This is a genomic window from Bradyrhizobium iriomotense, assembly GCF_030160715.1.
Classification (GTDB): domain Bacteria; phylum Pseudomonadota; class Alphaproteobacteria; order Rhizobiales; family Xanthobacteraceae; genus Bradyrhizobium; species Bradyrhizobium iriomotense.
On record NZ_BSOW01000027.1, the window covers coordinates 1 to 115,343 of the forward strand.

Annotated in this window: 72 protein-coding genes and 7 pseudogenes (1 of these 79 running past the window's edge); 43 read left to right on the forward strand and 36 right to left on the reverse strand. The window is 58.4% G+C overall.

The genetic code is table 11. The features are described from left to right. On the forward strand, window positions 1–1,607 hold a 1,607-nt coding region (locus QQL28_RS31775; RefSeq protein ID WP_284271861.1), incomplete at its 5' end, for a calcium-binding protein. Between the two features lie 641 nt (window positions 1,608–2,248). Here QQL28_RS31775 and QQL28_RS31780 read toward each other — a convergent pair. Beyond that, on the reverse strand, window positions 2,249–2,647 hold the full coding sequence (locus QQL28_RS31780; RefSeq protein WP_284271863.1) for a hypothetical protein: 399 nt from the start codon (window positions 2,645–2,647) through the stop codon (window positions 2,249–2,251). 701 nt (window positions 2,648–3,348) lie between these two features. On the opposite strand from QQL28_RS31780, the gene QQL28_RS46235 reads away from it, so the two are divergent. After that, window positions 3,349–3,885, forward strand: a complete 537-nt coding sequence (locus QQL28_RS46235) for a hypothetical protein (protein ID WP_431309673.1) — start codon at window positions 3,349–3,351, stop codon at window positions 3,883–3,885. Window positions 3,886–4,148: 263 nt separating this feature from the next. On the opposite strand, the gene QQL28_RS31790 is transcribed toward QQL28_RS46235, so the two are convergent. The 3 genes and pseudogenes from QQL28_RS31790 to QQL28_RS31800 form a co-directional block, all read right to left on the reverse strand. Next, window positions 4,149–4,991, reverse strand: coding sequence for a hypothetical protein (locus tag QQL28_RS31790; protein ID WP_284271865.1), 843 nt, complete (start codon window positions 4,989–4,991; stop codon window positions 4,149–4,151). Window positions 4,992–5,362: 371 nt separating this feature from the next. Next, window positions 5,363–6,153 (reverse strand): annotated as a pseudogene (locus QQL28_RS31795) (IS5 family transposase). 1,361 nt (window positions 6,154–7,514) lie between these two features. Next, a complete protein-coding gene (locus QQL28_RS31800) occupies window positions 7,515–7,964 on the reverse strand; it encodes a hypothetical protein (protein WP_284271867.1) in 450 nt (149 codons plus the stop codon). 1,465 nt (window positions 7,965–9,429) lie between these two features. On the opposite strand from QQL28_RS31800, the gene QQL28_RS31805 reads away from it, so the two are divergent. After that, complete coding sequence (locus QQL28_RS31805) at window positions 9,430–10,227, forward strand: hypothetical protein (protein WP_284271868.1); 798 nt, start codon at window positions 9,430–9,432, stop codon at window positions 10,225–10,227. A 1,930-nt stretch (window positions 10,228–12,157) separates the two neighbouring features. On the opposite strand, the gene QQL28_RS31810 is transcribed toward QQL28_RS31805, so the two are convergent. Both QQL28_RS31810 and QQL28_RS31815 read right to left on the reverse strand, forming a co-directional pair. Then, window positions 12,158–12,538 (reverse strand): response regulator transcription factor, encoded by a 381-nt coding sequence (locus QQL28_RS31810; RefSeq protein ID WP_431309674.1) that lies wholly within the window; start codon window positions 12,536–12,538, stop codon window positions 12,158–12,160. A gap of 91 nt (window positions 12,539–12,629) precedes the next feature. Further along, window positions 12,630–13,301 carry a response regulator transcription factor gene (locus QQL28_RS31815; protein WP_284271872.1) on the reverse strand — a complete coding sequence of 224 codons (672 nt, stop codon included), beginning with the start codon at window positions 13,299–13,301 and terminating at the stop codon, window positions 12,630–12,632. A 1,767-nt stretch (window positions 13,302–15,068) separates the two neighbouring features. On the opposite strand from QQL28_RS31815, the gene QQL28_RS31820 reads away from it, so the two are divergent. The 4 genes from QQL28_RS31820 to QQL28_RS31835 all read left to right on the forward strand — a co-directional run bounded on the left by QQL28_RS31820 (window position 15,069) and on the right by QQL28_RS31835 (window position 21,147). After that, a complete protein-coding gene (locus QQL28_RS31820) occupies window positions 15,069–16,502 on the forward strand; it encodes an MATE family efflux transporter (protein ID WP_284271874.1) in 1,434 nt (477 codons plus the stop codon). A gap of 601 nt (window positions 16,503–17,103) precedes the next feature. Further along, window positions 17,104–18,060 (forward strand): ArdC family protein, encoded by a 957-nt coding sequence (locus QQL28_RS31825; protein ID WP_284271876.1) that lies wholly within the window; start codon window positions 17,104–17,106, stop codon window positions 18,058–18,060. 612 nt (window positions 18,061–18,672) lie between these two features. After that, complete coding sequence (locus QQL28_RS31830) at window positions 18,673–20,547, forward strand: NEL-type E3 ubiquitin ligase domain-containing protein (protein ID WP_431309677.1); 1,875 nt, start codon at window positions 18,673–18,675, stop codon at window positions 20,545–20,547. Between the two features lie 390 nt (window positions 20,548–20,937). Beyond that, the gene (locus tag QQL28_RS31835; protein WP_284271877.1) at window positions 20,938–21,147 is read left to right on the forward strand and encodes a hypothetical protein; all 210 of its coding nucleotides are present in this window, start codon (window positions 20,938–20,940) and stop codon (window positions 21,145–21,147) included. A gap of 51 nt (window positions 21,148–21,198) precedes the next feature. On the opposite strand, the gene QQL28_RS31840 is transcribed toward QQL28_RS31835, so the two are convergent. Beyond that, on the reverse strand, window positions 21,199–22,530 hold the full coding sequence (locus QQL28_RS31840) for a methyl-accepting chemotaxis protein (protein ID WP_284271880.1): 1,332 nt from the start codon (window positions 22,528–22,530) through the stop codon (window positions 21,199–21,201). Between the two features lie 1,575 nt (window positions 22,531–24,105). Here QQL28_RS31840 and QQL28_RS31850 point away from each other — a divergent pair. After that, entirely contained in the window at window positions 24,106–24,408 is a 303-nt protein-coding gene (locus QQL28_RS31850; protein ID WP_284271882.1) for an HU family DNA-binding protein, read from the forward strand. Window positions 24,409–25,125: 717 nt separating this feature from the next. Here QQL28_RS31850 and QQL28_RS31855 read toward each other — a convergent pair. Next, entirely contained in the window at window positions 25,126–25,500 is a 375-nt protein-coding gene (locus QQL28_RS31855) for a hypothetical protein (protein WP_284271884.1), read from the reverse strand. 248 nt (window positions 25,501–25,748) lie between these two features. Between QQL28_RS31855 and QQL28_RS31860 the strand changes: the two genes are divergently transcribed. Then, complete coding sequence (locus QQL28_RS31860) at window positions 25,749–26,180, forward strand: NlpC/P60 family protein (RefSeq protein ID WP_284271887.1); 432 nt, start codon at window positions 25,749–25,751, stop codon at window positions 26,178–26,180. A gap of 325 nt (window positions 26,181–26,505) precedes the next feature. Here the strand turns inward: QQL28_RS31860 and QQL28_RS31865 are convergent. The 9 genes and pseudogenes from QQL28_RS31865 to QQL28_RS45960 form a co-directional block, all read right to left on the reverse strand. Then, window positions 26,506–26,713: pseudogene (locus QQL28_RS31865) on the reverse strand (cold-shock protein). A 318-nt stretch (window positions 26,714–27,031) separates the two neighbouring features. Continuing rightward, a complete protein-coding gene (locus QQL28_RS31870; RefSeq protein ID WP_431309675.1) occupies window positions 27,032–27,412 on the reverse strand; it encodes a response regulator transcription factor in 381 nt (126 codons plus the stop codon). 409 nt (window positions 27,413–27,821) lie between these two features. Beyond that, the gene (locus QQL28_RS31875) at window positions 27,822–28,505 is read right to left on the reverse strand and encodes a helix-turn-helix domain-containing protein (RefSeq protein WP_284271890.1); all 684 of its coding nucleotides are present in this window, start codon (window positions 28,503–28,505) and stop codon (window positions 27,822–27,824) included. Between the two features lie 1,039 nt (window positions 28,506–29,544). Then, window positions 29,545–29,751: a cold-shock protein gene (locus QQL28_RS31880; RefSeq protein WP_284271893.1), complete on the reverse strand. Its 207-nt coding sequence runs from the start codon at window positions 29,749–29,751 to the stop codon at window positions 29,545–29,547. 643 nt (window positions 29,752–30,394) lie between these two features. Continuing rightward, window positions 30,395–31,087, reverse strand: coding sequence for a 4'-phosphopantetheinyl transferase family protein (locus QQL28_RS31885; RefSeq protein WP_348522532.1), 693 nt, complete (start codon window positions 31,085–31,087; stop codon window positions 30,395–30,397). Between the two features lie 84 nt (window positions 31,088–31,171). Further along, a complete protein-coding gene (locus tag QQL28_RS31890) occupies window positions 31,172–32,545 on the reverse strand; it encodes an MATE family efflux transporter (protein WP_284271896.1) in 1,374 nt (457 codons plus the stop codon). Window positions 32,546–32,584: 39 nt separating this feature from the next. After that, window positions 32,585–39,052, reverse strand: a complete 6,468-nt coding sequence (locus QQL28_RS31895) for a non-ribosomal peptide synthetase (protein ID WP_284271897.1) — start codon at window positions 39,050–39,052, stop codon at window positions 32,585–32,587. 1,035 nt (window positions 39,053–40,087) lie between these two features. Continuing rightward, complete coding sequence (locus QQL28_RS31900; RefSeq protein WP_284272035.1) at window positions 40,088–40,675, reverse strand: GNAT family N-acetyltransferase; 588 nt, start codon at window positions 40,673–40,675, stop codon at window positions 40,088–40,090. A gap of 1,048 nt (window positions 40,676–41,723) precedes the next feature. Then, window positions 41,724–41,858 (reverse strand): hypothetical protein, encoded by a 135-nt coding sequence (locus tag QQL28_RS45960; RefSeq protein WP_348522533.1) that lies wholly within the window; start codon window positions 41,856–41,858, stop codon window positions 41,724–41,726. A gap of 1,090 nt (window positions 41,859–42,948) precedes the next feature. On the opposite strand from QQL28_RS45960, the pseudogene QQL28_RS46240 reads away from it, so the two are divergent. The 3 genes and pseudogenes from QQL28_RS46240 (at window position 42,949) to QQL28_RS45970 (ending at window position 44,587) form a co-directional block, all read left to right on the forward strand. Next, a pseudogene (locus QQL28_RS46240) lies at window positions 42,949–44,093 on the forward strand (cytochrome P450). A 20-nt stretch (window positions 44,094–44,113) separates the two neighbouring features. Further along, entirely contained in the window at window positions 44,114–44,314 is a 201-nt protein-coding gene (locus QQL28_RS45965; protein WP_348522534.1) for a hypothetical protein, read from the forward strand. Continuing rightward, window positions 44,315–44,587 (forward strand): PLP-dependent transferase, encoded by a 273-nt coding sequence (locus QQL28_RS45970; protein WP_348522537.1) that lies wholly within the window; start codon window positions 44,315–44,317, stop codon window positions 44,585–44,587. It begins immediately after the preceding gene. 130 nt (window positions 44,588–44,717) lie between these two features. Here QQL28_RS45970 and QQL28_RS31920 read toward each other — a convergent pair whose 3' ends face one another. After that, window positions 44,718–47,375, reverse strand: a complete 2,658-nt coding sequence (locus tag QQL28_RS31920; protein ID WP_284271899.1) for a PAS domain S-box protein — start codon at window positions 47,373–47,375, stop codon at window positions 44,718–44,720. Between the two features lie 442 nt (window positions 47,376–47,817). On the opposite strand from QQL28_RS31920, the gene QQL28_RS31925 reads away from it, so the two are divergent. Further along, window positions 47,818–48,090 carry a hypothetical protein gene (locus tag QQL28_RS31925; protein ID WP_284271900.1) on the forward strand — a complete coding sequence of 91 codons (273 nt, stop codon included), beginning with the start codon at window positions 47,818–47,820 and terminating at the stop codon, window positions 48,088–48,090. 363 nt (window positions 48,091–48,453) lie between these two features. On the opposite strand, the gene QQL28_RS31930 is transcribed toward QQL28_RS31925, so the two are convergent. Then, complete coding sequence (locus QQL28_RS31930; RefSeq protein WP_284271901.1) at window positions 48,454–48,666, reverse strand: hypothetical protein; 213 nt, start codon at window positions 48,664–48,666, stop codon at window positions 48,454–48,456. Between the two features lie 514 nt (window positions 48,667–49,180). Between QQL28_RS31930 and QQL28_RS31935 the strand changes: the two genes are divergently transcribed. Then, a complete protein-coding gene (locus tag QQL28_RS31935; RefSeq protein ID WP_284271902.1) occupies window positions 49,181–49,501 on the forward strand; it encodes a hypothetical protein in 321 nt (106 codons plus the stop codon). Between the two features lie 653 nt (window positions 49,502–50,154). Here QQL28_RS31935 and QQL28_RS31940 read toward each other — a convergent pair. Continuing rightward, complete coding sequence (locus tag QQL28_RS31940; protein ID WP_284271903.1) at window positions 50,155–50,448, reverse strand: type II toxin-antitoxin system RelE/ParE family toxin; 294 nt, start codon at window positions 50,446–50,448, stop codon at window positions 50,155–50,157. A gap of 286 nt (window positions 50,449–50,734) precedes the next feature. On the opposite strand from QQL28_RS31940, the gene QQL28_RS31945 reads away from it, so the two are divergent. From QQL28_RS31945 to QQL28_RS31965, 5 genes are all read left to right on the forward strand, one after another. After that, entirely contained in the window at window positions 50,735–51,772 is a 1,038-nt protein-coding gene (locus QQL28_RS31945) for a strawberry notch-like NTP hydrolase domain-containing protein (RefSeq protein ID WP_284271904.1), read from the forward strand. After that, window positions 51,772–52,830: a DUF7146 domain-containing protein gene (locus tag QQL28_RS31950; protein WP_284271905.1), complete on the forward strand. Its 1,059-nt coding sequence runs from the start codon at window positions 51,772–51,774 to the stop codon at window positions 52,828–52,830. Before QQL28_RS31945 ends, QQL28_RS31950 begins: the two co-directional genes overlap by 1 nt. An 826-nt stretch (window positions 52,831–53,656) precedes the next feature. Then, the gene (locus QQL28_RS31955) at window positions 53,657–53,902 is read left to right on the forward strand and encodes a hypothetical protein (protein WP_284271906.1); all 246 of its coding nucleotides are present in this window, start codon (window positions 53,657–53,659) and stop codon (window positions 53,900–53,902) included. A 403-nt stretch (window positions 53,903–54,305) separates the two neighbouring features. Then, complete coding sequence (locus QQL28_RS31960) at window positions 54,306–55,244, forward strand: DUF2493 domain-containing protein (protein WP_431309678.1); 939 nt, start codon at window positions 54,306–54,308, stop codon at window positions 55,242–55,244. A 391-nt stretch (window positions 55,245–55,635) separates the two neighbouring features. Continuing rightward, window positions 55,636–55,926, forward strand: a complete 291-nt coding sequence (locus tag QQL28_RS31965; RefSeq protein WP_284271907.1) for a hypothetical protein — start codon at window positions 55,636–55,638, stop codon at window positions 55,924–55,926. Window positions 55,927–57,562: 1,636 nt separating this feature from the next. Here the strand turns inward: QQL28_RS31965 and QQL28_RS31970 are convergent. Beyond that, a complete protein-coding gene (locus tag QQL28_RS31970) occupies window positions 57,563–58,003 on the reverse strand; it encodes a VirK family protein (RefSeq protein ID WP_284271908.1) in 441 nt (146 codons plus the stop codon). A 1,398-nt stretch (window positions 58,004–59,401) separates the two neighbouring features. Here QQL28_RS31970 and QQL28_RS31975 point away from each other — a divergent pair. After that, entirely contained in the window at window positions 59,402–60,088 is a 687-nt protein-coding gene (locus QQL28_RS31975; protein ID WP_284271909.1) for a hypothetical protein, read from the forward strand. A 112-nt stretch (window positions 60,089–60,200) separates the two neighbouring features. Here QQL28_RS31975 and QQL28_RS31980 read toward each other — a convergent pair whose 3' ends face one another. Beyond that, window positions 60,201–60,698 carry a GNAT family N-acetyltransferase gene (locus QQL28_RS31980; protein WP_284271918.1) on the reverse strand — a complete coding sequence of 166 codons (498 nt, stop codon included), beginning with the start codon at window positions 60,696–60,698 and terminating at the stop codon, window positions 60,201–60,203. Here QQL28_RS31980 and QQL28_RS31985 point away from each other — a divergent pair. The 3 genes and pseudogenes from QQL28_RS31985 to QQL28_RS31995 all read left to right on the forward strand — a co-directional run bounded on the left by QQL28_RS31985 (window position 60,698) and on the right by QQL28_RS31995 (window position 62,127). Then, on the forward strand, window positions 60,698–60,949 hold the full coding sequence (locus tag QQL28_RS31985; protein ID WP_284271920.1) for a hypothetical protein: 252 nt from the start codon (window positions 60,698–60,700) through the stop codon (window positions 60,947–60,949). The two genes, QQL28_RS31980 and QQL28_RS31985, sit on opposite strands and share 1 nt — an antisense overlap. Window positions 60,950–61,228: 279 nt before the next feature. Beyond that, complete coding sequence (locus tag QQL28_RS31990; RefSeq protein ID WP_284271923.1) at window positions 61,229–61,459, forward strand: hypothetical protein; 231 nt, start codon at window positions 61,229–61,231, stop codon at window positions 61,457–61,459. A gap of 349 nt (window positions 61,460–61,808) precedes the next feature. After that, a pseudogene (locus QQL28_RS31995) lies at window positions 61,809–62,127 on the forward strand (DUF736 domain-containing protein). A gap of 879 nt (window positions 62,128–63,006) precedes the next feature. Here QQL28_RS31995 and QQL28_RS32000 read toward each other — a convergent pair. Further along, window positions 63,007–64,152, reverse strand: coding sequence for a LysR family transcriptional regulator (locus tag QQL28_RS32000; protein WP_284271925.1), 1,146 nt, complete (start codon window positions 64,150–64,152; stop codon window positions 63,007–63,009). Here QQL28_RS32000 and QQL28_RS32005 point away from each other — a divergent pair. From QQL28_RS32005 to QQL28_RS32015, 3 genes are all read left to right on the forward strand, one after another. Then, window positions 64,143–65,216 (forward strand): aromatic ring-hydroxylating dioxygenase subunit alpha, encoded by a 1,074-nt coding sequence (locus QQL28_RS32005; protein WP_284271926.1) that lies wholly within the window; start codon window positions 64,143–64,145, stop codon window positions 65,214–65,216. The genes QQL28_RS32000 and QQL28_RS32005 overlap by 10 nt on opposite strands. 10 nt (window positions 65,217–65,226) lie before the next feature. After that, window positions 65,227–66,204: a PDR/VanB family oxidoreductase gene (locus tag QQL28_RS32010; RefSeq protein ID WP_284271927.1), complete on the forward strand. Its 978-nt coding sequence runs from the start codon at window positions 65,227–65,229 to the stop codon at window positions 66,202–66,204. Between the two features lie 1,004 nt (window positions 66,205–67,208). Continuing rightward, entirely contained in the window at window positions 67,209–67,529 is a 321-nt protein-coding gene (locus QQL28_RS32015; RefSeq protein ID WP_258768666.1) for a DUF736 domain-containing protein, read from the forward strand. 338 nt (window positions 67,530–67,867) lie between these two features. Here QQL28_RS32015 and QQL28_RS32020 read toward each other — a convergent pair. Next, window positions 67,868–68,097: pseudogene (locus QQL28_RS32020) on the reverse strand (ABC transporter ATP-binding protein); the annotation flags it as partial. A 111-nt stretch (window positions 68,098–68,208) separates the two neighbouring features. Between QQL28_RS32020 and QQL28_RS46245 the strand changes: the two are divergent. Next, a pseudogene (locus tag QQL28_RS46245) lies at window positions 68,209–68,286 on the forward strand (ABC transporter ATP-binding protein C-terminal domain-containing protein); the annotation flags it as partial. On the opposite strand, the gene QQL28_RS46250 reads toward QQL28_RS46245, so the two are convergent. The 3 genes from QQL28_RS46250 to QQL28_RS32035 all read right to left on the reverse strand — a co-directional run bounded on the left by QQL28_RS46250 (window position 68,280) and on the right by QQL28_RS32035 (window position 71,108). After that, window positions 68,280–68,402, reverse strand: a complete 123-nt coding sequence (locus QQL28_RS46250) for a twin-arginine translocation signal domain-containing protein (RefSeq protein ID WP_431309676.1) — start codon at window positions 68,400–68,402, stop codon at window positions 68,280–68,282. The pseudogene QQL28_RS46245 and the gene QQL28_RS46250 sit on opposite strands and share 7 nt — an antisense overlap. 49 nt (window positions 68,403–68,451) lie before the next feature. Beyond that, window positions 68,452–69,552 (reverse strand): NAD(P)-dependent alcohol dehydrogenase, encoded by a 1,101-nt coding sequence (locus QQL28_RS32030; protein ID WP_284271937.1) that lies wholly within the window; start codon window positions 69,550–69,552, stop codon window positions 68,452–68,454. Window positions 69,553–69,632: 80 nt separating this feature from the next. Beyond that, complete coding sequence (locus tag QQL28_RS32035; RefSeq protein WP_284271940.1) at window positions 69,633–71,108, reverse strand: benzaldehyde dehydrogenase; 1,476 nt, start codon at window positions 71,106–71,108, stop codon at window positions 69,633–69,635. A 408-nt stretch (window positions 71,109–71,516) separates the two neighbouring features. Here QQL28_RS32035 and QQL28_RS32040 point away from each other — a divergent pair, with 408 nt between their 5' ends. Continuing rightward, complete coding sequence (locus QQL28_RS32040; RefSeq protein ID WP_284271943.1) at window positions 71,517–73,289, forward strand: sigma-54-dependent Fis family transcriptional regulator; 1,773 nt, start codon at window positions 71,517–71,519, stop codon at window positions 73,287–73,289. A gap of 503 nt (window positions 73,290–73,792) precedes the next feature. Here QQL28_RS32040 and QQL28_RS32045 read toward each other — a convergent pair. Beyond that, window positions 73,793–74,074 (reverse strand): helix-turn-helix domain-containing protein, encoded by a 282-nt coding sequence (locus tag QQL28_RS32045; protein WP_284271946.1) that lies wholly within the window; start codon window positions 74,072–74,074, stop codon window positions 73,793–73,795. Between the two features lie 102 nt (window positions 74,075–74,176). On the opposite strand from QQL28_RS32045, the gene QQL28_RS32050 reads away from it, so the two are divergent. The 3 genes from QQL28_RS32050 (at window position 74,177) to QQL28_RS32060 (ending at window position 75,386) form a co-directional block, all read left to right on the forward strand. Continuing rightward, window positions 74,177–74,455 carry a DUF2285 domain-containing protein gene (locus QQL28_RS32050; RefSeq protein ID WP_284271949.1) on the forward strand — a complete coding sequence of 93 codons (279 nt, stop codon included), beginning with the start codon at window positions 74,177–74,179 and terminating at the stop codon, window positions 74,453–74,455. A 219-nt stretch (window positions 74,456–74,674) separates the two neighbouring features. Then, window positions 74,675–74,806 carry a transcriptional regulator domain-containing protein gene (locus tag QQL28_RS32055; RefSeq protein WP_284272039.1) on the forward strand — a complete coding sequence of 44 codons (132 nt, stop codon included), beginning with the start codon at window positions 74,675–74,677 and terminating at the stop codon, window positions 74,804–74,806. Window positions 74,807–74,855: 49 nt separating this feature from the next. Further along, complete coding sequence (locus QQL28_RS32060; protein ID WP_284271951.1) at window positions 74,856–75,386, forward strand: DUF2285 domain-containing protein; 531 nt, start codon at window positions 74,856–74,858, stop codon at window positions 75,384–75,386. A 505-nt stretch (window positions 75,387–75,891) separates the two neighbouring features. On the opposite strand, the gene noeE is transcribed toward QQL28_RS32060, so the two are convergent. Beyond that, window positions 75,892–77,088: a nodulation protein NoeE gene (gene noeE, locus QQL28_RS32065; RefSeq protein ID WP_284271955.1), complete on the reverse strand. Its 1,197-nt coding sequence runs from the start codon at window positions 77,086–77,088 to the stop codon at window positions 75,892–75,894. 1,219 nt (window positions 77,089–78,307) lie between these two features. On the opposite strand from noeE, the gene QQL28_RS32070 reads away from it, so the two are divergent. The 10 genes from QQL28_RS32070 to QQL28_RS32115 all read left to right on the forward strand — a co-directional run bounded on the left by QQL28_RS32070 (window position 78,308) and on the right by QQL28_RS32115 (window position 96,926). Beyond that, a complete protein-coding gene (locus QQL28_RS32070) occupies window positions 78,308–78,586 on the forward strand; it encodes a helix-turn-helix transcriptional regulator (protein WP_284271957.1) in 279 nt (92 codons plus the stop codon). 3 nt (window positions 78,587–78,589) lie between these two features. Next, window positions 78,590–79,492, forward strand: coding sequence for a replication initiator protein A (locus QQL28_RS32075; protein ID WP_284271960.1), 903 nt, complete (start codon window positions 78,590–78,592; stop codon window positions 79,490–79,492). Between the two features lie 331 nt (window positions 79,493–79,823). After that, the gene (locus tag QQL28_RS32080; protein WP_284271962.1) at window positions 79,824–80,288 is read left to right on the forward strand and encodes a DUF2840 domain-containing protein; all 465 of its coding nucleotides are present in this window, start codon (window positions 79,824–79,826) and stop codon (window positions 80,286–80,288) included. Next, the gene (locus QQL28_RS32085) at window positions 80,288–80,794 is read left to right on the forward strand and encodes a S26 family signal peptidase (RefSeq protein WP_284271964.1); all 507 of its coding nucleotides are present in this window, start codon (window positions 80,288–80,290) and stop codon (window positions 80,792–80,794) included. Before QQL28_RS32080 ends, QQL28_RS32085 begins: the two co-directional genes overlap by 1 nt. Before the next feature lie 191 nt (window positions 80,795–80,985). Continuing rightward, entirely contained in the window at window positions 80,986–81,708 is a 723-nt protein-coding gene (locus tag QQL28_RS32090; RefSeq protein ID WP_284271966.1) for a lytic transglycosylase domain-containing protein, read from the forward strand. 233 nt (window positions 81,709–81,941) lie between these two features. After that, window positions 81,942–83,693 (forward strand): relaxase/mobilization nuclease domain-containing protein, encoded by a 1,752-nt coding sequence (locus tag QQL28_RS32095; protein ID WP_284271968.1) that lies wholly within the window; start codon window positions 81,942–81,944, stop codon window positions 83,691–83,693. A 261-nt stretch (window positions 83,694–83,954) separates the two neighbouring features. After that, a complete protein-coding gene (locus tag QQL28_RS32100) occupies window positions 83,955–85,961 on the forward strand; it encodes a conjugal transfer protein TraG (protein ID WP_284271970.1) in 2,007 nt (668 codons plus the stop codon). A gap of 9 nt (window positions 85,962–85,970) precedes the next feature. Continuing rightward, on the forward strand, window positions 85,971–86,408 hold the full coding sequence (locus tag QQL28_RS32105; RefSeq protein WP_284271972.1) for a CopG family transcriptional regulator: 438 nt from the start codon (window positions 85,971–85,973) through the stop codon (window positions 86,406–86,408). A 444-nt stretch (window positions 86,409–86,852) separates the two neighbouring features. Beyond that, window positions 86,853–87,170, forward strand: a complete 318-nt coding sequence (locus QQL28_RS45975; RefSeq protein ID WP_348522535.1) for a hypothetical protein — start codon at window positions 86,853–86,855, stop codon at window positions 87,168–87,170. A gap of 1,869 nt (window positions 87,171–89,039) precedes the next feature. After that, a complete protein-coding gene (locus tag QQL28_RS32115; RefSeq protein WP_284271975.1) occupies window positions 89,040–96,926 on the forward strand; it encodes a shikimate kinase in 7,887 nt (2,628 codons plus the stop codon). A gap of 168 nt (window positions 96,927–97,094) precedes the next feature. On the opposite strand, the gene QQL28_RS32120 is transcribed toward QQL28_RS32115, so the two are convergent. Together QQL28_RS32120 and QQL28_RS32125 are read right to left on the reverse strand one after the other, a co-directional pair. Continuing rightward, window positions 97,095–97,250, reverse strand: a complete 156-nt coding sequence (locus tag QQL28_RS32120; RefSeq protein WP_284271977.1) for a hypothetical protein — start codon at window positions 97,248–97,250, stop codon at window positions 97,095–97,097. After that, window positions 97,217–98,455 carry a condensation domain-containing protein gene (locus QQL28_RS32125; protein WP_284271980.1) on the reverse strand — a complete coding sequence of 413 codons (1,239 nt, stop codon included), beginning with the start codon at window positions 98,453–98,455 and terminating at the stop codon, window positions 97,217–97,219. Before QQL28_RS32125 ends, QQL28_RS32120 begins: the two co-directional genes overlap by 34 nt. Before the next feature lie 1,382 nt (window positions 98,456–99,837). Here QQL28_RS32125 and QQL28_RS32130 point away from each other — a divergent pair. After that, a complete protein-coding gene (locus QQL28_RS32130) occupies window positions 99,838–101,565 on the forward strand; it encodes an alpha,alpha-trehalose-phosphate synthase (UDP-forming) (RefSeq protein WP_284271982.1) in 1,728 nt (575 codons plus the stop codon). A 438-nt stretch (window positions 101,566–102,003) separates the two neighbouring features. On the opposite strand, the gene QQL28_RS32135 is transcribed toward QQL28_RS32130, so the two are convergent. After that, on the reverse strand, window positions 102,004–102,750 hold the full coding sequence (locus QQL28_RS32135) for a carbonic anhydrase (RefSeq protein ID WP_284271985.1): 747 nt from the start codon (window positions 102,748–102,750) through the stop codon (window positions 102,004–102,006). A gap of 163 nt (window positions 102,751–102,913) precedes the next feature. After that, window positions 102,914–103,780, reverse strand: coding sequence for a radical SAM/SPASM domain-containing protein (locus QQL28_RS32140; protein WP_284271987.1), 867 nt, complete (start codon window positions 103,778–103,780; stop codon window positions 102,914–102,916). Window positions 103,781–105,164: 1,384 nt separating this feature from the next. Here QQL28_RS32140 and QQL28_RS32145 point away from each other — a divergent pair. Then, window positions 105,165–105,728: a YopT-type cysteine protease domain-containing protein gene (locus QQL28_RS32145; RefSeq protein ID WP_284271988.1), complete on the forward strand. Its 564-nt coding sequence runs from the start codon at window positions 105,165–105,167 to the stop codon at window positions 105,726–105,728. A gap of 568 nt (window positions 105,729–106,296) precedes the next feature. On the opposite strand, the pseudogene QQL28_RS46255 reads toward QQL28_RS32145, so the two are convergent. From QQL28_RS46255 to QQL28_RS32155, 3 genes and pseudogenes are all read right to left on the reverse strand, one after another. After that, window positions 106,297–106,702, reverse strand: a pseudogene (locus QQL28_RS46255) (transposase); the annotation flags it as partial. A gap of 190 nt (window positions 106,703–106,892) precedes the next feature. Continuing rightward, the gene (gene xopAD, locus QQL28_RS32150) at window positions 106,893–112,943 is read right to left on the reverse strand and encodes a XopAD/skwp family type III secretion system effector (protein ID WP_284271989.1); all 6,051 of its coding nucleotides are present in this window, start codon (window positions 112,941–112,943) and stop codon (window positions 106,893–106,895) included. A gap of 1,812 nt (window positions 112,944–114,755) precedes the next feature. After that, window positions 114,756–115,343 carry the end of an HrpF/NolX family T3SS translocon protein gene (locus QQL28_RS32155; protein ID WP_284271990.1) on the reverse strand. The gene runs 1,281 nt beyond the window's last position, so the window shows 588 of its 1,869 coding nt (coding positions 1,282–1,869); the start codon falls outside the window, past its right edge — the gene reads right to left on this strand; its stop codon occupies window positions 114,756–114,758.

Consider the following 115,343-nt stretch of genomic DNA (forward strand, 5'->3'; position numbering starts at 1 on the left):
CGGTCATGTCTTCCGTCTCGTACACACTGTCTGACTATGTCGAGAACCTGACGCTGACCGGATCAGCCGCGATCAACGGCACCGGCAATTCCGAGGCCAACATCATCATCGGCAACGATGCGGCCAATATCATCACCGGCGGACTTGGCAACGACATTCTGACCGGCGGCGCGGGCGCCGACACATTCGTTATCAACTCGGGCGATGGTTCGGACATCATCACCGACTTCACGCCGGGATCAGCCGCGGGACATGATATCGTTCAACTGAACGGCTTTGCGTTCACGTCCTTCAACGACATCAAGGCAGCGATGACGCAGGTCGGAAACGACGTGTATCTCGCGCTGACGAGCCAGGACACGCTGGTTTTTCGCAATACGACGATTTCGGCCTTCACCAGCGACGATTTTCAGCTGCCGTCGACGTTGCCGGTGGGGGGCACCATCACATCCTGGATCAGCGGCTCGACCAGCAGCCACATTGTCTACGGCACTGCAGCGAACGATCAGATCACGGCGGTGAACGCCGATGACACGCTGGTGGGGTGGACGGGCGACGACACTTACGTCATCGGCAATCCAAACCAGAAGATCATCGAAAATCCGGGCGGGGGCATCGACAGTGTTCAAGCCTGGTCGTCCTACACGCTGCCTGCCAATGTCGAAAACCTGACCCTCATGACGGGAGGACTGACCGGCGTCGGCAACGAACTGGCCAACCGGATGGTTGGCTCCAGCGGGGATGACATCCTGAACGGTGCCGGTGGCGATGATTGGCTGTCCGGCGGTACCGGCAACGACACGTTCATTTATAGCGTCGGAAGCGGCCACGACACGATAGCCGATTTCCACGTGCTCACGAGCGCGACCGCAGAGCACGACAAGCTGGTGCTGAAGGGTTACGACGCCAGTGCTTATCTGACAAATGTGGGGAACGAGTGGACCATTCACTATGCAGGGGGAACCGACAGCTTCCGTATCGTCGGCGTGACACATCTGTCATCGTCCGACTACGCGTTCGTCTCTGGCACTGGCGCATCCATGACCATGGCGGGACCGATAGCACCAACAAACTCCGTGCAATTTGCCTGCGCGCTCTATGGCCTTTCCGGCAATGGTGATCCGTCCAGTTCGGACATTCTCGATCTCAAGGACATCTCGTTAGGATCAGGCACGAAGGTCGCCTATTCTGGCGGTACATCGGGCAGGCTGCTTACCGTTTCGGACGTGCAGAACCATACGGCGCGGATCAAGCCAGTTGGAGACCACCCCCATTCGACGTTCAATCGGTCGAGCGACGGAAGCGAAAGGACTCTGGTCATCGACCCGTCCGTCGATCAGTTCAAATTTTCGCCTGCGAAGGCTTCAACGCCGACTTCAACGCTAATCCGCGCTGCAGCAGTCGCCGGTGATGCCTTCATCTTTGCCGGGACTGCCACTACTGGCTCGGCTCAGCCGCTGATCTCGACTGACCACGCTCAGGACCAAGCCCTATTTACCGCAAATCACATCGGAACGACCTTCGATCATGCCCTTGCGCAGGGGATGCCTTATATCGAGTCTCATATCCACCCCACAGATCTTCATGGTTACCTCCTGCATGCATAGACGCCCCTCGCAACGCTCGCCTTGGGTCGGCGAGCGTAGAAGGCTGTCCTTTTGATTTCATGCCCGGGGAAAACTCTTGATGTGCATTTGTATGTCGGTGAACGTCATTTTGGGCGAGGAGGAGCTGTTTGTGACTAGCTTATCTCGTCCTCCGTTAAGAAGAGGGACTGAGCTGAGTTGGACAGTTGAGCGTCCGCCAGAGCGGAATCGGGCGGCGATCGATTTCGCGCTGGATGACGCGCCGCGCAACGGCTGGAGCGCATATACGGGGCCGAGCGAGTTGGGATTTCGGAGCGGCGAGGAATCAAGCGAGGTGGCGGCTCGACGTCGACCACGCAAGTGAACATCACGGGCCCCATCAACGTTACCGCGCCGCAGGGCGTTGATCCCGAAACTTTCGCGGATCGCTTCGTTGGCGCCATCAGGCGGCAGAGCTTTAGCAATCAGGCTAACGCCGGACAGGAAAGATGAACTTGCGCGCGGGCGCATGCGCGTGATGTCTCCCGCGCTCGCCGTGGATCGCGGGAGAGGCCTAGCCGGCGGTGGCGGAAAACACAGGCAGTGCTAGGCTTGCCACTCCTGGCGGGCTGATCGCGCCAGTACCAGCTCCGCCGCGCCGGATGGACGCGCAGCGGGGCGGTCTATTTGAGCTCCGACTTTACGCGTTTCCATTCGTCCTTTAGCACGCGGCGCGCCGCTGCGACAAAAGCGGGATCCTGCGCAACACGCTCTTCGTTGGTCTCAGCGTGGTAGATGACATCCATCACCTTCTCGAGCTTCTGCGAAGCCTCGTCGTCGGGGTTCAGCATTAGTTCGATCTGCGTGCCGAGATTCGAGACCTTTCGATCGTCCTCGGACGACAGTGGTGGTTCTGTTGTCATTAAAATCGAATGATATTCAGAAAGCGTCTTCCTCAAGGTGTCGATCCATTGCTGCTGGAACGCAGCGATAGACCTCGTGCCAGTTTTTCGGAGAGTGTAGAGCGAGACAACGAGCGCCAGCACGGCGGTGAAAATTGCGACTGCCCCCTTGGCTCGCAAGAAATTTTTCGATCCCGAAATCGTTCTTAAACTCCTCCTGCTTCCTTGGGAGTCGGCGACCTCGCTGTTAGTAATGCGACTCCCTATGATGAGTCTTCAGCGTCTCATTTGCGCCGCGACAAGCTTTGACAGTTGCCGGCATTCGAAGCGTCCCTTGTCGACTCGACCCCGGTTTCTCCCTTTCTGCCGCTAATTCGGGGCAGCATCGGAAGAACGATTAACCCCATGTTCGTCGCGCAGCCGCCTGACGTCTTCGTCGCGGTGACGTTGGCCCCGTAGGGGCAGTGGGTGTCAGCCATCGCGTTCGCTTCCAGAAAAACAATTCGTCTGCCCAACGCGCTGCGCGCGGTGGAAGCGGCGATGAAGCCGCTCGCCGACGTGACGATCAATATCAGTTAGCGCACTTTTCGCTTGAGGCTTTGGACCTCGCTTTGCAACGATTTCACCTCTTTGCAGAGTTGCTGGATCGACTTGACAAGAAGCTGAATCGCCTCGTCAGGATCGGTCTCGCGTCTGGCGCGAAGCGCGTAACTTTCGGCGTAGCTGAGTGACATGCCCGTACTTCCCGGTTGTGCCCGGGGCATTCAACGCACGCGATACGATAGTCCGCAACCGCGGGCAACGTTTACACGCTCAGTCGAATGTCACGACCGGTGTCAAATACGCGGCAACGGTCATTACTAAGCCATACGGTCACCCGCATGAGGAAATCCTTCAAAAAAATTGCACAGATGCGCTTTTCGAGCGCCCCAAGCGAAGCCATCGCAGTAATCGATACCGGACATAGGCTATGTGTGGAGCAAGGCGCGAATGGGATGAGGTACGCCGCTCTCTCGGCGAAAAGCGACTTTGACCAAGGTCATTTCAAAAGCTGGGTGAACTCTATTCGATTTTTTTGGCGGCAAACTCCACCACAACAATCAGCTGACGCGATGTGCACTCTAAACGGCGCCAGAGTACCGCGCTGCGAAATCTCTGCTGCTGCTCAAAATCAAAGAGGACATGGCTCTTCAGGAGTCACGACGATGCTCGATGAAGACTTGGCTCGAATTCGTGCTCACCGCAACAACATACACCGGTGTCGACGGCTGCTAGGGACAAGATTGTCGGACGTAGAACGCCAGCTCATCGAAAGACGCCTTGCAGAGGAGCGGGCCGCGCTCAACGCTCTTTTTGCCAAGACCTTCCCGCTCACATTTTCACTTCCGAATGAGCCGGCCGACTGCCGCAAAGCGTAAGGTGGCCATGGTTGCATCGCGCGCAAATACTGAACAAACGTTCGACGGGCTTCGAGCAAAGCCAGACCGATTTGGTCAATGGTCAAGAAGACAGAGCAGGTCGGTAGGCACTTGGCGCGGCCGGACCCCACTATTCGCCTCATGCTGCTTGCTTGTTTGTGCAAGCAATCCACCGTGGAATTGGTGATAAGCGACGGAGCCATATTGCCTTGAATGGCGTCGGACCACGCCACTAAAGTTTTGCCGCATCATTAGTCGGGTACTCAGGGATGAAGCGACACCCAACGGCGTTCCTCGCGATAAGCATTTGTTCGAGTCATGAAATCGCGAATTGCAGGATATCTAGCTGCCAGCTGACTTGGCGAGGGTACGAGAGTCTCGGTCCCGTAATCAAGTTGCATTAGTTCGAGATAGAGCTGCCGATAGCGCTCAATCGTTATTGCCGTGCGGTTGGGATTAAAGAAGCTTGCCGGCTCTGGCTCGATAGGCACAAAGCCCAAGAGAAGGGATGTTCTCACCCTCTGCGCGTCATCTGACGCAGGCTTCGTATACGCAGCGGCCTGGTCCGGATCACATACAAAACTCGCGCCTAAGACGCGTTGGAGTAGATATATTCTCATTGCCGAACGTTGCATGCGCTCTTTTCGAAAAGAAGCATCAAGTAGCATACAACGCGGGTTTTCTGCCTCGATCAGAATTCTGCGGGCGCCCATCTTCCGCGTGAATTCGGCGAATAGTTGCTTCATCCTCCGGGTAGACAGTCTTCCGCGGTCGGTTTCGCGGATTGCAATGTATGGAACATATATTGACTGTGGCATCATCGGGTTTAGTCGAATCAAACCAGCCCCCATTGCGCGTTGCCCACGAAAGAGCAAGAAATAGCGCGCGATGCGAGGTCTGTGAAACAGCTCGTCCAGTTTGTCATCATCCTCCAGGTCGGCTTGGTTAGTGAATGCCTCTTCGAGAATCGATCTTGCGCAGCGATACTGAGTTGCTGCCTCGACTACCATTAGGATGTCAGATCCTTCGCCGTAGCCGTCGGCTGACGTATTTCGTCTGTCGCACGTGTGATTTGTCGGCCCTCCTGGTGCTTCTTCAGTAGACATGGGAGTCCCATTGAAAATTAGGATTGAGTGCAAATCTGCGGTCCTCTATCGTCCTCCTCTCGCGCACGGAGTGCTCCGTTGTAGACATTTACGTTGTCTCCACGAGACTCGTTGGCTCGGGACTTCACCGCGGCAGCTATGAACATGACATTTCGAGGCGCGACCCACAGCTCATGATCGAGCGGGCGGACCCTCCGCGATGAATCCAAAGCCTTGGGCCCGCCCTACATCACCGGGTGCTTGGGATCGGACGGTGATGCTGGCTATGACAAAGCAAGCATTGTGCCGAACCAAGATCGCTGCGACGACCTGCGACGGCTCAAGGTATGTCAAGAGACTGGACTAGAGGCTGTCATGAACCTGCGGCTAGTTTAGCGACGTTTTTTGAGCGTGATGCATGCCAAGGCAATGAGGTGGAGGTCCGCGAGGGTCTGTGCACATCGTTCGTAGTCTTTCACGAGGCGTCGGAAGCGGGTGGCCCACGCAAAGGATCGCTCGATTACCCATCGTCTGGGCAGCAGCACAAAGCCGCGCTTGGCTTCTGGCAGTTTGATGATATCGAGGACGATGCCATGTTCCGCTGCAGCAGCTGCTGACTTTCTCCGGTGTAGCCCTGATCGGCAAATGCGATTTCGACACTCTCGTCGGTCTCCGCCTGAATGGCTTTGGCGATGCGGCCGACCTCGGCGCGATCGTCGGCATTGGCGGGCGTGACATGGAGGGCCAGAAGATGGCCAAGCGTGTCGACCGCCAGGTGCAGCTTCGACCCCTTCTTGCGTTTCGCACCATCATAAGCCGAGCGAGCACCGCTCTCGGGCGTCGAACGCAGGGTTCGGCTGTCGATGATGGCGACAGTCGGTTGCGCGCTTCGTCCCGCCGCAACGCGCAGGACAATGCGCAAATCCTCGGCCAGGGTCTCAAAGCAGCCGGCGCGCAACCATCGCTGTGCCTGTTGATAGACGATCTCCCAGGGCGGCAGATCGTTCGGCATCCAGCGCCATGGCGCGCCCGTCTTCACGATATAGCGCAGGCCGTTGAACACCTCGCGCAAGGCGTGGACTCTCTGCGTGCTCTGCTCCGGCAAACGCGTCAGATACGGCGCGACCAGCGCCCATTCATCATCAGAAACGTCGGAGGGATAGGCTTTGCGGGAAATCGACATCCCGCAAACCTCGGATCTTATGGTTAATCAGTTCCTAACAGCCTCTAGCGTTGTGCCAGTTTGCCCGGCTGTCTTCGAAATGGGACAAACGAGGTAAACAATTGCGAGCTTCAGCCAAGCAATCGCAAGCTAGCCGCGCGCGCCTGGCGCGTGATGCCTGTAGCAACCCGAAAGTTCGCGAGAAACGTTTATCATTAATACAAGATCAACGAGGATGTTTAGGAAGTCTGTGGTCGCAATAATCGAAAGCGATACAGCTGTTCGCCGCGCGGTCAAATATCTGAACACGGCCCAAGTCAATTCTGGGGCGCTGATCTGGACGAAATCCAAGTCGTTATCTTCGATCTCCATGTGCGTTCGCAAAGGGCTTCGCTTGTCGTAAACACGTTGATCGCTTCTGCGCTCGTCGTACCGCAACAGTTCATCACCACCAGCCCGCTTAGCTCGTCTTGACTTTTGTTCGGCAGGACTACGCCCAGACAGTGTGCGTAAAACGTATACGCTCCCGGTAGTCGAGCAGGTGGGTAAGATCGCAGCTGATTTCCACCACGAAGTAGGATGTAGTGTCGACATCGAAGCCGAAGTACGCCCCAAGCTGCCTCGGTATTGGCTGAAAGCGCGCCTCCGTTCCATTGATGCAAGTGCTCGGTAGCGAACTGCTGATGCCACAAGTGTCACAATAGTGTCCATGCGCTCTGTCTCCGCGCGCTGAAGGGCTTGTTCTCCCGCAATAACGGGTTTCCTGCTCGTAGACGCTCAGGATGTCACGGCGGAGGCCGTGCGCAGGCGCGACGGCGGCCGCAGCAGCCCGCACATAGAGCTTCATTGCGCAACACGCCAGCACAGATCGTGAGAGGGCGGACCCGACGCGTTGAGCGCCATTGCCTCCTTGGGTCCGCCCCGCACCCCCGCGAGAGGAGCGGTGATGCTGGTCAGGACCAAGCAAGCAGCGTGCCGATGAAAATACGCGCTTTCTAGATGCGACGGGCGTCGATCTGTTATCGAGGCCGAGCCTTGCGCCTGTCCGTTTGTCGAATTGTGTTGAAGCAAACAACAAAGTGGCTGGGCGGTTGTCGCCGCTCGGGTGCTCACCACCAATGGTTAAGCGGCAGACAAGCCACACGGCAGAACGGTCAGAGGTAGGGCTCTCTATAACGGGATGATGAAGTAGAGCTATTGTCGTCTAATTGACATCTTAATAGCTTTGATCGCAGGTAGAAACTTTAAGATCACCTGCACGCAAACAAGAATGGGTGGGCGGCTTTGGCATCCATGTTTTCTCGACGAGATTGGTTCCGCTCCTCCGCGGTTTAGATCCTTGTCACTCTGGCGTAGGCAATTCGCGCTTTCTTGCGAGTGCTTCACGATGTGTCAGATTGCGATGCGATCAGCAACCGGCCCTTAGCGAACAGCGTCAAAACATGCCCGTCGTTCCAAGCAAACAGGTGAAACTTGACACCTCCCGCACTCTCGCGTGACGCGAGAGTGCCTGCGCAGCCGAATATGGAAACGACATCTGCGTAGTGTGAGCCCAACCGTACAGCGCCTAGCTCGATGTCCGTCACGCGACAATGTCCGGCCGGCAAAGACCGAGCATTAATTGACTTGTAGTTCGCATCCAGATCGTCGGGCGCGGCCGGATCGGCGAGAATCCCACTGGAGGGAGCGCTGGCGTGTGCTGGTCGAGGCCCCATTGAGATCTGACCCGCCTGCATGAACAGCCATCCCGATGCCATGATCGTGGTGATCCGCAGGATCATGTGCTGGTTGATGGAACAGCCGGTCATTGCAAACGCTTGAGACAGTTTCATCGAAGACTACTCGCTTGTAGGCGGCGCCCGTTATTCCTGACGAACCAAGTAAGAACAACATACTTTCACACTTGCGTCATTTGACCAGAAAGCAGGACATGATTACGAGCCTAGCGCGACTGCAGCCGCCCCAAACGTCGGTTCAGGCCTATCTGGTCCGTCGGAAAAGAATGGGGCGGACTCCATGCCGTTTAAACGGACGTTGTGGGTCCGCCCCTACATCACGGCGACGGCATCCGTGATGCTATTGCGCATGAAGCAAGCTCTATGCCGAACGGAAAACGACAGAACTCGCTAGTGCATCGAACTTGAAACGATTCGAAAATCGTCAATCGTGTACGGGGTCCATGCAAGGTTGGCGGTACGAAACGTTCCGCTAATTGCGACGCCTCGGCTAGCCAGTTTCTGCTGCTGCTACGGTCTATCTTTGCCTTGGCATAACATGCGTGATGCGCGCGTTGACCTCCGACCGGCATGCGAGCGCGGTGCGCTACGCCCATCTTGCTCCCAGCAGGCAAGCGCCTGCGGGGAGCCTTCTAACTGACACTTGGAAGAAGTGCCTCGCCGCGCTGTTTGCGGCGTGGTTGATTGGATCGCACGAGCCGGCGGCGCAAGGCCCGCCCACGTTCTTTCGGCGTGATATTGAGTAAGTTTACTTCTTAAAGAGCCCTGCTCGATTCTCGATCCGCAAATCCCCTTTCCGACCCAGCTTGGACCTCGATAATCAAAGGTGAACATAGCAAGCGAGTGATGCGTTAGGAACGTCTCGGTTCTACCTCAGCCTATCCTTCGACAGTTCGCTTCCTCATAGACTCTCACTCTGAATTGGCGCCTTTCCGCAATGAACGTTGCATTGGCGATGCGGCCTCCCGAAGTGGCGGTCATCGCCAGCAACCACATCAGCGCGGGCGGCCGGGTGCCGTAGGGAGCATTGATTTGCAAATCGACTGAAGAGTCAGCTCTAGCTTGCCCGCTTCAGGTCGGTTTCGACTATCGTCAGAGTGTGCGGAGGCGAAAATGAATGATGGGTACCGAAGGTCGGCTTGCAGGAAATGATCGACGCGGTCGTCGGCATGCCGAGATTGGCGGTGATGATCCGAAGCTGTGAAAGTGTGAGTAAAAAAGTCGCAGGCATGCTGGATAGCAGGGATCCATATGCCAACTGCCGCCGCATCTTAAGAAATGGACGGTCGTACAACGCCGCAAGGCTTAGTCAGACCTGTCCGTGTCGAGCCGGCGTGAAACTTTAGTCTACATCGCAAAAGCGGCGGTCAAGCAAGCTGCGCACTCTATCAAACCAAACGGCCTTCACGGAGTCTCTAAAGTACGGAGCTGTTTCTTCCAGTTTGCCGATCGAGCAATCTCTGTCCGCGTTATGTAAAGCACTTATTCGAAAGGGGTTGAATCGGACGTAACGTCAGGTTGTAAGCAACATGCGAGACCGCTGGCGACGAGACCTTCAAAAATGACAAATCCGTTTCTCGCTCCGCATCCTGCCGAATCCACTGCGGGCAACATTGTAAAATTCACGTCAGGTGTTGACGGAGCCAAGTCGACGCTCTGGGTGGCCGCGTTCGCTTTCGCGTCTATATTGGTCGCGATGCCGTACCCCACGCAAGCTGGGTCCGCCAGCGACAGTCTGAATTGGTCGTCCAGCACGAAATCAAACGGCGCCTCCGCAGTCGCTGTCAAAAAGTCGATTTCTCCGTTCTGGGACACTCGGATCGGAGTCGACATGACCGTGGCGCGCGAGCCCACCACAACATCGGATCTGCTGGCTGAGAAGGCCGCTAACGGCGGCAACGCGCCACAATCCTCCGGCATCGCCTGGGCTGCAACCACCGCTCCCGGCGTGGGCCCCGTCTGGGATAAAACCGTGGTGAATGCGCGCTTTGATACGGGCGAGCAGAGCAGCAAAATCGGTACCTCCCTCATCAAGTCGGTGCCGCTGCGGAGCGATTATTCGCTGGCATTGCAGATCGACTCCGACGTGGTCCAAAAGGGAGAAATGCCGCTTTTCGGTCTGCTCGGGCAGGTCACGCGCAACTACGAGACCCATAACTCGGCCAAAGTCACAGTCACCGGGATCGGCACGAGCTTTGTCATTAGCGAGACCATGTCGACTACCGACGACAAATGGCTGCGCAGCTTTGGCGCCGAGCAGATGCTGTCCAACGGCATCACAATCTCCAGCACCATCGGGGAGACCACACAGGGCAGCACCAACATGAGCTTGACAGCTGGATTTAAGAAAAGCTGGTGAATGCCGATAAGCTCATGCAGCAGCAGCTCAGAAAGCGCGACATCTTCATGTTGATACCCGGGAGAAGGGCGCGCTTCTTCAGGCGGTGCGCAGACCCGTTCAGCAGGAAGCGGACACCGCCGCAACATTCGTCGGTTAGGTGACCAAGCCATCGTATTAGGGGTTGTGAGAACGGATGCGAGATTGCGGGTTTGAGCTACTAGCCATCCTGTTCCAATTCGGACGAAGCGTCCTAAAACATAGCGGACACTTTTCCGGCTCGAGCCCTTCTGAGCGAAGGGACGATCAAAATGGACCCCAAGCAAGTCCTCTTCATAGGAATGGCTCTTATTGGCGGCATACTCATGTGCGCAGCCCTCGCGCTGCAGCCTGTCGGCTGCTGAAACAGCAACGCTGCCCGCCTGAAATGGTCGCTGGCGTCGTTACTCCAGATGCGCGAGGGGGCAAAGTCCCGGTAAAGAGCGGGTCAGCACGTCCCGTGCCAAGGTTCGGGCCTCGAGCTGAGACACCCGCGCGGCGGAATCGAAGCAAAACAGAGCCAGCACATAGCGCAAGGCTAGATCACGCTTCATCCACTCTTCTTTCGCGGAGATGCGGACCAACATGGACGCATAAGTTTCGCGCGTACGCTTCCGACGAGATTTGCATCCGGGGCCCGAAGAGTAGAGTGGGGCGGCACCGACGACTGGATCGGAAAAGACGCCGATTCCGCCCCCCACATCACCTGGGAGCATTGGTGATGCGACTTTGAAGGTAGCAAATGACCCGACGCTGCAGGTACTGCAACTATCTCAGACCAGGATGCTCGCGGATGTGGGTTGAACCGCACGCGGCGTCAGGTTGTATGCTGTGGGCCCTTGTGTGTCCTGCCCGATGTAAAGAGAAGGAGTCCGCGCTACCGTTATGGCAACGAGCGCAACGGACAAAATGATCGTGGACCAGCAAGGGACGCAGTCCGGAGTCTAACATTGATCAGCGTTAATCCGAGTACGATTTTGCCGCTGGCCCGACCCGCTCAACTCGACCAACGCCATGGCGTTCACGAACTCGGTGACGGATCAGCTGCTAACCTCCCTCTGCGCTTTGGGCGTTCCCGTCTCGTTGGATGAAATTTGTCTATGTTGGTCGATCAAAGCGACTGCGTCAGATCGGTCCGGCGATCGGGACACCATCTCTTCCAAAAGGTGGTTGCGTTTCACGCCGGAATCCTCGTTTTTAGCCTGAGGTCTTGGACCCGAGCTCTTGGACCCGTGCTCTTGGGTCAGGGCAAAAGTCAGGCCGAAGCGAATTCAGTTCTGATCTTTGTCTGCAGGGAAGGGGGCGGCTGCGTCAGTCCCTCGCTCTTTATTCGACGTCTCACAGCGGCGCACAGAGTGGGATTCAAAACACGCGTGCCATTTGCACCTTCTCGAACTCTTGCGAAGCGCGATCAGGCGCTTAGCGCTCGCGATTGGCGCTGGCACAGCCCTTGCTCCGTCTCACAGTAGGCCAGTCGAGGCCAGTTTGAACGAGCTAACATGACCAGCACGACGAGATCTTGCGCTTACGGAGAGAAAGCGCTGATGCCAAGCCAAATTCGTGGCTCTTCGAAGCGCGGCGGTGTTGGCTCCATGCCGCAGGATGCGAAAGCTACGGCTGAAACGGCTAAGATCTCTGGCAAAATTGAGCGCACTACCGGCAAGCAGGGCCGAAAGTGCAGTACCGCTGACCTCGCCTTGCCCCTTGACGGCAGGGTGAGGAAGGCGCCTCTGCGCTGGATCTTATGGTTTGAGTGGGAATTGACCGTCTATGCGGGGGACAGGGGCACGTGAGCGAGGCTATGTCAGATGTTTGGACCGATCGCTTTCTTGGCTTGCGTTCCGAGGACTGGCGGGAAACTCGCAGTGCATCCCTGCTTTGTGAAGGAATGCCGCGGCAACCGCTCAGGCCTTCACGCGCTTGCGCCACCTGACCCAGACAGCGCAATCGTCAAACACTTGATCAACGCGTCCGTGGCAAAAGGTTTGGCGAGAAAGCAGATCCCTCCAGCCTTGATTGCTCGAGCGCGCACGACATCATCTGGAAAGGCCGTGATGAAGATGAAAGGCATGCGATGACCGAGGCTGCGCATATGCGTGAGCAGGTCAATTCCGCTCATGGCCGACATTTGGACGTCGGTAATCACGCATGATGTTTCACTCAATTCGGCCGCGCGGAGGAACTCCTCGGCGGAGGCAAAAGTATGGACCAAGTATCCGTACGCTGCCAGAAGGTTGTTCGTTGCGGTACGAACGGATGGATCATCGTCGATGAGGGAAATGACAGAGGGCATTGACAAACTGATCGCTCGTGATCCGAGAAACTGCTCGCCGCGGTTGCGGCCGTACGAAAGTGGAGGCGGGAAGCAGGATTGGAAACCATACTTAGGTTTGTAAGTTCCCCTTTGGGCTCGAAATTCCGAGAGCTTCACTCATTCTTATGAGATCGGCCAGCGACTTCGCGCCCATTTTGCGCATGACCTGCCCGCGGTAGATCTTGACTGTAATTTCTGCCAGTCCAAGCTCGCCCGCCACCTGCTTGTTCAGCAGGCCGGAAGTGACCAGGGCCAGAACATCGCGCTCGCGTGGAGTCAGATTTTCGAACCGGGATCGTAGGTCAACGACTGTTTTGTCGAGGTCGCGCCGCTTGCGGTCTCGTTCGATCGCGGCCCGGACCGCGTCGAGGAGGTCCTGCTCGCGTACCGGCTTGGTCAGGAAGTCGACCGCACCGCTCTTCATGGCCTGGACGGTCATGGGAATATCGCCGTGACCTGTGATAAAGATAATAGGCGTGTCGATCTTGGCCTCGGCGAGATCGGACTGCAAATCGAGGCCGCTCGATCCTGGTAGGCGGATGTCGAGCACTAGGCAGCTCGGCACTTCGGGCGGCTTCGTCTGCAAAATCTCCGCCGCAGAGCCAAAAGCCTTGACCTTAAGCCCCACCGATTCAAACAGATTTGTGAGAGCCTTGCGCATCGATGCGTCGTCGTCGACGACCAAGACGATCGGTTCATCGGCATCTGCGCGCGGCTGCGGCGCTTGCGACAGCTCGCTCATGATGCATCCTCCTGTTGCACGCGCAGGTTCATGTGAAATGTCACGCCGCATCCCCTTTCAAAGCGCTCGAAAACGCTGAAAAGCCGCCAAGAATGCTTGTGCGGCCGAATTCTCCAATTTCCCTTATTGGGTCAGTATTGATCGCAAAACTGCCTATTTTGCGACTATATGGGCGATTCGCTTGCAGCAAAAGGACTACAGGCCCCGGATCGGGCCCCGTATTGTGGGCGATCGAAGGCCTCCCCGCCTTTGCCGTAAGCGCGCCGAGGCCCTTATTGCGTCGGCGGTTTGGAAGGGGCGCCAATTCCGTTCCCCGGGCGGAACCCTAAGGTTGCCGAGGGCGCGCTACACACCGATTTTTGCAGGAGATACCGGTCGCTGGCGCAACTGCTAGCCCGGTCCAAGCGACTGAGGTTAAGCAGCCGTCGTCGATGAGACCAACATGCTAAAGGAATGAAATGGTCGCAGCCACGCCAAAACTTCCCGCTTCCGGTTATGCTCTCGAAGTGGATGGCCGAGTCAAAGCCGAATTTTCCACCAAAGACGGGGCTTTGGCGGGAGCGCAGGAGCTAAAGCAGCGTTTTCCCATGCTTCAGGTCAGAATTTATGATGCTCGGACAATGGCCAGAGAGGAAGTCCACCTTTCGCGCGCTTAACGTTTTCGCGTTTTCCTGCGCGTGCGGCTCGCGCCGCACCGCCCTCTCATGAACAGAGTCGCGTAGCGTCTCGGCCATCCGGCTCCAATCCCGCGCGCACCAAGATGTGTTCCTCGCCGAAGGGCGTTCTGACCCAGAGCCCCATTGCGTTCCGCAGGCCGGGCTCGGACATTTCCTTCAGGGGGCGTCTTACGCTTTAAGGATTGCCATCGACGCCGGGGAATGCAATGCGGTGACTTTGTGAGTTGGCGAGCGTCTTCTTGGGCCACACTGATACATTCTCCTGGCTGCGGGGCAGCGCCACGCGTCAAGCCAGCCCCGCAAGTCGGATAATGACTTAGAGGGCGACGATGATCCATCCCAATCTTATCACCTTTGAGTATGAGCCAGTCCAAGATCCGACGTATGAAGACTAACGCATCAACCATTGAGCATCGTGCAGCGCCCTTTGAACATCTGAGAATCTGAGCGATCGATACCGAAGAGAGGCAAGCGTTCGCGGTCGCGCATGAACGTTTTGCCCCAACCAATTTCGAGATCGAGACAAGCATCGCTGATGCTGATTGTCAGATTTGCGACCTGCTGTCAGGGTCAGGACACGACGGATCCAGCAGATCGGCTGCTAATTCAAGGTGCTCGCATTGGCATGAGCTTTGAATAGCTGGACCTGTTCAGAACAGCCGCTCGAGGATCACGTTGTGTGATACCAGCTACCGGTATGCGTGGGTCGCAACTTCGGGATCCTCAAGGTCGCGCTGCCCGGTTGTGCGCCCGTGTGCGATTTTGACAATGCGATGGAAAACGTCGCAATCCAGTTCGCACCATGCAGCACCAGTGATCGGCGATCGCTGCGTAATGGCCATCAACCGCATCTTCTTTCAACAAAGATGGAGCGCTGGTGGAGATGGCTGAGCTGCTCTCGTCATGGCGAGAGCAGCGGATAGGAACCAAGCTTGCAAATCCATCGCGCTGACGCGGGTCGTCTCGAACGGACCTGAGCAAGATCTGATGTGGCATCGTCTCGCCAGCTCCGAGGCCGAGGCAAGCGGATATTCTTCTTCATAAAGCAGCGATGATGGGGCCGAGAAAACAAACCGGACGGCGGTGTCGTATGAACAAACGAGCGGAAAAAGCGGTCCTGGCCATCCAGTTCAAACGGACGACACCTAGCGCTTATCATCAGGTCGCTATCGAGCTTGCTGAACTTGCGAAGCTCTCATGGCCGATGGTGCTGACGCAGCTTGGGCAAGTCGTGATGATGACCACCGATCTTGCCTTAATCGGGCGCGTCGGCCCTGAGGCGCTTGCCGCGGCGGCGTTAGCCATCACGATCTACCTCGTTGGCTTCACCCTCGGTGTTGGTTTGCTGACCCCGATCGCGCCGCTGGCAGCGCAAGCGTTCGGCGCGAAAAACCGTGCCGCTGTGCGACGTACGCTGCGCGTGGGACTCTGGGCGGCGCTGCTGCTATCGATCCCGATCATGGCCTTTGGGCTACAGGGAGAGCAAATACTGCTCGCTTTCGGCCAAGCGCCCGAGATGGCGCGCCTCGCGCAGCAATACCTGTTCGGACTCGTCTGGGGCGCCGCGCCGGCACTGTGGTTTCACGGTTTTCGCAATTTCATGGCTGCGGTCCACCGGCCGCAGCCGGTCCTGTGGATTGCGATTGGGGCCCTCCCTCTCAACGCGCTCATAGCTTATTTGCTGATCTACGGGAAGCTGGGCCTGCCGCCGCTTGGGCTGTTCGGAGCCGGCCTTGCGAGCAGCTTCGTGAACTTTATGATGTTCCTGGCCGTGTTGTGGTTCGCCACAATGCGCCTCCCCTTCCGTGACTATCACGTGCTTGCGCGTCTGTGGCAATTCGATTGGCCGTTCATGAGACGATTGATCGCGATGGGGATTCCGATCTCACTGATTGTTTTGCTGGAATATGGACTGTTTTCAGCCGCGGGGCTGCTGGCGGGCCTAGTCAGCATCAGAGCGCTTACTGCCCATCAGATCGCCCTTCAGGTCGACTTGGTCCTATTCGTGGTTCCACTAGGCATCAGCACGGCGGCGGCCGTGCGCGTCGGTCACGCCGTCGGACGCAGCGACGGTCCAGGCGTCAAAAGAGCAGGGCTGATTGCTATACTCCTTGGCATTATGGCTGCTGCGATACTGACTGCCGCAGTTGTCGCCGTGCGTTTTGAAATCGCGCGCCTGTTTCTGGATGGGACGACTGACGGTGTCGGCGCGACGACAGATTTGGCCGCAGACCTCCTTTTGGTCGGCGCGAGCTTCTTTATCAGTGATGCCGCGCAGCACATTGCGGCGGGCGGTTTACGCGGACTGAAGGACACCCGCGTCCCGCTTCTGTTCGCCTGCATAGCTAATTGGCCGATCGGCTTCACCCTTAGCTACGTGCTTGGCTTGAAGATCGGGCTTGGTGCGATTGGTATTTGGATCGGCTTGTCAATTGGGACGAGCGTCTACGCGGGTCTTCTCGTCGTGCGTTTCCTGCTGCTCGCGAGCAGGTTTGCTCCGCAGAGGTGTCCCGCAAGCTCGTAAGTCAAGCTTAATGGTCAGCCAGAACTCCTAGGATCACAAATGTGTTTTGGCCGATGAGCCGTCCGGTCGAAAGACGATATGCTGTCGGGCAATCCCGTCCATTTTGGCTTGTCCGCGCGGAATAGTCCTTATTTTAGCTGAGATCGGCATGCGAACCCTTTCCTCAGCCCAGATCAGCTTGCGCGGTCGGACAGCAGGTTCTCCAACCGAGAGACGTCGCCTCGCGGCTCGCGGGCTTTGATCCCCGGCCGTCACTACTTGCCCGAATTCATTTGTTCCAGATCTGGTCACTCCAGCGGGTGCTCTATTAGTCCGTTTTGGACCGCAGCAGATCCGGCGTCGCCGAAGGCGCGGCGCTATGCTGACTCCTGCTGCGACCTTCTTTGGTACGCCCGCCGCGAGCTCGAGCGCCGTCGTTTGCAGGACGCCGAACTTATTCTCGAGCTGGCTTGCCGCTTCGCTCGTGGGACTGCTCTCGCAGCCCGATCAGATCCGCATCTTGCTCGGCAGAGCTTCCTAGAGTGAGAGGGGGGACCCCTCCGCCGTGACGGGTTTATAGCCGCGAGAGAGCCTCGCCGGCGCCCGTTCTCGGAGAAACGCGATGTCCAAACGACATCCTCGCACCGGGGCCGGCCAGAATCGGGCAGGCCTTTATGACGAAATTACCGACAAGATCATTGCCGAGCTCGAAGCCGGCCGTGTGCCATGGGTGCAGCCGTGGGGAACGGCGGCAGCAGAGGCGCCGCTCGCGATGCCAAACAACGCCGCGACCAAACGGCGTTACAGCGGCATCAACGTCCTGATCCTTTGGGGCGCGGTCATCGAGCGCGGCTTTGCTGGTCAGAGCTGGCTCACCTTCCGCCAGGCGCTATCGCACGGCGGCCATGTGCGCAAGGGCGAGCGTGGTACGACGGTGGTCTATGCTGATCGCTTCGTGCCAAATGATGAGAAGCGGCGAGCTAAAGAGACCGGCGAGGAAGTGCTGGCAATTCCGTTTTTGAAGCGCTTTACGGTGTTCAATGCCGATCAGTGCGACGGCTTGCCTGCGGAAATCGCGACCACCGCGGCTCCTCGGCCGCAAGGACTGATCGAGCCAGCTGTCGAAGCCCTGATCAAGGCGACCGGCATTGACTTTCGCATTAGCGGTGATCGCGCTTTCTATGCACCGGCAGAAGACTATGTGCAGGTGCCGCCGCCGCAAGCCTACTTCGAGCCGATCAATTGGCATCGCACCGCGCTCCACGAGCTCGGCCACGCAAGCGGTCATTCTTCACGGCTCAACCGTGATTTTAGCGGCTCGTTTGGTACCAAGAAGTACGCCTTTGAGGAATTGATAGCGGAGCTCTCCGCCGCGTTCTCCTGTGCCTCGCTTGGCATCGTTCCGACAGTGCGGCACGCCGATTACATTGCCTCGTGGTTAGAGGTTCTACGAGAGGATAATCGGGCGATTGTCCGCGCTGCAAGCCAGGCCAGTAAGGCAGCGGATTACATCCTGGGCTTTTTGCCTGGTGCGGTTGTCGGCGCGACAGCGGAGGGCGCGGAAACTGAGGCCGCGTGAATTATTCGTTTTAGGCTTCGCAAGGAGTTTAAGAGCTGGGCGGATTATCTTTGACGGGTTGGAAGCCAAGACAAAGCCTCTCGGCTGCCCGTTGTGAAATCAAACATTTGCAGTATCAACCTGTCACCCTCGCGCGACAGGCCGTTCAGGCTGGTGTGTTGAGCCGGTCAAGGGCCGCCTACCAAGGCGGGGGTGCGATCGATCAACTCGAAGAGAGCATTGCCCAACGTGCCCTACTTGGGTGTCATGAGCCGCTTCTGGCAAGAAAGTTGGCTTCAGCGTTGCAGCCGCCGCCACGCGCCGGCGGCTCGTCAGATCGGCCTTCGGCCTGACTCTCTCTTTGTGGCCAGAGCACCGTCGAGACCCCAACAGGGTTTTGGACCCGGCTGTTCTACAATGAACGAGGCTCGTCAGCTTATCGACAGGTATGCCTTTTACGAGGAGAGCGTGTCGAACTGGACTGAGGTCCGGCTTGGTCGACTCGGATCAATCAACCCATTCGAAAGCCCGGATTTGTGCGGACCTGCTTGCGTCTCGCTGCAAGTGCTCGGCCGGCGAAGGGGCTTCAAGATTCACCGCTCCGGCGTATTCCCCAATTTTAGCTACCGAAGAATGGCATCGATGAATACAGAGCAGGCTCAGCTTGGCGCTGGCACTTCTTCCGAAGCTTCCGATTCCGAAAATTACGAACCAAGGTCCCCGGCTGCGGCGCGGTGGGGTGACGCCTTGACGGATGCGCGGGCGTCCGCCACGAATCCGGCCTCATCGCAGGATCAGGTCCTGGCGAGCTGGGCTGCCGAAGAGGGGCGGGACGCGGATGAGGATCGGCAACAGGCGGTCAGTCGGACGACGGCTTGGCAGCAGGAAGGTGATCTCAACGAGACGCTGGATCTGTCGTCCCTGTCTCTGACCACATTGCCCGTCCCGCTGCCGGCCGGGCTGCGTCGCCTGAACGTCGACGATAATCAGCTGAATAGCGTGACCGATACGCTTCCGGTCGATCTCCAGCGGCTCTACGTCAGCAACAATCGGCTGACCAGTCTGCCCGACCTTCCAGCCGGGCTACGGCGGCTCTACGCGATCAGCAACGGGCTGACCAGCATGCCTGCAAACCTACCGCGTGGGCTCCGGCGCTTGAACGTCACCAACAACCAGCTGACGAATCTGCCGGTCCTTCCGGCAAACCTTCGAGAACTGGACGCCGGTGGCAACCGGCTAACCAGCCTGCCCGACCTTCCAGCCGGGCTCGAGCGTCTGAACGTTGACTACAATCAACTGGCCAATTTGCCCGAGCCTCTCCCGGCCGGGCTCGAATGGCTCAGTGCCAACAACAACCAGCTGAGCAGCCTGCCCGCGTCGGTGCCGCCAGACCTTCTATGGCTTGGCGTCAGCAACAACCAGATTACCAGCGTGCCCGCGACCTTGATGACGCAGCTCGGCCGCGAGTCCAGCGTTGATCTCGAGAATAATCCGCTACCCGAGTTGGTGCAGACCAACCTGGCGACAGCCATGCATTCCAGGGACTATGCTGGCCCGCAGATCTTTTTCTCGATGGCCGAAGGGGTGCTGGAGGTTGAGCCGCGGCCCCTTCACGAGGTTGTCGCGGATTGGCTTGAGGGGCAGCCGGACGCGGTGGTTGCCTGGCAGCGCTTCGCGCAAGAGCCGGGTTCCCAGGATTATGCAGGTTTTCTCGACAGGCTACGGGGCACTGTGAACTTTAGAGACGACGTCTTCCGACAGGCGGTGGCCGACGATCTGCGGCAGGCGGCGGCCAGACCGCGATTGCGCGAGCAGTACTTCGCCGCTGCGTTGGGAGCGAGCGAGGACTGTGAGGATCGCATCACTTTGACCTGGAACAGCATGCAGGCCGCACGCCTGAACGCTGACGTCAAGGAGGGGGCCTATGACGGGCGGCTCGACGAACTGCTCCAGCACGGCCGTGTCATGTTCCGCTTGGAGGCGCTGGAGGAGATCGCGCGCGAGACGGTCGATTCGCTCCGCCGTGCCGACCCGGACGCCAAAATCGACGAGATCGAGGTCTATCTTGCCTACCAGACCCAGCTGCGAGAGCCGCTGGATCTGCGGCACGTCGCTCCGGACATGCGCTTCTTGAATGTCTCCCAGGTCATCGAAGACGACGTTGCCAGGGCCGAGATGTCGGTCCGCAGGCAAGAGACGACGGGCTTCGCGGATTATCTGGCTACGCGCTGGCAACCTTGGGAGAGCGTGGTGAAGCGCATCGCACCCCAAGAGGAAGCAGCGATGCAGGAGCGGCTCGTCGATGCGATGGACGAGGAGTTTCGAACTCGCTTGCAGCAACGGCTCGCCGACCATCACCTGGCCGGCGACGACTCTGCATCCTCATCCACGCCCTGGCTGATCGATGCGGAGCGGCAGCTCGGAGCCGGGATCCGCAATGAGATTGCCCGCGAGATCAAAACCGAGGTAATGCACCGGGTGCTCGCGGATCGCGGCCTTAGTCTATAAAGTCGCCTTCGATTGCAAGGGTCGCAATTTCTGCCTCCCCTCTAACTCTCACGATCCGCTCCGCCCTCAAACGCGCAAAGCGCCTTCTTCGACAAGATCGAGGAAGTCGCTTTCATTCCGACGATGCGCTAAGGGCCGAAAAAAGCCGCGGCGGAAGCGGGCACCCTTGCCGTCAGCGGCGCGCCTCAGTATCACTTGGCGGCGACCGGACGTACACGCGGCAGCGAAGGTAAAGACCCATCTGACGCCCACTACGACCATGGAACTTGGTCTTCTGTTGTCAGGAGCCGGCCGACAGCACCTGACGTGGTGTGTTGGTGCGCCTGGTCGGCTACCCAGCTTGCGGATATCGACCCGCCGAACACGCGCACTTGATATTCTTGACGATGAATGGACTGGAGCATCAGCTCTAGCCACTCTCCAAAGTTTTGTCGGTCCATCTTGCTGCGGACGATCTTCGGCATTGACGCCGAGCGAAATCTTCTCAGCCACAGCCAATGGGGCGACGATTTTTTCGCCGGCCTGAGAGCTAACCGGATGCGCGCGCCGCAACCCTCTTGGATTGCGGCCGACCCGCCGGATCAGGGCATCGCCGCCTAACAGCAAGCTCCTTTCCCATCGCGGCGGCGTCATGCGTCCCACGCCACCGCACTACGCTCGTATTTTGATCAAGAAGTCGTCGACCTGTCCCTCCAACGAACCAAGATTCATGCTCAGCTCTTGGACGTTATCAACGACCTGGCCCGCCGATGAGCCAGAGGCGCGCGATGCATCATGAAGTCGGTCAATATCGCGGGACGCCTCGCCCATATCCGAACTAATGAGTGTGATGCTCTTCGAGATGTCATTTGTGACAATCGACTGTTCTTCTATTGCAGCCGATATGCTGCTCGATATTTCGCGCATCTTGTCTATGATCCCAGCAATGTCAGCCATCGCCGCAGTCGTCAGCCCTGTCCTTTCCCGAATGGCAAGAATCTGAGCATCAACCTCGCTCGTCGCCTTTGCTGCCTGCGCCGCAAGATTTTTTACTTCGCTTGCCACCACTGCAAAACCTCTGCCCGCTTCGCCAGCTCGCGCTGCCTCAATGGTCGCGTTGAGCGCCAGCAAATTGGTTTGTGAGGCTATTCCCTCGATGAGTTGGACGACGCTGCTGATCTTCGTAACCGACGCAACGAGCTCGTTGAGTGTTGATTCGGCGTGGACCGTCTTATCCCGTGCAGATTGCGAAATGTTGGCCGCTGTCGAGACCTGCCTCCTGATCTCAGAAATTGAAGCCGAGAATTCCTGGGCAGCTGACGCAACGGCGCTCGAGTTTTCCTCCGTCTTTTTCACGATCCCGGTCATGCCTTCAGTGCGAAGGCAAACATCGTCTGTGGACGACCTGATTGTCGACGAGACTGTTTGCATGTTTCTTATGGAGCTCGCCACGACATCGACAACCCGCGACACATCGTTCTCGAAATTGTTCGCAAGGCTCAACCGCTCCTCGCGCATACGGACCAAATCAGTTATGTCCTGCCATCCACATACGACTATCGGGCGGCCTTCGAAGTTAGAAACGACAAGACTTGTCCTGACCGGAATCGAAGTCTGATCTTTGCGGCGAAGCCACCACTCGATTGCGACATGGCCTGCTTCCATTACTGCTTTATTGGTTTCTTCGAACATCTGCGCAACGCTCTTGCCGTTCGGCTGCGGATCAAGCGAAAGCGAGGCAAGCGCCAGCCCTCTCATTTCTTGCCTATTGGAAAAGCCAAGTATGTGAGCTGCTGCATCGTTGCTCAGAACGCACCTGTCGGCGTCGAAAACTGCGATACCGTCTTTAAGGGATTCAAACGCGTTGATAACCATCGTATCGTCCAGAGTTCGTTCTGCGACCTCCCTTCGCGTCGAGGTCGCAAACGAAAGAACCAGCATCAATCCACCAACGAGTAGCCCGCTCCAGAAGTGAATTGACAACACGTCCGTATTGGCAGCCACGGTAGCGGCCGGGATAGACAACACTAGCGCGAGATTAGAAGTTCGATTGTGCCACATCGGCGCCCCAACTGCGGATGACCCTAATGCAAGTGGCTATATCGATTCTCGATTAAAACTCTCTTTCAATGAGGAACGACCTATCGGTGCGGATCGGCATGCTGACACAATGCGAATACGCTTGCCGAAGTCGAGGACACGAAGCGTTTGGAATGGGGTCAATTTGTCGTTCAAGAACGAGTATTTCGCTCTCCGCAGTCGGCACGTCGCCGCGAGACAGGCGGACATCAATGGCACCTGGGAATCATTGTCCGAATAGCACGCATATACGAGAGTATGCCGATCTATACGTGAGTATAGGTCGGAGCTAAGCGATTCATACATTCCATGAAAGCGCCGCGCCGTGACGAAGAACGGAGTGTGCGGCTTTCCAAACCATCGTGTCTTCCCTCACAAAGTTCTTGGTGCCGCCGGCGGCGCACATCTGCCGTGCGCAGAATTGATTGCATTCGGACACTGAGTGGCGTGCTCGTCGCTTTCTTTGGAGCGGCGCAAAACCGGTCCGGACCCGATCGGGTCGGCTTGCCGGAGCTCGCAAGAAGGAGCTCACACGTCATGCGCGGTATGTGCCACAATGCAAATGTCGCCGACTTACGCATGTTCGAAAGAAAGGCCGCCAAATGGCGGCCCAAGAAAAGTCAGACTTCGCGCTAGGTCAAAAGATCACGTCAAAAAAACAGCCCCGGGTGAAACAGATAACGATGCAAACCAGTGGTCCGGTGCGAGAAAGCTACGACACTTCGCCGACGGACAGCAATATCATTTGTTCTGTCCCTACCGAGAATGGCAGGGGTTGGCCTTGGCCAGGCGGTTTCGAGCAGCTTCGTGCCGAGCTGCAGGGCAAAAGGCCGCGCGGCATCGGCTTGATGGAGGTTTGGCGAACGCGGCGCGTGTCATACTGCTGACACGACCGCGACAATTACCGCGACCGACACGACGCGCCTCTGCTGTCGCACCTTCAAGTAGGTGGCGTCAATCCACAGCCTGAGCTCGCAAACACGGTGAAGCGGCTCCAATCGTACAGGCTAGAGCTCGCGACTGACCGGCTGAGTCTCGCAATAGTGCATGCCTCTGGCGGCTGTTAGCCGGAGACGAAATCGCGACGTCGAAATCTGATCGTTCGTCGTGATCCTGCGAAACCAACGAAAGGCATATTGGGGCGCGGTATGCGTTACCAATGACTCAGTGGCTACGCGCGCTGGCCAGGCGGTGCACGAACTCGCGATATCGACTATCAGACTGGGGCGGCTGGCAAGACCGCTCGCTTTCGGCGTCGATCAGTTGACGCGGAAAAAGCCGCCGATGGGATCTGACCTGATATTAAAAGCGACCAGGATGCCGGAAACTCACTCGAACTCATCCTTGTGTTTTGGCTTCCGATAGGTTTTAAGCCTGTAAGTTCATGACCTCGACGTTAACGGAAACCGATCCTTGCGGTTTTACCGTGCTCAAACAAAGGTAACCGAGCCGACAAAGTTCACTCATTTGAAGGTTCTGCGCCTCTCAAAGGAATCCATTATGGCTAAGATGACCAAAAATCAGCTAATTGACGCGATTGCTGAAGGAGCGAATATTTCCAAGGTTGACGTAAAGGCCGTCATCGAGCAGATGGCGGCTGTAGGCTACAATGAGTTGAATCAGTCCGGTGAGTTTGTCATTCCGGGCTTCGTCAAAATGTCGGTCGTGAACAAACCCGCTACTGAAGCCCGTAGCGGAATTAATCCGTTTACGAAGGAGCCGATGGAATTCGCGGCGAAGCCGGCCGGCAAATCGGTTAAGGCGTCACCGCTAAAGGCTGCTAAAGACGCAGTAGCGGTATGACTAGGTCTCTGCGGATCGTTGCATTTGGTGCATGGCGCGTGGCCAAGATGCCTGGTGCGATCGGAGCAAATCGCAGCGCACGTCAATCAGGTTCCTCGTGCTCCCGATCCCGCCCTTCCGAGGTTTCCTACGAGGAAGGCAACGCATTGTTCATGCGGTGGAAGAACTTGAGGTAATCCTGCGCACTGCATCCGCCTGCAAAGAGGCCTTCAAACAGGTTAGCCAGGGGTCCTTTCGCGCTTTGCGATTATAGAGAACCGTCTCAACGGCATTGAACAGGGGCCCAGGAATCAACGGAGCGATCCTCACGGCGTCGTATCAAGAACGAGGGGAAATCCGACCGGGGTGAACTTTGGCATGGCTGAGATTGTGTCGGGTTCGACGCATGTCTTGATGTGCCACCCGTCAGCCGTGAATAACCCCTCACGCCTTGCCACGACTGTGCGTGGACGGGAGCGGAATGGGGCGCACTATGGAGCGTGAAGCGCGTGATGGATTACCTGCCCAAACTTCATATTGATCGGCAAGCTTCAAGAGACGTTGCTTCGTAAACGTCAGCTTGCTCAGCAATATCGCGGACCAAGGAGGCCCGCGCCCGATAGAAATCCTCGTTCATAGAACACCAAGAAGATGTGGCCCCCGTTGCAGTCTATATACCGCTTGGTTCGGCCGGCGGGTTGTTTCTTTCTGTGTTGGTTAAGCGCATTCCAATTTCAGCTAGCGTGCGTCAGCAACGACGCCGTGGCCGGCTCGCGCGCGGGTGGGGCGCACTTTATCCTTGCTCGTGAATTGCTCCGCCGAACCGCCGCGCGCATCGAGCATACATGATTGCAGCGTACGCGGAGCAGCCTCCATCGTTCTTGCTAGTAGCCGGTCTTCAAGCTGCCGGATTTTGTCCAACAGCTCATGAGCCTCGGCGGCATCGCGAGCGTGGTGATTGATGACGCCGCCGGTGAGAAATGCAATGGCCAAAGCTGCGTCTGAAACATCCTCGTCAATAAGCGGCGTCGCTAACTTCTCGGCCAGCAACTTTGCGCGGGCCAGAGGATCGCCTGTGACCTGTGGCGGCACGGGCCGTACCGGTTCTGCCATGCGGAGCTATCCTTGCGTCAGCTTAACTTGTAGCATCTACATTCCCGAGCATTCAATCTTTCGAATCACAAATGCCGAGGTTGAATGCAACTGATCCCAACGGCAATTTGATCCCAACATTAGCGCTACCAAGTGGGAATCGTTCCTCCGCTCCCGGATTGCCCGCGGGTCAGTGGATGGTCAGAGCCGACCGCCGATCGAACGTGACGCAGCGGAATCTCCTTTTCCTATTAAGGCAACTTACGAGCATGTGCACCGTCGATATTGTCCCTGACATTCCCGAACGATTTTGGCATATACGCTATGACACCGCCCACGATCCGAATTCGCCGACTCTGCCAGACATCGAAAGCGGGGCAAACTGCCAGAACTTCGCCTACGAACTGCTGCGGCACTTCGGGCGATACGTTCCCAACCTCCGATCAAGCAATCTTCGGGAGGATACGGTATATACCGTTCCAGTTGACGATCATCAGCCGCTGGACCTCCTACTCTTTAACAGCACTAGCGTCGCTTGGGGTGCCCATATCGCCGTCTACGTTGGCAATGATCGTGCGATCCATCTAAGCCGCCGTGTTGGCGTGGCCACCGTATGGCCCCTTGCGCAGTTTGCGCAACGTCCGGAGTACCGGGTGCTCGTTGGGGCAAAGCGCGCAATGCGCTCCACGCCCGATCGCTAAACTTGCGTAGAGCTGACGAGCTCACTACCTGCACGCCGCAACGGTCAACGCCGAATGGAAGCGTTCGAAAGCCAGCCTGCGCGGCTGCGTAAGGACGAAAGAAAGTCGAGGCCCCGTTCGGTTATTTCCGGCTGAGACTTGTAGCGCGAAGTTGAAACTGCAACGCCAGAAGCACAAGCTAAATCGCTATCTCAACTGCGTTTCTGGACAAGACGCCGGCTTCAGCGGCACCGCATGTGCGGTTGAGGCCAGATAGCTATCTCTTCGCGATGATCGAGAGTCATACACCGGGGACGAGTTCTTCTATTCCGTCCTTTCGACGATCTTATTCGACGCGGAGATCTTCAGCGGAAACTTTCCCAGAACGACCGGCCTTGGGCTCATAGCTAATTCGGGAACTTTCCGCCAGGCCGATGTGGCCCGCCTTTTCAACGGCGCTAACGTGCACAAAGATGTCAGGCTCCCCCATCGTCCGGTTTGATAAAGCTGTATCCTTTGGTCGGGTTGAACCGCTTCACAGTACCGAGTGCCACTGCAGCATCTCCAATTGAAGCCAGTCAACCTAGCCGAGGGCTGAGGCGGATATCAAGTGCGATGAGGGCCAAGAGGGACCCTCTTTCCCAGGCCGCCCATATATAAAGAGACATCCATTCTGTTCGCGCAGTGGGCGTGACCAATCAGATAAGTCGGAGGGATCGAGCTTTGCTAACCGGTCGCACCCGAAACCAATTCAGCATTGCGCACTGCCTTATCCATTTCAGTTGAGCTTCGTCGGTCCGCAATGCGAACCCCGCATGACGTTGCATCGGGCGATCGGCGTAGAGCTAAAGTTGAGCGGATGGCTCGTTGTCTCAGGCGTCGTCGCGGTGTTGCTCCAGTGCGGCATCGAGGTGCTTGAACAACATATGGCCGGCGAAGGGTTTTGCCAGGAACCCAACTGCTCCCCGATTCATCGCAGAGGCGCGAATGCGGTCATTACCGAAGGCAGTCATGAAAATGAATGGTGCGTCGTATCGCTGGGCCCGCATCTCTCTCAGTAAGTCCAAGCCGCTCATCACCGCCATCTGCACATCCGTAATCACACAGGATGTTTCGCTCAACTGGGGCGAGCGCAGGAACTTCTCAGCCGACGCAAATGTATGGACGATGTAGTCGCGCGATTTTAAAAGGTTCTCTATCGCAAAACGGACCGACGTGTCGTCATCGACGACGGAAATCATAGGCGTAGACAAAATGCGCCCTCCTGACGCTGGAAAGAGCTTGCCGAAGCATTAGCATCCTGGACGACAAGTAGGGTTGATGACGAATTTCTAAAATCATACTTAGGTTTGCCGCAGCGATTAGTATGACTTTTCATTGCTCAGTCATCTGATCAGGTCGGCCGACGAGCATGCGCGCGACGTGTTTGGCTCCCGCGCGTATTATGCGCGAAGGCCGGAAATCGCCTCGCCGCGGCATGCCGATAACTATCTGAGCGCTACAGACGAACCGAGCAGCTTGGGAGCCGCCCAGCTCGGGCGTGCGAAAACATTGCCCGCTCTGTGAGCAGAGTGAGCTTTTGCGCCGATCGCATCTCGTACCTGCGTGATCTGCTCTCGCCAAAATCGGTCCTGCCCCCTTATGTCTATTCATTGATCGTGGCTAATTTTGCAGGTCCAAAAGCGCAAGGGATTGTCGATCCAGGATCACGATTTCGCGTTGAGTATTGCCCATGAAATCAAGGATGCCCGCCTTGTGCAGTTGCGACACCGCACGCGATACAGTCTCGAGCGTCAGGCCAAGGTAATCGGCGATATCGCGACGGGACATCGGTAGCGAAATTACGCCGGCGGCGGATAGCCGCCCATCCATCTCAAGCAAGAACGCGGCAACCCTCTCAAGTGAGGTTTTGCGTCCCAGCAACAGCATATGATTTTCGGCGTGCTGCAGGTTGTCGGTTGTCAGACCGAGCAGGTTACGCCAGACAACGACATCACTGTCGGCGGCCACTTCAAGACTTGCCCGTCTCATCACGCGAACAGTGGTTTTGACCACCGCTTCTGCAGTAAATCGATGTGTCTCACCGTTCTCGAGTCCAAAGATGTCGCCGTCCAGATGAAATGCGCCGATCTGGCGGCGACCGTCAGAGAGCAATTTATAGCTTCGCACCGCTCCGCGTTTGACCTGATAGACATACTCGGCGGCTTCCTTCTCTCCGTAGATTTCCCGTCCCTTTCTGTAAGTGAATTCACCCAGGCCGATGATTGGGGTGGAACCGCTCGACAGGCCAAAATCTCTGAGCGAATCTGAGCGAGGCGTCTGGCGTGTGGTGATGCGCGTAAACATCCGCAGACTCCTGGACTATCAATTCTACCAAAGATCAAAACTCTTGCGCGGGATAAGAATCAACTCCCGCTTACGATGTCTCCGCCCAGCGTATTCAACGTCTAACCAACGGGCAATGCGGCGTTGTAGCACCGCAGGCAAAACGCAACTTAAGATGATCAAGATATTTCGCTCTGATATGACGGAGGCTTGTCGTTCTGAGACGTGACTCCATCGTTTGGCGTGCGGAGTTATCGGGCTGGGGCGGTGTTACGCTGGAAAGATGCAATTTCCTCGTAAGAGCGGCAGGAATAGTGCGTCGCATCTGACAAACTACAAGATATGACTACGAAGCTCCCTGGTGACGAGAGTTTTTCTCGCGCCTGGCCGCTTCCTGGGACTGCCGGTGGCCGCCCCCGGGCTGTCCTGCTCAAGCCCGCTGAGTAGGCCAATCCGCTCTGGCGCTGAAATTCGTCGAAGAACGCAGCTAAACGCAGAATTTAAGCGAGAATACCCGGCTCATTGCCCCAATCATATTGGATCATAGCGCATAATCAGCGTCTGATTTCACGCCGGGGCTTTCCGACAGCCAGATCCTCGTTGAGTGCGCTGCCAACAGCATTGCAACAGAGCCGCAAGTTCAAATTGAGATTGCAGGTCGTTTGTACGAAGCGCACCAATCTGAGGCCGAGCATACCCACTCAGGTGAGAAGCGATAATTTGTTCGTTCACTACGGGCTGCATTTGCGCCATTGGCTCTCACATCCAGTTCTTCCTTCAGGACCACTTAATCGCCCCAGAGTGAGCCGGCAAACTGCGCAAGCGCCGCCCCGCCGGCACGCGTCAATGCTCTAATCTTCGCCGGGAGCAGTGAGATGAGCACTTTTAACCGGGAGAGCGTGCTGATGTCACAGCGAGAATTGTGAGCCGGCGGAAAACAAGCGTTTGCACGAGAAGTGCGGTGTTTCTCGGCAGCGTGGCTCCCCGTCTTCACAGGAGAGCAGCCCCGCCCCTTTTCTCCCGGGGCGGGGCTCTTCATTTCTAGTCGTTACCGACGAGCCTATCCAACTCGGAGATTTTCGGCGGAGGGTTTCCCGGAGCGGCCGATCTTGGGCTCATAGCTAATTCGGGCGCCCTCCGCGAGGGCATTGTAACCGGCTTTCTCGACGGCACTAATGTGCACGAAGATGTCCGGGCCTCCATCGTCTGGTTTGATAAAGCCGTATCCTTTGGTCGGGTTAAACCACTTCACAGTACCTATTGCCAATGCAGTATCTCCGAATTGAAGCCAGTCCATCTAGCCGATGGGGGAGGCGGACATCAAGTCAGGACTGCGAAAGGCGCCTCTCATCCAGATTGTTCTCGACGCGGAGTCGAGCAGTTAGGCCGTGCTCCTATATGATGTCGGCTTCGCTTACAAAGTGACCGAGATCATGCGGCTATGGAGCGACAAACAGGATGAGAGTTCTCACCTTGATCGCCGCCGCCCATGCGGCGGCGCTATTTTTCGCGAAGGACTAAAGCGAACCTTCGCGGTTCATGTGCGACGGCCGTTGCGGTCGTCAAGAAACTAGAAGATCAGCAAGTAAACGATTTTGGCTTACACTGGGCGTTAGGGGAGCGAACAATTGATGCTCGGACTTGCGGCGCCGCCCCCACTCGCGCGCATCCAGCGTTACAGCTCGCGGGTGAGACGATCCAACAAGTCTCGGTTTTTCCGCTCTCTCCAATTATCCTCAAGTCGCATATTCATCGCCATGAGGGCGAGTGTCACTGCCCAAAAGCCGATCATCAAGGACCGGCCGCGCTCCCGCCCCCAACGGCTCTCTTCAGAGCCAATATGAGGTGTTGTTCGCCTCGCCAGGTTCCAGAACCATTGTCACATTTCAGGGCGTTGTCTGATCCTCGACTTAAACCGAGACGGCGGTGAAAATCAGCCCGTCCGCGAACATAAAGCGACCGCGAAGCTCACGCCTACCGCCGCAAGTATGCGGTAGGGGACGAGAAAGACGAGCCCGGAATGCATGATCATTTGCAGTAAAGGTCACCATAGCGTCCTGGAACCCCAGCCACGCCCCGGTGAGCGGAAACCACGCCTTGAAGATGCTCTCCTTGGCGCTGAAGAGCAGCCGATCCCAATGGACGTCCCCGGGGGCGCCGGTGAGCCACGATTGCTCTTCGTCGACTGCGATGTATGCCAACAGACCCGGTGGCAGCGCCTCGTCGATCTCTGCGTCAATTCCAATTGAATGATAGCTTGCGCGGAAGGCGACAGCTGCTGCGCAGAATCCCGGACAATGCGTTATGCTCCCAACCACAGCTGGCGGCCAAAGGGGTTCACGATGTAGGCCGCTGGGGATCGGGCAAGGAGGAACGCCTAACTCGGACAACGCTGCTCTTGCACAGGCACGTCCGACCGCAAACTCATGCCTTCTCTTGTCGACGGCCGTGGCCACGGCTCCTTCTTCCGAGGGCAGGAGTTCAGCTCCGCCGTTCCAAGTACCGGGACAGGTTCGCACAACAACGTTCGACGGCAGCAGCTGACGGCTCGATCGCAAGCACCGCCGCTCAAGACCGCTACTATAGCTGCATGTCCCTTGCACGTTACACTCATCACTTTCTTGGATCGCAACACCTGCCGGCCATGTGGGCTCAATGCTCTGGCCGCGCTGATGTCCGTTGTCAGGTCAACTCGTCATCTCGATCGCTCTTGAAGTCGGGTGCCGTCGTCCGAGCTCAGCGAACTGGTTGAACATGACAAACAACGCAATCATTCCGGCGCCCAGCTCAGCGAATGCTTGACTGGCCAACAGCCCGTTGAAACCCCATATGACCGGGAATAACAGTACGGCCGGTATGAAGAGATAGCTCTGCCTCGCCAAGGACACAACCGCACTGAGGCGTCCCCTCCCGAACGACTGAAGCATGGTCGTCACGAAGCTCTGAATACCAAAAAGCCAAAAAAAGAGATGAAAGACGATGCAGCTCGAGACGGCAACTTCCGTGACCTTCTCGCTATCGCTGAACAGCCTGACCAAAGGTCGGGCCAAAATCACAACGGCCGCAGAATATGCAACGGAAAGAGCAACAGCCATGGAGAGCATGAACTTCGCAGCCTTCAATATCCGAGGAAAGTCGCGTGCGCCCCAACCGAACCCCAGGACAGCTTGAGAGCCTATGCAGAAGCCGGTGATAGGCAGTGCGCCGATCATCAGCAATCGCACAGCTATTCCCACTGCCGCGATGGAATCGTCGCCGAACGGCGCAGCGGCTCCGTACAAGAGCATAGAGGCAATGGCCGATAAAATACTGGTCATGGTCGCCGGCGCTCCTATGAGCGCGAGCTGTCTGATGCGAGCAGCTCGCAACGAGATGTGAGATATCCTGACGAGGACCATCCCGCGTAGCTTTGTAAAATACGCGATATAGAGGCTAATAGCAGCGATCTGAGATACCAGCGTTGCCAGAGCTGCGCCTCGCACGCCGAGGTCCAGCAGGAATATGAGGACAGGATCAAGCGCGGCGTTTAGTATGAAGGCGGTCATCATCGTCCACATGCTGAATCGTGTGTTGCCTTCGGCTCGGACGATGAAGCCGTTGACGATGTTCAGAAGCATCAGGGTATACCCGAACAAAATCGTCGCCGCGTAGTCGAGCGCCAGGGGCATGATGGTTGGCGTGGCCCCCAGCGTTACGAAGATCCCTCGCAGATTTAGAAGCAGAGCGGCGGTAAACATGATGCCGATCGGAGCGGCGAGCGCCAGTGCAGTACTGGCGCCACGACTCGCCTCCACGTACTCACCAGCGCCGAGATGACGAGATATGAACGACGCTGCTCCAACACCAATCCCTTGTCCGACTGCCGTGAGCAGGACCACGATCGGAAAGGTCATGCTGACGGCTGCGATCGCCTGCGTGCCAAGTGCGCCAACAAAGATCGCGTTGACGACCTGCTGTAACGCGTTGATCGATAGGCCAACAATAGACGGAATGGCGAGCCGCAGGATAAGGCTCGAGAGATTGGGGTCCGATAGATCGATGTGCTGCTTCTTCTTTGGCATCGCGATCGCCCTCGACGGCAAATTCCGTTTCCGGCTCATTCATGGATGAAGGTGTTGCCAGCTCTTTCCGAATTCGCTGATGGTCTGCAACAGCTCCTGTCGCAACACCGTGCAAAGATTGCGGGTCACCTCATAACCCACTTGGGTTGGATTATATCTCGTTTCGATCTGTAGATGGCCGGCTTCATAACCGACACTGAACCAGAAGAGGTAGTTCACGCCTGCTTCATCCATGTCTTTGCCGATCCAGAGTGGAGAAGGGTCCTTGGCTAGGAAGTGCCGTGTAAAATGGCGCTGCAAACCCACTCGGTAATTCAATCCAATTCGGGGTAAGGGCAGGCGATCGATCCGGCTCCGCGCGGCGGGATCTCGGTTCAGGAATTTCATGGCGCGAAAGCCTATTGCGCTGCGCGGCAGGGCATTGCGCTGGCGGTAAATTGAACGAGCACGATCGGGCCGGGGCTCCGTTCCCGTGAGAGCCAAGGGAAGCGGAACGATCTCGCTGATAACGCCGATAATCTGAGATGGATCGAGATCATCAAACAGCCGACCTCGGGTGGAGGTGAGGCTATCAATCCAGAGCGAATAGCTGCCGAAAACCCGTCCAAAGGCGCCGGATATGGCGGCAAGGAACACATCAAAGTCCTGACAATGCGCTGATCTGGCCGCAATGTTGAGGAGACGAGCTGTCGCTTCCTTGTCAATCTCCAGATAGTACTTGGCCTGATCCTCCCAGAGGGACCGGCAAGCTGCTTCATTCAAGCGACCTTCAAGGCCTGCATAGTGAAGCTCTCTTGCGGTCACTTCCGAAAAGCTCGCAGCCCCCGATGAAGTGTCGCCGATATGTAAATCGAACTGATGGTAGTCAATCCCCTCCCAGTATGAGAGTTCAGCTGGCGCTTCGCTGTTTGCGTAGTGCTCAAGGCGCTTCAACCATGGGGAGAGCATTTGTATGTTCTCGGGACCAGTCACGGCGTGGCCCGAGGCAAGGGCGTTGTATGCCGCATCCATTGCTTCCAGGAACAGTCGATAGCCTATCCCGTCCACTACAAAATGATGCAAAAGGAAGAGCAGATGGTAATCGCCGCTTTCCGAGGTGCGGAACGCCGTGACGTTAACAAGAGGCGTCTGGCCGTCAAACCGAAACATATGTTGACGTCTGGCTGAGATGCTCTCGATTGCCTTACGCTGCTCTAGGCCGGTCATTCCGACAAGATCGATCTCCTCCACGAGGCGTTCAGCCACGGAAGGTCCAATTGTCAGACGTAGACCATCGTCGGTTCGGGCAATGCGGAGTCTGAGGCCTTCGTGCCTATCCATGACCTGGGCAAGGGCACGCTCGAGAATTCGAATATTCAGTAGTCCGCGGGGCAAGAAAAACAGATCGCCGATGTTGAAATGCTCATCGAAGCCGGCGAGACGGTTCCAAGATGAGATGGCGGGGGTGACTGGCAATGAGCTGCTCCCCGAGGGGAAGGTATCGGGTGTAACCGCCCCGCCGTCTGCCGCTAATTCCCTGATGGTCGGTGTTCGATAAAGTTGGTCGACAGTGAGAGTCAGCCCTGCTTTGCGCGCCAGCGTGACGCAGCGCACGCTCAGAAGAGAGTCTCCGCCGATATCAAAGAAGTTTTGATCGATTCCGACCCACTTGGCGCCCAATAGATCCTGCCAGATCGCAGCAAGAATATGCTCCTCCCTCGTGCGGGGCTCAGCAGATGGGCCGGACCCGACCTCGCGGTAAGGAACGGACGACAGGCGAGCACGATCTATCTTTCCGCTCGCTGTAACTGGGATACTGTCAACCAAACGGAAGGCGGCGGGAATCATATAGGACGGCAATGTTTGGCGCAGGTGAGTGACAATATCTCCAGAGCTCAGACTGTCGCGAGCCGGAACCACGCTAGCGGTCAAGCGACGATGATCCTCTGAGCCGTCCGCGACGACCGCGGCCTTTGCGATTGCCGGATGAGACTCAAGGGCCGTTTCAACCTCCTCTAGCTCGATGCGAAAGCCCCGTACCTTGATCTGGTTGTCCGACCGGCCGCAAATCTCGAGAAGGCCGCCGGTTGAGATGCGTGCGATATCGCCACTTCGATAAAGAATGCTGTATTGTCCGTCATCATACGGATTGGGCACAAAACAGCGGTTGGTCCGATCTTGATCCCGCCAGTACCCAGCACTCACGCAGCGTCCCGCGATGCAGAGTTCGCCGGCGACTCCAACAGGGGCTCTCTTCAACTGGGCATCGAGCACGTAGAGTTTGACGTTATCGATTGCGCGCCCCACGGGGACGAGCGACGAGCCGTTGTCGACATCCGATGTTTCGTAGATTGCGGCATTCGACGCACATTCTGTAGCACCATAGAAGTTCCACAACGGCACGTCCGGGAAATGCGTACGCCAGCGAACGGGGAGCGAGGCAGGCATCGGTTCGGCGCTGCTTGTGACCAACCGCAAGGCGGTCGGTCGCGGGTGTCGTTCCTGGGAAGCAATGAGGCCGGACAGGAGTGGGGGCGAGGCAAATAAGTGTGTCACGCGATGTCTTACCAACATGCACAATAATAGATCTGGATCCAGCAACTGCTCTTGGGTCAGGATCAGCGCGGGCACACCTCTTAGAAGCCCCCCAAAGTACTCCCAAGCGGACGCAACAAGTGATGCGGACTTCTGGATAACCATCACGTCGGTACTGTTGAAGCGAAAGCTTCGCCACATCCAGTTCAGTCGATTGAGAATTGCCGATTCCGGTATCAGAACCCCCTTGGCCTTCCCGGTCGAGGACGACGTGTATATAAGGCTCGCAATTCCCTGATCGGATGATTTGTCGCTGCGCTCACAATCGTACGCGGGCACGTCGCACTCTTCTAGGTTCAATAGACAAATCGACGGCATGTCAAAACCAAGGTCAGCGGCATTTGCGTGAACCAACAGCTTTGCCTGAGTATCTCGCAGGATATGTTCGATCCGATGACGCGGATAATCCGGCGATATTGGGACAACAATTGACTGCAAGGCTCGCGCCGCAAGAAAAGCAGCGGCCATGTCAGGCGACCGATCGACCAGGATAGCGACCATATCGCCAGCCCCGACGTCGGAAGCCTGCAGCAACGACCTGATAGCTGTTACGCGCTCGCGCAAATGGCCGAATGTGATCTCACCGAAATCACCAAAATATGCCACCTGGTTGCAATTAGAGACGCTGATCTGATCGAACGCTTCGACAAGCGGACATTCAACCTCATATGGCTGCGCCGAGCCTTCCAGCGAGTTCAGCATAGTGACGTCTGACGCGCTGAGGCAGCTCAGGTCTTTAATTGGCGCCAGCGGCTTCTCCACGCAGGCAGCAATCAGGCAGCGCAGATTGTCGATCATCCGGACAATCAGATCTCTGGAAAATATGTCCTCGGCATACGCCAGCTGGAGGGTAATTTCATCGTTCTGATCTTGTGCGTACAATGTCAGATCGAATTTTACATAGCCGGTATCAAATTCGCGGAATGTCAGATCAAACTCATGTTGGCCAAGTGGCTCCGCGGCCTCGGAATACATGTTGAACATGACCTGGAAGATCGGTGAGCGTCCGGCCTCGCGGTGTAACCGGGTATCCCTTACCATCCATCCGAACGGATATGCTGAATTTGCGATGGCATCGCTGACCAAGTCCTGGATGCGTAAGGCATGAACCGCAAACGACTGGTCGACATCGATCGCGGTGCGGATTGGCAGCATATTGAGGAAGAAGCCAACAATTTCGGTGCTGCCAGGTTGATCCCGAACGACGTGCGGTGTGCCAACGATAATATCGTCCTGACCGCTATACATCTTCAGTAGCAGCTTGAAGCACGCGAGGAGTGTTGTCGACGTGGTGCACCTATGTCGGCGCGCAAATTCCCGTACCTGATTGGAGAGATCGCTGCCAAGCAGTACCGCATGCGAGGCGCCGCGGTGGGAAGTTGTCTGCGGCCGCGGTTTTCCCGTTCCAAGCGAAAGCACTGGCGGATCATCACCAATCTGACGACGCCAATAGCTACGTTGGTTGGACAGCGCCTCCGGAGTAACGTGTTGCTTTTCCCAGAGAGCGTAGGCCGAGAATGATGCGCGGTTCTCTGGCAAAAACGCAGCCGCATCTACGTACCGTTGTCGAAGGTCCCTGATTAGAACAGAGATCGACCAGGCGTCGATGATAATTTCGTGAGCGGTGACCAGTATGAGATGGTTGTCAGAGCCAAAACGGATCATGCGCGCGCGAAACAGATGGCCTTGGCTGAGATCAAAGCTTCCGTTCAGCTCTGTGCGCCGTAACTCTGCGATCAGCTCCTCACCTTCCTGCGCCGTGAGATGAGACCCGTCAACCAATTCAAGACGTGCGCATTGCGGAGCATCAAAAAGCTGAATCGGACCGTCCTCGTCGACAAAGCGGGCTGAAAGTGCCTGATGGGAATGAACGACATCGGTCCAGGCGCGATTGAACGCGGCCAGATCGATGGCTCCCCTTATTCGCAGGCCGCCTTGAATGATGTAGTTCCTGGCAGACGGATCGAGCTGCGAGAGAAACCATAGGTGCTCCTGAACTCGCGTCAGAGGCGATCGCGTAAGCTTTCCGTAGGTCGGGGCTGTGCACGGTCTGGAGTCGAATCGGGCCGAGATCGAAGCCGCGAGAGATCGGATCGTTCCATTCAGCACCAGCCTGAAATCCGTTCTCACTCCGAGCTGGGTCTGCAACTGGCCCAATATGAGCATTGCCCGGAGCGAGTCTCCGCCGAGGCTTATGAATTGGTCATTCACGCCAATGTTCTCAATACGCAGAACGGCGGACCAAATTCGACACAGCTGGGCTTCGAGTCCTGTTTGCGGTTCCTCGAATGGCGTCGGCAATGGAGGGCGAACACTGGTCGGATCCGGCAATGCTCCAAAATCGACCTTTCCGTTTCTGGTCAGCGGAATACGGTCGACGTGAATGATCCTCTCTGGCAGCATGTAGGTGGGAAGCGCTTCGGCAAGAAAGTTCCGAAGCTCGCCTTCCGCCAGTTCAGCCGGAGCTGATACATACGCGATGAGTCGTCGTCTCGATCCGGTGTCCCCCGCGACCCCGGTTATGTCCCTCGCCATAAGCTTTACGCCTGCGCAGACGGAGGCGACCGCGACGGCGCCACGCACCGAATGATGAGCGGAGAGGCGGGCCTCGATTTCTCCGAGCTCAATTCTGTGCCCGCGGATTTTGACCTGACGGTCCCTTCGACCGAGACATTCCAAAAGGCCATCGGAACGAACGCGCCCGAGATCACCTGTCCTGTATAGACGCCGGAACGGCGGGTCGTTTGAGAACGGGTTTGACACAAAGGCTTCATTGGTGCGGACATCGTCATTGACGTAACCAGCAGCGACACCAACGCCGCTAACACAGAGTTCTCCGACCTCTCCCGTGTTGCACAGCCGCGATCCGTCGACGACATAAACCTCAAGGTTAGAAATCGGCTTGCCGATCGGCACATAAAGGTCAGCCCGCGCAGGCGGTACGGAAACCAGATGATGTGTAACGCCGTCCGCGCACTCGGTCGGCCCGTAGTGGTTGAGAATGGGAACCCGGGGATACAAGGCAAGCCACGCGCGCGCCAGTCCGGGTGTTAGAGGCTCTCCGACCGTGGAGATAATCCGCAAACTGTCCAGAGCTCGCTCAGCCGCCGCAAGCGACTGCAGATATTCAATAAATATTGCAAGCATCGACGGAACGAATTGAACAACCGTCACGCCGTACCCTTGAATTGCTTTGAGAAGGGATGCTGGCGATTTCAGTGTCGTATCATCAAGGATCGCGATACAGCCTCCGACGCAAAGCCCTGCCAGAAGCTGCCACAACGAGATATCAAAGCAGTGCGATGCCGTCTGCGCGATGCAATCCGTCCGGGTGAGGGCTAGGGCATTAGTTTTTTCCGCCAGATGATTGTTTAGGGCTGCACGCTCGATCATTGCGCCCTTAGGCTGGCCCGTCGAACCAGACGTAAACAGAATGTAGGCGAGTCCATCCTCGTTCGATGACGGCACGACAGACGAAGTCTGGCCATGTCGTAACGCGGCCTCTATCGGCATGAATTGCGTGGCGCCTTTGCTATTCGCCTGTAACAGGCTGAGCGAATCCAGCTGGTGTGGACCAATAATCAAAGCGCAGCGGCTCTGCTCGATCATGAATGATGTACGCGAAGCCGGCAACGATGGATCGAGCGGCAGGTACGTTGATGCCGCCTTCAAGATTGCGACGACCGCCGTCGCCCAGTCGAGGTCTCGCTCACCCCAATAGCCGACGACCGCGCCCTGAGCGCCATGCTCTCGTAACGTCCTTGCGAGGGCATCCGAACTTGATCGCAGCGCCTCGTAGGTGAGTTCGCCAGCGCCGACCCTCAGCGCAACCCTCTCTGGATCCGACCCTGCAATGCGATCGATCGCCATGATTGCGTCGATCGGCCGACATTCCACAAACCGATTCTTGCCGGATCGATCGTCGGTAGCCATACGTGTCACGCCATTCATCGCTTTGTGCGGCCCTTAGATCAGAAAATTGTTGGGAGTCCATCGATGCAACGGCCCGCCGGCAGTGATCGACGCTCGGTGAACTGAACCCTCACCAGCTCTCAGCATTAGACGTGCCAACTGGCCAAAGGACGGATTCGTACGCTTTGCGTCGACCGGGGCGGGGGGCCTCGCGTGTTCATTGTCTGGCCCCGAACATAACCGTCTTCAATCGAACGCGGTCATGTTAGGCCATTGCCAATCAATCCTGACTGGATAGGACGACGGTATGAACACCTCGTCGTTTGCGCCAAAAAAGCGAATATGGCCGAGCCAGATGGCGCGAGTCACCCCTCCGCGCTATGACCACTCGACCATACCGCTTCGATCTCGCCTCTTCAAAAATGTATCCTCGACGCTAACGCGCTGTGTTCACACCGATAACGTTGTCGCCCACCTTTGCCGCCATTTTGAGCTGTCACTGGTTTCACGCTCGCTTCGAGCTCGAAAACGGCTGGCCCCGACCGATCGGACGTGCCGATCTGCCCGGAGGCGATGTGCGGTGGTGGCATCTGGATGGAGGCCACGTTCACTTATGCCGATCTCGTCGCGCGCTGAATCAGCAGCTTGCGAACGGCCCCGCCTCGACCTTGTCCTTGCAAAGGCCAGATGCTATCAGCTCGCGCCACCGCAGCCGGACGAGCGTACGGTTTCATAGCGCTCCTACTCCCGATTGCGCGCGGAGAGCAGGACGGTGCGGACCGGACGCCATGAGCCAACAAAGCGAATCCTTCCAGTTCGCCGGACGGGTCGTGGTGATAGTCATTTGAATAGAGCAAGCAGCGTGCCGATTGAGGACTGCAGCTCACTCGCGCTGTAGCGCCTTAGAGGCCGCAACCGCACGGAGCGTCACGTCGTTGGGAGGTGCCTCAAAGCTGGCATCGGCCTTTATTGGTGACGCAACTCTGGTAGACCAATTCGCCGTGTCCGCAGGGAAGCTTCGGCATCTGAAGCATGCGAAGGGTCTCCGAATTTCGCTCAATAAGCCGTTCGCAACATTGGCGTGAGTGGCGGCGAAGAACCGTGCTGTATCTCTCCAATAACCTTGAAGCCGTGACGTTGATAAAAGGGAATGTTTGCCGGATTCGAACTTTCGAGGTAGGCAGCGATGCCCTGCTCATCACATCGTTGAAGAGCGTATTTCATCAGCAATGTTCCAAGCCCTTGTCCGACCCAGTTCGGATCGACAGCAATGAGAGGCAGATACCAATGTGGCTCGGGGGGGTGATGTTCGGCCATTCCCTGCCGTAGGTGTGCCATATCTTCGGTGATCTCCGGGCGCAGGGACAGCGCCATGATTGCGTCCAGCGCATCCTCATCTTGCTGCACGTCGGGAGGCAGCCACAGGGCCGCGGCGCGACTCTCGCCCGTGACGTATGCTGTGCCATGCTCGAATGCTCGTCCGCCACAGGCGTTAATGAATTGAGGCATGCTCCTAAGATATTGCCCTGGGTCAGGCCAACTCCAACGCATCAAGGGATCGGCGGCAAAGCCGAGCACAATTGTCCAGACGGTGCTCGCCCGAATGCTTGCGTTCGCAGAGGTGACGTCCGACTCCGCTGTCATGATGTCGTTTTCGGGCGTCAGAGTTGCAAGGGTAGAGCACAGGACCGATACCTCTGAACGAGAGCAGAATGGATGCACCACGGAGGTTTCTTCGGATGCTTTTGGTTCCCGTTCCGGGCTTGCCTCCTGCCTCAGAAGGCCGCCGTCGACGGCCGCTTCGGACGAAGGCTCCTCGGTGGGTGACCCTTGGATCTGGATCTTCGTGGCGAGCACCTGTGCTTTCGGGCCTGGGATCGTCATCTGGATCCAGCCCTTCCTAAATGAAGCGTCGACTTTCTCGGCGTCGACAACGTTCGGCAGCCCGCTTGAAAGAAACGACAAGAGCGCTTTGAGATTGCAAGTGCGAAGAAGTCACGGCACGCAATCGATGCGAACATCGTGCGATGACGCCGCTTGAGCCGGGCTCCCGGCATGGCCGAGCAGGTTAGCAAGCGTCGCGCGTCGAGGTCGAGATTAGGCAACGTCGTTTATGAGGCATCACCTCGTCTCCCATTGAGCTGTTCTGAGTAAGGCTTCTTGTTCAAAACACGTGCCAACTGCGAAACCGCATAGACTATTGCCCTCAGTCTCTTCGCCGTCAGCGCCCTTGAGAGAAATTGAGAGACGTTCCGAATGGAGGATTTCTGGTTCATCGTAGCCATAAGGGGCGAAGCTGAAGCAGCGGGATGTCCCGATCAGTGTTGAATTAGGCAGGTTTCTCTTACTAGCCAACGGATGCCGGGCGTGATTCCGTCTTCACGCTGATTCGCGGAGGCGGGGCATGTCAGGTAAATCTCCAGTCGTGGCGAGTAAAGAGCAGCTGGGCATTGCGGACCCTTGCAGTTTCGCGCGGTCGCGGGGGGGCCGATTGGGCGAGAGCCGTATTGCTGACGTTATCGGGTTGACCAGCCCACGCATTGCGCAAACCGCTTCGGTGTGAGCGCGCGAACGACGGCTCACCATTCACTTTGGCCGAAAGAGGACACTGCATTCCGGACAGGCAGTTTTCATCACTCTGGCGGCTGCGGATTGTTGGCGGGATTGGTGTCGTGCTTGATTATCCGCGCAATCAGTCCGCGGCTGACCAGCGGCTGCAGGGCGTCTCCAATGCATCGGCAGTTGCCTTGGCATAGACTTCGCGGTCGTCCACGTAGACCGCGAAGCTCTTCAAGTAGTTCTCTCGCTTCGCCGGATTCTCGATCATCGCCTTTGTCCATTCGTAGAGCGGATACGCTCGATGCCGTATTTTTCGCCGGCGGCCACATACTCGGCAAAGGCATCTAACAGACATTTTGGCGCGGCACGATGGGATACGAGGGTATCGAACAATGGTCCCAACTTCGGCTCTCGGCGTCTTAGTCGTATCGCTTCCCGTCGCAGCCGAATCGCTTACATCAAATCTAAGCTGGTATTCCCAGTGAGGCGTCGCGGCTTTCCTCTCGCACCCGACGTGTCCTCTCTAGCTACTCCAGGCCCTTCCGAAGCAGGTCGTTCGGCAAGTTTCGGGTGTCAACTAGCATCGCCCCTGGGCAGGCTGGGATCTTACAACAACGAACAAATTCTGCGCTGCAACTATTCGGCTGTGGACCAGTTCCGCCTCCGGTGCGGTGTGCGTCGGCGAAGACGAACGCAATCTCAGCGACGTTTCCCGCCCGACCGTAAGCTTGAGCTTGCCGCGCGCATATGAGGGTATGCAATCGGACAAGGCGTCTCAAACGTAGCGGTATACAATGCGGTCAATCGAATCCCTAAAGCGGATCGTTGCGTCATCGTTTGAGCTCCCGTCAGAGCGTACCTCGATAGGCCTGCTTCCGCCTCGATTCGGCAACTCCACAGAACGTCCCGCATTGCTGGCCCGCGAGAGCCTCTTCCTCCCAGACCATTTAACATCCTCCGTACAGGCCGGCCTGTCGCAGCATAGTTCGTGAGAACTCATCTCCCTTGGCGATCACAGTTCCCTTGGCGATCACGGTCAACTCTTCCACATTTCACTCCCGAAGGTCGTGCTGCCGACCAACAAAACGCAAGCGTGATGTGCCCAAGACGTCGCATTCAGCGATCTTAACGCCGTGGCCGCATAGCCAGCCATGTCCTCTTAACCGCCAGTTGGTCAGCGATGCAAGCTGCGATTAGGCGAGGCCGTGTCACTAAATATACTAGTGAAAGCAACCTTGCGCTCCTCCGGGAAATGGTAGGGAGCGTGCGCTCCACTTTCGGATATCGTCCGCTGCCTACACTCAGGAGCAAGAGCGGAGGCGAACCAAGAGTCGGGTGACCAGCGTCGGGAGAAACTCATGGATACGTTACAAACAGATCACGGACGCGAGGATCCGTGTAACATCCAGCTGAGTGGTCTGGACGTACGCGAGCCCAAACGCTTTCAGGACGATAGCATATGGCCCTACTTCGAGCGGCTGCGAAGGGAAGATCCCGTTCACTACTGTCAAGACAGTCCGTACGGCCCATATTGGTCGATAACCAAATACCGCGACATCATAGCGGTTGATACAAATCATAAAGTGTTCTCGTCAGAGCAAGGCGTCACCACTGTCGATGTGCCAGCGGAACACCTTCCTCCGAGTTTTAAGTCGCGTTAGAGCGAGTCTTCACGGCTTGCCGCACAATGAGACCTTCAACTTGGTCGACAAGGTCTCGATTGAGCTGACGACGCAGATGTTGGCCAGGCTATTCGACTTTCCTTTTGAGGATCGACGGCTGCTGTCGTATTGGTCGGACGTAGCCGTTCAACTCCGAACGAGGGCCACACGATTGACAGCTGGGACAAGCGAAGCGCAGTCCTGTCCGAGTGCTTGGATTATTTCGCACGGCTTTGGAGCGGTCGGATAAATGCCGAGCCTCGGCTCGACTTGGTTTCGATAATGGCGCATTCACCCGCGACCCGGAATATGGACTCACGCGAGTTCCTTGGCAATCTTATCCTCCTGATTGTCGGCGGAAACGACACCACGCGCAATTCGATCAGCGGTGGCCTCTTGTTCATGAACCAGAACCCGTCCGAGCTACGAAAGCTACGAGACAGTCCTATGCTGGTGTCGAGCGCGGTGTCCGTGATTATTCGTTACCAGACGCCCATCGCGCGCATGCGCCGCGACGCCTCGGCCGATTTCATCATAGGTGCCAAACAAATTAGAAAAGGCGATAAGGTCGTCATGTGGTACATCTCTGGTAACCGGGACGATGAGTTCATCGAGAACACCAACAGCTTCGTCATCGATCGCAAGAACGTGCGGCAACATCTCTCGTTCGGATTCGGCGTCCATCGCTGTGTTGGTAGACATCTTGCGGAACTGCAGCCGAAGATCCTTTGGGAGGAGATGTTGAATGGACGCTTGAACGTCAAGCTCGTTGGCGAGCCGTGCGGGTCGCATCAAACTGTGTGCGCGGTTATTCCGTGATCCCAGTGCAGGTTGTAGCTTAGGTTGCGATGTTATGAGTTTGATGGGGACCAAATATATCGGCGGCCATGGCACCTTGATCGGAGGTGCCATCATCGAAGGCGGCAATTTCGACTGGGAAGCGCATGCGTCGCGTTTTCCGCTGCTCACGCAGCCCGACGAGGCCTATCACGGTGCGATCTGGACCGAAGCCGCAAAGCCGCTCGGACCGATCGCCTGCATCCTGCGTGCGCGGGTGAAGTAGCTGCGCGGTCTCGGTGCGGCTCAAAACGCCTTTCAGTTCATTCAGGGGCTCGAAACCATACCGCTGCGACTACGTCAGCATAACGAGAACGCAATCAAGGTGACGAATTTCGTTGCCAAACAACAGTCGATCTTGCAGGTCAACTTCCCGGGTTTGCAGAGCGGCGAAAATCGCCGGCGCGCTGACACGCATTTCTATCGACGCACGCCATCGCGAAAGCCAAGCACGTTTCGCCTGCGACGATTTGCGGACACGAGGCGCATGCCGACGTGAACGCAGCCCGCAACATTCTTAGGGCCGGAACGCGGCCCGCGGTGGAGGTCTCCTTCCGCCGCAAATCTCGTAGAGCCGCTTAAATTAAGGCTCCTCGGAAAAATCCCCTCCCTTCAGGGAGGGGAAGACGTTAAGACACGACCGGCAGGACAAATTGAAAGGTCGCGCCCGGCTCTTGCTTGCGGACGATGGACAGGCGCCCTCCGTGAGCTTGCACGATCGAACGACAGATCGACAGACCCATTCCAAGGCCGCTCGATTTGGTAGTAAAAAACGGGTCTAAGAGGCGATCAATGTCTTCGTCAGCGATCCCGGCGCCGCAATCAGTCACGGAGAGCTGCACACGCCCCTTATCGTCCCTGGATGACTGGATCGTCAGTTCGCGCTTCCGGTCGTCAATCGCTTGCATGGCCTCGATCCCGTTCATCACCAGATTGATGATCACCTGTTGCAGCTGAACCCGGTCACCTAGGACCGTGGGGAGTGTTGGCGCGAACTCAGTTCGCAAGGTCACTTGCTGATTAACCAGCTCACGTGTTACCAGCGTGATGGCCTCCTTGACGACCTCATTGATATCGAGCGGTACCATCTCGATCTCACCTTTCTTCGCAAGTGCGCGGACCCTGCGGACCACCTCACTTGCCCGAATCGCGTCTTCGATGATCCAGTCCACCGATCTGCGCGCAGCGGGAAGGTCGGGAGTTTCGCGTCCCATCCAGCCGAGGCACGCGTCAGCGTTGCTGATGATGGCGGCGAGCGGCTGGTTTACTTCGTGGGCGATGGAAGCCGTTAGTTCCCCCAGCGTCGTCACGCGTGTCACATGCGCAAGATCAGCCTGTGCCTTCCGCAGCTCCTGTTCGGCCTGATCTGCGCGAATCCTCGCGGTGATGTCGGTGCTGACGCCACGGTAGCCGAGAAAGTTGCCGCCTAGATCAAAAAAGGGCTTGCCGCTGGTCCGGACGTAGAACGCAGAGCCGGTTTTGCTGACTGCGCGATAGATCAGATCGCGAAATGGGAGATGTGCGTCTAGCATCGCCCGATGCCGCCGCCACTTCTCGGGTTCTTCTTCAACGTCGCAAGCGATTTCCCAGCGAGGCAGACCGATGAGCCCTGAGGCCAAGATGCCCACCGCGCTGGCGTGCTCCGATAAGTGGGTGACCAAGTGGTCTGGCCCGGTCTCCCAGAGCCAGTCGGAAGCGGTTTCGGCGTAGTCGCGAAAGCGCTGCTCGCTCTCACGCAGCGCAGCAAGGGTGTTTTCCAGCCGTTCCCTGGCTACGTGTTGCTCGGTGACATCCATATGCGTTCCGACGAGCTCGACGGTGGTGCCATCTCTTCCCAACACAGCGTGCGCAACTGAGTGTATGTGCCTTATCGTGCCATCGGGAAGACGGATTCGGAAATCATATTCGAAGTTACCTGCCTTCTGTTCGATAGCCCGACGTTGCACTTCCTGCTGCAGCGCCAAGTCATCTGGATGGATACGCGACCTGATGGTCTCAAGCGATACAAGCTCGTCCGGATCCAAGCCAAACAGACGACTCACTTCGGCGGAGCGATACGCAAAACAACGACGGTGGCAATCCCAGGCCCAAGTGCCCATGCGACTGAGCTGCTGCGCGTCGGCCAAATAGGCTTCACTACGGCGCAGTTGCTGTTCCGTCTGCTTTGCCGCCGTGATGTCCGTCGCCGCCCCGACAAACTCGATATCGCCAGTCGCGGTTCTCGTGGCCCATGCCGCCGCGCGAATGTGCTTTACCGACCCGTCTGGCATCAGCAATCGGTATTCATGCTCGAAATCCTGGCCTTGAGACGCTCGATCCAGAATCGCTTGGACGGAAGCCTTATCTTCTGGGTGGGTGCGGTCTAGTACGTGTTGCGGTGTCGGTTTCGTTTCGGGATCGTATTCGAAGATCCGAAAATTCTCCTTGGACCAAAAGACCTCGCCGGTGGCGGTGTTCCACCCAAAACTGCCAGTATGGCTCAATTCCTGCGCCTGCGCCAAATGCGCTTCGCTCCGCTGCAGAGCAAATTCCGTCCGCTTTCGTTCGGTGATATCTTCGCAGGCAATGAGGACAATGGGCTTGTCGTCGGCCCACAGCATTGCTTTGGCGTTTTCGCGCACCCATAGCACCGAGCCGTCCTGCCTGACCTTCTGGATGTCCCAGGTGTGCGACTGACCAATATTTGTGAGACACGCCTCGATGCATTTGCGAACGGCCTCACGATCTTCTTCCAGAAAGACCTTCAGCACGGATAGGCCGACCAATTCCGCAGGCGCATAGCCGAGTTGAGTTGCGCCGAAAGTATTGACGTTGAGGACCGTTCCGGCTTCATCGACCATGAAGTACATGACCGGATTATGCTCAAAGATTGCACGCCAGCGTTTTTCGCGGTCATGCAGATCGGCCGCGCTGTGCCGTAGCTTGGCTGCGACCTCACGCGCAGCCTCCCTTTCCTGGCGGACTTTTCCGATCAGCTGCGTTCCGACAATTGAGGCGGTTAGGAAGGCGACAACCACCAAAAGGTCCTCGGGGTCACCGATCCGGAGACCGAACGTGGACGGCGTAAACAGGTATACTGACGCAGCGATAGAGACGATGGAAAGCACCGACGATGCGATGAAGCTGCCCATCAGCGAAAACAGCATTATCACCACCAGATAGGCGAACGCCGTCGCTGCGAAAGGGCTATGAATATACAAGGAAGTTAACGTCACCGCCGCTAGCGTAATGCTACCAAAAACTAGCTGCGTCGCTGAACGTCCGAACGTAGTGAGCTGGTTAAACATGCTTGTAGCGGTCCGGCCTTTCTGGCGGAGAGGTTAAACACTTCAATTTAATTCGACGCCGACAGGCGCTCCTGTGTGATTTTGAGATCGCCACTGATCACAACAGCCGACGAGGGCGCACTACAAACCTTCGTATAGTTACAAACCTTCGCATATTTCTAACTATTTTAAATCGAACGGTCGCATAGGGCAATTATGCCTTGGTGTCACGCGGTTTACCTTTCTTCTCGATGGTAAAGGGCCCGTGCTGCAGCCAGATTGCCTTTGAGCCCAGCAGAAGGGTCGAATCCAATCGCGGTTGATCCGTCGGATGGTGCTTGGCGGTGCCAGTTGCACCTATGACGAGAAAGTCCGCTGTCTCGCACGCGGGATGTGCGAATGGACTCGGTGCGACTTTCTATCTTCCACGCGACGTGGCAGCCCGACACGAACTTGCCCGGCCGTGCGCGAATTCGGCCAATCGCAATCTTGCCGCTATCGCTCCGCCCCGCGCGTGGTGCTCGCGCATGACGCTGAGAAGGAGGAGCTGCGCGTGCAGATGCATGCGTTCAAGGACATGGTCTTGGAGGAACGCTGGGAGCGGCTTGTGGTGCTCGTAGTCAAGAAGCTGGCGCTCAAGCTGAGCGATCTTTTCAGGCTGTGCCACGCGGAGTGCGCTGGCGAACGACGATGCGCCTGCGTCGAGGTCGTCCGACAACATTTGTACGTTGCTTAAAGCACCTGCCGCGTTGTGAGCAGGTGCTGGAGCCGTAGGCTGCCCGTGCTGCAAAGGCCAGCTTCACAAGATTGGCGGAAGGCGTGAGGGAGGTGCTCGGGTGATGCCGTGACGCTGCGGGGCCGCGAACGGTTCCGTTCCAACCACGGCTGCAGCCGTTGCACCGATGGCGTGGTCTAGGTGAAGGTACGGCCGCCCGTGATTGAGAATCGTATGGCAGCCACGGCACTCGTGGGTTACGTGGTGGTCCGAAGTTCGCCTGGTATCTGCCGCCGTTTTTCAGCGGCGGCTAAGGCGGCGTCGAAAGGCGGCGGTGACGTCGCTCGTGAACACGGAAACATTTCATGAGCCCGACCTGCAGTCCTACTGACCGATGTGCTCGAGTGCATCGCTTCCGGCCGAAGCAAGAGCCATCAGTTGCACGAGCTGCTCGCCTGGAACTGCAAGGCGGAGTGCCATCGCACCACACAGGCCGCCGCATGAGCCCACGTCGCCATAAAGCAGCATGGCCGATGGGGCAGCCGCGATGCCGCTGAGGAGCTCGTGCGATGGCTCCAGGCTCGCCTCGATCGGCATCCTGCCGCCACCACCAATCCATGCTCGATCTATACCGCGTCGCTCGATCTATACCGCGTCGGCTTTTCTCACACGTTCGCCGACGTCGACTCACCGCCGCGGTGCTTCCGGTTTCACGCGGTCTCTGGAGACGGCGCAAACATGCGTCGTCCCACTTTTGATTTATCGCTTCGGTCGCGACGTTGGTTGGATTTCAAGTTTCTCAGCCCGCAGAACAATGCGCTTCGCAACGGCGTTGAGGGGATCTTCGCAGTAGTCAGTCGGAATTATTCGAATGTCCCTTTGGCAGGTAGGAGACTCAATCCTCTCGATCGCGCCGCAGTTGCTTTCCAGTGTCTCCCGTTCAGCCGCTGGGTCGACAGATTTTGCGAATACAACGGCGATCATCGTGCGACGCCGAGCTGCAATGCAGCGGTAACCATCCCTGGCGTAGAGACATATTACGTTTCGAATCTCGATAGGCTTCCCGATTAGCCTTCCAGGGGCGACATGAAGGTCATCCGGATCAACGACCTTGAAATCGTTCGGGCTGAAGTTCGTAACGATTTCTTTGGTGTTCGCTGTTTCCGGCCCGCTGGGAACGCCAGCTGTCGTTCGCGTTGCTGCGGCTTTATCGAAGCACGATAAGCGATCCTTGTCGTCCTTCACGGTCGCGCAGCCTACCAATTGCGTGACGACCCCCACTGCATCGACAGCGAGCGCGGCCGGCGTCGAAAGAGATATGATTGCGGCGCCACAAAGATACCAAGGGGACTTCCGCTTCAAGAATGCTTGCCGGTACTTCATCGAAGTCAGTTTTCTTTACAATAGTGTGGGAGGCATCGATGGCCTCTGAAAACTCGCAGCTGCCCTGGACAGCTTGCCTTGTCGTGGCGTCCACGTAGCCAGCGAGCCGGACTGCTTTAATAGTGCATCGGCCGGTGGCCGTAAGCCTGTCGCCTCCAGATGTCTATGGGCGTACGGCACACAACTGTGCGGCCACCAATCCTGGCAGGTGCCACGCGGGTGCTTTTGGGAAAGAATTGTGTCCGATCCTCAGAACATTGATTTCACAAGATCATGCTGTAGCGAAATTGGTCCATGAACGCCTGGGAATACGTCAGGTGGAGCGCGTCTCGAATAGGCGGGTTTGTCCAGGCAATGAGTGTAGCAAAACGCCAATCGCAAATGTCAGAACACTAGGCGGCGCCATGAATCCAAGATTTCCAAAAACTCCGCAGTCGCCCACGGACTTGCGCGGGGGCCCCAAAAATCGGAGACGAGACAAGTTGGCCCTTCTCAAAAGTCTAAGGATATAGCCATGATGTCCCGTTCCGTCCGTCTCGTGAGTCAGAGTGAGCAACCTTGAGTTGGCGCTTCTCGGCGTTCGGCAGGCCGAGATCGGCGAATATGTTGCCTGAGCCCGTGAGCAACCTTTTCTTCGTGCTCATCATCGGTCTCCCTTTTTTGCTCTGTGGATAGCCTCGGCGCCTCATAGGCGCTGCCGAATCAGGTCGATGTATCGTTGCGGCGTGGAAATGCCGCTGGTGGATTCTTCTGGAATCCGTACAGGGCGTTCAGGACGCTCCCCAGACACATTGGATCGACGGTTCGGTAGGTATCGCCGTCGAAATTGTCGCGAATCTCCAAACACCCGCTGAAGCCCTTCAGGGGCTTCGCATTGCGCGGGTGTTCGCCATGCTGCGCTTCGAAAAGGGATTGGCGGATCTTGCTTCGGACGGCCGCCGGAGGTCCTTTCTTACTCGAACCCAGGCAAGCGATGGCCGACGTCTTCTCGATCACAGTGGCTCGCTCTCTGGGCTGCTCGGCTTGCCGACAAGGCGTAATCCGGACCGCCGCGCAGCGAGAAGCCGACCTTCTGCCCGAATTCCCCATGAATGCGACGATGAGGAACAGCAGGGAAGCCACTTTGCCGGAATTGCTGTTCCACCGAAGGAGGTGACGGCGAGGAGCGGGCTCTCCCGTCCCTCGCACCTCTTCCCAGGCTCCTGCCGATTCGGCAGGTGCACGCCTTTGGTCCAGGCGAGGGCGTTTGCGTGGCTCCCTCTGATGGAGAGGAAGAGGGGAGATGAGCAGGTTTGAGCCGGTCGGATCACGAGAGAGCGCCGGCGGCTCGCTGCGCAACCGCTCTCCTCAGGCTTTCCATATGTTCAAGCCATCAGATTCTAGGGCCGCGGCTGCCGCAACGCTCTCGCCCGCGGCAGTCTCTTTGCTTCGTATAGCACGCCTTCTACTCCCAAGTGCGCGCGGCCAGAGTATCGACGTGATCTTGGGGAGCGGCATCGAAGTTAGGTTCGGTCTCATTGACACAATCGACTGGAAAACTGTCTATGACGCCTGGGAGGCGGCGGCCGTCCCGTCCCTTCGCAAATATAAATCGGTTATCGGCGCCAAGCCAGGATTGCCGATTTCAATGTTGCCGATGCTTTCGAAAATCCCGGGACGTCTCACGGCCCAAATACGCCACTGGGAAGATAGTCAGGCTCTTGAGCAGTTGTCGACGCAGCTCCGGGTCGGCGACATCTTGATCGACAATTGGGCGATGAGACAGCGGTCCGGCGTCTCGATTAACAAGTCGAACAAATTGATTGAGGATGCGCAGCGTGACTGGTCCCTGCTCGATATGGAGCGGCTGCCCATCACGCGTCTCCCACGGTTCCGCCGGCGCTCGCCGATCCGGATCGCTGAAGGCGTCCTTTTTACAACCTACGCCACGCTACGCGCCGATCGACAAGGCGAGAAGCCTTGGCGCGTCAGGCACGTTGTGGAATCGTTGGGCCCTGACTTCAACGCGATGGCTGCTTTCGACGAGTCATATGCAACGCAGAATGCGTCAGCCGATGTGCCGGTGATGACGGCTGACTCGTTTGCGGCGCTCATTGACGGGCGGACCGTTTTCGATCTCGCAGAAAGTCTCCGGCTCCATCGCGCGCAAGTGATAGATGCCAACCGTATTGAACTCTCCAGGTTTACCGACACTATGCGGCACCGCTTCGCCTTGAAGGTGCGCATGTTCATCCGCGTAGTTACGTCAAACGCGGGGGGCCTCTCTAAGGTACTGGAGAGCTATCCGCTCGCGCGGGTCGCCGAACGGCAGGCCGCGTGATGGGATGTCAATCTCACGATCTGACACATCGTCTCGCGCGCGAGGCCGAGGCGGTGTGCCGCTACTATCTCTCCAACGGTCACCGTCAAGGCAGCTATTGGATGGTCGGCGATGCCCGCAACACACCAGGGCGCTCGATGTTCGTGCGACTGATAGCTTCGCCCAAGGGGCCGGCCGGCAAATGGACGGATGCCGCAACAAGTGAACATGGCGACCTTCTCGACATCATCCGCGAAAGCTGCGGGCTTCTCGATTTCCGCGACGTCGCCGATGAGGCGCGGCGATTTCTGAACTTGCCTCGCTCGGGCGTCGCCCCATCGAAGGTTACGCACAGTAGAGCGCTGGCCGGTTCGCCCCAGGCGGCGGTGCGCCTCTTCGCCATGTCGCAGCCGGTCGCGAGCACCCTTGCCGAAGCCTATCTGCGCGAGCGCGGCATTACAGTTTTGGGCGAAGATGGGGAGCTGCGCTTCCACCGCCGCTGCTACTACCGGTCAGATGAGAACTCAGAGACGGAGATCTGGCCGGCATTGATCGCCCGTGTCACGGACCTCAAGGGGCGGATCACTGGCGTCCATCGCACCTGGCTCGACCCTGACGGCTTCGATCGCGTGCGTCTCGGAAAGGCGCCAATCGCCACGCCGCGGCGTGCCATGGGCAACCTTCTCGGCAATGCGGTCCGATTTGGTGCGTCCGATGATGTGCTTACCGCCGGAGAGGGCATCGAGACGATGCTCTCGCTTCGCTGCGCGGCCCCGAGAATGCCCATGGCTGCCGCGCTTTCAGCAAACCATCTTGCCGCCCTGCTGCTTCCGCTGACGCTACGCAGGCTCTATATTGCACGCGATGCCGATGCAGCCGGCGATCTCGCTGTAGCGGCCCTGACCGAGCGCGCCATCGCGGCTGGTATCGAGGCGATTGCCTTATCACCTCGACTTTCAGACTTCAACGAAGACCTGCGAACCTTCGGCCTCGGTGAACTACGCTCAGCCTTACAGTTCCAGTTTACTCCGCAGGATGTCGCGCGCTTCATAGTCCCCGTTGCAACCAACGGGTCCTGAGTGCGATCTCGATCAAGTGGTCGCGCTGAGACCTGCCGCCTTCCCGACGGCTAACCGGTGCAAACGCCGTTTTGAAGGTCGATGGGATTGGAATCTCTAAAGGTGACCGAAAGCCGCCCGAAGCACCTACCAAACTTTCAGCCGCGCACTCCTTTCACATCGAGTGATATACCTTCCATCGCACCCAGGTGGTAGGAGCCAGACGATCCGTTCGGATCGGCGCCTATTCGCATCGAGGAGCCGGCCGGTCAGCGCATTCCTTTCGTTCGCAGCCGTGAGAGAGGCTCGCAATGTCCATTCCTCGCCGACTAAAGTCGTCGCCTCAACAATCCTACGAGCACACATCTCTGCCTGGCAACTATGACTCGGCTAAATCGCAGAAACAACTTGAATCGCACGTAACGACAGGTTGTGGCATTGAAAGCCCATAATCAAGCTACACATTCAGGCATCGGTCCATCTAGGAAACCGGCACATCGCGTCGGCTTAGACATGCGCGCTCTCCATCAGTATGAGCACAACAAGCTTGCTAGCCAAGCCTAACCCCGCTGACCGCGAAGAATCGACCACAGGTGCAGACGGTAGCCACGTTACTAGTTTCGCAATTCTCTTCAGGAGAGTCGGAGTACGTGGAGGGCAAAGCCGCCCATCCAACTAAGCCATCACTATCGTGCGAGAGATCGGCGGAGCCATTTCGCGCAAAGTGTCATGATTCCGCGCATGAAGGGATCGTAGCATTCCGAGCGCTCATCAGGGAGTCGCAACATCGCGGACAATCCGGCTGCATTGCTCTCAGGCGAGCAGCGGTCATATGAGGACGCAAAGCTTGATTCAGGCGGAAAAAGATGTGGCCGCGCACATGCTCGCCTCATTAACTACCGGCTCGTTGCAGAACCTCACCAGACCCACGCGCGAACAGGTCGCGCATCATTTTCGGCTGGCGTGCGAAAAGACGGGATTCGTTGGGACGGAGGAATCTTCGATGCGAATATTGAGGCTTGTCTCACATGAAATCCGCAAGGCGCCATCAGTGCTCAACCTGGTCAACCGCCGCGAGGGGCCACCACAGTGAGCGAGTTGATGAGAGCACCCTCTCGCTAAGCTCGCGGCCCCAAAACGTTGCTCAGGCTTTTCCTGCGCTCACTGCTTCCCGGTCGCGCTCGAGGCCGGTTGAATACAGCCGCCAGTTCATGACCGGTCCTGTGAGGGCGACCTTCGCGGATAGAGCCGCCCCCTGGCCTTCTAGAGGCGATCGGACGGCAAGCGGGACGGCCCCGCAATGGCAGAGGTCGCGGCTATTTTCCGCTGGCGCGTTCCGCGCCTTTGCATCGCGAAACAAAATAGCCGCACCTCTGCCATCCTCCGCTTCGCTTCGGCCCTGCGCTTCGCTTTGGGTTCTGGTCCGTGCCGCTTGCCGTCGGGTGATCGCCACGAAGGCCGCGATGGGCGCGGCCGATCCGGAAAGGACCTCACCCATGGTGACCGAAAGCGACGATCCGCGATTCGAACCGCACCACGCTCCATCTCTGACCGATCACGCTCTTGCCGAACTTCAACTGTTTGGCTTTCGTCCTTTGCAAGATGAACCCGATCCACGGCCGCTTCCCGAAACCAACGCAATCACCGGTGCCATCGCCGACATCTTCGATGCACTAGTCTCGACCCTGAGCGATACGCGCCTGGAGCCGGATCTTGAAGACTTGCTCTGGTCGGCTGTCAATCTCTTCCATCGCGCGGCGGAACGCATCGAACGCGAACTTGACGCCAATGAGCAAGCGCAGCAGAGGAGCCAACGCGAGCAGAACGGCTCGGAAGTACGATCCGTCGAACTCGAACGGCTCACCGCCGAAGGCGTTACGCTCATCGAACGCCGCAACGCCATGGAGTTCTTTCGCGACCAGGCTGCCGAAAGTTTCGAAGTTCACACCGGTTCGCCCTGGCGGGCGCGCTCTGGCTCAGTCGTCAACCATCGTAATCTTACCGCCGCGATGATCGATAGCCGAGACTTTCTCACCGCAAGGCGCAGGGCCGAGACCGAGGTGATGCTCCCTGCTGGCCCTAAGATCGCGCTCACCGGTGGCCTCGATTTCGACGACGTCAAGCTTGTCTGGGATAGGCTCGACAAGGTCCACGCAAAACACCCCGACATGGTTCTGCTGCACGGCGGCTCGCCGAAAGGTGCCGAATTGATTGCTTCAAAATGGGCCAGCAATCGCAATGTTCCGCAGATCGCCTTTAGGCCGGACTGGACAAAGCATGCGAAGGCCGCACCATTCAAGCGCAACGACGCGATGCTCGAGGTCATGCCAATCGGAGTTATGCACTTCCCGGGCACAGGCATCCAGGACAATCTCGTCGATAAGGCCAAAAAGCTCGGCATCCCGGTCTGGAAGTTTGGCAAAGGCGGCGCGTGAGTGCCGTCGTCTCAATTGACGCCGAAAGCGACGCCGCAGCACCTTAAAAAGACCGATGCCGCAGTATTGTCGTCGGTGCATCGGACCCGCGGTGATCTGGGCTCGGTGTATCCCGCATTCGCCGACGCGCTTGTGTCAAATTTGAAGGTCCGATCTGTAAGCCTAATTCCGCCAATGGCTTCCCTAACTCAAGTTCGGCGCAGACCGCCATGCTGACGCTCAGGCTTGTTCGTGCCTTCCTGACCTTCAAGAGCGTTTGAAAACCTCCGGGCTCGTTGGCCCTACCGAATGCTTTCTTGTCCAAGTTGTTGGAAACTTCGTGGGCATTTTCCTCGCCGGCCCCACCTTTTGCGTTGAGTTCCGACAGCTGCGCATCTAACTCGGCGAAGAAATGCTGCGAAAGCTTGTGCTATTGTTTTGGTCGGATAGCGAGCTTTTGCTGCGTGCTTGGGCTGGGCGATTTCTAAAAATGCGATTGATCTGCAAGGGCGCAATGCTGGTCGCGTTTTTTCCCGTGATGGCCTCGAATATCTATTGGGGGCGGCTGGACCTTTCTCTGGGCTGCCTGTTTGCTCTTGCCGTCGGCGCAATCGTGGGGCGTCTGATCAAGCGGTCAATGGTCCGCCGCGCCCATGCCGAAATGCGCAGTCTCTACGGCTCCGAATGGGGAACGGATAGCTAGCGCATAGGCTCTGGTAGAATGAAGACCGACTTGTCAGCGTATGGTGTAACCAAATTTACTTCCGAACGAGCATCTGCAACTTTATTGGCCGACCGTGTCCGCGAAGAGGTATAAGGACCTGAGCGAGCCAGCTCACGCAGCCTTTGTCCCCTAGGATGGATCGCTCACGCCCCGAGTCACAAGGCCGCGCGTTGCGACGGTGATCGATGACCGAGATCGAGTCTTGCGAAGTATTGCTTCGAGCGCCTGCTTGATCGCTGCGATGACAAGCTTGGAGATGAATGAGTTTTTGGAAATTTGCTCTTACCCCTCCAGGGCGTTCGGTCAATGGATCCCTTAGGGATAGCTGGCGGGTGAGGGCGGCTTCGGCAAGCCGTGCACGCAGAGAGACCTCCCTCGCCCATATCGTGAGCCTGGCTAGAATTTCTCGGGCGATATCGTCGTTCTGGACAACACTTAAGATAACGCCTTTGCGTCATCCGGTAGCGGCCCCATTTGTGAACGGGTCCTTAGTGTCGGCACGCCTCCGGGTATTGTGTGCAGATACCAGCAGGATCCGGGGTAAGATCTACACAGTCCGGGTCACCGGCGCACGGACTTGGTGGTTTGGTTGCGAGCGTATTGGTGTCGAAATATCGCGCAGCGTGCCTCGCGACGTAAACGAAAGTGGGCACCGCCGCAGCGAGCGCGAGGGCGCCCGCCGATATAAGCAACAATTTTTTCATTCCGAACGTCACTTCCTTAGGTTGACCCCAGCCCCCGCAGCCTAGCAGCTCCAGCTTGAAATGCAAATCTAACACAACGTGAGGTTTAGCGATTGCGCCGCATCCGATGGCGGCTCTTCGCGTATCCGGATTCCGACAAGTAGCGGCAGGTGACTGCGGACGCGGCAAGTTGAGCTGTGCAACACCATCATTTGCGATGGTCGTTTCCTCTGATGTCGCGGTGATGAGGAACATAGATCACAGTTCGTGTCTTCCGGCACTATCGATCTGTCGCAGCCGAGCCGATAGAGGGCTGTTGGCATGCGTCGGTGTGTGGTCTGGAAAGAGCGAACGATCGTCTTCTGCCCGATGTGAAGCCTGGCCCCTGGCATACCCAAGCTCAGAAAAAGGCGAAAGCGTTGGCTCACCCACTTGGCGCGCTTCAGGTCCACGCGCTTCAGGTCTAAAATGTTCGATCAACACGCCTCTTCGTGCCGTGATCTATGGGCCTATCAGCAGGTGTTTGGCCTTGCCGACAATGTAGGACACCTCAACCTGGGGGGCGCCTCGTTCACCGAGCTTCAAATGTGCCTGTCGCGCTCGCGCGGAGACGGCGTAAGCGCGACCAGGCTGGCGAGTCGAAGGGCTATGTGGGATCCCATTAGGCCCCGGCCTGAGAGCGGTGATCTGATGACCGCTATCGAGGGCCACGCAATAGGTGTTTCACGCTCGAGACTCGTAGCTGGCCGAAAGCGCGCTTTTCCGCTAAACCCTGAAGTAGCCGCCGAGTGCCAAATTGGTCTTACCCGAGATCCATGCGGGGCCATCAGCAATGATGTCCCAACCACGATCTTTTCAGGCAGTCGTTTGCTCACCGAGCCCGGCGGCCGATAGCAAAGGCGCCGGTCGGCCACTCGCAGTGCTTCTCCCGATTACCAGACGAACTTCGCCCCGTCCGGCAGCTCGCACACGAATTCACCTTGGTTCACGACTTCGGCCGCACCAGCGGCCAGCTTGGAGGCCCTAACCATGAGCTTGCCTTCGCGATTGAGGCTGTGGCGGATGTATTCCGTAACCGGGTGTCCCGAGCTGTCCAAGGTTTGATGCGCATTGGCGAAACTGATGCCGTTCTGGGCGCTCACCCTGAAGGCGTTGATAGTCAGTCCGCCCTGCACGGCCGGCCCGGGCTTGTCGCCGTCGGCGGTGGTACAGCGACTGAGATCTAGTATGACCTTCACATCCTTGCCGGCCTGCAGGGCATTGAGCACGTCCGTATATTTCGGCGAGGGCCCGTCGGCCTTGACGATCGTGCTTACGCTTGCAGTCAAAAGCAAGGATAACAAGATCGACAGGCGTCTGCCACAGAACTGCATATGCTCTTCTCCTCTAAAGATTCGCAGACGAAACAGCAATCTGCCCGATGTCGTATTCGGAACACCTTGGCGTATTGCGGACGTCAGGCGAAGGTCGCGTTCGCGACAACAACATGTGTTGCAACAGCTTGCAAGTTCTAGCGAAGGCAAAGCTAACCTCACAACCTCGTACGTGAGGTTTGCAAAGTGAGATGACGATCTCTGATATTCTCCGCACTATTTATTCCGGCAAGAGATCTTGCGACGAGGCACGCGGCCTGCCTCGCGAGCGGATTGGTTCGCTGTCGCTAACTGTCCATGCCGCGCAATCTAAATCAGAGGTTCATGCCCGTCCTGCAGGGGCGGCCGCTGTATCTGCGCGAGTCTTCGCAGCGGGGAGCTTGCTGATGAGTAGCTACGTAATGATACGGAGGTCGGCCGTCGCACTATGTTGATCTACGAATTGCATCCTCTCCCCATGATGCCATACAGACCAATCTACGATCCTCAGCTCTGGCGAAGTCGTGCGCAAGCAACGCGCACTAAAGCGGATGCGCTCGTACCCGGCAGACCGAGAGACAGGCTCCTGAAAGTGGCCGAGGAATACGAGAAGTTAGCCCAACATGCAGAAGAGTGCACAGGGCTCAGAAACGATGAAGATTGAGTTTTTACATCACGAGTGCTGATCGTCCCTGATTAAACTCTCGAGCGTTCCCATTTCATTGGGATGTCGGCGCCTTTTCAGCTCGCAGCCGCCGGAACCGTGTGATCCGCCGCATCATTCGCACTTTCGAATCCGCAACGGACGCGTCCAGTCGCGCAGATTGCTCGGAGTGCACACACTTTCGTCGATAATTGATTTCAGAGTTGGGTCTGCGATTAGGAGAGGCAATCAGAATTGATTCCGACCGAAGAAACTGTTGTCGAGCACGTGCTCGCATCATTGACAATCAGCGCCTTGCAGAATCGGGCCGCTCCCACCCCCGAACAGGTGGTGCATCACTTGGATATTGCGTGCGAGAGAGCGGGTCTCATCCGGACGCACGCATCTACGATCCGGATATTGGAGCGTATCTCACGTGAGATCGGTCAGGCGGAGTCGGTGTTGGAGTTCATCGGCCGAGGTGAGGTGCAACCACACTGAGTTGTCGAATGAATCTGCTCATGCTTTGGGTGACAGAAGGAAACCGGAATCAGGAAGCCGGCTTGAGTTGGCGGTCTGCCGAGACAGGACGTTAGCTGATCCCCACTTCGATGGCCTTGCGGCCTTGAGGCCGCGGTGGGTGTTCGGGAATCCCAAGGAAGCATTTGCGCGCCTTGCATCCCTCGACTGCGGAAGCGCCGCACCATCGCGAACGCGCTGTCGACCAGATGTTTCAGTGTTCGGCTCGCAATCATAGGAAGCGAGCAGCGCGTCGATTGCCCGCACGCCTCGCCTTGGTTCAATTCAAACAAAATCGTAAGCTGCGGCCGAATGACTCTCGACGCCTCAATCGTACCAGGAAATCGCCTTTCTGGTACAAGGCGGATTTGCGTCTCGATTTCATCATCTTTTGGTTCTATACACTAAAGTGCGCCGTGGTGGTGGTGGAGGGCGCAGTCGCTACTCCTTTAAGCGGGACCACCACCGTGCTTGCCCTTGGACTTGCCCTCAATCTCATTGGGCTCGGCCTGCTGTTCTGGCTGACCGTTGCTCTCGCAGTATACGCCCTCCCATTTTTTGTCGCCGTCAGCGCCGCTGTAATGGCATTGGATCACGGCGGCGGAATTAGTGCTGCGCTCACTGTCGCGATCGTCGGTGCGGCCTTGACGCTTGCCATTGCTCAATTCGCCCATTCCATGACACGGCTGAGCACTGTGCGCGGCGTGATTGGCGCGGTTTTTGCTATTCCGGCAGGAATTGCTGGTTTCCATGTGACGCTCGCGTTATCGCAGATCAGCGTGCCGTCGCCGTTCTGGTGTGAGGCCTTGGCATGCGTCGGCGCAATCTTCATCGCCGGGAAAGCTTGGATGCAGATCACTTCTTTATCGGGCCAGGTGGCGAGCCGGCCAGGACGACCAATTCTGCCTCAACCGGTTCTGACCGACGCAGCGCCTGAGGAATAGCCTCTGGCCGCTAGGTCTGAGATTGCGTTCCCTCGACGCGAGCTGAATGCGCGGCCGGACTTAAGATCCATACCATTGCATCGCCAACGAAAACGTACGATAGATCAATTAGTTAGGTGAACTGACGGCGTTTTCTTAGACCAAGGACCATGTACCTTGCGTGTTCGTCGTAGGTAGCGAGCTTCTTGTTGAGGGCGTCGTCTTCAAGGGTGCGGAAGCCATGCCTCTCCCAGAACGCCGTTGAGTCATTTACGGCCACCAGTGAGATGTTAGGAAAGCCCGCTTCTTTTGCGTGGGTGATAAGTTTGCGCACCACATCCGAAGCCACGCCATTGCCGCGCGTCTCGGGCAACAGCGCGATATCGTGCACATAGAAAGTGGACGCAGGGTCTGGCAGCCGTTCCAATAGGACATTGAGCACCGGTGGCTGCTTGAAGTGCCAGGGATGGCTGACGATGTAGCCGGTGATTTCCGCCGGCCCAGCATGAAGGACAAAGCAACCGCCGGGATAGAGGTGCTGTCGCTCCGCAAATACCGCCTCCTCCTCGGGGTAATTTAGGTGCACTCGGTCGGCAATGCCGATAACTGCCGGAAGATCTTGGGTTTCCATTGCCCGCCAAGGCATTCACAATTACTTTCTATGAATTCGGAAAGGTATCCATCCCTCAGCCCTTCGCGCATGTCCAGATGGGGGCGAATGAAAACGGCACGAGCTTTGCTCCCGCGCTTTGTCTTGCCGATCTTGCCGATCTTGCCGATCTTGCCGATCTTGCCGATCTTGCCGATCTTGCCGATCTTGCCGATCTTGCCGATCTTGTGGATGATGACGCGGTCATGAGCACTCCTGATTCGGGATATTGATCGCGTTCACGTTCTCTCCGTGCCGGACAGATCTTGGGCCCCTCCGCGGCTTTAGTGCCGGGCGGTTCCAGAGGTGCAGATAGTGGGCAGAGGGACCGGGTAGAAGCTTCGATTCGTTCACCTCAAACGCGTAGCCCAGCGTCCAGGCTCCATCCGGACACCTCACGCGATCGCGCGGGCGTGGACTCGGCATTTTGTAGCGCCCGCTCGACTGAGCGATCTGCAGAGGCGGGGGCTCACCAATCTTGCAGCTTCTCGCGGGATGATTTGCGGTGGCGCTTGTCGCTCGAAGCGCTCAGATGCCCTGAGGATCTGACGCGAGCTTTCAAACCCGATCCCATATTCGCTGCTCTCGCGCAGCACGAGAAGATCGATGAAGCATTGGCAGATGCGGCCGATGCGCTTGAGACGGCCGAACGGCAATTGGACCTAGCAGGGCAGCTTAATCCGTGTGTGCTCAGCATCGGCAATTCTCATTATGACAAGGACGGTTTCTTTGACGTCACATGAGGAAATCGACCGGTACACTCCGCTCGCCTTCTTGTATTGCAAGTCGAGCTCTGCCACGTCTTCCGCTTAAGTTTGTGTTCAGCGCTCGGACGCACCTTGCCTCGTTGGCTTGATCTGGCCGAAGACCGGCTGCGCCTCGATCGTCTGAGCCGCAACGCCGCCGGTTGAGACTTTCTTCCCCTGGGCTAACGCCCATTCCTCGCGAGACAAGAAAGTCTTCCCGTCGGCGTCCTCCGCTTAGCGCTCCGGCCCGCGAGAAAGCGGGTGCGTCGCCGATCGTCTTCGGCTCTCAGATCGCCATCGAGGCCGCGGTGGTCGCGGGGCTCGAAACAACTCAAGGAGAATTGACATGGCTAGCATCGGTTCGTTCAAAAAGGTCGGCAACGATTTCCAGGGTGAGATCGTCACGCTGAGTCTGCAGGCCAGGGGCGTCCGCATCGTCCCCGAGGCCAACCGCTCAAACGAGAACGCGCCCAGCCACCGCGTCTATGTGGGCCGGGCGGATCGGGGCAGCCTGGTCCAAGCGCTCCGAGGAAGGCCGCGACTACCTCTCGCTCAAGCTCGATGATCCTTCGTTCAACGCGCCCATCTACGCGAACCTGTTCGACGATGAAGCCGGCGAAGGCTACACGCTCCTCTGGTCACGGCCGCGCAAAACCGGCGAGTAAGCCTCGCTCCCGCAACGCCCCGCCCGATCCGATCGGGCGGGGCGCTTTTCTTCAAGCAGACAGGCGAAAAGTCGGACGAGGAGATTATGCTAAGGGAAAGCTCCATGATGAAAGACGAGTTTGCCTTTCGGATGTTCGTGAACATCTTGATACCCCCTGGCAACGTCAGATTCATATGAAAGGAAACGTGGCTGGAGGAGCTGAAGTGCGAGCGATGACTTCGATTCGGTTTGTCATCTACCGCGTGGGTAAGTTGACGCCACAGCTACGACTGCCCTTGGATCTTCAATTATAAGATTAGTGGGGTAAATGCCGATAGGCCACGGTTGGCTCGTGCTATCGATAGTGAGAGCTGCGGCCGTTCATACAGAGCTGCGCGCAACTATGTTCGGCATGGCACGACATCCCCGCTTGGCAGGCTCCGATGTCGCCTCAACATTCGCTATCGGCAAACGCACAAGCTCCACGGTGCAGTCGAGTTCTTGAACCCCAAAAGACCTCCAGCCTCGCGTCAAATCTTCCAAAAACACCACATTTGGTGGAGGCAGTGTATCTGCTCTCTAACTACGCGAACATGTTCGATGACGGCGAAGGCTACACGCTCCTTTTGTCGTAGCCGGGCAAGTCCGCAAAAGAAGCTTCGCGCCTACCCGCTCGATCTGCTCGGGCGCGGCGCTCCTCGAAGCTGACAGCAAGGCACCCGCCACCGCAGTGTCTCGTTTCGGTCGGCGCGACGGATAACACGTGGAGCTGAGCCGTCTCCTCTCGACTGATCTGGTCGTATTGGCGGTCGGCAAGCTGGCGGTTTAGTGAAGGTAAGGAGGTTGGTGCGAATCCAGCAGGAGAAGGAGACAGTCGCATGCCGGCTGTCCCAGAGATTCAAGCTCCGGCATTGACGCTGCCGCGGCTGCGCCCGAAGGGCGCGGCAAGAGCCGCCTTGTACGGCAGAGTGCCGGCAATTCGGGCCATGAGTTGCCTCAGCCACCGGTGGGCGGCTGAATGATGCGTCCGGGACGTCCAGGTCATGCCGACTTGAAACGGTTCGGGGAAAGGACACGACGTTGCTACGACGGATTTGGCGATGCTCGAAGCGATGCGGCTTGGTACCGTCGAGACCAGATCCGTGCGGGGGAGAATGTGGGTCAGATCGGAGATGCTCGGCACCGTGACCACCTGGTTGAGCGACAGGCCGCGTTCATCGAGCCCTCTGAGATAGCCTGAGCGCCAGGTGCCTCCATAGGTGACGACGGCGTGGTTCGCCTTGACATAGTCGTCGACGCGCAACCTCCTGCCGGCGAGCAGATGGTTGCGGTGCATAACGCACACATAGTGGTCGTCCAGTAGATGGCGATGATAGAAGCTCTCGTCCTGCACCTCGTAGGGGCCAACGAGAAGATCGGTTTCGCCGCGTTTGAGAAACGCCATGCCCTTGGCGCGCGCCGTCTTGATTTCCAGCATCAGGCGCGGCGCTCGGCGCCTGATCTCGGCGATGGTGCGCGGCAGAATGATCGAGCGTTCGTAATAGTTGCAGGCGATCGTGACCCGCCCGGACGCGCTTGCGGGATCGAAATCCGCCGGCTGCATCAGGCCCTCGAAGCCCTCAAGCAGGCGGCTGGCACACTCAACGATCTCGACGCATCTAGGCGTTGGCGCGATGCCGCCGTGCTGGCGCACGAACAGCTTGTCGTGGAACGCCGCGCGCAGCCGGTCCATGGTGTAGCTGATCGTCGATTGGTTCGTACCGAGCGCTTCGGCGGCCTTCGAAAACGAGCCGAGTTCCGACACCAGGCGCAAGGTACGGATCGCGGCAAAATCAATCGCAAGCGGATCCCGATCCTTTGCCATCTTTCTTACGATCCTCCTTGCGGAAACCAAACCACCATATCGAAAGAGTAGATAAGGGATATCAACTCTGTCCGATTGTCCCATAACTATTGCCAACGCAATCTGCTCGAAAATGGGAGTTAAGACGGCAAGTCCGCGACCAGCAACCAAAACATGGAGATAGCTGCACCATGAACGCACCCAAACCCTTTCCGCTCAATGCCTGGTATGCGACGGCCTGGTCTCACGAGATCGCCCGCGAGCTAACCGCCCGCACCATTTGCGGCAACAACGTCGTGCTCTACCGCCGTACTGATGGCGTCGTCGCGGCGCTGGAGGATGCCTGTTGGCACCGACTGCTGCCGTTATCGCTCGGACACCTCAAGGGCGACGACGTCATGTGTGGCTATCACGGGCTGGTCTTCAATTCGGCCGGCCGCTGCTCTTACATGCCCGCGCAGAAGACGATCAATCCGTCTGCCTGCGTGCGCGCCTATCCGGTGGCTGAGCGGCATCGTCTGGTCTGGCTGTGGCCCGGCGATCCAGCGCTGGCAGACCCTGCCAAAATACCGGATTTTCACTGGAACGACGGTAAGCAATGGGTCGGCGAGGGCGGCACGTTCTATCAGCTGAAATGCGACTATCGCCTGGTGATCGATAACCTGATGGACCTTACGCACGAGACCTATGTGCACGCCGGCAGCATCGGCGACGAGGCGATCACGGCTTCGCCCTTCGACGTGACCCACACGGGCAACACGGCGACGATGACGCGCTGGATGATCGATATCGAGCCGCCCCCGTTCTGGGGCCGCCAGCTCGCACGGCCGGGCCGTGTCGATCGCTGGCAGATCGTGACCTTCCAGGCGCCATCGGTGGTCGTCGGCGACGTAGGCGTGGCACTGACAAATACAGGCGCACCGCAAGGCGACCGCTCGCAAGGCGTCAGCGGCGCGTTCTTGGCGGCGATCTCACCGGAAACTGAGACGACCTGCCATTATTTCTGGAACTTCGTCCGAAATTATCGGAAGGATGATGCGCAGCTGACGAGCGAGCTCCAGCTCGCCCATGTCAATGGTGGGGCAGGCGTCTACGATCAGGATCACCGAGTGTTGGAGGCGCAGCAGGCTGCCATCGACAAGAACCCGCGTTCGCCCTTTTACGATCTCAACATTGACGCGGGCGCGCTCTGGGCTCGGCGGCTGATTGACGGAATGATGGCCGACGAACAGGCCCGCGTACCCGCGAACGTTGCGGCCGAGTGAGTGAAAAGTCATGGCCAAGCCGATGGAACGGATTAGTGCACGCCTTCGCGCCACTAGCGATCTCACTCCTGACGTCCGTCTTTTCGAGATCGAGCCGGACCGCTCGTTGGGCAAGGTAACGCCTGGCAGTCACATCGACGTCCTTGTGCCGACTGATGGGCGGCCGCAGCTTCGCAGCTATTCATTGCTGGGACCTTGTGCCGACGGACTGTATCGCATCGCCGTCAAGCGGCTCGCGTCGAGCCGGGGCGGGTCTGTGGGCATGTGGCGCCTCAAGGTGGGCGAGCGACTCACGATTTTCGAGCCGGGAAACAGCTTCGAATTAAGCTACGGCCGGCCGGACTACCTGCTACTAGCCGGCGGCATCGGCATCACGCCGATCTACACGATGGCGCTGGCACTGCACCAAGCTAACGCGAATTTTCGCTTGCTCTATGCCGCGCGCAGCCGTCGCGACCTCGCTCTTGCGGACGAGCTGACCACTTACGTCGGCGAGCGGCTTCAGCTTTTCGTCGGTGAAGAAGGGCAGCGGATCGACATCGGCGGCGAGATCGCCCGACTTGACGCGCGTGGCGAGCTCTACGTGTGTGGCCCGTTCGGCATGTTGGAGGCGGCCAAAGAGCTTTGGAACCAAGCGGGCAGGCCCGCGACGCACCTCCGATACGAGTCGTTCGGCAATACCGGAGGCTTCGCGGCCGCCCCGTTCAAGATCAGGGTTCCCCGATTGGGCCTGGAAATTGACGTCCCTGCCCATCGCTCCATGCTGGAGGCGCTTGAAGATGCCGGTGTCGGCATGATCTTCGGTTGCCGGCGCGGAGAATGCGGTCTTTGCGTGCTGCCGATCCTGGAGGCGTCGGCTGAGGTCGATCATCGTGACGTGTTCTTTAGCAGTGAAGAGCGAGCGAGGAACAGCAAAGTCTGCACCTGCGTGTCGCGCGCGGCGAGTGGTTGTGTAACACTCGATACGCCTGATCGAACGCCAGACTAGCATCATTCATCCAAGGTCTCGCAGCGTCGGGCTCGGGGCTACATAAGACCGGCGAGTAGCCTCGCTCGACCAGCGTCCCGCCCGATCTACTCGGGCGGGGCGAGCCCTTGGGAGTTAGCAGCAAGGCACGCGCGACGGCGGTCTACCTCATTCCAATCGGCGCCCGGCCAGACGACCAGAAACACCAAGCGCGCTCGGCAAAGCAGTTGAAAATTGCACCGTGCCCCCCGGCGGGCGTCTCCCCCGGAGATACTCAAATCCTCGATCTGAGCGGCGAAGAGGCGGACCCTGGCTCAACCCGGCTGGTCCGTGCGTTGCCGGAACGGCTCAAAAAATTCACGAGTCATCTTGTCAACGACTAAGCCTCGAGCGGAATAACGGCTCGCCGCGATCGCCAAATGCGCAGTGGCGAGCAAAGTCTGCCTTAACCGGCCCTGATGGACTGACAAGGAATAGTGCTTGGCCGCTATATCTGGGATTGCTTTCCGTTCGGGCGTCCCCGTGACTCTCATTGAAAAGCTTCTGAACAGGGCGGCGCTCTTCGTTCCGCTAGACCACAGCTGTGCCGGCCTCATTCGGCCCTGTCCGGGGTCAATGGGAGAGGCTCGGTTGGGGCTTTTTCTTAGCGACAATGTCGCCGTTTCCCGCACGCTCTTTCTTTCTCTACCTCGAAACCGGTCACCTTCTTGTATTGCAAGTCGAGCTCTGCCACGTCTTCCGCTTAAGTTTGTGTTCAGCGCTCGGACGCACCTTGCCTCGTTGGCTTGATCTGGCCGAAGACCGGCTGCGCCTCGATCGTCTGAGCCGCAACGCCGCCGGTTGAGACTTTCTTCCCCTGGGCTAACGCCCATTCCTCGCGAGACAAGAAAGTCTTCCCGTCGGCGTCCTCCGCTTAGCGCTCCGGCCCGCGAGAAAGCGGGTGCGTCGCCGATCGTCTTCGGCTCTCAGATCGCCATCGAGGCCGCGGTGGTCGCGGGGCTCGAAACAACTCAAGGAGAATTGACATGGCTAGCATCGGTTCGTTCAAAAAGGTCGGCAACGATTTCCAGGGTGAGATCGTCACGCTGAGTCTGCAGGCCAGGGGCGTCCGCATCGTCCCCGAGGCCAACCGCTCAAACGAGAACGCGCCCAGCCACCGCGTCTATGTGGGCCGGGCGGAAATCGGGGCAGCCTGGTCCAAGCGCTCCGAGGAAGGCCGCGACTACCTCTCGCTCAAGCTCGATGATCCTTCGTTCAACGCGCCCATCTACGCGAACCTGTTCGACGATGAAGCCGGCGAAGGCTACACGCTCCTCTGGTCACGGCCGCGCAAAACCGGCGAGTAAGCCTCGCTCCCGCAACGCCCCGCCCGATCCGATCGGGCGGGGCGTTCTTTGACGCCGGCAGAAAGACGTCGTCAAGACGGACGGATCAATCACAATCGACTGGTTCCTCTCAATTCGCTTTGCTGTTTTGGGAGGCGCTTTGCAAGATTCCTTTCGGGTAAACTAGGCACCAGTGTCCTTGCGAGCTCGAACAGGGTGACTACAGTGTGTGAATGCTGATCGAAAAATGACCCCCATCGGTGTCTTCGGGACCCCATCAAGTCATTGATTGCATTGAATCTGATTAGTCGGCCCCCACGCCGATTAGGGTCGAGACCCCACGCCGAAACACACCCCTGAAGCTCGACGCACCCTTCGAGCATGCAGATCAGCCGGTCGGAACCGCATGGTCGAGATCCTGCTCGACAAGAACGATCGCGATATCCCGTTCTGCCTTCAACGCCGCCAGATTGGCGTAGAGTCCCTCGATGGCTGCTGGTGAAAGGCCGAGCGAGACTTCGTCGAGCAGCAGCAGCTTCGGATCGCTCATCAACGCGCGTGCGATGGCGACGGCCTGACGCTGCCTCCCGACAGATTGGTTGCAGGAGAGCCCGTCACGCTTAAAGGATCGGGCATGACCATCGTCTGGATCGAGCACATCCTACACGCGCTGCTCGATATGATCGACCGGCTGGTCTGCATGAACGCCGGGACCGTCATTGCCGAGGGCGATTCGGCTGCGGCGATGGCCGATCCGGCCGTACGGCGCGCCTATCTCGGCGTGATCCGAATGACATCGTCAGCGGCTGCAAATGCGCGCCGGTTGAGCCCGCTGAGGCTCAGGCCCGCTGCACCGGCGGCCGTTCTCTTCAGGAATTGACGTCGTGTGGTCATGGTTTCCTCCTCATGTTGTCTGCTTGATTGCTGTTCGTTCGCATCTGTCTCAGGTCATTCGCACGATCGGTTTGATGACCTCGCCGGTTTCCGAGGCGCGGATGGCCTTGTTGATCTCGTCGAGCGCGTAGAACTTCACGAGCTTGTCGAAGGGGAAGCGCCCCTGCCGGTAGAGATCGATCAGCATCGGAATGAAAATGTCCGGATTGGACTCGCCTTCGACGATGCCGATCAGGCGACGGCCGCCGCTCATGAAGTGGGTTTCGTTGAGGACGATCTCGGCATCGGGTCCCGAAGCCCCCAGGATGCCGCAGGCGCCGCGCGGGCCGAGGCTTTCCACCGCGCTGCGGATCACGGCGGGAAGGCCGGTCGTGTCAAGCACGAAATTCAGCCCGCTGCCGGTGGTCCGCATGATCTCTTCGACCGGATTGACCTTGGTCGGATCGATCGTGTGCGTCGCGCCAAGCGCCTTGGCGACGCTCAGCCGCGAAGGCTTGGTGTCGACCGCGATGATCGTGGTCGCGCCGACGACGACCGCGGCCATCAGGGCGGACAGGCCGACCGAGCCCGCGCCGAACACGGCAAAGGATTTTCCGGGCGAAACGCGCAAGGCGTTCAGGACCGCGCCGGCGCCCGTCTGCACGCCGCAGGCCAGCGGTCCCAACAGCTCGAGCGGCGCATCGCTCGGCACCTTCACGACATTGGCTTCATGGCAGAGCGCGTGGGTTGCGAAGGAGGACTGGCCGAAGAAGTTGCCGTTGATGCGCTCGCCGTCCCTGGAAAGGCCGCTGCTGCCGTCGACGCGAGTCGCGAAGAAATTGCGCGGGAAGAATTCGTGGCAATAGGTGGTCGCGTGATCGCGGCAGCTCGGACAGGCGCCGCAGGAATTGAACGTCATCACCACATGATCGCCCGGCTTCACCTTGGTGATCGCCGCGCCGACGGCTTCGACGAGGCCAGCGCCTTCATGGCCGAGCACGACAGGCAGCGGCGTCGGCAGCATGCCGTCGCGCACGACGAGATCGGTATGGCAGACGCCGGTCGCGGCCACCTTGACCAGGATTTCGTTAGCGCGTGGATTTTCAAGGTCGACGCTTTCGAGGCTGAGCGGCGCGCCCTTTTCGCGGGCGATGGCGGCACGGATCTTCATTTGTGGATCTCCGGACAGGGAATAAGGGGATTGGGAGCGTGGGCATCCGGCGCAGTGCGCGCCGGACGCCATGCGGAAGATCAGAACGGGTAGGGCGTTGCCTGCGGCTTCTCGGAGGTCCAGACCCACTGTGTAAACTCCTCCCAGATGGCGGGGCCGCTGACGCGGCTGCCATTGCCGGAGCGGCCGCGGCCGCCGAAGGGCGCGAACGGACCGCCGTTCACCGTCTGGTCGTTGATGTGGAGCTGGCCCACGTTCAAGCGCTCGCCGACCGCGCGGGCGCGCGCGATCGAGCCGGAGATGACGCCGGCGGCAAGCCCGTAGTCGGAGCGATTGGCGAGCGCGACCGCTTCATCGTCGGTCTCGAAGCTGGCGAGGCAGGCGACCGGGCCGAAGATCTCCTCCTCGAAGGCAAGCATGCCGGGCTTCACGTCGGCCAGCACCGTCGCCTGATAATAGCGGCCGTCATGCACGCCGCCGGCGAGCAGCCGCGCGCCCTTGGCCACCGCATCGTCGACGATGGACTGGATCTTCGCGACCTGTGCGTCGCTGATGATCGGTCCGAGCGCAACACGGCCGGACGAGGGATCGCCGGCCGGCAGATGCCGCGCCTTCTCTGCGATGCGGCTTGCCAGCCCTTCGGCGATTTTCTTCTGCGCCAGCACGAGACCGGTCGACATGCAGATCTGCCCCTGGTGCAGGAATGCCCCCCAGGCAGCGTTGGACGCTGCGATATCGAGATTGGAATCGTCGAGCACAATCAACGAATTCTTGCCGCCGAGCTCGAGCTGAACTTTTTTCAGGTTGCGGCCGGCGACCTCGCCGACCTTGCTGCCGCCTGCGGCCGAGCCGGTGAACGAGATCATCGCGATGTTGGGATCGGCGCACATGGCTTCGCCCGCGTCCGCGCCGCCGGGCACGACCTGCAGCACGCCGCGCGGCAGGCTGGCTTCCTCGAAGATGCGCGCGATGATGATGCCGCCCGACACAGCCGTGCGCGGATCTGGCTTGTGGATGACCGCATTGCCGACCGCGAGCGCGGCCGCGATGGCGCGGATCGAGAGCACCAGCGGGAAATTGAATGGCGAAATCACGCCGACGACACCGTGCGGTACGCGTCGGGCTGTGTTCGAGCGGCCCGGCTCCATCGACGGCAGCAGGATTCCGTTCGGCTCGAGCGCAACGGCGGCGGCATGACGCACGAAGCCGGCGCCGTGCTCGATCTCGATTGCCGCCTTCGGCTGGATCGACCCGCTCTCGCGTATTATCCAGCCGATCAGCTCCTCGGCATTGCGCTCGAGGAGGTCGGCCGCCTTGTTGAGGATTGCAGCGCGCTCTTGAGGCAGCCTGGCTGCCCAGGCCGGCTGTGCGAGCCGCGCCTCTGATGCGGCCTTCGCGATGTCAGAGCCATTGCCGATGCCGACCGTGCCGAGCACAGCGCGTGTCGCGGGATCGCTGACATCGGTCACGCCGCCGCTGGTCGCCGACCATTCGCCAAGGAATGCCTTGCCCTGCCATCGCTCGATGGCGATGAAATTGTGGGTCTGCGTGTTCATCAAAGTATCCTCCAGTGTCCCGCCAGCGCGGGCTGTCGTTGCAGATCCGCACGGCGCGATGCCTGCGGCATGGGGGAGGGAAACAGTCGCAAGAGCGCACGTCGGCGATGCGTCGTCGTGACCCGGACGCAGATGAGCACCATCCGTGGTGCTCGGGACTGCGGGGCCAGCCCTCTTGTTTTCGTTGTCCTCCCTTAATCCGGGGGAATAGCAAGGCCGGTGCCACGCGGGTTCTGATCACCGGCGAAGGCTCTGGATGTGAATAATTATCAAATTATTTCAAATAGATGAGGTCGATGACGAGCCGACGAGGGCGCATCGCGGCCCGCGCCCTCGCTCAAATCACTTTGTGAAATCGTGAAAACCCTCTAAGCTCGATTTCATGATTTAGTGAAATCGAAGGCCGGCATGCCCGACAAGGAGTCCCTGATTTCGCTCGCCGAGGCGTCGCGCCGCTCGGCGCAAATTCTCAGTCGCGGCGCGAGCAGCGAGCTTCACACCAGCGCTCCGCCGACCTTCGATGACCTCGCGGAGTCCCTGCATTTCGCGCTTGGCGATGGTCGCATCTGGCTCAACGACCAGCGCATGGTGTTGATGCAATCGCAGGTGCTGGGACGTCTGCGCGCCGAGATCATCGACGCCTTCGGCATGGAGACTGCCAAGGCGATCTTCATGCGCGTCGGCTACATGCAGGGCGCGCGCGATGCCGCGCTGATCCAGAAGCGCTTTCCGCATGAAGACCTGACGCACGCGCTGGCCGCCGGACCGCGGGTGCACACGCTGGAAGGCTTCGTCAAGGTCACGACGCGGCACTTCGAGTTCGACCGCGACAAGGGCACCTATTTCGGCGAGTTCTACTGGGACGATTCATCGGAAGCTGCCGAGCATGTTGCGAGCTACGGGCTTGCCACCGAGCCGGTGTGCTGGCTCCAAGTGGGTTATCCCTCCGGTTACACCACAGAGCTGTTCGGCAGGCCCGTTATCTTTCGCGAGGTCGAATGCGCTGCCATGGGCGCGCCGCGCTGCGTGATCATCGGTCAGCACGCCGACGCCTGGAGCGACGCGCCGGAGCGGCAATATTTTGGTCTGGAATGGAAGAGTCGCCCGCTTCACCTCGCGACCAAGCTCCCCGTTGCCAAACAGGCGGCGCTTGCGGAAGTCGATGCCAAGAGCGATGTCGCTGTTGGTGTGTCCGCGGCCTTCGTTCGCACGCGGCGCCAGCTCGAACGGGTCGCCGCCACCGATGCGACCGTGCTATTCGTCGGCGAGTCCGGCGTCGGCAAGGAGCTGTTCTCCAGTCAGTTGCACGCGATGAGCCGGCGCAGTGCCGGTCCCTTCGTCGCCATCAACTGCGCCGCGATCCCGGAGCAGCTCGTCGAATCCGAATTGTTCGGCGTCGAGAAAGGAGCCTTCACCGGCGCCATCGCTTCACGCGCGGGCTATTTCGAGCGCGCCTCGCGCGGCACGCTGTTCCTGGACGAGATCGCTTCGCTGACTTATTCGGCGCAGGGCAAAGTGTTGCGCGCGCTGCAGGAACGCAAGATCGAGCGCGTCGGCGGCATCAAGACCATCTCTCTCGATGTGCGAGTGGTCGCGGCGTCCAATGTCGATCTCAGGGCAGAAGTCGCGGCTGGCCGCTTCCGGCAGGATCTTTATTTCCGCCTCTGCGTGTTTCCGATCGCGATCCCGCCGCTGCGCGACCGGCGCGACGACATTCCGCTCCTGATGGCGCATTTCCTCAACGTCTACTGCGCGCGACATAGCCGGCGTCTCACCGGCTTCAGCCGGCGCGCAACCGATGCGCTGCTCAAGTACAATTATCCCGGCAACATCCGCGAATTGCAGAACCTGATCGAGCGCGGCGTGGTCTATGCCGACGATCGCGGTGTGATCGACCTCGGCCATCTCTTCAGCGGCTCCGAGCTGCTGCCACCGTTCTCGATCCAGCTCACGAGCGAGGGACGGCTCGGACGGGTGCCGCTCCACGCAGACGGTGCGCAGCCTGAGGCGCCTGCTGCGCCATCAGCCGATCCCGGCGCGTCCTTTGCGGATGTTGAACGTGCCACGTATGGGGCGGCTCTGGCGCGGGCCGGCGGCAACGTCTCGGCTGCCGCACGCGCGCTCAGGATCAGCCGAGCTCAACTCGACTATCGGCTTCGGCGGCTCGGTCTGAACCGATAGGTCGCGTTTAGGTCGATCGTTCTAAACGTTCTGACAATCGGAGATTGCAGACAGCAGACCGGACCGGATTGTAACAGCGCACGTGATCGGCCATGGGGGCAGGCGCCGAGCTTGTAAATCGGGCTAATAAGCTCGACGATCTCCTCATGCTCGATTTTGCGCGCGCATTCGCTCGCCGCGCCGGAGTTCTGCAGCGACTTTCCATGGCGTGGGAGCGAATTGCCATGGCCGATGAAGATCGATAGCGATACCCTATTGATAGGTCTGTTCTATGTATTTGACTCGTGGTCCAGCCTGACAACGAATGTCTCGCCTAAGCCGTTTCAGTCGATGGTTGAAGTGACGCTGCGAGTTTGCCTGACCCCCGCGAGGCACCAACGCTTTCGTGGAGGGGCGCGCCAACGACCTATTTCCGAGACTGCACCGTCCTACGACACTCCCGCAGCCATTCAAAGTTTCGGTCAAATTTCTATGTTTTCCGCGCGAATTTATGCGAGCAGTGCCTACTTCTTTTTGTGACGTGAACGTGTCGGCTTGCGACCTTTGCGCAATGTCTTTTGAGACGTCGCTCCTTTCGGCGGTTGAACAAAGAATTCAGATAAATGAACACCTAGCGTTTGAGCGATCCGATCGAGAAGATCAATTGTTGGGTTCTCCTTTTGCCGCTCAACGCCGCCCATGTATGAGCGGTCAATCCCCGCATCGTAAGCCAATTGCTCCTGCGGAATACCGAGACCCACACGGATCCTTCGTACATTCCAGGCCACAAGCGCACGAGCTTTCATGCGCTAAAGCAGCCATTAGGCAGACCACCAAACCACTGGCTATAGCCGCCCTATTGCGGTAAGTTCGTCAACGAAGATAGCGCACTCACCGCATGAGCCTACATGAAAAAACTGGCGTTAGATCCAGAGATCGCGGACGTCGTGCCGAATGAGTCGGTGCTGACGACGTACGACGAGCAGCATCTGGTGACGTATTGGCGCCTCCTCGATGCTGAGGCGGATGGCGCCGACTGGGAAGAAGTCGTGCGGATCGTGTTGCATCTTGATCCTGAATGCGAGCCCGTCCGCGCTCGCAATGCATACGACAGCCATTTGGCTCGCGCAAAATGGATAGCTGACCACGGCTACGGCCAGTTACTTCGCATTGGCGATCCCGAATAGCAAAAATCTATCGTCTGGGTTGCGCCCGATAAAATAATTTCTCTCGTTGATGGCGTGATCGAATATGTGCATCACGTGTGATGCACAATTAGGGACTTCCGCAACAACCCAGGGCTTTATAGACACCGCGCCGCAATTTTGTTTTGGCGGGAGATCACAGCAGTGTCTAAATTCGACTGGCGCTCACCTCAGTCGTATCAGAGCGTCACGGCCGGCGAGATGTCGGATTTCGCTTGGGAAAGCCTGCGTCGCAATCCCGAATATCAGGCTGACTACCGAGACACGCTCTCGAAAAACGGGCAAGTGACTCCTGAGTTTCGGAGGAGATGGGGCCTCTGCTTTCGCCCATGACCCGCAGAGGTCTTTTCACGAGCAGACCATCTTCTGGGCGCCAGAGGCTATGCCAGCAGTGCTACCGATCGTTGAAAGCGCGGCCGATTCGGACGGCGTTATCGCTCGGCTGCTTGCCGATCTTGCATCGAACAGCATCAGACGCGCAGATGATGGTTGGCATGCTGTATTGCGCATTGACGGAACCCAGCATCACTTGTGGCTGAAACAGGCGCCGCGGTTCGATGCCGCTTATGCAATCGAACTGCCGTTGGAGCACGCGGACTTCGAGATCCGCGCCCACGCCTCAAGTCAATTCTGGCGTGCAATCACGGGCCGTCTGCCAGCACCTCCGCTTCACCAAATATCGGCACAACAGCGTGAGCGATTGGCCTTGAGCCTGCGCGCCCTTGATGGGCACATGGACGGCGCCAGCTATCGTGCCATCGCAGAGGTGCTATTTGGCCAACGACGCATCTCTGAGCGGGCCTGGAAAACCCACGAGCTGCGAAGCCGAGTTATCCGCCTGGTTCAGGCCGGATTGGCGCTGATGCGCAGCGGCTATCGCGCATTGCTTCGTCCTTCATCTCGGAGGAAATAGAAAAAAGGTGTTGAAGATTGTTCGCCCACCTTTGAAGGTACTCCATCGCGCCGTCGTGACCGAGCTATGACATAAGTCTTGGGGAGCTCTGTAGAGATGTCGGCTGCCTGTCGCCACACCGGGTTCCTCTAACTTGAGTATGCGAACGTCTACTCTGACGCCACGGTGGCCAGTTTGGGGTTGTGTAAGGCTGCCGAGGTCAAGACTTCCGATGCTCGATGACGTTGCCGCTGCTGCGTTTCCCTGAATTTCGCGAGTGCAAGTATGGAAGGACGGCCTGTGCATGGCGCGGGCGCCCGGAGAACACCAAATTCTGACGAGAGGAGCTTAGCAATTGTTCTGATCTGTGCTGGATATCTCGGCCATCTATGCGTCAAATGCCGCAATTTGTCGTTCTCCGCTTTCATGTTGCTTGCGCATGAGGGCTGAAGCTGCGCCTCGAGTGGCTTCCGAAATCAAGAGGTCTGCTCAAGCGCACGAACTTGCCTCTCAACTTCATCACGCGTCACGAATGGCCTCCTGGCAGAGCGGCCCTCGAGGCCGTGAGCGCTTCAGTCAACTGCGCGGCAATTGAATTTGCGACCCGCAAATTCTCCTCCCTCTTGGATTCGGCCAGACGTTGCGCTTGCAGAAGTATCGAGGGGCCGAAAGCCAAGGGTAAGTTCTCTCCAGCTTGCTGGCCAATGCTGTTTAGCTCGGCGCCGCTAGCTGCAGTGTCAAATGACTCTCCTGTCTTGCTCTTGACGAAATCCCAGCAGCTTTGAAACAACTGGCGATAGCTTTCGGTGACCGCCGGGCCCTTATCTACAACGCCGGCTTGTTCTGCTAACCGAAGGTCCTGCTCATAGCCGAGCTCGATCAAAAGCTGGACCCCGACTAGATCGGTCACTACCTGCATTTCTTCGATGCTCAATTCGGTTTGCCAAATCTGGACTGAGCGATCGTCAATGTTTTTTTTCTCTAGGATCTTTCGATCTCCGAAAGTGCTGGACCGTAGATAGTCCGTTTGCTCCAACGGTGCCGATGACATCTCGGCCAGAGCGTAACCAAGGCCGGCAAGCACGCGCCGGATTTCCTCGTCAGGATGCGCCACGAGGAGTTCGTACTGCACCACCTGCGTGTGAGACCGACTGCGGTACGCCGCAAGCGCGGGCAGACCCAGGACGAGATCGGCAATAGAAGATGCGATCGCGGGCGTAGGCCGTCCCAAAACGATATCGGCGAGACACGCTGCGACCGCGGACGGAGAACTTGCCGACAGAAGCGGGACGCCCCACGTCGATTTCAGTGAAGCGGCAATGGCATAGGGATTGCGCATCAGAACAATTCGCGGCGCATCCGGATAGAGGGAATCCAAAAAATCGAGCAGCATCCAATAGCGCGGAGTCTTGTCTATCAGCGTGCGCTTGCCGGCGGCTGCCAAATACTGACCATAAACTGCATCGGCAAAAGCACGAGTGGCGCTCGTTCGATCTATTCGGTCTAGGAATTCCGAGTTTGCGGCCTGAACCAGTGACGCCCCGGCCGGATGACAGTGGTCGACCCGACCAAACGCCTCAAGTGCCAACATCAGCCAGGGCTCAGGCGGAGCCATAATAGCCGGGTGCCGTTGAAGCAAATGCGCCAGCAGCGTCGTCCCCGAGCGGGGAAGACCCAGAAGGAAGCACACTGCAGGCGAATTGTTTATGTCCTGGCTCATCATTCCACATTTCTATCTTGGACAGACAGAGCGACCGTCCGGAACCCTTCATCCGATCGAAAGAAGCAGCACCAGTAATGCGCTCGAGATGCGTTTCAACTGTGTCCATCTATCCAGGAGGGGGAGTTCATCCGGCGAGAAAGTCAGATGAAATAGATGGGATCAGGCCTTGATTCTTCTGCTCCGTGAGCCCTGCCTGAGTTCGGTCCGGCCCAAGCGCGCACACCCCATAAGGCGATACGTACGATCGTGCAGTGTTGCAGAGGGCAGATTTGCATGGCGTGTGGCATCCATTTGTACCCGGTCGTTAAGATAGCCTATGCAATGTTCCGAAACGATTCAGCTGCCACGAGTTCTATCCATTTGCAAAACCGCAGCACTGGAGCGGCAATCGGCAGCGACCTCTTCCTTGCGGAGCCGAAGCAGCCAAACGGTCGCCAAGTTGCAAGCAGCTGAGCAATATCGATACGGAGAGGTGAGGCAAACCTATACTTGTGTTTATCGAAAATAGCCGCTGACACGACCAAGAGGAATGTGCCGGATGGCACGATCAGGGGCACGTCGTCCTGCGAAGAAGGCGATTGCGTTGGGCTTGCGCCTCGGCCGATGCTCGCTGCAGATCCAAGGGAAGATGACAGCCCATCCCGATCGACCTTAAGTACTCCAAGCCGAGACTGTTTATCTCTCATTTCTAAAATCAGGAAAAATCAATAGTTTTGATGGCCCACATTCATCGAGTGGATAGATGTCTGTCTTCTGAAACAGCACGGCAAGTCCGTGCCACTATTTAGTCAAACTGCCGCTCGTTGCAGATTTCGAGATCGGCGCAGGCGCCCCTTACCGTCTGTGGCGCGCAATCAAGCCGTCAACCAAAACCTATCTTTCATTTTTCCTACATCGCGAAGGATTGACGTTGGTGGCGCGCCTTCGATGGTCAGATCGACGAGTTACCCGTCACTCCTCCAACTGTGATTCGGGCCGCGAACAATTCCGGCGCCCTCTAAACCCACAAAAGGCGTGGGACTATTATGCGCGACCCGTTTCGGCTGATGTGTGGGACCGACCAATGGTGCTCTGCTGTCATATGGGAAGGAACCGAGTAGGGGTGCCGAAAAATACACCTGTAACTTCGGCATCCCTCTAAGCGCTTCTACTCCGCCATGCTGCTCGTCGGCGCGCGATCAGACTCGCTCGCCCTCCAGACGAGCACGGAGCTTCTCGAATGTCCGATCCGACCGCCGGCTTGCCGCCGCGATACTTGCGCACCCCCGAAGCGGCGCGATTTCTCGGCCTATCCGGCCGAACTCTGGAAAAGCATCGCACCTATGGCACGGGGCCGACCTACCGCAAGCTCGGCGGTCGCGTTGTTTATGCGATCGACGACCTAAAAGCGTGGGTGGATCGCGGAGCCAAGAAATCGACCAGCGATCCAGGCATAGGCACGGTCCTGCCCGCAAAGCGCCACACACCAATTCCGTATGCGGGCAAGGAGCGGCGCTGACCCATGTCGGACAGCAAATCCTCTGACCATGGGCGACGTCATTCGGAGCGCGGTCAACTCGATCTCTTTCGCTCATTGCGTCGCGATCTGGCCCCGCGCGACGCGCAAGACTTGATGGCCTATCCGTTCTTCTCGCTGGCAAAATCGAAACGAGTTGTGCCGATCGACTTCCGCGCTGGGACAATCACGATTCGCGTGGAGGCTGTGCCGGAACACGGCATGGCGACGATTTGGGATGCGGACGTTCTGATCTGGGCCGCTTCGCAGATTGTCGAGGCTCGCGACGCCGGCCTGAAAACGTCCAGGTTGATGGCGGCCACCCCCTATGAGATCCTGACCTTTGCAGGCCGCGGCACCAGCGTGCGCGATTATGAGCGCCTCAAGGCTGCACTCGACCGCCTACAATCAACAACGGTCCTGACCTCGATCCGCCAGCCGACCGAGCGCCGACGGCATCGCTTCTCCTGGATCAATGAATGGCGCGAGACAGCCGATTTGCACGGCCGCGCCTACGGAATCGAGCTGATCTTGCCGGATTGGTTCTACACTGCTGTTCTGGATGAAGCGCTGGTGTTGACGATCGACCGCGCCTATTTCGATCTGACAGGCGGATTTGAGCGCTGGCTCTATCGCCTCGTGCGCAAACATGGCGGTCGTCAAGCAGGCGGCTGGAGCTTTGATTTCGTCCACCTTCATGCCAAGTCGGGCAGCCTATCCCCGCTCAAACACTTTGCCTACGACCTACGCCAAATTGTCCATCGTCAGACTCTGCCCGGATATCGGCTCGTCATCACGCGTGACAATGACGGTGCGGAGCGATTGAGCTTCGCGCCACTTCAGGTCCGTCCCAATGCTGAACGGCTGCAAAGGCGCGGGCGCATCTCTCAGTCGGGGGAAAACCTGTGAATTGCATCGTGCTATCAGGGCCCAGAACTTTCGTGCCATCGGGGACCGGACCTTCGTGCTATCGGGGACGTAGATTACTGCTAACCTTCTGCTGTGCAGTCGCTTTTCGCGCCCGTAACTCTGCTAACCTGGAATCCTTCGGATCCTTTCTAACAAGTCAGAGCCATTTGTCTGCGATGAGCCAGGTGACGGTCGCAGGGCTTTCCGAGCGACGCCTTACGACGGTTCACCACAACGGTTTCGCCGCTGCCATCCTCGTTGTTGGCCTATTCCGAAAAATAACCGCGGCTAAGCGCGGCCTAAAGACGTCTCCAAACAAAGGAGCCGTCGGATGAGCGATCTCACAACAGTTGAACTCTTGTGGCTTAAAGGGCGGATCGAGAATCGCATTCGCTTCGGTCGGCCCATATCGGAGAAGATCATTGACCGACACCGGCGCGTTCTTTCATTTGCGACCGGAAGCATTTTCGCTTTCGTGCGCTGGACATCCAATGATTTTGGAACCGTGCTGTCCCGCATCGACATTTTGCGCGCCGCCTCGTCTCGGCAGCGATACTCAACGATCCCCTGGGTCATTCCTGGCGGAGAGAGCCTGCTGCGATTGTCAGGATGGGCAAAAGTCGAGCGGGCACTGCAATTGATTGATGCAGTGGAGGCACTTGGGATCAATCCCGCCGATGCTGCGCCGGATTACTGGCATCATGTTCATAACCGTCTTTCGGTCAGCGAAACCCCGCGAACCTACACTCAAGCGCGCCATCAGGCCTGGCTACGCCGTCGAAAGCGAGGGCTCTGATGAGACGGCTGACGATTGTTCTGGCGATCTGCGGATCGATAACTCTCTTGCTGTCGTCCGACAGAGAGGCGACGCCATCATACATCTGGAACTCTTCGGACAGCGTCCCGATCGGCCTTTATCGTCTACAGCCAGCCGGGCAATTGACTGTCACTGAGCTTGTGGCAGTTCGGCCGCCCGAGCCACTTGCCAGCTTCCTGGACTTGAATGGGTATCTGCCGATCGGTGTTCCCATGCTCAAGCGCGTCCTGGCGTTGCCAGGACAAACCGTTTGCAGAAATGGCCGCACCATCTCCGTCGATAGCATCGAAATGGGACTGGCGCGGGAGCGCGATGCACGCGGCCGGCCACTGCCGGTATGGCTCGGATGCCGCCTCATAGCGTCAGGTGAAGTTTTTCTCATGAACTGGCAGTCGGCCGACTCGTTCGATGGGCGTTACTTCGGGCCAATTCCAGCATCGGCGGTCATCGGACGAGCCCTGCCGGTTTGGACAGAGGGAGACTGATCTTGCTCCGCCCACTTCATGGATATGTAGTTTCGCTGGTCGATGGATCACAACACTCCTGCTCCGTCTCGGCCAGATTTCTGAAAATCATCGCGCTTCTCGGTGCCTGTCACCGAGGGCCTCACGCTGAGCGGCCGGACCTGCAACCCACAGCGTGCTCGAGCGCAAGTACCTGCGCTTTAATTCATGCAATGGCAGTCTGGCTGATGGGAGTCGTGCTGGCTCTTCAGTTGCCGTCGAACGCCTTGGCGGAGGCGCCAATACTGGCGCTCGGCGCGCGCTCTCTGAGCTCTCCGCATACCGATTTATACGCTGCCTTCTTGATTGAAGCTTCTCGACGATTTGCACTTCCGGAGCACTGGATTCGTGCCATGCTGCAAGTCGAGAGCAGCGGCAATGTGGGCGCCGTTTCCTCCCGGGGCGCGTTGGGCCTCATGCAAATCATGCCACAGACTTGGGTCGAGCTAAGGACTCGCTACGATCTCGGTGTCGATCCCTTTGACCTCCACGACAACATTCTTGCAGGCACGGCCTACCTTCGCGAGATGCTCGACCGATTTGGATCTGAGGGCTTTCTCGCAGCTTACAACGCCGGTCCAAAGCGCTACGAGGCATATCTTGCAACGGGGCGACCACTCCCTCAGGAAACAGAAATCTACGTTGCCAGGCTCGTACGTTTGATCGGCACCAAACAGCACGAGCACGCGACTTTGGCCATCCGAGAAACCGTTCCAAAGCGGCAGGCAGCATTATTCGTCGACCGCTCCGACCGCTCGCGGGTTAGTGCCAGATCGACATCCGCTCTGGGTTTCATGAATAGCCCAAAAGGCTTTCCAACCATTGGCGGGCTCGCGCTCGTACCTGGCACGAGCAGGCTGTTTGTGCAGCGATCAACCGAAGCGAAGTTCCAATGATCCCAATCGCATTTCGTCGCGCGTTGTCGCGAGTTGGAGAGTGCTGGGAAAGGTGCAGGACTAACCGACCGCGGATGGCAAGGGAAAAGGCCGGCCGTCGGTCCGGCCGTTGTGGTTGGTTGGATTGGACAATTTAGCAGCGGCGCAACTGCTCCTGCCAGCCATTCAGCAAATTACTCCAACGAAATCAACTGTTATTGCGCCACCTCAACGGCACGGAGCCTTTTTGCGCCATGACAATGCGCGACGATGACCTGCGCGTCCGGCCTGGGCGCATTGACCACGGCAACCGTGGTGCGAGGCGGCCGCAAACATTCGTCGGACAGGTCATGCGTGCCGCTAAGAGGGCAGGACACGTTGGCAACAGCTTCCAAACAGGTTCGGACCGCGGCCGCTCGAGCTTTGGCCGCGGCCGGCGTGCGGCAATCTCGATCCGCTTGCGCTCGAACGCCCGGCGTGTGGTCACGAAAGCGCGCGTCGTACGCCATCGGGGAACGCGATTCCGCTCTGCGCCACTGGCCAAGCACGTCGCCTATCTTAAACGTGAGGGCGTTACACGGGATGGCCGGGATGCCGCGATGTTTGACGCGAGCTCTGATGCAGTCGACGAGCGGGGCTTCGCCAAGCGCTGCGAGGGCGACCGTCACCATTTCCGGTTCATTATCTCGCCTGAGGACGGCGCGGCGCTAGGTGATCTAAAGGCATTTACGCGCGAGCTACTGCGCGATGTCGAAAAAGATCTCGCGACCAAGCTCGATTGGATTGCGGTCGATCACTGGAATACGGACAACCCGCATGTCCATCTCCTGATACGTGGCCGTGCCGATGACGGACAAGACCTCGTGATCAGCCGCGAGTACATCAGCCGCGGTCTTCGCGATCGCGCGGCCGACCGCGTTACACTTGAGCTTGGACCCAGGAGCGAACGGGAAGTTCGCACCAGCCTTGAGCGGGAGGTCGAGGCTGAGCGCTGGACCAGCCTTGACCGAGCGCTGCGCGACATCTGCGACGACTGCGCCGGCGTGGCGGATCTCAGGCCCGGACGCAAGGGTGAGGATCCAGAGCTGCGCCGGCTGCTGCTCGGCAGGGCGGCCAAGCTCAAACGCCTCGGCCTCGCCGAACCTACAGGGCCCGCCTGCTGGAATTTGAAACCGGGGCTCGAGCAGACCCTTCGCCAGCTCGGCACGCGCGGCGACATCATCAAAACCATGCATCGAGCAATGGGTGCCGAGGGCCGGGAGGCGGACATCGCCACCTTCGCCCTGCACGGAGCAGACCCCACAGATCCCGTCCTTGGCCGTCTGGTTCAACGTGGTCTGGACGATGAGTTGAAGGGCACCGCTTATGCGATCGTCGCGGGCATCGATGGTCGAGCTCATCATCTAAGGTTCGACGATCTTGAATTTACGAGCGATGCGCCAGCCGGCGCTATCGTCGAGCTGCGCGCCTACACAGATGGAAACGGACAACGTCGCATGTCACTCGCCGTTCGCTCGGACCTGTCGATCGAGGAGCAGGTGACCGCGAGGGGCGCTACCTGGCTCGACCGCCAGCTTCTCGCCAAAAATCCGCCGCTCAGCGGGCGCGGGTTCGGCGCCGAGGTCCGGTCCGCAATGGATGCGCGCCTCGATCACCTCGTTGGCCAAGGTCTTGTTCACCGCAACGGACAGCGCATCGTGTTTGCACGCGACTTGCTAGCGACCTTGCAGCAGCGCGAGCTGCACGCAGCGACAGCCAAGCTTTCTGCCGTCACAGGACTTGCATATCGGCCCTCAACTGAGGGCGATGATGTGATCGGAATCTACCGTCAGCGCGTGACGCTTGCCTCGGGGCGTTTCGTCATGATCGACGATGGGCTCGGCTTTGAGTTGGTGCCTTGGCGGCCAGCTTTGGAACAGCATCTCGGAAAGGAACTATCTGGCATTATGACCCCTGGCGGCAGAGTCGAATGGAAGCTGGTCCGCAAGCGAGGGTTGGGGCTATAGCGTGATGCCGCGTGCCCCATCGGATCAACCGGCAAGTGTTGCTCGGGGACAGCTTGGAGAATCAGCAGCCGAGGCCGCTGCCATGCAGTTCTGCCCACAATAGCGAGGAGAAACTGCATCGGAGAACGATGCGAATGGTCGGCGGATCGCTGCAGAGCTCCAGGTCCAAGTTCATTCTGCCCACGCGAACGCCGCCATTTCTACGCTCGCGCAAATTTAGAATTGTGGATCAACGCTGGCAGGGTTTCATGAACGCTTGCCATGTCTACGACGAAGGTCCTTTGGGGCCAAATCATTGTTGTCCTTGCCATTGTGCTCGTGACGACCTGGGCGGCGACCCAGTGGGTCGCTTGGAAACTCGGATTCCAGCCGCAACTCGGGCAACCCTGGTTTGAGCTCGGATATGGCAATCCCGTGTACCTGCCGCCCGCGTTTTTCTGGTGGTGGTATGCCTACGACGCCTATGCCCCAATGATATTCACTGAGGGGGCTTGCATCGCAGCATCGGGTGGCATCATTTCGATCATAGTCGCATTTGCTATGTCGATCTGGAGAGCCCAAGAGGCGAAGACGGCCGCAACCTACGGCTCTGCGCGTTGGGCGCTTCCTTTCGAACTTCGATCAGCGCAGCTTACTGGACCGGATGGTGTCATCCTCGGGCGGTTCGAGCGCAACTATCTTCGACATAACGGGCCCGAGCACGTACTCTGCTTTGCGCCGACGCGATCAGGCAAGGGCGTCGGCCTAGTCGTTCCTACCCTTCTGACCTGGGCGGGTAGCTGCATCGTCCACGACATCAAGGGCGAGAACTGGACTCTGACTTCTGGTTTTCGCTCTTCGCATGGAAGGGTGCTGCTATTCGATCCGACGAACCGAAACTCCGCGGCTTATAACCCACTGCTCGAGGTCCGTCGGGGCGAATGGGAGGTTCGGGATGTCCAGAACATCGCGGACGTCCTGGTGGATCCCGAAGGAGCACTAGAACGACGCAGTCACTGGGAAAAGACAAGCCACTCGCTTCTGGTCGGCGGCATCCTGCACGTGCTTTACGCCGAGCCCGACAAGACATTGGCGGGCGTCGCCAACTTCCTTTCCGATCCCAAGCGGCCCATCGAGGCGACGCTGCGCGCGATGATGACAACGCCGCACCTTGGCGATGTCGGTCCGCATCCCGTCATTGCGTCCGCAGCGCGCGAGCTCCTGAATAAGAGCGAAAACGAGCGTTCCGGAGTACTGTCGACCGCGATGTCCTTTCTCGGGCTGTACCGCGATCCGGTGGTGGCGCGGGTCACGCGATGCAGCGATTGGCGTATTCGCGACCTCGTGGAGGCGAGGCGACCGACAACGCTCTATCTCGTTGTGCCGCCCTCAGATATCAGCCGAACCAAGCCGCTGGTGCGGTTGATCCTCAACCAGATCGGACGCCGCCTCACAGAAGATCTCCGCGCCGAGGCACGCCGGCATCGCGTTCTGTTGATGCTCGACGAGTTCCCCGCTTTGGGCCGGCTCGACTTTTTCGAATCGGCGCTGGCGTTCATGGCGGGTTATGGCCTCAAGAGCTTCTTGATCGCCCAATCCCTAAACCAGGTCGAAAAGGCCTACGGCCCGAACAATTCCATTCTCGATAACTGTCATGTCCGCGTCGCGTTTGCGACGAATGACGAGCGAACTGCAAGACGGGTCTCGGAGGCTCTCGGAATGGCAACCGAACTGCGCGCTATGAAAAATTATGCTGGTCACAGGTTGAGCCCCTGGCTGGGGCACCTGATGGTGTCCAGGCAGGAAACGGCACGACCCCTGCTGACACCCGGTGAGGTCATGCAGTTGCCATCGGACGATGAATTAGTATTGGTCTCGGGCTGCCCGCCAATCCGAGCCAAGAAGGCACGCTACTACCAAGATCCACGACTGCGTGAACGCGTACTTCCTCCGGCTCGGTCCGGTAACAGTGAAGTTGCCATCCAATCGTCGCACGACGACTGGAGCAGGCTGCCTTTGCCTAGCGCTTTAGGAACCAAACAGGAGCGGTCTACAGAGAAGCAGCACAGTACTTCCAGCAGCGATCCCGCCAATGGCGGCATTCGGCGTGAACCGGAGCTCGGCGAGCATGAAGAGGTGGAGATCGACCGCAGCCCGGAAAGGGCAGAGTTCGAGTTTGCCGATGAGGAAGGTGACGATGAGGTTCAGCGCGCCGGCGTTCTTCGCAAACAGGCTTCAAGTCTTGCGCGTCAGGCCGCAATGGATCCGGCCGACGGTCTAGATCTCTGAGCTGAGGACATGCGAACCAAGCATACCTTTCGTCTGCCGCCGGATCTCGCTATTCAGCTCGCTGACTATGCCAGCCGCAGGCGGGTGGCTCAGGCGCTGATTGTGGAGACGGCGCTTTCCACGTTCTTGTCGCCCGACAATTCGGAGCGAATGGAGGCGGCGCTCAGCCGGCGATTGGACCGGCTGACCCGCCAACTCGAGCGGCTTGAACGCCACGTCACGATTTCGAACGAAGCGCTAGCCCTGTTCGTCCGGTTTTGGCTGACAGCGACTCCGCCTTTACCTGACACGGCGCAACCAGCAGCCCAGGCGAAAGGACGCGAGCGCTACGATTCATTTGTAGAAGCATTGGGCCGACGCCTGGCAAAGGGACACAGCCTGGCGAAGGAGGTTAGCTCGGACGTAGAGCCACGTGTTGAAGGGCCGGAGAAGTCCGATCCCGTGTAAGCGCGCGGGCCCCTCTTTTCCAACTGCGTAAATTCTAGCTGCGTAGATATTGTGTAGGAGGATTTGCGGTGGCGCCCGAGCGCCATCAAGTTTTCGTTACAGCTCAACCTTGCGCACGTCTCTCAGCCGTTCTGTACCGACAACGACGGAGGTCAGCATGAGTCCACACAACAGCAGATCGAAGGAGCTTGAATCGGACCTTGCGTCAAGTTGTACATTCTTGCGAAGACATGTCCGCGAAAGCATCGGCAAATGAAGCAACCGTTTCTCATTATTGTACTATGTTCTGCTTTCGGGTTGCTCGGGCTGACTGGGGGGGCGCTCGCGGACTCAATCCGACGCTACGACTGCACCATAGACGGAACCGATCGAGAGCCGGTAGGTGATCGAAATGGGCACGTCATTGTCAGCCTTCAATATACCTGCCGCATTGCGGACGGGCTGTTGAAGGACGCAGGAATCACGTCGATATCGGTCAGTGAATGGGACAGTGAGAAAGGGAGGTACTTAGCTTCTCTCGACGTTCATCGTGCCCTCGAAGGATATGCGGTCGGTCAGCTCTTGGAGGGGGACGGCTCCTCGGTCATGGAGAACAACAGGGCCGCCGGTATCGCAGCTAGGGGTAAGACGGTGTTCAAATTCGCATCCGGCTCGTTGGCGGATCTCTCCGGAAAGACCGTGAAATTCACGACCAAACCCGTCGGCTCTCGTCGATTCGAGATGGAGTTCTCAGATTGGCCTGAAGCCGCTCAACCAAAGTGACTCGGGTCGCGGCTCCCGTCACCTCATTTGCGTTGTGGCCGGTTGACTCTCTGGAATCGGTCAAGCCGCATGGTCAATCTGAAATCGTGGCTCGAGCATCTATATTTGTTGCTGTGGTTGGCTGTGGGAATCTGGGCAAGCTTTGATGACCCCGCGAAAGGGCTGTCGCGTCCTAGAAAAAGACCGAAGACATCAAACTGGACGGCATCGCCAAGCGTCGCTTCTTGGGAATCTAGAGTGTGTTTCTCGAAAGCGTTTTTGGCTCAGTGATTGATGCGCTCTATCGGTCGCTCGTTCGTAAGGGGCATGCAATTGAAGACTCTGCGTGCTCGCCAGTTGCGGATCCGACGATCCATTCAATCAGCTTTGTCAGATAAGACGAGGACAAGCAGCCGAGCCGGCGCGTGGCTATCGCGCTCGTGAGGGCAGCCAGCACAGTTTCCGCTACATTGGAGATGGATTATGAGGCCCATAGACGAGCGCGGCAAATCGCCCATTTCGGAATTTGGTGCCAACGAAAGTCGAGGCGCTGAGGGTTCTAGCACTGGCCCGGCTTCTGGCCGGGGTGAAGAGGGCCGATCATTCAATTCTGTTGTGGAGCGGATGCGCTCTGAGCCTCAGGATTCAGATGCTGCATACTCTCGCGTCACGCCGCGCGCCAATGCGGGCCGGCTTGCCGGTCCTCCCGCCGGCCCACATCGACTCCTTAGAGCCGCGCTGCAGGGCTCAATGGGTGGGAGCCGTCGTCGTTTCCGCTCCTTGCCGGAATCCGGCTCATCGCGATTTGATGGGGAGCTGCGGCGCGACGATTCAGAGGCTGAAAGCTCACTAGCACGCTCGCAGACGTCGCGCCCAGCTAGCGGACCGGAAGGGGAACGCGTCCATGATGTACCCATCCAGACGGTCCAAGGCCGAGGCCCGCAGCGACCTTATAGACGTGACGGTGGGGGACAAAGTCGAGATGCAGGCCCGTTGCGTGGCGAGGAGTCCTGGCGCGCCGATCGAGAGGCTGGAAGCTCGCACGCGGGCAGACGCCCGCCGGATGCGCAATCCGTGTCTGAGGGGAGTGGCAGACCAGGAAGGCGGCACGTCGCCAATGCGCCGACGCAGCCGATCCAGCGTGAAGGTTCGGAACGATGCGATCGTACTTATGATGGCGCAGCAAATCGGGAAGCACGCCCGTCGCGTTCTGATGGCGGTCGGTGGCGTGCCCACCGAACGGCTGAGAGCTCGCAAAGAGGCGAGCTCTCAGCGAATACTCAATCCGCGTCCGAGAGTGACAGGCCAGGAAGCTGGCGCGTCGGCGGTGTTCCTGCGCAGCCAACCCAGGCTGAGAGCTCGGAGCGAGTCCATCGAACTCATGTTGGCGCGCCCAATCTGGAAGCTGACGCGTCGCGTTCAGATGGCGGCCGGCGGCGCGCCGATCGAGCGGTCGAACGCTCGCAAACAGGCGGGCTGGCCCCGTATAGCCAATCCGTCTCTGGCTTGAGTGGCGCACCAGGAAGGCCGCACATCGACCATGCAACCACGCAGAACGTCCAAGGTGCAATACCGGAAAGACATTCTAGACGATCGGATGAACTGAATACTGCGCTAAGAGAAATCGCCAGCGCTCGCGACATCGGCACATTCTCACGTGAAGTGGTACGTTACAGCAAGCTGCTACGGAGGCAGGATCTTTCAGAGTTCCTTCAAATCGCGGCTGCTCGTTTCGACGTTCGATTTTTGCCGCAGTTGGAAGAAAATATCCGCTCGTCTTGGGGGTACGCCACGACATGCAACGCGGTGAGCCGCGAAGCCGGAGGTGAGGCCGGCATGAACGCTTGCCGGGCCTTAGCAGTCCGGGTGTCGCGTCTTGACAAGACGCTTATGAAGCAAATGAATCCCAGTGCCCTCTCGCTCTTCGCATCATCGTTCGGTCGGAATCCCTCAGCGGTGGAATGCCGCGCGGCAATCATCAACATCGCCGAATTTTGCTGCGATGAAAGCTTTGCGGTTCAGGAACTGCAAAATCAAAGTCTGGCATTGCTGGTCAACGGCTTCAGTAAATGTCCAGACGAGGAGAGCTGTGGCCAAGCCACAGAAGTGATCGCCCGGGAGGTTTGTGAAGCCCGCCTGTCTGAATACATTCCGCAGAACCTGGCGAACCTGGTGAACGGCTTTAGCAAGTGGCCTGAACAGGCACACTGCTCCCAAGCCGCGGTCTTGCTTGCTGGCGAACTTAGCCGCCGCGCCGCTCGTAGGGACGGGCTATTCGATTTTAATCAGCAGGGTCTAGCCAACCTGGTGAACGGGTTCGGCAAGTGGCCGGATGACCGCTGCGGCGAGGCTATTGCTGCGATCGCCAAGGAGATCGTCGCACGCCCCGATCAACTTCCTGAATTTACTTCACAGGGACTGGCTAACCTGGTGAATGGTTTCAGCAAGTGGCCGGAACAGGAGCACGCCCGCCGAGCCACAGCCGCGATCGGCGACGAGGTATTTCGCCGCGCCCAAAACAACGAGCTCCGTGGTTTTGTCTCGCAGGATCTTGCAAATCTGGTGAACGGGTTCAGCAAGTGGTCAAACGAGGCGGGATGCCGCAGGGGTACCGTCGAAATTGCGGCCCAATTCTGCCGCCGCGCCGCGCGCGACGCTGGGCTCTCTGATTTTATTCCGCAGCACTTGGCGAACCTGGTGAACGGCTTCAGCAAGTGGCCGGAAGAGGCAAATTCTAGTCGAGCCGCGGGCTTCATCGGCGCCGCACTCTGTCAACGCGCCACCCGCGCCGACGGGCTCTTTGATTTTACTCCTCAGCACTTGGCGAACCTGGTGAACGGGTTCACCAAATGGCCGGACGACACGGGTTGCAACGAAGCGACCCTTGCGATTGCCGACGAGGTTGTTCACGCCGAGGCAAGCCGGCTCTCGAGTCTTACTCCACAGCTCCTTGCCAACCTGGTAAGCGGTTTCAGTAGCAGGCCCGAGGAAATCTGTCGCCGAGCTACCGCAAAAATGGCGGGTGAGATCCTGTCCCGCGCGGACCGTGACGGCCAGTTTCCTGCTTTTGGTCCGCTAGGCCTGGCAAGCTTGGTGAACGGCTTCAGCAAATGGCCGGAACAATGTCGCGACGTTACAGTCGCGATCGCCAACGAGATCCTCGCGCGCAAAGAAGATCTTTCTGCTTTTGATCCGCAGGGACTTTCGAATCTGGTGAGCGGTTTCAGCAAGTGGCCGAAAGAGACGATTTGTCGCGAGACCACAGTCGCGATCGCCAACGAGATCGCCGCACGCAACGAAGGGCTCTCTGATTTTGATCCGCAGGGACTGGCGAGCCTGGCCGACGGGTTCATCAAGTGGCCAGACGAAGGCGGGTCTGGTTCGGCAAAAATCGCGATCGCCAAGGAGGTTATTGCACGCGCCGATCTACTCCCTGATTTTACTCCGTCGGAAGTGACGAACTTGTTCAATGCGTTCAGCAACTGGCCGGAGATGGAGGACTGCCTCAAAGCGGCAGGCTTGATCGCGACCGAATTCTGCCGCCGTGCCGCCCGCGATGACAAACTGCCTGATTTTACTCCACACCACTTGGCACTCCTGGCCAATGCTTTCGGCAAGTGGCCAAAGGGAGAACTGAACTGCCGCCAAGCCGCAGTCGCAATCGCCGATGCCGTCCTTGGCCGTGCGGACGAACTTTCGGTATTTACTCAACGACACTTAGCGGCGGTGGTGAACGGCTTCAGCAAATGGCCGGAAGAGGATGCCTGTTTGCAAGCTGCAGGTTTGATCGCTGTTGAACTGCGCCGCCGCGCCATCAGCGATGGCGGACTTCCTGACTTTAACCCGCAGCAATTAACGAGCCTGGTAAACGGCTTCAGCAAGTGGCCGGAAGAGCAGGACACAGGCCAAGCTATAATTGCCGCCGCAAGTGAGCTCGTCCGCCGCGGCGCCGAAGGGCTCTTCCATTTCAATGACCGGCAGTTGGCAATCCTGATGAATGGCTTGAGCAAACGGCCAACAGCAGAGGCCTGTCTGCAAGCTGCAGGCTTGATCGCCACCGAACTCTGCGGCCGGGCCACGCGACTGCCGGAGTTTACCGAGCAGGGTCTGGCGGTCCTGGTGAACGGATTCAGCAAGTGGCCGGAAGAAGAGCCCTCTCGCCTTGGCACAGTCGAGATCGCGCGTGAGATCCATCGTCGGGCTGACCGCCTCTCTGTTTTCTCCAGCCAGGGATTGGCAAACCTGGTCAACGGTTTTAGCAAGTGGCCGGGGGAGGGCGACACGCAACGGGCTGCGCTCGCGATCGCCGATGAGATCTATCGCCGCACCGACCAACTCTCTGTTTTTACGGGACAAGAGCTGGCGAACCTAGTGAGCGGTTTCAGCAAGTGGCCGCAAGAGGATTCCGCTCTCCAGGGCACGATCGCGATCGCCAGCGAAGTCCTTCGGCGCACACCGTCTGATTTTACTCAACAGGAGCTGGCTAATCTGGTGAACGGCTTCAGCAAGTGGCCGGGAGAGGAGTCGGCTCTCCAGGGCACAATTGCGATCGCCAGTGAAGTTCTTTGGCGCCAACCGTCTGGTTTTACTCAGCAGGAACTGGCGAACCTGGTGAATGGCTTCAGCAAATGGCCGCAAGAGGAGTCCTCTCGCCTGGGCACAATCGCTATCGCAGGCGAGGTCCATCGCCGCGCTGATAGTCTCTCTGCTTTGACTAGCCAGGGACTGGCAAACCTGACGAACGGCTTCGGCAAGTGGCGGGACGAGGACACCCGCCGGGCCACAGTCGCGATTGCCGGTGAGGTCTGCCGCCGCAGCGACCAACTCTCCGCTTTTACTCGGCAGGAGCTGGCAAATCTAGTGAACGGTTTCAGCAAGTGGACGGAAGATGCGAACACGGGCCAAGCCACAGTCGCGATCGCCCGAGAGGTCCGTCGCGGTAGCGATCAACTCTTTCGGTTTACTCAGCAGGAGCTGGCGAATCTGGTGAACGGCTTCAGCAAGTGGCCGGAAAAGGAGGACGCGCGCCAGGCCACAGTAGCGATTGCAAGTGAGCTCGTTGACGGCGACCGGCTCTCTCACGCCGATAATCAAGCTCTGTCGACGCTGGTGAACGGCTTTAGCAAGTGGTCGGAAGATATGGACATTTGCCAAACCGCTGTCGTGATTGCGCGTGAGGTCTGTCGCCGCCCGCTCCCCGATTTCACGCCGCTGCAATTGGCATACCTGGTGAATGGCTTCAGCAAGTGGCCAGAAGAAGCGGCGTGCCGCCGGGCGGTAGTGGACATCGCGCGTGGACTGGGCCGGGGAGGCCAACGATTCGGTGCCTTTACGACGCCTCAGTTCAGCATGATCGCCAATGCCCTGGGGCGAAGTATCACGAGAGGGGAAGATGCAGGGGAGATCATAGAGACCGCTCTGCTGAAGGATCGCTTACATCAGCTGGCCCATCACCTGCACTATGCCAATGATCGGGTGGCGCACAGCGATGTGCTGACCATTGCCAGCATTTTCAAGGCACTGGCGAAGGCCCGGCTGATCGAGGATCTTGGTTTACTCGCACCGACCGGGTTAGATCGGCTCAACCAATTGCTTCGTGCCCCTGAATTTGCCGCTGAGAATAACCTCGAAACCATGGGCAATCTTTGTGCCGCTCTGGTGCCGCTGGCGCGCAGCCCGCACCTGCGCTGGCACCGGAGACAGGCGCTCTACTTGCTGAACGACCTCCAACCCGTTGTGGAGCAAAAGATCAAGGCACATTTCAACGCAAGCAAGGCCGAGCAAATCCGTGGGCCGCTCGCCAGTCGCGCTCCCGCCCTCTCGATCTATCAGGTGCTCAAAGCTCGCGCGATCTTAGCGAACATGTTCAAGCGCCCTGACGTCGAGGGCAAGAAGTCCGATTTGCGGATGAGGCAGCACGAGCTGCAGGACGGGACTAGAAAGATCCTCGACAGGACGCGCGACCTCATCCAAGGCGATCTTTCCAACATGAGCTGGAACCTGATCGCGCAGATCGAGGCGGATAGTCCGGTCGATGCGTTGGACACATTCGTCGAGCAGAATGCGGCAACGATTCAGGCCAAATATCAGGCGGCCGTATTCGATGTCCACGAGGTCTTGCGAGCCATGGATCACGAGCCCAGGCCCCCACAGGGCGAAGCGGGTCTGATGCGGTTGCCAGTGGTGGACATGCAGGGGCGGCTACTACCCACGGAGCCCGAGACACGATATTCGATTTTTCACAGGCTGACCTCGGGAGCGATAGAGGTGGTGGCGGTGCAGCTGCCAGCAAAGCCGAGCGCTTTCATGCTGGCGCGTACGCTCACGTATAAGGGTGTGCCATATCGCATGGACCTGTTCGGCGGCAGCAAGTTGAAGGCACCAAAACGGACCGTGTTGGAAATCGCCACCCATGCTCCAGGTGAACCGGCCGCAGCGTCTTCGGGGGGAAAGCTGCTCGCCATTCCCTATGCCGAAACCGCTCCGGGCACGTCGTTCGAGAAGCTGTTGCGCGCCTGGGCGCCGTTCAAAGAGGCCTATTGGTATACTCAGCGTAGGGGGTTTGCGGCGCCACCAGCCCTGAAGGATCTAGGCCCTCACGACTACGCGCTGGAGGGCGCCTTCCGGCTGTTGCTGGCGCCGGACCGCCCGACCAACGAGGCGCATCCCTTCAAACTGACTGGACCGGAAGGCCCGATTGCTTTGCGACCGCACGACGGCTGTGGCTTCATCAAGGCCTCGCTCGCCGAGCTAATGCCAGCTATTCGCCGGGCTGGCCCCCAGGAAGGCCCCGATCGGATGCCGGCCTTTGGTGAGGCAAGGAGATCGTCCGTGCCTGCCTCGGCGCTGCAACATTATCCGCGCAACGAGCGGGTGGCGGACGAGGCCCGCGAGAAGACCAAGACTTGGCTTGACAGCAGAGGAGAGGGAAGCCTGATAGGCGAGCAGCTGTTTCGCATGGTGACGGCAGGCCACATCGATGGTCCCGGTGCGGTTGCCGTTCCGTCCAGTGATAATGACCTCCATGTGCCGAAGCGCAAGAGCGAGACGTTGACGGGAACGGGAGGCGTGCTGATCGGGCGATCTCCCTATGACAAGCCCAACCTGCGCCCGCTCGCCGCCGAACGAGTCAAGTCGGCAGCTGATGAGGATCCGACTGCGGCATTCCTCGATCGATGCGTGGCCATGCAATACAGTTTCAGTGTCGCCCAGAAATCGCGGGAGGAGCTGGCGGCCCACGATCCCAGTTTCTTTGCCAAAGGCATCTTGATCGTGGTGCCGGATGAGATGTGGCCGGCCGACTACGCCGACCGTGGGCTCGTGATGTCGGCCGAGGACGTCAAGTGCCATTCGAGCTGGACCGAGCGTAAGGACCGCGCCAGGGTAGACACGCCGGTCGACTGCGTCGGCATCCTGCAGGCGACTGAGGTGTTTGCTCCGGGGTCGTTGGTTGCCGTCCCGACTGACGAGCAGAAAAATCTCGACGGCGACTTCGACGGGGATACCGTCGTTATTATCGGCGACCGGCCGCAGCTTTATGAGCATGTTCGCCAGTTTGACGAGAAGGAGCAAGCTCGCGGAGTTCGTTCGCTCAAGCCGCCGAAATCGTATACCCCGGCGATCGAGGGCAACAATTACCAATTCGGTCGTGCCAACCAGATTCTCGCGGCGACGCGGGATGCTTTGGAAATTTACAGCGGCCTGCAGCGCAGCTTTCTGGCGCAGTCCCATCAAGCACGACGCTGGTTTGCCGAGCGTGCCGTGTTTGGAACTTACGAGGGCGTTCACCACGAGCTACGCCGCGACATCCGTCAGCTACTGAATCAGGAACAGGTGAGTAGCCAGGATATAGAGGCCAAGCTCGACAGAGCGAGGCGCGAGATCAAGGTCGCAGACCATCCTGTGGCCCACGAGTTTTCCGAGTTGCTCGTCACCGACCTCCAGGCGTGGGCAGAAAGCACGGATGAGCAGGTGCTGCCCGAAACAGCCGAAAGCGTTAGCGACACCAAACTGACGGTAAGCCCAGCGCTGACGGAGCTTTTCCCAAACCTAGCGGAGGCTTATCCGGCAGCCATTCACCCACGCGACCGCATCCAGGCCCTGCTCGACCACTATCCTGCGCGCATCGATCCGCGTCCGGATGGGTACATTGCGGATGACCTCGTGCAGAGCGCAAGCAACCTCCTGAGCCTCGGTATCAAGGTCGGAACGGACGCCTTTAAATCCGACACGAGCGTCGAGCTTTTTATGAAGAAAAGCCAAGGACTCCAGCGGCTGCTGCAACAGACGCCGGGCGTGAAGCCTGTGCCCTATGTCAAGAGCATGGCGGCAACCCTCAACCACGGCAGGTTCAATGTCGACACGACCTTGGAGGATCTGAAGGCCAATCCCACATTGGCGGCTTCAATCATGGAAGCCTCGATTAAGCTAGCTGCGGAGAAAGGGATTCTACCTGGTCCCTTTGGCCGACAGCCAGCCGAGGAATCTGCCGTCACTTCAACGCTAACCCGCGAGCAGGCTTCAGAGCGCGCCCAAATTGAGGCCGCCCGCGCCGCGGCCGAAGAGAAGGAGATCACTGCAGCGGTGCTACAGGTTGCCGAAAACCTCCGGCAAACGGGCGTCGATGTGAAAATGCCCCATCTCGAGAATCGGTTGAGATCGGAGAACTCGCTCAGAGATCAACTGATGGAGATGAATGATGCTTCCGAAGGCGACTCACAGCTAATCAGCAATGCCGTTCGCCACGTCTTCGAAGTTCCCGATAAGGACTTTGGGCGTGCCTTCCGGCAAGCCATACTGGCGTTTGAGGAGCAAGGCTACGCCGAAATCAGCACAACCAACTGGTTCAGGATGAGCGCTCCGACGTTTGTTGGCATGAAGACCGTGCTCGCCACGCCGGATGGCTACCGCTTCGAAACGGAATTCCATACGCCGGGCAGCTACCAGGCCAAAATTGCCAATCACGACACGTATAAGGAGCTGCAGCGACGGCGCAGAAGCGATGCACCGGATCCCAGTAAGATGGAGCAACTCGCGCAGCGCGTGCGAGAGGTCTGCAAAGAAGTTGCGATACCCGAAGGTGTCGGAAACATTTCACACTGGTCAATCGAAGGGATGCGCGCCGGTGGCGTCGGCGCGGCCTTCGGCTTACGATCTGCCGAACAGTCAAGGACGCTCAAACCTAATGCAAAGGAGGTTGTCGCGGCTCTTGACGGGCGGCCGATCGTGCTCGTCGGCATGCCCGGTTCAGGAAAATCCACCATTGGCCCCTATCTTGCGCGACGACTGGGGCTGCCCTTCATCGATTCCGACAAAAAAATCGAGGCGACGGCTCGCGTGTCGATAACGAACCTTTTTGAGACCAAAGGAGAGCAGCATTTCAGGGACCTCGAGGCGAGGTCGATCGCGCGGTTTCTCGAGAGGGGGCCGGTGGTGCTGGCAACCGGTGGCGGCGCGTTCATGCGTGAGGAGACGCGGCGCCACGTCGCCGAGAAGGCGGTCTCGATCTGGCTCAATACCGACCTAGGCGAGATCAGGAAACGCCTTAGTCGTGACACCACCCGGCCGCTGTTGCAGACCGCGAACCGGCAGGACAAGATCGCGCAGCTGGTCCGCGAGCGCGCGCCATTCTATCAGCTTGCCGATCTCACGATTGTCCCCGGCCAAAAACGTGACAACAAGAACGCAGATCAATGTGTGGCCGCATTGCATGCTCACCTTTGCGGCGAGGGGGACGCGGACCGGACACCGGCCAATGTCATGGGAGCTGCACCGTGACACTCGCCGCTCACAACGCTTCCATGACCGATCTCGCGCCGAGCCATCGTGCTGAACGGTCCCTTTGCTTCGCGCGCACACCACGCGATCCTCCCCGAGGCAGCTACGGTTGAGTTCGCTACGAGACGTGTTTTCGATCGGTAAAACGCGAGCACGCCGCTAGCGAAATCAGTCGTCCACCATGACTGGCCGCGGCAATGCGCCGCTGATCCCGTTGGCCAGCGTGGCGACTTCGGCGAAATAGCGGTCCACCGCGCTGCGGGCGGTCGTCGTGCCGGGGTGACGGAAATTCAGGCAGATTCCTCGTGCGATCGGCTGACCCACACGTATACCTCCTGCGGGTCGCTGCAGCGGCTTATCAGAAATCTCGTTCGCCAGCGCGCCCAGCAATCCGACCCGGGCACCACCCGATCGTCCATATAGGAGACCACAAAGCGATCGCGCAGTGTCCTGCCTAGCACTTCCATTGCTTTGGAAAATGGCACCTGCGCGGTTCTTCTGGCCCGCTTCAGTTCGAGTCTGGCGGAACGCAGGAGATCTGGGAACGCGTCGGTCACTTTGAAGCTGACCGGGCTCATCCCGACATACCAGCCAACCGAGTTCTTCCACCGCGTGGCGCTTCGCGTGTGAAAGGGTGCGACGGAGTGGAATTTCTTTTGGTTGCCCAGCGTCTTCCCTGCCAAAGCCAGGCATGCAAACAAGCCGGCCGTTGTGTGTCCGCCCTGGGCGCGGCACGCCCGATCGAACCTCAGCGCGCTGTCCGCGTCAAATAGCCAGATCCGTCTGGTTTGCTGCAAGGCGTCGCCCGGTGCACCGAGTGGCACCGGAAAACCCGGCAGTTGACCGCCAGTGGCCGCAATCAGCTCGCGCCAGTGTTCGATTGCCGAATACCTGTCGGTCAGATCGCTCACACTGGCGCGCTCGGAGGCGGCATACTCCAGATAGCTGTGTGCCGGCGCCACTCGGGGGGCCACTCCATGAATCGCTGCGGAGTAGAGTTCCCAGATCTCGTAGGGTACCGAGGCCATTGAGTACGCGTCCGTGACTGAGTGGTCGGAGGCGACGATGAGAGTGGTGCATTCGGGCCGGCTGATTGTGACGAAGACATACGGCGGCCAGTTCAGCGGCTTTGTGTTGGCGTCGAACACTTCTTCTAGCATCCTGGCTAGTTCGCCGGGATCGGCGTAGTCACCGAGTTCGACTAGGTCGAGTGTTTCCGCGCCCGGGCCAACCGTCGCGAGATGGATTACCGAGCCATCCTTGGCGAAGCGGCAGCGTAGTGCCTCGTGCCGGTCGATCCAGCCAAGGATCGCCTTGCTCAGAGCTGTGGTATCGATCTCGCCCGACCATTCAAACGCAACGCCCAGCCAAGCCGGCTGGCTATTGTCGAAACGGCAAAGGTGCTCCTCCTGAACATAGGACGGCCGACGCGGATCGGGGCGCCAGCTGTCAATGCCGGGCACGCTGATGCGCCACAAGGTCAGTCGGCCCGGCCCCAGCTCGAGGTCCCCGAGCTCATTGATCTCCATATGCGCGACCTGCCAGCCTGTCTGTGGTCTCAGAGATGCGAGCTGTGGGTGCGGCGCAGAGGCGATCGCGAATTCGCAGCACGGAGGTCGCGCCCACCGCGCTGCTGGCCAGTCGCGCAGGCCGCAGGCCGCCGGCTACATCGCCAAGCAGCGCGCCTAGTGGCGCAAGGCCCCACGCGAGGCGTCGGATGCTCGCGTTGACGCGGCCCAGCACCCGAGGCAGGCCAGCGGCCGGCCGGCCATGGAAGCGGACCGAGTTGATTGCGAGCGAAGCAGGGAACGGCAGCCGGCCCAGGCGCCCGTACGCACTGGCGGTCAATCGGCCCCGCAAGCGATATTTGTGCGGCAAAATCACTGGGCGGCTCGAGTGAATCTGCGCCGGCCAGCTGGGCCACCCCCATCCGACGTTCGAACTCCTCGTAGTAGGGCGTAGGTCGGCGTAATCGATGGGCCAGGCCGGTCGATTCGGTCAGGGGCTACATGCGCTCGCGCGTTGAAGTCAGCGGTGCGATATCGGAAGGCGATCCCAGCGTACAATGTCATTCCACCGCCGAGCGCCGACACAGTCCACGGGCGCCCGAATGGCATGAATTTGCCGGTCGGAGAGCGCACGAGGGCGTCGTCGTCGATGCCATTTTGGACTGTCGCCAGCGAGGCGTCGGCGGCACGCATTCGGCCCGCTTCGAGGACGAGCACTTGGAAACCGTTTCGGGCGATCCCGTGGGCGACGATCGTGCCACTGGCACCGCTCCTAACCACACATACGTTAACGCTGTTGGACGTCATTGTCCTATTTGTGGCCAGGAGGTCGGCCATGTGTCCATCGCGACGTGCTCTTAAACGCGCGGGGCAAGATGGCTAATGAGAACTGTCAGTGCCAGTGTTGAACGTACGCCCAGTGAGACCGTCGCGAGCTACTTTGAAATACGTACAATATGACGCACCGTAAGATTCAAGTCCTTTGAGCGGGCTGTCGCATGAATACGTTTCAAGATCCGCTGAAGCAGCGAGACATGAAGGATAAGACCGGTATCCTCAAAGCATCTGGCGATATGTGTGGGTGGTGCAGTAGCCGAGCGTGCAACTTGTCGAGGAGAAGGGCGGTTCTTCTCCAATATCTCAGGCCACCATTCAGAGAGGCCAACTCTGGTTTCCAAAGCGCTTTCCTCTTCAGTCCGTCGTCCTAAGAACTTGTCATAGGACGACGCGACTGCCCTCGTGTCATCGAGGAGACGATAGAGCCTGCCACCGCTTCGAGCTTTTTCGTGCGGCCACCACTATTCGCAGTAAGTTTCGTCAGCTTTTCGAAAGGTCGAGCATCTAACATGAAAAGCAAGGAAGTCCCGAGCTCGTCGCTCTGATTGCTCAATCGGAGGTGCAGAGTGGATCCGTTTAATGTCGTGAAGGCTGTCTGTACAAGTTCGCCTGGCACATCGCGCGCCAGACCGGAACAGCTGAAGATGAGCCAAGCCGCTTTTGAGCATCACCTGAGCCAAGCAGCACAGGAGCGGTCAAGTAAAGCCGATGCAGAGCTTTTCCGTCATACTGTCTTTGCTCAGCACGAGGCGGGCATCGGCATGGTGTCTCAGCAGCCGGATGAGAAACTTGTTTTCGTTTCGAACCGTGTTTCAACCATCGATCCCAACAAACCCAAGACGGGTGGTCTTGCCGCGGCCCTTGAGCCCGTTGTTGAACGCTCTAACGCCGTTTGGATAGGGTCCTCGGGGACGCTAAGCGAGGGCAGTGAGCAGCTAAATGCTCCAGAGCCGCACGGCAGGGGTGAAGTTGTAAAGGTAGATCTACCGGCCGCTCACTATGATGGTTTCTATTATGGATTTGCAAATTCCACTCTGTGGCCGGCATTTCACTCGCGGACCGAGCGGATGTCTCCTGCTTCGGAGGAGCATTACAAAAGCTATTGCGAGATCAACCGCGCCATGGCGCGCGCGCTGTCACGGCTTAAGAACCGAGGCGCGATTTGGGTGCATGATTATCATTTTCTTCCTCTCGGCAATGAGCTGCGCGAGCTCTCGATTCAGCAACCGATAGGCTTTTTCCTGCATACGCCATGGCCGAAGCCTGATGTGATGGAGCAGGTACCTCATCATCGCGAACTAATGGAATCGATGCTGGCGTACGATCTAGTCGGCTTTCAGACCCGTTGGGATCTGGATAATTTCCTCTCTTGCCTGCGTTCGCATCTGGGACTGGAGAGCAACAGCGATTTTGTGATCTCGGATCGCGGCCTTACGCGGTGCCAAACCTTTCCGATCGGTATCGATCCCAAGCAGTTCGAAGAATATGCCGTGGAATCGCTCGCGACGCATCGACAGGAGATCTCGTCGATGCAAAACAAACTCGATGGCACGAAGCTAGCAATCGGCGTGGATCGCCTCGACTATACCAAGGGTATTGACAATCGGATCAAAGCTCTCGACCAGGTTTTGGCAGACAAGCCGCACAGCATCTCGCTGTTGCAGATTGGGACGTCTTCGCGCGCCGACATTCCAGCATACAGTGAATATCAGCGCGATATCGACAGCCTCGTCAGCGGCGTCAATCGTAGGCATGGAACGGTCGACGGATGGAAGCCAATTCTCTATGAGAAGGGTCATTTCTCGCAGATGCAACTCGCTGGCCTCTACCGCACAGCGGATGTTGGTCTGGTGACGCCGTGGCGTGACGGCATGAACCTGGTGGCGAAAGAATATGTTGCTGCGCAAGATTCGAACGACCCAGGCGTGCTGGTCTTATCGAAGTTCGCGGGGGCGGCAGAAGAACTCAACGAAAACGGGGCGCTGCTCGTGGATCCGGCCTCTCCTGACGACATCGCGACCGCGATTTTAACTGCAACAGACATGCCGCAAGAGGAGCGCATCGAACGCCGGCAGATGATGATGAATAAACTTGAGGCGTATACGATCCACGACTGGTCGAAGCACTTTCTTCGCGAGCTCGGCCACAGTCGGGTGGCCATGCCAGCGGATCAGTTCCGATATCTCGGCTTCGGTTGGATCAACGAGGCGCAAATGCCCACCTATGCGACCCCGGAGGAGTTGAATGTCGCGGTGAAGCATGTACAGGATCCGCGCTGGATCTTCCCTTCGTAGCGCGTGCGGACCAGAGGGGAGGCGGCCCCGAATGATCAACTAGGGGTCATTTCAGTAAGCCGTGTACCCGTAAACTCGGCGGTGTGATGCGACGAAGGCAATGCCCGCTTTTCCCCCGTAGCGACCAAATCCCTGCGGCAGCAAGCCTGTCGATCGGCCGGAGTAGGTGGTCGGCGGGATTTGCCTTTCGAGCGAGAACCCACAGAACAACGCAGCTTGTTCGACTTGCCGATGCCCTGTCATGATCCTTAGCCTTGCCAATTAGACAGACTGAATCGTTGTTTTCTCGGCGTCGCATCCGCCGTCCTTTTTCAACAGAATAGGCCAATAGCCGAAGTCAGCCTTCATTCCATTTCGCGCCAAACATGCCGTGATCTCGGAGCGAGCATTACGCGCGACATAAGCCAGCGCAAGCGCAGGTCTCTCTGAAGAGCCAGATCATCCTGACCCGGAACTTAAAATGAAGCGCCGGTCCCGCTTCTGGACGGGACGGGCATTCATGGGGAAGAGCTTGCCGAAGCCTGCGATGTCGGTCTCATCCACCTCAATTGGATTGGCCAGGACGATCCAATCGACCGTCTCACTACACGGCGGCGTCGTCAGTGATCCCGCATAGTGGTAATATGCTCGTTGCGCCGGCAACAGTTGGCTGGGGTCGATTGCTGGATCAGCAGGAACGGCTCGCCCCTCGTCTGACGGCATAGCCGCGACAATTTTTTTGAAGACTGCGTTCGGCTTTCCAGCGACCATAAGCACACCAACGACGGCCAGCCCGTCGGCATCGGCGTGAACGAAATGTGCTTCCATCGCGAAGCGCTTACCCTCGACAAGGTGCTCGCTCGGATGATGGAAGTGGAGCTGCTTCAGCGCATAGCCGCGGTCGCCCAAATGGAGCGTATCGCCTTCAGCATGATCAAGCTGAATGGTATGGCCATTGTTGACGATCCTATCCGGCCGCTTGGCCCAACTCATCTTGAGCGGCGGCTGCGGCGCAGTAATGGTGCCGGTTATATCGATGGGTGATTGCTGGCCGCCGATCGCGCACGCGGCGTCGGCGGCATTCAGACCGCCCCATTTGTCGGGCCCGGTCTCTCCCTCGTAACTCCAACGATGCTCCGCCGCGGACGCGCACAGGGGACACAGCGCGAAACCAGCGAAAAACCCTAGAGCTTGCCGACGATCCATGACTGTATCCCTGTGGTGCGGCCACGGTTCGGTGTTTCGATTATGAACAAAGTACTCGCGCGCCGCCGGAGCCCTTGATCAGATCAATAGTGAGCTCAGGCACGGTGCGCGCCCAGCTTTCGCGCGGTTCGTGCTGATGAGGAGGGCGTCAACCTCTCACAAATCAGCATGCCGACGCTACTGGTTGCGCGAATTCACAGGTCCGGCAAAGCAGAAAGCCGTCCCTTCCATTCATTCGATCGACAATTTCGCAAAACGTCGGTCCTTTGAAGAGATCTTGATATTCATCGCGAAGAAGATTGCCCAAGATGTGACGTCGCTCAAAATCCATGCAGCACAGCGTGACGTCGCCGTTTGGGAGAAGAACATTACGATGTTCTCGTTCGTCAGGACATTTTAATACTCCGACGATCGGCTGTCGTGCCTGAACGATCTTTGGATCGACGCTTCCACCCCTGCTGCTCAGCGGACGCGAGCGAACCAGCGCTTCCTCGGGGATTATCTCGACAAGCTCGGGATGGACTTCACCCATGACGACGAATAGCATTGATGAAATGCCTGCGTCGACCAATTGACGTAGCAATTCGACATATTTGCGCCTGACTAGGCGACTGTTCATGTAGGTGCCGTCATCAAAAACGTGCACCAGGAAAAGCCGGAATTTCAGCGCTTGCAAGCGTCGTAGATTCCGCTCTTTCATTCCTACGAGTGTCGTGGAGATCCGAATGCTATGGCCGGCTTCGTAAGCATGCTCAACCATTTCGGTGCAAGCCGGATTGAGCCAGGCCTCTGAGTACCCGGAAAAGCTGATATCGACAGCCTTTGGTACGCGCGCCAAACATTTCTTGAAATCTTCGAGACGAAGATGCTTTGCATGAGACACGACCCTTTGCCGCTCGGCAAATTTGTCCTGCGGACAATAAGAACATCCGACGACGCAGCCCGTTGTCGTAGTTATCTCCAAAACCCGTTCGCCGGGAGGGACCGCGCCGCCCAAGTCCTGTAAATTCGTCGAGTGTGAATCAACCATTTGCAGGGTTCTCCCGAATATCCGGCACAAAGAGCGTCCCCACGCAGCCGACTGGCGGCCTTCATGAGGGCTTGCTCATGCATGAACTCGGATGACTGGGCGATAAAGATGACATAGCTAGGGCTGAAACGCAGTTGGATCGAGGTTATCCCGCGTTGTAGGGCTTCTCCCGTTGCAACGAACTGAATTCCCGGCAGGAGTGCGATGCCGAAGTCAGTGCGCCGATGAGCAAACTGGTCGGGTATAGGCGAGTTCGGTAACCGCGGCGCAAGTCCGAGCGCCAGGGCATTGTCATTGTTCTCCCGACTCTTGCAACAGACATTGGCCATCCATTGGCGGCGGCGCATTGATGGGTTCAATACGGTTCCGAGGACCCAACCGGCGTCAGGCCGTTTGATGCGACCAGGACAGTACAATATGACGCTACGTACGATTCAAGCTCTCTTGAAAACGAGCGGAACGGAAAAAGCGCATGGTCAACTCACGCGAACTGCTTCGCCGTTGTGTGGCGCTCTATACCGATCAAGGCGTGTGCCTGATCACATGTTCTGGACTGAGCTCAAGCCTCGGTGCAGAACGAGACGATCCTTAACGTATGAAGAGTCATGCACAGGCTTTATCAGCCTGTCTCAATTGCGCAGCTCGCTCGTGTCGTTGGGTGCTCCTTCGTATCTTTCAGCTCCCACCAAATGCTCGCTGAGGAACGGCGAATATGCAAATCAGCACGACAAACGTGCTTTCTTTTTTCTTTCTTTTATCCATGATCCATCGCAAACCTGTTTTGCGGAGCCCGCATTGCCTGTCCTTGCAAGCACCTATTGAGGCTTGAGGGGGACGCCTGCACGCGCGGCCATCACCGCGGTCGTGCTCACGGCCGGAAAAGTTACCGTTCCCATCTTCGTCATGTTCCCTAAGCTAGGCAACGCCTGCCCGTCAGCTTCTCATCAGCTTGTCCCAATATCATTCACAGCAGGGCCCAAGCAGCCCGAACGCACCGCGAAGAGATCCACGTTGAAGAGAAGCGAGAATCGCCGTGTATAATCGAATCAGTGAATCCACACGTCCTAACCAAGCTCACGAGCCGAGCCAGTCGGTGGACAGCGACAGCTTTCGGCAAATACTTGCAGCCATGTCGTCCCGATCGGTGCTAGATCATCAGGCGAGTTCGCCTTCGGTGCTAACAGGGGCGAACTCGCTCGTTTCCCAGCCACCTAGCATTGAGTTTGAAAGGCTTTCACTTGGCAGAAGCAGGCAAAATCTGACGTCGCGAAGGAGGCTGCCACCTGGGGAGTTGCCCGACAAAATGGGGTGCTGCGTCAGCACGCCACAGACCACCGATCCTCACATTCCCAGTACATCCTCTCCGGCGAGGTGGAGCACCTCCTTGTTCGATTACAGGACAGCCGAATTGAATGACGCAAATGTAGACGGCATCTGCGTCGGGTTGACGGCGGAGTGGTTCTGCATTCTGAGCAGCAGCCCGTCGGAGCGAATGAGTGCGCTAACACCCGGATCACAAAGGCACGCCTCAGCGGCTGTGCGGCAGGAGCGGTATCAGGATCACAAGGATTACTTGCGAAGGGGGGGAGCAGGAGCTTCTCAGGCAGACCTTGAGGCACAAAACAGGGTGTTGCGGGAAGCAAACCTGGCGCCATCCGGAAAAGAGAAGGTATACAAATTCGGCGACTCTTCGAGCCTCTCGCGCATGGTGGGGAAAATCACCGACGACGGATCGAAATATTTGCTCAGTTTGTATTTCGCCGAAGGTGGCTCACACGTAGTTGCAACATCGGCGTTGAATGGAAGAACTACACTTTTCGATCCTAACTATGGAGAACTTACTGCTCATCCAGGGGAGATGGAAGGATTGTTGCAAAGCCTCGCCAATCGTTACAGGAACCCCAACGGGCAGACTTTGACGACAATTACCACACAAAAGATATACTGAGCCGGGCCTGCACTCGGCGGACGACTCGCGTTCTATGAAGGTCATCCATCCCACCGCGTGCAGCACAGAGCGGGGATCAGCTGGGTCGATTGAGAAAATAGAGGTTAGACCACCTCCGAATTAAGTTCGGAGGTGGCCTGTGGCCGCAGAGGGTCAAGCTAGAAAAGCTGATCGTCGAGTTCCAAAACAATGGGCCTGTCGAAGTCTGCCACATAGCCCTTGCAATTTGCATTGTGGCCGAGCCGAGAGCCGCTTCGAAGGCCCTGGCGCTATTCGATTGTCCAGAAATCTCGCGCTAGATCTTAAGAAAGACGAGCCGCAGCCAGATAGTTGGCTCGGCATTGATGACGGCATCGAGTCTTAACCGGAAGGAATGCTAACGCCGACAACCGGGCGGTGATGTCCTGTGGTCTACCGAGTTGCGAGGCTCCGAGCTAGCTAGCTTCATGGTGCGAGCTGAGCGGAGTGCGGACGAGCCGCCACCAGCCGAATGACCGAGGTTACCACAACTGCCGTCCCGCGGGACCTCGCCGGCCGGTCGAGCACCGGGCCAGAAAATCGGGGAAGATCACGCCTCGTTCGGCTGCCCTCGATCGAACGGCGTACCTTGGACCCAGATGCACTAAAAGAACTCTGGCGAACCTACGCGCAATAGCGACCTTTGCCTTCCCCGCGCCAATCCGCTTGGGAAGCCTCATTCTCCAGGCCTTAAGAGAAGAGCTTCTTTGTTCGATAGCCAGCCGTCGGCTCGAACAGGTACGTTCGGAAGCCTATTGCCCTAGCATGATACCCTGCCATTGATGTCCGTTTCACCGGATTGGGTGCACCCAGATATTAAGATCAAGATAGGCGATCTACAGTCGATGTCGATCGGAAGCGGGACGAGTGATCGATCGTATGACGGAAAGTCAACACCGTTCACCACGCCGATGCCATGATGGCATAAGGCGACGTGTTGTCTCATCTGACCACGCCTCTCGCAGCCCCTAGCGCCGAATAACGTCCAAGCGCGTCGTTTGGCAGGTGCCGTATCGTCAGTCGTGCAATTTTCTCATTGATACTCCCTTGAACTAAGGCACCTCGATATGCCGGCAAGCGGCATCAAAAGCGTGGCGCTTGCGATGTTCGATCCTTTTAAAAAAGAAGCCTGCGGCCTCCGGGCCGTCAAGCCCATGCCCCCATGGCGCCGCCCCTGATACCCGCTCCGGTCCCCCAATGGTGGATGTTTTGCACGCCATCGGGGATTGCGACCTCTTTGCAAATCTCACGCAGGCGCTGCAGGTTTTTATCCAGTGCATCGCCCCTGCCGGGCCGCAGCATGTTCTTGTAGGTGTCGTGATTGGCAAGCTTGGCCTTGTAGCTGTCCGGAGTATGGAATTCGATCTCGAAGCGGTAGTCGCGTTGAGTGGTGAGCACAGTCTTGATGCCGACAAAGGTCGGATTGCGCATCCTGAACCAGTTGGTTGTGCTGACCTCGGCGTAACCTTGCTCGTAGAAAGCCAGAATGGCCTTCTTGAAGGCGCGCGCAAAATCCTGGTCGGGGACCTCGAAGACGTGACGAACGGCATTGTTGATCAGCTGCGAGTTACCACCTGCGGTCATCCCGGTGAGCTGGTCTGTCATCGATTCTAGCGATCTCAAGCGGCGATCGAAATGGGGCATATTTATCTGGATATTCGCTTGCTTGAGAGCTTCGGCAACGCACAGTGTCGTTGTGGTGATTTCCTGCTCTTCGGCTTTAGCGCGAGACTTTTCAATCTTGGCGCGCTCCCCAGCGTCCTCACAGCTCAGCGGGACCCTCATGAGGGAATCCCCAGTTGTAGGCTGCCGCCGACGAGGTTCGGGCAGAATGCGGTTCTCCACGGCAAGCTTGATCGAGGTTTCCATGATTGAAGCCGCCAGCGTCGGATTGTCCTTCAGATCCTCCAAGGTCGCATCGACATCGAGCCTCCCCTGGTTGAGGGGCGCGGCGATACTCTTGAGGTAGGGCACGGACGAAAGGCCCGGCACCCGTTGCAGGAGGCGCTGAAGCTCACCGCTTTTCTTCATAAAGAGGCGAGCACCGGTGTCGGACTTATAGGCGTCGGTCCCAACCTTGACGCCAAGGCTCAGGAGGTTATTCGCGCTCTGGATCAAATCGTCCGGATTGTATCCATCTGGTCGGGGGTCGATGCGCGCAGGATAATGGTCGAGCAAGGCCTCGACGCGGTCGCGTGGTTGGGGAGAGGCCGAATAGTGTTGAGCCAGGTCCGGGAAAAACTCCCACAGCTGTGCGCTCAAGTCCCTATTTGCATAGCTCCCGCTTTCGACTGTTTCAGGCAGAACCTGCGCATCCGCCATCGCTGCCCAGGCCTCAAGGTCAGCAACGAGCAACTCGGCAACTTCACGGGCGAGCGGATGGACCGCGGCCTTTATATCAGCGCTCGCTCTCTCGAGCAGGCCTTGAATATCCTGACCACTCACCTGTTCCTGGTTCAATAGGTCACGGATATCTCGTCTGAGCTCATGGTGAACGCCCTCGTAAATGCCAAAGATAGCCCGCTCCGCAAACCAGCGCCGCGCTGGCTCGGATTGCGCCAGAAAGTCTCGCTGCAGGGAGCCATAAGTTCCAAGGACACCTAACGTGGCAGCGAGGATCTGGCGGGCACGACTGAATTGGTAACGCTCCTCCTCGATCGCCGGGGTATGCGACTTTGGCGGTTTGAGTGAGCGAAGTCCGTGAGCTTGCTCCTTTTGATCAAACTGGCGTACATGCTGATAAAGCTGCGGCCGGTCGCCGACAATAACGACGGTATCTCCATCGAAATCGCCGTCGAGCTTTTTTTGCTCGCTGGGCGGGACGGCGACCAACGACCCTGGAGCGAAGACCTCGGTCGCCTGGAGAATGCCGACGCAGTCGACCGGTGTGTCCACCTTTGCGCGGTCCTTGCCGTTGGTCCAGCTCGAATGGCACTTGACGTCCTCGGCAGACAGCACCAGTCCACGGTCGGCGTAGTTGGCCGGCCACATCTCGTCCGGCACCACAATCAGAATACCTTTGGCAAAGAGGCTATGATCCTTGGCCGCCAGTTTCTCTCCTGACTTTTGTGCGACATTAAAGCTATATTGGATGGCCACGCACTTATCGAGAAACATAGCGGTCGGATCGCCATCGCGTGCTGATTTGACTTGCTCGGGGAAAAACGGGCGCAGGTTCGGCTTGTCATAGGGGGCTCGTCCGATCAGCACGCCACCAGACAACGTGTCGCTCTTGAGTGTCGGCACATGGAGGGATCCATCACCGGACGGGACGGCGACGGCGCCGGGACCGTCAATGTGTCCGGCCGTCACAGTGCGAAACAGCTCTTCGGACGTCAGCTTTTTCTCTTGCCTGCTCTCAAGCCAGGCCTTGGCCTTCTCACGCGCCTCATCCGTCACCTGCTCGCTGCGCGGATAATGTTGCAACGCCGTGGCCGGCACGGACGATCTCCTTCCCTCACCGAAGGCAAGCACCCGATCTGGACCTTCCTGGTGGCCAGCCCGGAGAACAGCTGGCATACGCTCGGCCAACGAGGCCTTGATGAAGCCGCAGCCATCATGCGGTCGCAAGGCAATCGGGCCTTCTGGCCCCGTCAGTTTGAAGGGATGCTCGTCGTTACCCGACCGGTCCGGCGCCAGCAACAACCTGAAAGCGCCCTCCAGGGCATAGTCGTGAGGACCCAGACCTTTGATCGACGGAGGCGCCGCAAAGCCTCTGCGCTGGGTATAGTAGTAGGCTTCTTTGAAGGGGGCCCATGCCCGCGAGAGCTGCTCGAAGTCCGTGCCCGGGGCAGTGTCGGCATACGGAATGGCCAATAGCTTGCCCCCGGAAGTTGTTGGCTGGTCGCCGGGAACACGGGCGGCGATCTCTGCAACCGTCGGTCTCGGCGCTTTTAACTTGCTTCCGCCGAACAGGTCCATGCGGTATGGCACACCATCGACGGTGAGCGTACGGGCCAACATGAAGGCGCTCGGCTTTCCCGGGAGCTGCACCGCGATCACTGGCACAGCTCCTGAGGTCAGGCGATGAAAAATCGAATATCGCGTCTCGGGCTCCGTGGCCACTCGCCGCCCCTGCATGTCCACGACAGGCAACTGCATCAGTCCCGCTTCACCCTGCGGTGGTCTGGGCTCGTGATCCATGGATTGCAACACCTGATGGACGTCGAAGACGGAGGCAGGACGTTGAGCCCGGATCGTCGCCTCATCCTGCGCCATGAACGCGTCCAGCGCATCAACCGGACTGTCCGCCTCGATCTGCGCGATCAGATTCCAGCTCATATTGGAAAGGTCGTTTGTGATGAGGGTACGCGCCTTGGCCAGAATCTTTCTGGATCCGTCCTGCAGCTCTTGCTGCCTCGCCTCCAAATCTTGCTTCTTGCCCTCGACATATGGCCGCCGGTAAAAATTCTCCAGGATCCCACGCGCCTTCAGTACTTGATAGACTGACAGAGCCGGGCAGCGGCTCGCGAATGGTCCGCGAGTCCGCCCAACGTTGCTTGCGTTGAGATGTGCCTCGATCTTGTGCTCGACAACTGGTTGGACGTCGTTCAGAAAGTTCAGGGCTTGCCTGCGGTGCCGGCGCAACTCGTTTCTTGGGCTGCGCGCCAGAGGCAGCAGAGCGGCGCAGAGATTGCCCATGGTTTCGAGATTGTTCTCGGGTGCAAAACCAGGGAGGCGTTGCAACTCGGTGAGCCGATGTAGCCCTGACGGTGCGAGCAAACCGAGGTCATCGAACAGCTTTGCCTTGGCCAAAACCTTCAAAATCGTGGTGATGTTTAGAACGTTCGTCTCCTCCAGCCGATCATTGGCATAGTGAAGGTAACGGGCGAGCTGATGCAGCCGATCCTGCAGCAGAGCCGCTTTGGCAATCTCCCCGCTGTCTTCTCCCTTCATGATACCCCGCCCCAGAGCATTGGCGATCATGCTGAGTTCAGGCATCGAGAACCCGCCAAATTGTCGATTTCCCCGACCAAGACCGCGCGCGATGTACACCAGGGCCTCGTAGCATGGCTCATCCGGCCACTTGCTGAAGCCGTTCAGCAGGTTCGCCAGTTCCTGGCCATCAAAGCTTGAGAGCCGGTCGACCCGGTGAGCGGGGCCAAGGATCCCAGTGGCTATCGCAACCGTGACTTCCCCGCAGTCCACTTCTTTGGGCCACTTGCTGAAACCGTTCACCAGGTTCGCCAATTCCTGGTTATTAAAGCTTGAGAGCCGGTCGGAGGCGAGAACCTTTTTGGCTATTGCGACCGTGGCTTGGCCACAAATCGTCTCTTCCGGCCACTTGCTGAAAGCGTTCACCAGGTTCGCCAAGTCCTGCTCATTAAAGCTGGAGAGCTGGTCGTTGCCGCAAATCTTATCGGCAATCGAGACTGTGGCTCGGCCACACGTCGGATCGTCCGGCCACTTGCTGAAGGCGATCACTAGTCGTGCCAAGTCCTGGTTTTCGAAGTTCGAGAGCCGGTCGGCACGTCGATCGGGGCCAAGGATCTCATTGGCGATCGCAACCGTGGCTTGGCCACAGGTTGGATCGTCCGACCACTTGCTGAAGCCGTTCCCAAGATTCGACATGTGCTGCGGAGTAAACTGAGAGAGGCTACCGCTCCGGCAGACTTCATCGGCGATCGCGGCTATGGCTTGGCCACAGGCCGAATTGTCCGGCCACTTGCTGAAGCCGTTCACCAGGCTCGCCAGCTCCTGCGGCGCAAAACCGGAGAATTGGTCGTTGGGATCGGCGCGGCGGCGAAGTATCTCATTGGCAATGGCGGCGGTGGCTTGGCCACAGGTCGCGCCCGGCCATTTGCTGAAAGCGTTGACCAGGTTCGCCAACTGCTGCGGAGTAAACTGAGAAAGCCGACCGCTCCGGTCGACTTCATCGGCGATCGCGACTGCGGCTTGGCCACAGGTCGGATCGTCCGGCCACTTACTGAGGCCATTCGCCAGGTTCGCTAACTCCTGCGGCGTAAAGCCAACGAATCGGCCATTGGAATTGGCGCGGCGGCGAAGGATCTCCCTGGCAATGGCGGCGGTCGCTTGGCCACAGGTTGTCGCGCCCGGCCACTTGCTAAAGCCGTTCACCAGGTTCGCCAACTCCTGGTTATTAAAGATTGAGAGCCGGTCGGCACGTCGATCGGGGCCAAGGATTTCATTGGCCATCGCGACTGTGGCTCGGCTACAGGTCGGATTGTCCGGCCACTTGCTGAAACCGTTTACCAGGTTTGCCATCTCTTGCGGACTAAGAGCAGAGAGCCGTTCGTTATCGCAGACCTGACGGGCGATTGCGGCTGTGGCTTGGCTACAGGCTTGCTCCTCTGGCCACTTGCTGAAAGCGTTCACGAGGTTTGCCAATCCCTGATTAATAAAACTTGAGAGGCGGTCGGCACGGTGAGCTGGCCCCAGGATCTCGTTGGCTATCGCGACTACGGCTTGGCCACAGCTCGTCTCTCCGGGCCACTTGCTGAAAGCGTTCGCCAGATTCGCCAATCCCTGGTTATTAAAACCCGAGAGGCGATCGGCACGGCGGGCGGGGCCGAGGATCTCATTGGCGATCGCGACCGTGGCTTGGCCACAGCTCGTCTCTCCCGGCCACTTGCTGAAGCCGTTCACCAGGTTCGCAAGACTCTGCGCATTAAAGTCAGAGAGCCGGTCGCGGCCGCCGACTTCCTTTGCAGCCGCGATGATGCCGTTGCAACAGTCCACCTCTTTCGGCCACTTGCTGAACCCGTTTACCATCAATGACAGATTTTGACTGTTCAGCTCCTGAAGTATCCAGCTTTCGTCGTGGGAAAATCTCGCGATTCTCTTCGTTGCATCGCGGCAGCTCGTCGAAGCTGGGTGACGACTGAAGGACAATGCCAAGAGCGAAAGCGCTTTCGGCTCGACTTTCTTGATGAGCCGATTATCAAGCCGCGACACCTGTTCTGCCACGGCCTCGCAGGCTTGCAGACCTGCTTGACCTCCAACCGGCTGGCTCAAGGCGTTGCATGTCGTCGCATACCCCCATGACTTCCCGCGGCGGACATCCTCCTCCCAGCCTGGCACGAACTCGTCCTTGAAATGGGTCGCAGCCTTTTGCAGGAAGGTTGCCAGTTCCGGCATCTTCAGCTGCTTGTGATGCCCCTGTTTTGTATGCTCCACAACAGCGGTTGAGAATTTAGAGATGTCATGGGCCCGACAGGCGCGGTCAATCGTTTCCATCGCCTTACGAAACCTTGGCTCGTCAAGCTGTGCGCGCCTATGTCGTTCAGAGTTTACACCATGCGCGCTAAAGCCGGCCGCCTCGTCGAGGCGCCCCTGCGCGCCGCCCAGGCCAGATCTGGGCTGGTTACCTCGCAAGAACGCGCCCGCGTGTGAGGACCCAGCCGCTCGATCGCCCCGCCAACGCTCGCCGCCAGAGCACACCGAGGTCGTTCCCGGATTTGCCTCTTCATGATCCGATCTATAAGACTGCTCCTCGACGCTTACAGACGCGACTTCGCCGCTGCGCGGCCTTCGTGGTCGAACGGGCACGGACGGAGTATGTCGTGGGGCCGCGTCCGGTTGCGAGCGCCCTTGTGCTTGATCCGTACGCAAGGCGTTACCAGGGAAACGCGAGGAGCTTGCGCCTCGATCTAGTGCGTCACGGTAAGATCTATAAGACCGCTCATCAAAGCTATCACCGATCAGGTGCTTGCCTGGTTCAGGCAGCAGAGATGCGTCGCAGGGACGGGGCGCACCTGTTTGCGAACTTCCGGATGCTCGATCGCCCCGCCAACGATCATCGCCGGAACGCGAGGAGCTTGCTTCCCGATGTGGTGCGCCGGACTCTTGAGGATCAAAGCGGACCCGCTGCACGATAGAGCTAAACGATTGGCCTCCTTCTCCCGGGGCACCAGCTGGTCCAGCGCGAACTCCTTCCGTGCCCTCGCTACCATCAGTTCCCGATCCAGAAGCCTCCGACCGCCCACGTCCGCTAATGTTCATAAAAGTCCATCTCCGATGTAGGCAACAATGTGATCGCTATGGTGGCTGAATCCCTGACCTGCTTTTTCAAAACGCATGAGCGTCTATGCAGCGCTTGGACAGATCATCACGGGCGGACAAATTTGGTCCTCGGATCAGGACCTCGCTCGGCCACGAAGCTTCTCATCTAGCGTCAGTTAACCATTTGGAGTTGCTGGCAGGTTGCATCAGTCATGACGAGGGCGGCCGCGATGTCGAGAAAGCAGGGCCTCGCGCAAATCGCGAACGAGCTGCTCGCGTCTGCCTTCTGGAAGGCGTTGTACACGTCCTGGCCCGACACGGTTCGGAGTGAATAGGGGCGGCGCTCGGATAGCGGTTGAGCAGACTGAGGCCTCTGAAAAGCCCAAGCGTAATGTCTGTCCAAGCACCAACTGGCGCTGGCCAGGGCGGCCGCAAGTGGGGTGAGCGCTTTGTCTGGAAATAGTATCCCAGACTTGTGCTGCAACCTTGCTGTTATTCTCGTTCATCACAGACCGCTTCTGTCCACCTCGAACTGCAGTCGTCCCGCCCTTTGTGTGGTCCCACTTTCGGTGGCACAATTGCTGCCATCTGCAACCGAGCTCACATCGCGCGCTCAATCTATCTTCGTCCATAGGCTGCATCAGAGATGTAGCTTTGAATCGATCCTTTCGCGCATGCGATTTTGCTATCGCCTAACGCGATGAGCCGATCCAGGTGCTCGAGCGCGTCACGCAACGATCCGCAACCAACCTGCAATGGCCTAGCACCACAACGCCCTGCTCGCAGTCTCGGCTAGCGCAAAGGCAAAGCGATCGGAAGCTGCATGCAGATTGCGTCAGCGTCAGGAGTTCACTCGCTTGCTTAAGAGTGCGCGGTTACGGCGCGCACTCTTCTACGTCGCTTATCAAGGGATGGCTTCGCGGTGGAGAGGCGGAGTCTAATCCGCGAGGTCCTCACCGTTGCGCCTTTGAATGTGGAGGAAAAATTTGCGCGACGGCGTCATTTCAAGAACAGACTCCAAGTCGGAGACTGCCCGCACAACTCGCCTCATGCCACATTCTGAGATGACTCCGTGGTGGCGTCCTTGCTCGGAACATCTGCATCTCGCGTGGGCTCGGTCTCAAGCTTTTCCTTCAGGTCGTTCAAATAGTTGTCCGCATAGGATTGCGCCTCCGAGATCGTCATATCGATCCCCCTCGTCGCAGCCTCTTCCAGCACTGTCTTTGCGAGACCCTCGCGTATCGCCAATTTGACCTCGGGCCCAGAGATACAACCAAGGGCCTGCGCCGCGAGATTGATGCCGGCTTCTGCCAGCGCCTTCTTCATATTGCCTCCGGTAATGGCCGTGTGCAGAATGTTCGCTGCTTGCGACTCGAGCTCGAGCCCCATCGATATGGCATCGGCCACTTCGCCCAGGACCGGAATGAAGCCGAGTAAGCCGACTGCCGTGGCCGCCACGTCAAGCACCTTCGTGCCTACCTTGAGCACGTCATCGACCACATGCATGAGGGCTCCGCCATTCTTCTTCGCAGACTTGATATCGGGTTGGTCGGCAACCCCGGTCATCATGTCCGCGACAGCGTCCTGGTCGGCGGCGGTCGTGGGGGCGTGGGTCTTTACCTGCTGAACGGTGCG

What these genes read in the sequence shown, in the direction of transcription:
- QQL28_RS45965 (WP_348522534.1), top strand. Translation starts at nt 44,114, where the DNA reads ATGGGGACCAAATATATCGGCGGCCATGGCACCTTGATCGGAGGTGCC.
- QQL28_RS31855 (WP_284271884.1), bottom strand. Translation starts at nt 25,500, where the DNA reads ATGGCAGAACCGGTACGGCCCGTGCCGCCACAGGTCACAGGCGATCCT.
- QQL28_RS45960 (WP_348522533.1), bottom strand. Translation starts at nt 41,858, where the DNA reads ATGATCGAGAATCCGGCGAAGCGAGAGAACTACTTGAAGAGCTTCGCG.
- QQL28_RS32140 (WP_284271987.1), bottom strand. Translation starts at nt 103,780, where the DNA reads ATGGTTGATTCACACTCGACGAATTTACAGGACTTGGGCGGCGCGGTC.
- QQL28_RS32135 (WP_284271985.1), bottom strand. Translation starts at nt 102,750, where the DNA reads ATGGATCGTCGGCAAGCTCTAGGGTTTTTCGCTGGTTTCGCGCTGTGT.
- xopAD (WP_284271989.1), bottom strand. Translation starts at nt 112,943, where the DNA reads ATGGAAACGATTGACCGCGCCTGTCGGGCCCATGACATCTCTAAATTC.
- QQL28_RS32070 (WP_284271957.1), top strand. Translation starts at nt 78,308, where the DNA reads ATGTCCGATCCGACCGCCGGCTTGCCGCCGCGATACTTGCGCACCCCC.
- QQL28_RS32090 (WP_284271966.1), top strand. Translation starts at nt 80,986, where the DNA reads ATGGCAGTCTGGCTGATGGGAGTCGTGCTGGCTCTTCAGTTGCCGTCG.
- QQL28_RS31950 (WP_284271905.1), top strand. Translation starts at nt 51,772, where the DNA reads ATGGGATGTCAATCTCACGATCTGACACATCGTCTCGCGCGCGAGGCC.
- QQL28_RS31890 (WP_284271896.1), bottom strand. Translation starts at nt 32,545, where the DNA reads ATGCCAAAGAAGAAGCAGCACATCGATCTATCGGACCCCAATCTCTCG.
- QQL28_RS31835 (WP_284271877.1), top strand. Translation starts at nt 20,938, where the DNA reads ATGGACTGGAGCATCAGCTCTAGCCACTCTCCAAAGTTTTGTCGGTCC.
- QQL28_RS32045 (WP_284271946.1), bottom strand. Translation starts at nt 74,074, where the DNA reads ATGAAAGCTCGTGCGCTTGTGGCCTGGAATGTACGAAGGATCCGTGTG.
- QQL28_RS46250 (WP_431309676.1), bottom strand. Translation starts at nt 68,402, where the DNA reads ATGACCACACGACGTCAATTCCTGAAGAGAACGGCCGCCGGTGCAGCG.
- QQL28_RS31820 (WP_284271874.1), top strand. Translation starts at nt 15,069, where the DNA reads ATGAACAAACGAGCGGAAAAAGCGGTCCTGGCCATCCAGTTCAAACGG.
- QQL28_RS31960 (WP_431309678.1), top strand. Translation starts at nt 54,306, where the DNA reads ATGGTGACCGAAAGCGACGATCCGCGATTCGAACCGCACCACGCTCCA.
- QQL28_RS32115 (WP_284271975.1), top strand. Translation starts at nt 89,040, where the DNA reads ATGAAGCAAATGAATCCCAGTGCCCTCTCGCTCTTCGCATCATCGTTC.
- QQL28_RS31850 (WP_284271882.1), top strand. Translation starts at nt 24,106, where the DNA reads ATGGCTAAGATGACCAAAAATCAGCTAATTGACGCGATTGCTGAAGGA.
- QQL28_RS31930 (WP_284271901.1), bottom strand. Translation starts at nt 48,666, where the DNA reads ATGCCGATCGAGGCGAGCCTGGAGCCATCGCACGAGCTCCTCAGCGGC.
- QQL28_RS31790 (WP_284271865.1), bottom strand. Translation starts at nt 4,991, where the DNA reads ATGTCTACTGAAGAAGCACCAGGAGGGCCGACAAATCACACGTGCGAC.
- QQL28_RS32060 (WP_284271951.1), top strand. Translation starts at nt 74,856, where the DNA reads ATGCCAGCAGTGCTACCGATCGTTGAAAGCGCGGCCGATTCGGACGGC.
- QQL28_RS31830 (WP_431309677.1), top strand. Translation starts at nt 18,673, where the DNA reads ATGGCATCGATGAATACAGAGCAGGCTCAGCTTGGCGCTGGCACTTCT.
- QQL28_RS31900 (WP_284272035.1), bottom strand. Translation starts at nt 40,675, where the DNA reads ATGACAGCGGAGTCGGACGTCACCTCTGCGAACGCAAGCATTCGGGCG.
- QQL28_RS32050 (WP_284271949.1), top strand. Translation starts at nt 74,177, where the DNA reads ATGAAAAAACTGGCGTTAGATCCAGAGATCGCGGACGTCGTGCCGAAT.
- QQL28_RS31815 (WP_284271872.1), bottom strand. Translation starts at nt 13,301, where the DNA reads ATGAGCGAGCTGTCGCAAGCGCCGCAGCCGCGCGCAGATGCCGATGAA.
- QQL28_RS31945 (WP_284271904.1), top strand. Translation starts at nt 50,735, where the DNA reads ATGAGCAGGTTTGAGCCGGTCGGATCACGAGAGAGCGCCGGCGGCTCG.
- QQL28_RS32075 (WP_284271960.1), top strand. Translation starts at nt 78,590, where the DNA reads ATGTCGGACAGCAAATCCTCTGACCATGGGCGACGTCATTCGGAGCGC.
- QQL28_RS32055 (WP_284272039.1), top strand. Translation starts at nt 74,675, where the DNA reads ATGTCGGATTTCGCTTGGGAAAGCCTGCGTCGCAATCCCGAATATCAG.
- QQL28_RS32080 (WP_284271962.1), top strand. Translation starts at nt 79,824, where the DNA reads ATGAGCGATCTCACAACAGTTGAACTCTTGTGGCTTAAAGGGCGGATC.
- QQL28_RS32040 (WP_284271943.1), top strand. Translation starts at nt 71,517, where the DNA reads ATGCCCGACAAGGAGTCCCTGATTTCGCTCGCCGAGGCGTCGCGCCGC.
- QQL28_RS32010 (WP_284271927.1), top strand. Translation starts at nt 65,227, where the DNA reads ATGGCCAAGCCGATGGAACGGATTAGTGCACGCCTTCGCGCCACTAGC.
- QQL28_RS32005 (WP_284271926.1), top strand. Translation starts at nt 64,143, where the DNA reads ATGAACGCACCCAAACCCTTTCCGCTCAATGCCTGGTATGCGACGGCC.
- QQL28_RS31805 (WP_284271868.1), top strand. Translation starts at nt 9,430, where the DNA reads ATGACAAATCCGTTTCTCGCTCCGCATCCTGCCGAATCCACTGCGGGC.
- QQL28_RS31810 (WP_431309674.1), bottom strand. Translation starts at nt 12,538, where the DNA reads ATGCCCTCTGTCATTTCCCTCATCGACGATGATCCATCCGTTCGTACC.
- QQL28_RS31980 (WP_284271918.1), bottom strand. Translation starts at nt 60,698, where the DNA reads ATGGAAACCCAAGATCTTCCGGCAGTTATCGGCATTGCCGACCGAGTG.
- QQL28_RS32085 (WP_284271964.1), top strand. Translation starts at nt 80,288, where the DNA reads ATGAGACGGCTGACGATTGTTCTGGCGATCTGCGGATCGATAACTCTC.
- QQL28_RS31860 (WP_284271887.1), top strand. Translation starts at nt 25,749, where the DNA reads ATGTGCACCGTCGATATTGTCCCTGACATTCCCGAACGATTTTGGCAT.
- QQL28_RS31800 (WP_284271867.1), bottom strand. Translation starts at nt 7,964, where the DNA reads ATGAAACTGTCTCAAGCGTTTGCAATGACCGGCTGTTCCATCAACCAG.
- QQL28_RS32035 (WP_284271940.1), bottom strand. Translation starts at nt 71,108, where the DNA reads ATGAACACGCAGACCCACAATTTCATCGCCATCGAGCGATGGCAGGGC.
- QQL28_RS32105 (WP_284271972.1), top strand. Translation starts at nt 85,971, where the DNA reads ATGCGAACCAAGCATACCTTTCGTCTGCCGCCGGATCTCGCTATTCAG.
- QQL28_RS32030 (WP_284271937.1), bottom strand. Translation starts at nt 69,552, where the DNA reads ATGAAGATCCGTGCCGCCATCGCCCGCGAAAAGGGCGCGCCGCTCAGC.
- QQL28_RS31920 (WP_284271899.1), bottom strand. Translation starts at nt 47,375, where the DNA reads ATGTTTAACCAGCTCACTACGTTCGGACGTTCAGCGACGCAGCTAGTT.
- QQL28_RS32125 (WP_284271980.1), bottom strand. Translation starts at nt 98,455, where the DNA reads ATGGAGATCAATGAGCTCGGGGACCTCGAGCTGGGGCCGGGCCGACTG.
- QQL28_RS32095 (WP_284271968.1), top strand. Translation starts at nt 81,942, where the DNA reads ATGACAATGCGCGACGATGACCTGCGCGTCCGGCCTGGGCGCATTGAC.
- QQL28_RS46235 (WP_431309673.1), top strand. Translation starts at nt 3,349, where the DNA reads ATGAGGAAATCCTTCAAAAAAATTGCACAGATGCGCTTTTCGAGCGCC.
- QQL28_RS31965 (WP_284271907.1), top strand. Translation starts at nt 55,636, where the DNA reads ATGCTGCGAAAGCTTGTGCTATTGTTTTGGTCGGATAGCGAGCTTTTG.
- QQL28_RS31970 (WP_284271908.1), bottom strand. Translation starts at nt 58,003, where the DNA reads ATGCAGTTCTGTGGCAGACGCCTGTCGATCTTGTTATCCTTGCTTTTG.
- QQL28_RS31825 (WP_284271876.1), top strand. Translation starts at nt 17,104, where the DNA reads ATGTCCAAACGACATCCTCGCACCGGGGCCGGCCAGAATCGGGCAGGC.
- QQL28_RS31895 (WP_284271897.1), bottom strand. Translation starts at nt 39,052, where the DNA reads ATGGCTACCGACGATCGATCCGGCAAGAATCGGTTTGTGGAATGTCGG.
- QQL28_RS32015 (WP_258768666.1), top strand. Translation starts at nt 67,209, where the DNA reads ATGGCTAGCATCGGTTCGTTCAAAAAGGTCGGCAACGATTTCCAGGGT.
- QQL28_RS31875 (WP_284271890.1), bottom strand. Translation starts at nt 28,505, where the DNA reads ATGTTTACGCGCATCACCACACGCCAGACGCCTCGCTCAGATTCGCTC.
- noeE (WP_284271955.1), bottom strand. Translation starts at nt 77,088, where the DNA reads ATGATGAGCCAGGACATAAACAATTCGCCTGCAGTGTGCTTCCTTCTG.
- QQL28_RS32100 (WP_284271970.1), top strand. Translation starts at nt 83,955, where the DNA reads ATGTCTACGACGAAGGTCCTTTGGGGCCAAATCATTGTTGTCCTTGCC.